Source organism: Pseudomonas sp. D47 (assembly GCF_045447305.1).
Taxonomy (GTDB): Bacteria; Pseudomonadota; Gammaproteobacteria; order Pseudomonadales; family Pseudomonadaceae; genus Aquipseudomonas.
Map to the genome: position 1 here is coordinate 1 of NZ_JBJGXU010000016.1, position 110,858 is coordinate 110,858.

111 protein-coding genes and 2 pseudogenes are annotated in these 110,858 nt (G+C 59.1%); 53 read left to right on the plus strand and 60 right to left on the minus strand.

Annotated elements, in window-relative coordinates; all coding sequences use genetic code 11:
• Positions 1-230: 230 nt before the first annotated feature.
• Complete coding sequence (locus ACI77I_RS13075; protein ID WP_094949637.1) at positions 231-1,451, minus strand: CaiB/BaiF CoA-transferase family protein; 1,221 nt, start codon at positions 1,449-1,451, stop codon at positions 231-233.
• A gap of 12 nt (positions 1,452-1,463) precedes the next feature.
• Complete coding sequence (locus ACI77I_RS13080) at positions 1,464-2,645, minus strand: acyl-CoA dehydrogenase (RefSeq protein WP_406997739.1); 1,182 nt, start codon at positions 2,643-2,645, stop codon at positions 1,464-1,466.
• A gap of 157 nt (positions 2,646-2,802) precedes the next feature.
• On the opposite strand from ACI77I_RS13080, the gene ACI77I_RS13085 reads away from it, so the two are divergent.
• From ACI77I_RS13085 to ACI77I_RS13180, 20 genes are all read left to right on the plus strand, one after another.
• Positions 2,803-3,702 (plus strand): LysR family transcriptional regulator, encoded by a 900-nt coding sequence (locus tag ACI77I_RS13085; RefSeq protein ID WP_094949639.1) that lies wholly within the window; start codon positions 2,803-2,805, stop codon positions 3,700-3,702.
• 452 nt (positions 3,703-4,154) lie between these two features.
• A complete protein-coding gene (locus ACI77I_RS13090) occupies positions 4,155-5,276 on the plus strand; it encodes a Re/Si-specific NAD(P)(+) transhydrogenase subunit alpha (RefSeq protein WP_094949640.1) in 1,122 nt (373 codons plus the stop codon).
• 15 nt (positions 5,277-5,291) lie between these two features.
• Positions 5,292-5,615, plus strand: a complete 324-nt coding sequence (locus ACI77I_RS13095; protein ID WP_094949641.1) for an NAD(P) transhydrogenase subunit alpha — start codon at positions 5,292-5,294, stop codon at positions 5,613-5,615.
• Positions 5,612-7,048 (plus strand): NAD(P)(+) transhydrogenase (Re/Si-specific) subunit beta, encoded by a 1,437-nt coding sequence (locus ACI77I_RS13100; RefSeq protein ID WP_242153730.1) that lies wholly within the window; start codon positions 5,612-5,614, stop codon positions 7,046-7,048. The genes ACI77I_RS13095 and ACI77I_RS13100 overlap by 4 nt, the downstream gene beginning before the upstream one ends.
• Before the next feature lie 234 nt (positions 7,049-7,282).
• Positions 7,283-8,776, plus strand: coding sequence for an acetyl-CoA hydrolase/transferase family protein (locus tag ACI77I_RS13105; RefSeq protein ID WP_094949643.1), 1,494 nt, complete (start codon positions 7,283-7,285; stop codon positions 8,774-8,776).
• Positions 8,777-9,094: 318 nt separating this feature from the next.
• Positions 9,095-9,310 carry a DUF1127 domain-containing protein gene (locus tag ACI77I_RS13110; RefSeq protein WP_003214752.1) on the plus strand — a complete coding sequence of 72 codons (216 nt, stop codon included), beginning with the start codon at positions 9,095-9,097 and terminating at the stop codon, positions 9,308-9,310.
• 263 nt (positions 9,311-9,573) lie between these two features.
• A complete protein-coding gene (locus ACI77I_RS13115) occupies positions 9,574-9,759 on the plus strand; it encodes a DUF1127 domain-containing protein (protein ID WP_242153728.1) in 186 nt (61 codons plus the stop codon).
• 159 nt (positions 9,760-9,918) lie between these two features.
• Positions 9,919-10,239 carry a DUF2388 domain-containing protein gene (locus ACI77I_RS13120; protein ID WP_094949645.1) on the plus strand — a complete coding sequence of 107 codons (321 nt, stop codon included), beginning with the start codon at positions 9,919-9,921 and terminating at the stop codon, positions 10,237-10,239.
• A gap of 105 nt (positions 10,240-10,344) precedes the next feature.
• Positions 10,345-10,653 carry a DUF2388 domain-containing protein gene (locus tag ACI77I_RS13125; RefSeq protein WP_406997778.1) on the plus strand — a complete coding sequence of 103 codons (309 nt, stop codon included), beginning with the start codon at positions 10,345-10,347 and terminating at the stop codon, positions 10,651-10,653.
• A gap of 26 nt (positions 10,654-10,679) precedes the next feature.
• Positions 10,680-11,000, plus strand: a complete 321-nt coding sequence (locus ACI77I_RS13130) for a DUF2388 domain-containing protein (protein WP_094949647.1) — start codon at positions 10,680-10,682, stop codon at positions 10,998-11,000.
• A complete protein-coding gene (locus tag ACI77I_RS13135; protein WP_094949648.1) occupies positions 10,997-12,958 on the plus strand; it encodes a DUF4105 domain-containing protein in 1,962 nt (653 codons plus the stop codon). The genes ACI77I_RS13130 and ACI77I_RS13135 overlap by 4 nt, the downstream gene beginning before the upstream one ends.
• Before the next feature lie 272 nt (positions 12,959-13,230).
• Positions 13,231-14,538 carry a CitMHS family transporter gene (locus tag ACI77I_RS13140; protein ID WP_406997740.1) on the plus strand — a complete coding sequence of 436 codons (1,308 nt, stop codon included), beginning with the start codon at positions 13,231-13,233 and terminating at the stop codon, positions 14,536-14,538.
• A gap of 65 nt (positions 14,539-14,603) precedes the next feature.
• A complete protein-coding gene (locus tag ACI77I_RS13145) occupies positions 14,604-15,371 on the plus strand; it encodes a TerC family protein (protein WP_094949650.1) in 768 nt (255 codons plus the stop codon).
• A 301-nt stretch (positions 15,372-15,672) separates the two neighbouring features.
• Complete coding sequence (locus ACI77I_RS13150; protein ID WP_094949651.1) at positions 15,673-17,331, plus strand: Na/Pi cotransporter family protein; 1,659 nt, start codon at positions 15,673-15,675, stop codon at positions 17,329-17,331.
• 57 nt (positions 17,332-17,388) lie between these two features.
• Positions 17,389-18,774: a pitrilysin family protein gene (locus ACI77I_RS13155; protein ID WP_242153724.1), complete on the plus strand. Its 1,386-nt coding sequence runs from the start codon at positions 17,389-17,391 to the stop codon at positions 18,772-18,774.
• A gap of 67 nt (positions 18,775-18,841) precedes the next feature.
• Positions 18,842-19,873: a DUF5924 family protein gene (locus tag ACI77I_RS13160; RefSeq protein ID WP_094949653.1), complete on the plus strand. Its 1,032-nt coding sequence runs from the start codon at positions 18,842-18,844 to the stop codon at positions 19,871-19,873.
• 54 nt (positions 19,874-19,927) lie between these two features.
• Positions 19,928-21,076 (plus strand): MlaE family lipid ABC transporter permease subunit, encoded by a 1,149-nt coding sequence (locus tag ACI77I_RS13165; RefSeq protein WP_406997741.1) that lies wholly within the window; start codon positions 19,928-19,930, stop codon positions 21,074-21,076.
• A complete protein-coding gene (locus ACI77I_RS13170) occupies positions 21,073-21,876 on the plus strand; it encodes an ABC transporter ATP-binding protein (protein WP_094949655.1) in 804 nt (267 codons plus the stop codon). The genes ACI77I_RS13165 and ACI77I_RS13170 overlap by 4 nt, the downstream gene beginning before the upstream one ends.
• A gap of 1 nt (position 21,877) precedes the next feature.
• Complete coding sequence (locus ACI77I_RS13175; protein ID WP_094949656.1) at positions 21,878-22,816, plus strand: MlaD family protein; 939 nt, start codon at positions 21,878-21,880, stop codon at positions 22,814-22,816.
• The gene (locus ACI77I_RS13180) at positions 22,813-23,424 is read left to right on the plus strand and encodes an ABC-type transport auxiliary lipoprotein family protein (RefSeq protein ID WP_094949657.1); all 612 of its coding nucleotides are present in this window, start codon (positions 22,813-22,815) and stop codon (positions 23,422-23,424) included. The genes ACI77I_RS13175 and ACI77I_RS13180 overlap by 4 nt, the downstream gene beginning before the upstream one ends.
• 94 nt (positions 23,425-23,518) lie before the next feature.
• Here the strand turns inward: ACI77I_RS13180 and ACI77I_RS13185 are convergent, their stop codons facing one another.
• The 5 genes from ACI77I_RS13185 to ACI77I_RS13205 form a co-directional block, all read right to left on the minus strand.
• Positions 23,519-24,748, minus strand: coding sequence for a nucleoside recognition domain-containing protein (locus tag ACI77I_RS13185; RefSeq protein WP_094949658.1), 1,230 nt, complete (start codon positions 24,746-24,748; stop codon positions 23,519-23,521).
• Between the two features lie 96 nt (positions 24,749-24,844).
• Positions 24,845-26,176: a glutamate/aspartate:proton symporter GltP gene (gltP, locus tag ACI77I_RS13190; RefSeq protein WP_094949659.1), complete on the minus strand. Its 1,332-nt coding sequence runs from the start codon at positions 26,174-26,176 to the stop codon at positions 24,845-24,847.
• A 730-nt stretch (positions 26,177-26,906) separates the two neighbouring features.
• Positions 26,907-27,374: an inhibitor of vertebrate lysozyme family protein gene (locus ACI77I_RS13195; protein ID WP_242153718.1), complete on the minus strand. Its 468-nt coding sequence runs from the start codon at positions 27,372-27,374 to the stop codon at positions 26,907-26,909.
• A gap of 2 nt (positions 27,375-27,376) precedes the next feature.
• A complete protein-coding gene (locus tag ACI77I_RS13200; protein WP_003170804.1) occupies positions 27,377-27,541 on the minus strand; it encodes a DUF1328 domain-containing protein in 165 nt (54 codons plus the stop codon).
• A 77-nt stretch (positions 27,542-27,618) separates the two neighbouring features.
• Complete coding sequence (locus ACI77I_RS13205) at positions 27,619-27,903, minus strand: hypothetical protein (RefSeq protein ID WP_094949661.1); 285 nt, start codon at positions 27,901-27,903, stop codon at positions 27,619-27,621.
• A gap of 389 nt (positions 27,904-28,292) precedes the next feature.
• On the opposite strand from ACI77I_RS13205, the gene algB reads away from it, so the two are divergent.
• Both algB and ACI77I_RS13215 read left to right on the plus strand, forming a co-directional pair.
• The gene (gene algB, locus ACI77I_RS13210) at positions 28,293-29,639 is read left to right on the plus strand and encodes a sigma-54-dependent response regulator transcription factor AlgB (protein ID WP_094949662.1); all 1,347 of its coding nucleotides are present in this window, start codon (positions 28,293-28,295) and stop codon (positions 29,637-29,639) included.
• Between the two features lie 10 nt (positions 29,640-29,649).
• Positions 29,650-31,437 (plus strand): KinB sensor domain-containing domain, encoded by a 1,788-nt coding sequence (locus ACI77I_RS13215; protein WP_406997742.1) that lies wholly within the window; start codon positions 29,650-29,652, stop codon positions 31,435-31,437.
• A 98-nt stretch (positions 31,438-31,535) separates the two neighbouring features.
• On the opposite strand, the gene ACI77I_RS13220 is transcribed toward ACI77I_RS13215, so the two are convergent.
• The 6 genes from ACI77I_RS13220 to ACI77I_RS13245 form a co-directional block, all read right to left on the minus strand.
• Positions 31,536-32,312, minus strand: a complete 777-nt coding sequence (locus ACI77I_RS13220) for an N-acetylmuramoyl-L-alanine amidase (protein ID WP_094949664.1) — start codon at positions 32,310-32,312, stop codon at positions 31,536-31,538.
• 89 nt (positions 32,313-32,401) lie between these two features.
• Positions 32,402-34,477 (minus strand): GGDEF domain-containing protein, encoded by a 2,076-nt coding sequence (locus tag ACI77I_RS13225; RefSeq protein ID WP_406997743.1) that lies wholly within the window; start codon positions 34,475-34,477, stop codon positions 32,402-32,404.
• Positions 34,474-35,352, minus strand: a complete 879-nt coding sequence (locus ACI77I_RS13230; protein ID WP_094949666.1) for an endonuclease/exonuclease/phosphatase family protein — start codon at positions 35,350-35,352, stop codon at positions 34,474-34,476. Before ACI77I_RS13230 ends, ACI77I_RS13225 begins: the two co-directional genes overlap by 4 nt.
• Before the next feature lie 10 nt (positions 35,353-35,362).
• On the minus strand, positions 35,363-35,998 hold the full coding sequence (gene dsbA, locus ACI77I_RS13235; protein ID WP_094949667.1) for a thiol:disulfide interchange protein DsbA: 636 nt from the start codon (positions 35,996-35,998) through the stop codon (positions 35,363-35,365).
• Positions 35,999-36,168: 170 nt separating this feature from the next.
• Positions 36,169-36,795: a cytochrome c4 gene (locus tag ACI77I_RS13240; protein WP_094949668.1), complete on the minus strand. Its 627-nt coding sequence runs from the start codon at positions 36,793-36,795 to the stop codon at positions 36,169-36,171.
• 33 nt (positions 36,796-36,828) lie between these two features.
• Positions 36,829-37,131, minus strand: coding sequence for a cytochrome c5 family protein (locus ACI77I_RS13245; RefSeq protein ID WP_094949669.1), 303 nt, complete (start codon positions 37,129-37,131; stop codon positions 36,829-36,831).
• Between the two features lie 192 nt (positions 37,132-37,323).
• Between ACI77I_RS13245 and yihA the strand changes: the two genes are divergently transcribed.
• Entirely contained in the window at positions 37,324-37,965 is a 642-nt protein-coding gene (gene yihA / locus ACI77I_RS13250; RefSeq protein ID WP_042943980.1) for a ribosome biogenesis GTP-binding protein YihA/YsxC, read from the plus strand.
• Between the two features lie 269 nt (positions 37,966-38,234).
• Here yihA and polA read toward each other — a convergent pair whose 3' ends face one another.
• On the minus strand, positions 38,235-41,024 hold the full coding sequence (polA, locus tag ACI77I_RS13255; protein WP_406997744.1) for a DNA polymerase I: 2,790 nt from the start codon (positions 41,022-41,024) through the stop codon (positions 38,235-38,237).
• Between the two features lie 74 nt (positions 41,025-41,098).
• On the opposite strand from polA, the gene ACI77I_RS13260 reads away from it, so the two are divergent.
• Together ACI77I_RS13260 and ACI77I_RS13265 are read left to right on the plus strand one after the other, a co-directional pair.
• Positions 41,099-41,389, plus strand: a complete 291-nt coding sequence (locus tag ACI77I_RS13260; protein WP_094949671.1) for a DUF2782 domain-containing protein — start codon at positions 41,099-41,101, stop codon at positions 41,387-41,389.
• 56 nt (positions 41,390-41,445) lie between these two features.
• On the plus strand, positions 41,446-42,399 hold the full coding sequence (locus ACI77I_RS13265; RefSeq protein ID WP_406997745.1) for a homoserine kinase: 954 nt from the start codon (positions 41,446-41,448) through the stop codon (positions 42,397-42,399).
• Between the two features lie 112 nt (positions 42,400-42,511).
• Here ACI77I_RS13265 and ACI77I_RS13270 read toward each other — a convergent pair whose 3' ends face one another.
• Entirely contained in the window at positions 42,512-43,441 is a 930-nt protein-coding gene (locus tag ACI77I_RS13270) for a zinc ABC transporter substrate-binding protein (RefSeq protein WP_263274259.1), read from the minus strand.
• A 58-nt stretch (positions 43,442-43,499) separates the two neighbouring features.
• On the opposite strand from ACI77I_RS13270, the gene zur reads away from it, so the two are divergent.
• The 4 genes from zur to ACI77I_RS13290 are packed head-to-tail and all read left to right on the plus strand — an operon-like array spanning position 43,500 to position 46,305.
• Positions 43,500-43,982 (plus strand): zinc uptake transcriptional repressor Zur, encoded by a 483-nt coding sequence (zur, locus tag ACI77I_RS13275; RefSeq protein ID WP_094949674.1) that lies wholly within the window; start codon positions 43,500-43,502, stop codon positions 43,980-43,982.
• Entirely contained in the window at positions 43,982-44,767 is a 786-nt protein-coding gene (znuC, locus tag ACI77I_RS13280; protein WP_263274258.1) for a zinc ABC transporter ATP-binding protein ZnuC, read from the plus strand. The genes zur and znuC overlap by 1 nt, the downstream gene beginning before the upstream one ends.
• Entirely contained in the window at positions 44,760-45,548 is a 789-nt protein-coding gene (gene znuB / locus ACI77I_RS13285; RefSeq protein ID WP_094949676.1) for a zinc ABC transporter permease subunit ZnuB, read from the plus strand. The genes znuC and znuB overlap by 8 nt, the downstream gene beginning before the upstream one ends.
• Before the next feature lie 37 nt (positions 45,549-45,585).
• The gene (locus ACI77I_RS13290; RefSeq protein ID WP_406997746.1) at positions 45,586-46,305 is read left to right on the plus strand and encodes a PA5502 family lipoprotein; all 720 of its coding nucleotides are present in this window, start codon (positions 45,586-45,588) and stop codon (positions 46,303-46,305) included.
• A gap of 100 nt (positions 46,306-46,405) precedes the next feature.
• Here ACI77I_RS13290 and katE read toward each other — a convergent pair whose 3' ends face one another.
• Positions 46,406-48,547 (minus strand): catalase HPII, encoded by a 2,142-nt coding sequence (katE, locus tag ACI77I_RS13295; RefSeq protein WP_406997747.1) that lies wholly within the window; start codon positions 48,545-48,547, stop codon positions 46,406-46,408.
• 265 nt (positions 48,548-48,812) lie between these two features.
• Between katE and ACI77I_RS13300 the strand changes: the two genes are divergently transcribed.
• Genes ACI77I_RS13300 through ACI77I_RS13310 form a run of 3 tightly spaced genes read left to right on the plus strand, consistent with a single transcriptional unit; the run spans position 48,813 to position 51,319 of the window.
• Positions 48,813-49,820, plus strand: a complete 1,008-nt coding sequence (locus ACI77I_RS13300) for a methionine ABC transporter ATP-binding protein (RefSeq protein WP_094949679.1) — start codon at positions 48,813-48,815, stop codon at positions 49,818-49,820.
• Positions 49,820-50,494, plus strand: a complete 675-nt coding sequence (locus ACI77I_RS13305) for a methionine ABC transporter permease (RefSeq protein ID WP_094949680.1) — start codon at positions 49,820-49,822, stop codon at positions 50,492-50,494. Before ACI77I_RS13300 ends, ACI77I_RS13305 begins: the two co-directional genes overlap by 1 nt.
• A 51-nt stretch (positions 50,495-50,545) precedes the next feature.
• The gene (locus ACI77I_RS13310) at positions 50,546-51,319 is read left to right on the plus strand and encodes a MetQ/NlpA family ABC transporter substrate-binding protein (RefSeq protein ID WP_094949681.1); all 774 of its coding nucleotides are present in this window, start codon (positions 50,546-50,548) and stop codon (positions 51,317-51,319) included.
• Between the two features lie 258 nt (positions 51,320-51,577).
• Here the strand turns inward: ACI77I_RS13310 and ACI77I_RS13315 are convergent, their stop codons facing one another.
• Genes ACI77I_RS13315 through ACI77I_RS13335 form a run of 5 tightly spaced genes read right to left on the minus strand, consistent with a single transcriptional unit; the run spans position 51,578 to position 55,501 of the window.
• Complete coding sequence (locus ACI77I_RS13315; protein ID WP_094949682.1) at positions 51,578-52,213, minus strand: SCO family protein; 636 nt, start codon at positions 52,211-52,213, stop codon at positions 51,578-51,580.
• Complete coding sequence (gene cyoE / locus ACI77I_RS13320; RefSeq protein ID WP_083355933.1) at positions 52,210-53,109, minus strand: heme o synthase; 900 nt, start codon at positions 53,107-53,109, stop codon at positions 52,210-52,212. Before cyoE ends, ACI77I_RS13315 begins: the two co-directional genes overlap by 4 nt.
• Positions 53,097-54,176: a COX15/CtaA family protein gene (locus ACI77I_RS13325; RefSeq protein WP_406997748.1), complete on the minus strand. Its 1,080-nt coding sequence runs from the start codon at positions 54,174-54,176 to the stop codon at positions 53,097-53,099. Before ACI77I_RS13325 ends, cyoE begins: the two co-directional genes overlap by 13 nt.
• A 10-nt stretch (positions 54,177-54,186) precedes the next feature.
• On the minus strand, positions 54,187-54,771 hold the full coding sequence (locus tag ACI77I_RS13330) for a hypothetical protein (protein ID WP_406997749.1): 585 nt from the start codon (positions 54,769-54,771) through the stop codon (positions 54,187-54,189).
• Positions 54,737-55,501 carry an SURF1 family protein gene (locus tag ACI77I_RS13335; protein ID WP_406997750.1) on the minus strand — a complete coding sequence of 255 codons (765 nt, stop codon included), beginning with the start codon at positions 55,499-55,501 and terminating at the stop codon, positions 54,737-54,739. The genes ACI77I_RS13330 and ACI77I_RS13335 overlap by 35 nt, the downstream gene beginning before the upstream one ends.
• 28 nt (positions 55,502-55,529) lie before the next feature.
• On the opposite strand from ACI77I_RS13335, the gene ACI77I_RS13340 reads away from it, so the two are divergent.
• Positions 55,530-55,733: a twin transmembrane helix small protein gene (locus tag ACI77I_RS13340; protein WP_406997751.1), complete on the plus strand. Its 204-nt coding sequence runs from the start codon at positions 55,530-55,532 to the stop codon at positions 55,731-55,733.
• Positions 55,734-55,739: 6 nt separating this feature from the next.
• Here the strand turns inward: ACI77I_RS13340 and ACI77I_RS13345 are convergent, their stop codons facing one another.
• From ACI77I_RS13345 to coxB, 4 genes are all read right to left on the minus strand, one after another.
• On the minus strand, positions 55,740-56,627 hold the full coding sequence (locus ACI77I_RS13345) for a cytochrome c oxidase subunit 3 (protein WP_094949686.1): 888 nt from the start codon (positions 56,625-56,627) through the stop codon (positions 55,740-55,742).
• Between the two features lie 35 nt (positions 56,628-56,662).
• Positions 56,663-57,214: a cytochrome c oxidase assembly protein gene (locus tag ACI77I_RS13350; RefSeq protein ID WP_094949687.1), complete on the minus strand. Its 552-nt coding sequence runs from the start codon at positions 57,212-57,214 to the stop codon at positions 56,663-56,665.
• A gap of 126 nt (positions 57,215-57,340) precedes the next feature.
• On the minus strand, positions 57,341-58,927 hold the full coding sequence (gene ctaD / locus ACI77I_RS13355) for a cytochrome c oxidase subunit I (RefSeq protein ID WP_094949688.1): 1,587 nt from the start codon (positions 58,925-58,927) through the stop codon (positions 57,341-57,343).
• A 58-nt stretch (positions 58,928-58,985) separates the two neighbouring features.
• On the minus strand, positions 58,986-60,113 hold the full coding sequence (gene coxB, locus ACI77I_RS13360) for a cytochrome c oxidase subunit II (protein ID WP_406997752.1): 1,128 nt from the start codon (positions 60,111-60,113) through the stop codon (positions 58,986-58,988).
• A 369-nt stretch (positions 60,114-60,482) separates the two neighbouring features.
• Here coxB and ACI77I_RS13365 point away from each other — a divergent pair, with 369 nt between their 5' ends.
• Positions 60,483-61,130: a hypothetical protein gene (locus tag ACI77I_RS13365; protein ID WP_094949690.1), complete on the plus strand. Its 648-nt coding sequence runs from the start codon at positions 60,483-60,485 to the stop codon at positions 61,128-61,130.
• 130 nt (positions 61,131-61,260) lie between these two features.
• On the opposite strand, the gene ACI77I_RS13370 is transcribed toward ACI77I_RS13365, so the two are convergent.
• The 3 genes and pseudogenes from ACI77I_RS13370 to ACI77I_RS13380 form a co-directional block, all read right to left on the minus strand.
• Positions 61,261-62,802, minus strand: coding sequence for a SulP family inorganic anion transporter (locus tag ACI77I_RS13370; RefSeq protein ID WP_406997753.1), 1,542 nt, complete (start codon positions 62,800-62,802; stop codon positions 61,261-61,263).
• 84 nt (positions 62,803-62,886) lie between these two features.
• Complete coding sequence (locus tag ACI77I_RS13375; protein WP_094949692.1) at positions 62,887-63,618, minus strand: carbonic anhydrase; 732 nt, start codon at positions 63,616-63,618, stop codon at positions 62,887-62,889.
• 227 nt (positions 63,619-63,845) lie between these two features.
• Positions 63,846-64,682: pseudogene (locus ACI77I_RS13380) on the minus strand (PA0069 family radical SAM protein); the annotation flags it as partial.
• A 20-nt stretch (positions 64,683-64,702) separates the two neighbouring features.
• Here ACI77I_RS13380 and ACI77I_RS13385 point away from each other — a divergent pair.
• Entirely contained in the window at positions 64,703-66,436 is a 1,734-nt protein-coding gene (locus ACI77I_RS13385; RefSeq protein WP_406997754.1) for a recombinase family protein, read from the plus strand.
• A 67-nt stretch (positions 66,437-66,503) separates the two neighbouring features.
• On the opposite strand, the gene ACI77I_RS13390 is transcribed toward ACI77I_RS13385, so the two are convergent.
• The 11 genes and pseudogenes from ACI77I_RS13390 to ACI77I_RS13440 all read right to left on the minus strand — a co-directional run bounded on the left by ACI77I_RS13390 (position 66,504) and on the right by ACI77I_RS13440 (position 75,485).
• The gene (locus tag ACI77I_RS13390; protein ID WP_406997755.1) at positions 66,504-67,544 is read right to left on the minus strand and encodes a hypothetical protein; all 1,041 of its coding nucleotides are present in this window, start codon (positions 67,542-67,544) and stop codon (positions 66,504-66,506) included.
• A gap of 326 nt (positions 67,545-67,870) precedes the next feature.
• The gene (locus ACI77I_RS13395) at positions 67,871-68,233 is read right to left on the minus strand and encodes a hypothetical protein (protein ID WP_406997756.1); all 363 of its coding nucleotides are present in this window, start codon (positions 68,231-68,233) and stop codon (positions 67,871-67,873) included.
• A 119-nt stretch (positions 68,234-68,352) separates the two neighbouring features.
• Positions 68,353-68,739, minus strand: a complete 387-nt coding sequence (locus ACI77I_RS13400) for a hypothetical protein (protein ID WP_406997757.1) — start codon at positions 68,737-68,739, stop codon at positions 68,353-68,355.
• A gap of 3 nt (positions 68,740-68,742) precedes the next feature.
• Positions 68,743-69,285, minus strand: a complete 543-nt coding sequence (locus ACI77I_RS13405) for a helix-turn-helix domain-containing protein (protein ID WP_177146595.1) — start codon at positions 69,283-69,285, stop codon at positions 68,743-68,745.
• A 708-nt stretch (positions 69,286-69,993) separates the two neighbouring features.
• A complete protein-coding gene (locus tag ACI77I_RS13410) occupies positions 69,994-70,413 on the minus strand; it encodes a DUF1198 family protein (protein WP_406997758.1) in 420 nt (139 codons plus the stop codon).
• Positions 70,414-70,560: 147 nt separating this feature from the next.
• On the minus strand, positions 70,561-70,896 hold the full coding sequence (locus ACI77I_RS13415) for a hypothetical protein (protein WP_177146597.1): 336 nt from the start codon (positions 70,894-70,896) through the stop codon (positions 70,561-70,563).
• A 20-nt stretch (positions 70,897-70,916) separates the two neighbouring features.
• Positions 70,917-71,222: a hypothetical protein gene (locus ACI77I_RS13420; protein WP_177146598.1), complete on the minus strand. Its 306-nt coding sequence runs from the start codon at positions 71,220-71,222 to the stop codon at positions 70,917-70,919.
• Between the two features lie 76 nt (positions 71,223-71,298).
• Positions 71,299-71,553, minus strand: a pseudogene (locus ACI77I_RS13425) (radical SAM protein); the annotation flags it as partial.
• Between the two features lie 81 nt (positions 71,554-71,634).
• A complete protein-coding gene (locus tag ACI77I_RS13430) occupies positions 71,635-72,933 on the minus strand; it encodes a c-type cytochrome (protein ID WP_406997759.1) in 1,299 nt (432 codons plus the stop codon).
• A gap of 12 nt (positions 72,934-72,945) precedes the next feature.
• Entirely contained in the window at positions 72,946-74,730 is a 1,785-nt protein-coding gene (locus ACI77I_RS13435) for a GMC family oxidoreductase (protein WP_094949695.1), read from the minus strand.
• Positions 74,731-74,732: 2 nt separating this feature from the next.
• On the minus strand, positions 74,733-75,485 hold the full coding sequence (locus ACI77I_RS13440) for a gluconate 2-dehydrogenase subunit 3 family protein (protein ID WP_406997760.1): 753 nt from the start codon (positions 75,483-75,485) through the stop codon (positions 74,733-74,735).
• A gap of 274 nt (positions 75,486-75,759) precedes the next feature.
• Here ACI77I_RS13440 and ACI77I_RS13445 point away from each other — a divergent pair, with 274 nt between their 5' ends.
• The gene (locus tag ACI77I_RS13445) at positions 75,760-76,446 is read left to right on the plus strand and encodes a dual specificity protein phosphatase family protein (protein WP_094949697.1); all 687 of its coding nucleotides are present in this window, start codon (positions 75,760-75,762) and stop codon (positions 76,444-76,446) included.
• Positions 76,447-76,453: 7 nt separating this feature from the next.
• Here ACI77I_RS13445 and ACI77I_RS13450 read toward each other — a convergent pair whose 3' ends face one another.
• Positions 76,454-76,726 (minus strand): YheV family putative zinc ribbon protein, encoded by a 273-nt coding sequence (locus tag ACI77I_RS13450; RefSeq protein ID WP_406997761.1) that lies wholly within the window; start codon positions 76,724-76,726, stop codon positions 76,454-76,456.
• On the minus strand, positions 76,723-78,774 hold the full coding sequence (prlC, locus tag ACI77I_RS13455; protein WP_406997762.1) for an oligopeptidase A: 2,052 nt from the start codon (positions 78,772-78,774) through the stop codon (positions 76,723-76,725). Before prlC ends, ACI77I_RS13450 begins: the two co-directional genes overlap by 4 nt.
• A 102-nt stretch (positions 78,775-78,876) precedes the next feature.
• Here prlC and ACI77I_RS13460 point away from each other — a divergent pair, with 102 nt between their 5' ends.
• On the plus strand, positions 78,877-79,419 hold the full coding sequence (locus ACI77I_RS13460; RefSeq protein ID WP_094949700.1) for a gamma carbonic anhydrase family protein: 543 nt from the start codon (positions 78,877-78,879) through the stop codon (positions 79,417-79,419).
• Complete coding sequence (locus ACI77I_RS13465; RefSeq protein ID WP_406997763.1) at positions 79,416-80,075, plus strand: HAD family hydrolase; 660 nt, start codon at positions 79,416-79,418, stop codon at positions 80,073-80,075. The genes ACI77I_RS13460 and ACI77I_RS13465 overlap by 4 nt, the downstream gene beginning before the upstream one ends.
• Positions 80,076-80,175: 100 nt before the next feature.
• On the opposite strand, the gene ACI77I_RS13470 is transcribed toward ACI77I_RS13465, so the two are convergent.
• Positions 80,176-81,219: an aminopeptidase gene (locus ACI77I_RS13470; protein ID WP_406997764.1), complete on the minus strand. Its 1,044-nt coding sequence runs from the start codon at positions 81,217-81,219 to the stop codon at positions 80,176-80,178.
• A gap of 141 nt (positions 81,220-81,360) precedes the next feature.
• Between ACI77I_RS13470 and ACI77I_RS13475 the strand changes: the two genes are divergently transcribed.
• Positions 81,361-81,783, plus strand: coding sequence for a hypothetical protein (locus tag ACI77I_RS13475; protein ID WP_094949703.1), 423 nt, complete (start codon positions 81,361-81,363; stop codon positions 81,781-81,783).
• Here the strand turns inward: ACI77I_RS13475 and ACI77I_RS13480 are convergent, their stop codons facing one another.
• Complete coding sequence (locus tag ACI77I_RS13480; RefSeq protein ID WP_064450020.1) at positions 81,784-82,023, minus strand: DUF1161 domain-containing protein; 240 nt, start codon at positions 82,021-82,023, stop codon at positions 81,784-81,786.
• Between the two features lie 251 nt (positions 82,024-82,274).
• On the minus strand, positions 82,275-82,706 hold the full coding sequence (locus ACI77I_RS13485) for an OsmC family protein (RefSeq protein ID WP_027608131.1): 432 nt from the start codon (positions 82,704-82,706) through the stop codon (positions 82,275-82,277).
• A gap of 217 nt (positions 82,707-82,923) precedes the next feature.
• Here ACI77I_RS13485 and ACI77I_RS13490 point away from each other — a divergent pair, with 217 nt between their 5' ends.
• Positions 82,924-83,925, plus strand: a complete 1,002-nt coding sequence (locus ACI77I_RS13490; protein ID WP_094949705.1) for an LLM class flavin-dependent oxidoreductase — start codon at positions 82,924-82,926, stop codon at positions 83,923-83,925.
• Between the two features lie 62 nt (positions 83,926-83,987).
• On the opposite strand, the gene ACI77I_RS13495 is transcribed toward ACI77I_RS13490, so the two are convergent.
• Complete coding sequence (locus ACI77I_RS13495; RefSeq protein ID WP_406997765.1) at positions 83,988-84,215, minus strand: DUF1161 domain-containing protein; 228 nt, start codon at positions 84,213-84,215, stop codon at positions 83,988-83,990.
• 114 nt (positions 84,216-84,329) lie between these two features.
• Complete coding sequence (locus ACI77I_RS13500) at positions 84,330-84,545, minus strand: dodecin (RefSeq protein WP_016969657.1); 216 nt, start codon at positions 84,543-84,545, stop codon at positions 84,330-84,332.
• Positions 84,546-84,701: 156 nt separating this feature from the next.
• Between ACI77I_RS13500 and ACI77I_RS13505 the strand changes: the two genes are divergently transcribed.
• Positions 84,702-85,028 (plus strand): YqjD family protein, encoded by a 327-nt coding sequence (locus ACI77I_RS13505; RefSeq protein ID WP_003170746.1) that lies wholly within the window; start codon positions 84,702-84,704, stop codon positions 85,026-85,028.
• 12 nt (positions 85,029-85,040) lie between these two features.
• On the opposite strand, the gene ACI77I_RS13510 is transcribed toward ACI77I_RS13505, so the two are convergent.
• A complete protein-coding gene (locus tag ACI77I_RS13510; protein WP_242153689.1) occupies positions 85,041-85,937 on the minus strand; it encodes a LysR family transcriptional regulator in 897 nt (298 codons plus the stop codon).
• A 109-nt stretch (positions 85,938-86,046) separates the two neighbouring features.
• Between ACI77I_RS13510 and trpB the strand changes: the two genes are divergently transcribed.
• From trpB to ACI77I_RS13525, 3 genes are all read left to right on the plus strand, one after another.
• A complete protein-coding gene (gene trpB, locus ACI77I_RS13515; protein ID WP_094949708.1) occupies positions 86,047-87,288 on the plus strand; it encodes a tryptophan synthase subunit beta in 1,242 nt (413 codons plus the stop codon).
• Entirely contained in the window at positions 87,288-88,097 is an 810-nt protein-coding gene (trpA, locus tag ACI77I_RS13520; RefSeq protein ID WP_406997766.1) for a tryptophan synthase subunit alpha, read from the plus strand. The genes trpB and trpA overlap by 1 nt, the downstream gene beginning before the upstream one ends.
• A gap of 138 nt (positions 88,098-88,235) precedes the next feature.
• A complete protein-coding gene (locus ACI77I_RS13525) occupies positions 88,236-88,691 on the plus strand; it encodes an anti-virulence regulator CigR family protein (protein ID WP_406997767.1) in 456 nt (151 codons plus the stop codon).
• Between the two features lie 54 nt (positions 88,692-88,745).
• Here the strand turns inward: ACI77I_RS13525 and ACI77I_RS13530 are convergent, their stop codons facing one another.
• The 6 genes from ACI77I_RS13530 to ACI77I_RS13555 form a co-directional block, all read right to left on the minus strand.
• The gene (locus ACI77I_RS13530) at positions 88,746-90,056 is read right to left on the minus strand and encodes an MFS transporter (protein WP_094949711.1); all 1,311 of its coding nucleotides are present in this window, start codon (positions 90,054-90,056) and stop codon (positions 88,746-88,748) included.
• 97 nt (positions 90,057-90,153) lie between these two features.
• Complete coding sequence (dgoD, locus tag ACI77I_RS13535; protein ID WP_017137927.1) at positions 90,154-91,302, minus strand: galactonate dehydratase; 1,149 nt, start codon at positions 91,300-91,302, stop codon at positions 90,154-90,156.
• 61 nt (positions 91,303-91,363) lie between these two features.
• Complete coding sequence (locus ACI77I_RS13540; protein ID WP_406997768.1) at positions 91,364-91,984, minus strand: 2-dehydro-3-deoxy-6-phosphogalactonate aldolase; 621 nt, start codon at positions 91,982-91,984, stop codon at positions 91,364-91,366.
• Position 91,985: 1 nt separating this feature from the next.
• The gene (locus ACI77I_RS13545) at positions 91,986-92,945 is read right to left on the minus strand and encodes a 2-dehydro-3-deoxygalactonokinase (protein ID WP_242153683.1); all 960 of its coding nucleotides are present in this window, start codon (positions 92,943-92,945) and stop codon (positions 91,986-91,988) included.
• A 162-nt stretch (positions 92,946-93,107) separates the two neighbouring features.
• The gene (locus ACI77I_RS13550) at positions 93,108-93,434 is read right to left on the minus strand and encodes a DOPA 4,5-dioxygenase family protein (protein WP_242153681.1); all 327 of its coding nucleotides are present in this window, start codon (positions 93,432-93,434) and stop codon (positions 93,108-93,110) included.
• A gap of 30 nt (positions 93,435-93,464) precedes the next feature.
• Positions 93,465-94,415, minus strand: a complete 951-nt coding sequence (locus ACI77I_RS13555) for a choline sulfate utilization transcriptional regulator (RefSeq protein WP_406997769.1) — start codon at positions 94,413-94,415, stop codon at positions 93,465-93,467.
• Positions 94,416-94,518: 103 nt separating this feature from the next.
• Between ACI77I_RS13555 and betC the strand changes: the two genes are divergently transcribed.
• From betC to ACI77I_RS13570, 3 genes are all read left to right on the plus strand, one after another.
• Positions 94,519-96,030: a choline-sulfatase gene (betC, locus tag ACI77I_RS13560; protein ID WP_406997770.1), complete on the plus strand. Its 1,512-nt coding sequence runs from the start codon at positions 94,519-94,521 to the stop codon at positions 96,028-96,030.
• An 18-nt stretch (positions 96,031-96,048) separates the two neighbouring features.
• Positions 96,049-96,963 (plus strand): choline ABC transporter substrate-binding protein, encoded by a 915-nt coding sequence (choX, locus tag ACI77I_RS13565; protein WP_094949717.1) that lies wholly within the window; start codon positions 96,049-96,051, stop codon positions 96,961-96,963.
• A gap of 172 nt (positions 96,964-97,135) precedes the next feature.
• Positions 97,136-98,704, plus strand: coding sequence for a SulP family inorganic anion transporter (locus ACI77I_RS13570; protein WP_094949718.1), 1,569 nt, complete (start codon positions 97,136-97,138; stop codon positions 98,702-98,704).
• Positions 98,705-98,832: 128 nt separating this feature from the next.
• Here the strand turns inward: ACI77I_RS13570 and aroE are convergent, their stop codons facing one another.
• Both aroE and hemF read right to left on the minus strand, forming a co-directional pair.
• Positions 98,833-99,651 carry a shikimate dehydrogenase gene (gene aroE / locus ACI77I_RS13575; protein WP_406997771.1) on the minus strand — a complete coding sequence of 273 codons (819 nt, stop codon included), beginning with the start codon at positions 99,649-99,651 and terminating at the stop codon, positions 98,833-98,835.
• Positions 99,651-100,583, minus strand: a complete 933-nt coding sequence (hemF, locus tag ACI77I_RS13580) for an oxygen-dependent coproporphyrinogen oxidase (protein ID WP_094949720.1) — start codon at positions 100,581-100,583, stop codon at positions 99,651-99,653. The genes aroE and hemF overlap by 1 nt, the downstream gene beginning before the upstream one ends.
• A gap of 159 nt (positions 100,584-100,742) precedes the next feature.
• Here hemF and ACI77I_RS13585 point away from each other — a divergent pair, with 159 nt between their 5' ends.
• Positions 100,743-101,720 carry an NADPH:quinone reductase gene (locus ACI77I_RS13585; RefSeq protein WP_242153675.1) on the plus strand — a complete coding sequence of 326 codons (978 nt, stop codon included), beginning with the start codon at positions 100,743-100,745 and terminating at the stop codon, positions 101,718-101,720.
• A 133-nt stretch (positions 101,721-101,853) separates the two neighbouring features.
• On the opposite strand, the gene ACI77I_RS13590 is transcribed toward ACI77I_RS13585, so the two are convergent.
• From ACI77I_RS13590 to ACI77I_RS13600, 3 genes are all read right to left on the minus strand, one after another.
• On the minus strand, positions 101,854-102,411 hold the full coding sequence (locus tag ACI77I_RS13590; protein ID WP_094949722.1) for an L-threonylcarbamoyladenylate synthase: 558 nt from the start codon (positions 102,409-102,411) through the stop codon (positions 101,854-101,856).
• Between the two features lie 54 nt (positions 102,412-102,465).
• Positions 102,466-103,560 carry a DNA-processing protein DprA gene (gene dprA, locus ACI77I_RS13595; RefSeq protein ID WP_406997772.1) on the minus strand — a complete coding sequence of 365 codons (1,095 nt, stop codon included), beginning with the start codon at positions 103,558-103,560 and terminating at the stop codon, positions 102,466-102,468.
• A gap of 63 nt (positions 103,561-103,623) precedes the next feature.
• On the minus strand, positions 103,624-104,391 hold the full coding sequence (locus ACI77I_RS13600) for a peptidoglycan-binding protein (protein ID WP_406997773.1): 768 nt from the start codon (positions 104,389-104,391) through the stop codon (positions 103,624-103,626).
• Positions 104,392-104,526: 135 nt separating this feature from the next.
• On the opposite strand from ACI77I_RS13600, the gene def reads away from it, so the two are divergent.
• The 5 genes from def to ACI77I_RS13625 all read left to right on the plus strand — a co-directional run bounded on the left by def (position 104,527) and on the right by ACI77I_RS13625 (position 109,206).
• On the plus strand, positions 104,527-105,033 hold the full coding sequence (gene def, locus ACI77I_RS13605) for a peptide deformylase (RefSeq protein ID WP_094949725.1): 507 nt from the start codon (positions 104,527-104,529) through the stop codon (positions 105,031-105,033).
• Positions 105,034-105,102: 69 nt separating this feature from the next.
• Complete coding sequence (gene fmt, locus ACI77I_RS13610; protein ID WP_406997774.1) at positions 105,103-106,056, plus strand: methionyl-tRNA formyltransferase; 954 nt, start codon at positions 105,103-105,105, stop codon at positions 106,054-106,056.
• Positions 106,053-107,363, plus strand: a complete 1,311-nt coding sequence (gene rsmB, locus ACI77I_RS13615) for a 16S rRNA (cytosine(967)-C(5))-methyltransferase RsmB (RefSeq protein WP_406997775.1) — start codon at positions 106,053-106,055, stop codon at positions 107,361-107,363. The genes fmt and rsmB overlap by 4 nt, the downstream gene beginning before the upstream one ends.
• A 21-nt stretch (positions 107,364-107,384) precedes the next feature.
• The gene (gene trkA, locus ACI77I_RS13620) at positions 107,385-108,758 is read left to right on the plus strand and encodes a Trk system potassium transporter TrkA (protein ID WP_094949728.1); all 1,374 of its coding nucleotides are present in this window, start codon (positions 107,385-107,387) and stop codon (positions 108,756-108,758) included.
• 136 nt (positions 108,759-108,894) lie between these two features.
• Entirely contained in the window at positions 108,895-109,206 is a 312-nt protein-coding gene (locus ACI77I_RS13625; protein ID WP_094949729.1) for a hypothetical protein, read from the plus strand.
• Between the two features lie 133 nt (positions 109,207-109,339).
• Here ACI77I_RS13625 and ACI77I_RS13630 read toward each other — a convergent pair whose 3' ends face one another.
• Both ACI77I_RS13630 and ACI77I_RS13635 read right to left on the minus strand, forming a co-directional pair.
• Positions 109,340-110,227 (minus strand): lysophospholipid acyltransferase, encoded by an 888-nt coding sequence (locus ACI77I_RS13630; RefSeq protein WP_094949730.1) that lies wholly within the window; start codon positions 110,225-110,227, stop codon positions 109,340-109,342.
• A gap of 40 nt (positions 110,228-110,267) precedes the next feature.
• The gene (locus ACI77I_RS13635; protein WP_406997776.1) at positions 110,268-110,825 is read right to left on the minus strand and encodes a DNA-3-methyladenine glycosylase I; all 558 of its coding nucleotides are present in this window, start codon (positions 110,823-110,825) and stop codon (positions 110,268-110,270) included.
• Positions 110,826-110,858 lie beyond the last annotated feature (33 nt).

A 110,858-nucleotide genomic window follows, 5' to 3' on the forward strand; every position in this document is an offset into this window, starting at 1 on the left:
TCTACCAACTCCTTCTGGGCTTCGATGAACTGAAGCAAGCCGCTGTCGAATTCTGCATAACTCTTTGTTTACCAAGGAGTTTTCCGTTTCGACTGCGCCGGAAGTGGGGCGAATTATAGACTTCCAGAATCTGCCGTCAACCCTTAATTTCGCTTCTCTATCAATTACTTAGGATTGATTAAAAAACAACCTATATAGGCGCTTTACGCGCTCTATATAGAAGGGAATACTCAGATAACACCCGCTTCTCTTAAAGCAGCCACATTTGCGGGCCCCAGCCCAAGCACACCCTGCAGCACCTGAACCGTGTGCTCTCCTAATAGAGGAGGCGCACTGCGGTACTCCACAGGCGTCTTGGACAGCCGTATCGGACTGGCCACCTGCGGAACCATCCCCGCCAGCGCATGAGGCAACGCCATCGCCAGCCCACGCGCCTTGACCTGCGGATCGGCGAATACCTGCGCCAAGTCATTGATAGGCCCACACGGCACGCCCACTCGCTCCAGCTGCGTCACCCATTCAGCCGTCGTCTTGAAGACCGTAGCTTGGCGAATCAACGGAATCAGCTCCGCACGGTTAGCCACCCGCACCTTATTAGTAGCAAAGCGCGGATCGTCCGCCCACTGCGGCTGCCCAGCCGCCTCAGCGAACTTGCGAAACTGCCCGTCATTACCCACCGTCAGGATGAAGTCACCATCGGCCGTGGGGAAATCCTGATAAGGCACAATATTCGGGTGAGCATTGCCCAGCCGCTTGGGCGACACACCCGTCGTCAGGTAATTCATCGCCTGGTTAGCCAGGCAGGCCACCTGCACGTCCAGCAACGCCATATCAATATGCTGCCCGCCGCCGTCATGGTCCCGGTGCGCCAGCGCTGCCAAGATCGCCACAGTCGAGTAGAGCCCCGTCAAGATGTCCGTCAGCGCCACTCCAACCTTTACCGGCCCAGCGCCATCATCACCCTCAGGCCGACCGGTCAAGCTCATGAGCCCGCCCAACCCCTGAATCATGAAGTCATAGCCCGCGCGCGCCGCGTAGGGCCCGGTCTGACCAAAGCCGGTGATCGAGCAATAGATCAACTCCGGATTGATCTCCTTCAGCGACTCATAGTCCAGCCCATACGCCGCCAGGCCACCCACTTTAAAATTCTCGATCAGGATGTCGGACTTCGCCGCCAGGTCACGCACCAGCTTCTGCCCCTCCGGCCGCGTGAAGTCGATGGTCACCGACTCCTTGTTTCGGTTGGCCGACAGATAATAGGCCGCCTCACTGGTGTTCTCGCCATACGCATCCTTAAGGAAGGGCGGCCCCCAGGCGCGCGTGTCATCGCCATTACCCGGCCGCTCGACCTTGATCACCTCAGCCCCAAGGTCCGCCAGGATTTGCCCGGACCAAGGGCCCGCCAGCACTCTCGATAAATCCAATACCCGCAGATGTGAAAGCGCGCCCATGCCGTGCTCCTATTAATAGAACGCTTGAAGACCGGTTTGCGCACGCCCAAGAATCAGGGCGTGCACGTCATGCGTACCTTCATAGGTGTTAACCACCTCCAGGTTGACCAAGTGACGCGCCACCCCGAACTCATCGGAAATACCGTTGCCACCCAGCATGTCCCGCGCCATACGCGCGATATCCAGGGACTTGCCGCAGGAGTTGCGCTTCATGATCGAAGTAATCTCAACCGCAGCCGTACCTTCATCCTTCATACGCCCCAAGCGCAGGCAGCCTTGCAAGGCCATCGTGATCTCGGTCTGCATATCGGCCAGCTTCTTCTGGATCAGTTGCGTCGCCGCCAATGGACGCCCGAACTGATGACGATCCAGGGTGTACTGGCGAGCGGTGTGCCAGCAGAACTCGGCGGCCCCCAGCGCCCCCCAGGAAATGCCATAGCGCGCCGAGTTAAGGCAGGTGAAAGGCCCTTTCAAGCCACGCACATCCGGAAAGATGTTTTCTTCCGGCACAAACACGTTATCCATGACGATCTCACCGGTAATGGAAGCGCGCAGGCCGACCTTGCCGTGAATCGCCGGAGCACTCAGGCCTTTCCAGCCTTTCTCCAGGACAAAACCACGAATATCACCGGCATCGTCCTTACCCCACACCACAAACACATCGGCGATCGGGCTATTGGTGATCCACATCTTGGCGCCGGTCAGGCTGTAGCCGCCGTCCACCTTACGGGCCCGCGTAATCATCGCGCCTGGGTCGGAGCCGTGATTAGGCTCAGTCAAGCCGAAGCAGCCGATCCACTCGCCAGAGGCCAGCTTCGGCAGGTACTTCTGCTTCTGTGCCTCAGTACCAAATTCATTGATAGGCACCATGACCAGTGATGACTGCACACTCATCATCGAGCGATAGCCGGAGTCGACACGCTCGACCTCACGGGCAATCAGCCCATAGCTGACGTAGTTCAAGCCACTGCCACCGTACTGCTCGGGGATCATCGCGCCCAACAGGCCCGTTTCGCCCATCTCGCGGAAGATCGCAGGGTCGGTCTTTTCATGGCGAAAGGCTTCGAGCACACGCGGCGCCAGCTTGTCCCGGGCGAATTGCTCAGCACTGTCACGCACCATGCGCTCTTCTTCGGTGAGCTGTTGATCCAGCAGCAGTGGATCGATCCAGTTGAAGCTTGCCTTACCAGCCATGAATAAGTCCTCGCGGAAAAAATCAGAAGTCGTGGATGCAGCCTAGGCCGGGCAGTCGCAGAGGGCAAACGAGGTTTCTGCATAGGGTTGTGCTAATTTCTCACTTCGAAACGACTGAGAAGGGCGCAGACGCGCTTTATAAGTGAGTACTACGTACATGCGCAGAAAAATTCCCAGCACCACCGCCCTGGTCAGTTTTGAAGCCGCGGCCCGCCACGAGAGCTTTACCAAGGCGGCGCAGGAGCTTTCCATCACCCAAGGCGCCATCTGTCGACAGATCGCCAGCCTTGAGGAGTTTTTAAGTGTCGAGCTGTTTCGGCGCTCACGGCGCGGAGTAAAGCTGACCGAAGCGGGGTTGTCCTACAGCCGTCGCGTCGCTATGCAGCTGGACGCGGTAGAGCGAGACACCTTGTCAGTAATGGGACAGCAGGGCGCCAGCGTCATCGAGCTCGCCGTGGTGCCAACCTTCGGCACCCAATGGCTGATCCCGCGCCTCAAGGACTTTCAACGCCAGCACCCGGAAGTCACCGTCAATCTCACCAACCGCACGCGCCCGTTTCTATTTGCCGATACCGAATTCGATGCCGCGATCTACTTTGGCGATGCCGACTGGTCTGGGACCGAGTCCCATCGGCTGATGGGGGAAAACCCGGTTCCGGTGTGCAGTCCGCGATTACTGGGCACCCGCACCCACTTCAGCCCCCAAGAGATCGCAGAACTGCCGCTGCTGCAGCAAACCACACGGCCTTACGCCTGGCGCCAATGGTTCAACGCGCAACAACTGAACATACCCCGCGACATGACAGGCCCGCGTTACGAGCTATTCTCGATGTTGTCTCAGGCCGCCATGCATGACATGGGGATCGCGCTGATACCGCCGTTCCTTATCCAGCGCGAGCTGGAGGAGAACCAACTGATGATCGCAAGCCCAGAGGCGCTGAGCAGTTCGAAGGCCTACTACTTGATGATTCCCGAGAGAAAAGTCGAATCTGCATCGCTGCACGCATTCAGAGACTGGTTGATTGATCAGTCGCAGCGCTATAGCCCCAGCGTTTAAAGGAAAAAACCGAGCCGCTGACTTTGTAGTCAGATAATTATTGGCACTACAGATATACGTATATGTCGCATTTAAGCAGACTGTACTTCTCTGCAATAGGTAAGGCTCAAGGCCATGATTCACTTGGCTTGTAGCGACTATCACTGGCCAATGCCCGACTATTCACAACCACGATTGTAAAACATACGTAAACCGCCTAAATCCCTTTAAATACTTGTATTTAAAGAGGTTATTTCGAGGCGTTGCGACAATCAGTCACAGGGTGACTTGTAGTTAATTTTTCGTCACCCGTCATAATCCCTTGAAGGCCGTAAAGTTCGCCTGCAAAATGCCGCGCCCCGCTGTCATTTCAGCGGGATCGTGCTGATCGGCCGCCCCAGTTGCGCCACTCACGGTGCACTGGCCTTTTTACAAAAAGATCAAAAGCAAAAAGATCATGCAGGAGATTTGACGTGCACATTGGTGTTCCTCTCGAAACCCAGACCGGTGAAACGCGGGTGGCTGCCACCCCGGAAACCATCAAGAAGCTGATCGGCCAGGGCCATAAGGTCACTGTTCAAAGCGGCGCAGGCGTTAATGCCAGCGTCGTCGACAGTGCCTACGAAGCGGCAGGCGCAACCATTGGCAGTGCCAGCGAGGCGTTTGGCGCCGAGCTGATTCTCAAGGTGGTCGCCCCCAGCGACAACGAACTGGGGCTGATCAAAAGCGGCACCGTCGTTGTAGGCATGCTCAATCCGTTCAGCAACGAAACCATTGCCAAGCTGGCCGAGCGCGGCATCACTGCCTTCGCGCTGGAAGCTGCGCCGCGCACCTCACGGGCCCAGAGCCTTGATGTGCTGTCGTCGCAAGCCAACATCGCCGGCTACAAAGCAGTGCTGCTTGCAGCCCATCACTACCCGCGCTTCATGCCGATGCTGATGACGGCTGCTGGCACCGTGAAAGCTGCCCGCGTGCTGATCCTCGGCGCTGGCGTCGCAGGTCTTCAGGCCATCGCCACGGCGAAACGCCTGGGTGCGGTGATCGAAGCGTCCGACGTGCGCCCAGCGGTGAAAGAGCAGATCGAATCCCTCGGCGCCAAGTTCGTCGACGTGCCGTACGAAACCGATGAAGAGCGCGAATGCGCCGTCGGTGTTGGCGGTTACGCACGCCCGATGCCAAGCAGTTGGATGCAGCGCCAGGCCCTGGCCGTGCACGAGCGCGCCAAGCAGGCCGACATCGTCATCACCACCGCGTTGATCCCGGGCCGCAAGGCGCCGACTCTGCTCAGCGCCGAAACCGTCGCACACATGAAGCCAGGCTCGGTGGTCATCGACCTCGCCGCCGCCCAAGGTGGTAACTGCCCGCTGACCGTGGCCGATCAGGTCGTCGTGGCAAACGGCGTGACCATCTGTGGCCCGACCAACTTGGCCGGTGCCGTCGCTGCCGACGCTTCAGCTTTGTATGCACGCAACCTGCTGGACTTCCTGAAGCTGGTCTTCAACAAGGAAGGGCAGTTTGAAATCAACCTCGAAGACGACATCGTCGCCGCGTGCCTGATGTGCCGCGACGGCCAAGTCATCCGCAAAAACGCCTAAGCAGGGATTCAGACGATGGAAGAGCTTATCTCCCCCGGTATCTACAACCTGATCATCTTTGTGCTGGCGATTTATGTCGGTTACCACGTGGTCTGGAACGTGACACCTGCGCTGCACACGCCATTGATGGCGGTGACGAACGCAATCTCAGCAATTGTGATCGTCGGCGCCATGCTGGCTGCAGCGCTCACCGTTACACCATTGGGCAAGACCATGGGCACCCTGGCCGTGGCCTTGGCGGCAGTTAATGTGTTCGGCGGTTTTTTGGTAACCCGCAGAATGCTGGAAATGTTCAAGAAGAAAGCCCCGAAAGTAAAAGCAGAGGCGCCATCGTCATGAGCATGAATCTGGTCACGACGCTCTACTTGATCGCGTCGATTTGCTTTATCCAGGCCCTCAAAGGCCTGTCGCACCCAACTACCTCGCGGCGCGGCAACCTGTTCGGCATGCTCGGCATGGCGCTGGCGGTGCTGACCACCGTGGGCCTCATCTATAAGCTTGGGGCTGAACTGGCCACCGCCGGTATCGGCTACGTGATCGTCGGCCTGCTGATCGGCGGCACCGCCGGTTCGATCATGGCCAAGCGCGTAGAAATGACCAAAATGCCTGAGCTGGTCGCGTTCATGCACAGCATGATCGGCTTGGCCGCAGTATTTATCGCCATCGCCGCCGTGGTCGAGCCGCAATCGCTGGGCATCGTCAAGCACCTGGGCGACTCGATCCCTGCCGGCAACCGCCTGGAACTGTTCCTCGGTGCAGCCATCGGCGCAATTACCTTCTCCGGTTCGGTAATCGCGTTCGGCAAACTCTCGGGCAAGTACAAGTTCCGCCTGTTCCAAGGCGCACCGGTGCAGTTCGGCGGCCAGCACAAGCTAAACCTGGTGCTCGGCCTGGCCACCCTCGGCCTCGGCCTGGCGTTCATGTTCACCGGCAACCTTAGTGCCTTCGCATTGATGCTGGCCCTGGCGTTCGTGCTCGGTGTGCTGATCATCATCCCGATTGGCGGCGCCGACATGCCGGTAGTCGTGTCGATGCTCAACAGCTACTCCGGCTGGGCAGCGGCGGGTATCGGCTTCTCGCTGAACAACTCGATGCTGATCATCGCCGGCTCCCTGGTGGGCTCCAGCGGCGCGATTCTGTCGTACATCATGTGCAAGGCGATGAACCGCTCCTTCTTTAATGTGCTGCTCGGCGGTTTCGGCAACACAGCGGATGCAGCCGGCCCGGCGGGCTCTAAAGAAGCGCGCCCGGTGAAGTCCGGCTCCGCCGACGACGCTACCTTCCTGCTGACCAACGCCGACACCGTGATCATCGTGCCGGGCTATGGCTTGGCGGTGGCACGCGCGCAACATGCGCTTAAAGAGCTGACCGAGAAGCTGACCCACCGCGGCGTCACCGTGAAGTACGCGATCCACCCGGTGGCGGGGCGCATGCCTGGCCATATGAACGTGCTGCTGGCTGAGGCGGAAGTGCCTTACGACCAGGTGTTTGAGATGGAAGACATCAACTCCGAATTCGGCCAGGCTGATGTGGTGCTGGTGCTGGGCGCGAACGACGTGGTCAACCCGGCCGCCAAAAACGACCCTAAATCACCCATCGCCGGCATGCCGATCCTGGAAGCATTCAAAGCCAAGACCATCATCGTCAACAAGCGCTCGATGGCCAGCGGCTATGCAGGCCTGGACAACGAGTTGTTCTACCTGGACAAGACCATGATGGTCTTCGGTGATGCGAAGAAGGTCATCGAAGACATGGTCAAGGCCGTCGAATAACACTGCGCTAGCGCAATACCCGAAACCCTGGCCTCCAGTAGGCTGGGGTTTTTTCGTTCCACTGCTCTGCGTGGGAATGCAGCCAGGGATGCTCTGCGTCCCGCTCTGCACACTCACATGAAACCCGACCAAAGGCTCTAAATCGCCGCCTGGCATTCGACCATGGTAGCGGGCCGAATTTTTTTGAAATCACTACACTGCCCACCTTGCTTCCGTAGCCTGAGATAACAATTCATGTACCGTGATCGTATCCGCTTGCCTTCGTTGTTGAACAAGGTCATGAGCGCGGCAGACGCCGCTGCACTGATCGAGGACGGCATGACCGTCGGCATGAGCGGCTTCACCCGAGCCGGTGAAGCCAAGGCCGTCCCTCACGCACTTGCCGAACGCGCCAAGACTTCGCCGCTGAAAATCACCCTGATGACCGGCGCCAGCCTGGGCAATGACCTGGACAAGCAACTGACCGAAGCCGGCGTGCTGTCCCGCCGCATGCCATTCCAAGTGGACAGCACCCTGCGCCGCGCGATCAACGCCGGCGAGGTGATGTTTATCGACCAGCATCTGTCGGAAACCGTCGAGCAACTGCGTAACAACCAGCTCAAGCTGCCGGACATCGCCGTCATCGAAGCCGTCGCAATCACCGAACAAGGCCATATCGTGCCGACCACCTCCGTGGGCAACTCGGCCAGTTTCGCGATTTTCGCCAAGCAAGTGATCGTCGAGATCAACCTCGCGCACAACCCGAACCTGGAAGGGCTGCACGACATCTATATCCCGACCTACCGGCCGACCCGTACGCCGATTCCGCTGGTCAAGGTCGACGACCGCATTGGCAGCACCGCGATTCCGATCCCGCCCGAGAAGATCGTCGCCATCGTGATCACCAACCAGGCTGACTCAGCCTCCACCGTGACGCCGCCAGACGCCGACACCCAAGGCATCGCCAATCACCTGATCAACTTTCTCAAGCAGGAAGTGGACGCCGGGCGCATGACTAACAAGCTCGGCCCGCTGCAGGCCGGTATCGGCAACATTGCCAACGCAGTGATGTGCGGCTTGCTCGATTCGCCGTTCGAAGACCTGACCATGTATTCGGAAGTGCTGCAGGACTCGACGTTCGACCTGATCGACGCAGGCAAGCTGAGCTTCGCCTCGGGCAGCTCGATTACCTTGTCGGAACGGCGCAATGCCGATGTGTTCGGCAACCTGGAACACTACAAGGACAAGCTAGTACTACGCCCGCAGGAAATCTCTAACCACCCTGAAGTCGTGCGGCGTCTGGGGATCATCGCTATCAACACCGCGCTGGAGTTTGATATCTACGGCAACGTCAACTCCACCCACATCTGCGGCACGCGGATGATGAACGGCATTGGGGGCTCCGGGGACTTCGCACGCAATGCGCACCTGGCGATCTTCGTCACCAAGTCGATTGCCAAGGGCGGCGCGATTTCCAGCGTGGTGCCGATGGTCAGCCATGTGGACCACACTGAGCACGACGTGGACATCCTAGTGACTGAGGTTGGCCTTGCCGATCTGCGTGGCCTGGCACCGCGTGAGCGTGCCCGGGTGATCATCGACAACTGTGTGCACCCGGCGTACCGCGATGCGCTGAACAGTTACTTCAACGCCGCCTGCGCTATCGGCGGGCATACCCCGCATATCCTGCGTGAAGCACTGAGCTGGCACATTAACCTGGAAGAAACCGGGCATATGCTCAAGGCCTGATTGATACAGATTCGGGCTGATGCAAAGACAGTTGCATCAGCCCGAAGGCATACCCGTCACTTCTGTAAAAAACTGTACTGCTGTACTGGTCTTTTCCTACATGCATATCCCATAACTTCGGCCGAAACCGTCCATTTCGCACCGTTTAAGTGCAGACAGGTACAGTTACCCCGTTTCCGTACAGTACAGCCGCTATAAACAGTTAACTGGCCCCTCACAATACAGGTGAACTGTATCTAGTGAGTCTTGCGTCGGAGGAGGATCATTGGCATCAGTTAAACCACTACCTAATCCCGCCACAAGCGGAAGGATGTCACCATGGAACGTACACTCAGTTCCGATCTGTTCTTCGAAGAAAAAGCTGTAAACACCCAGGCTTCCCTGCCTTTGCGCGTTCTCGCTAACCTGATGTTGTGGCAGCGCCGCATTTCCAGCCGCCACCAATTGGCTCGTCTGGACTCGCGTCTGCTGGCTGACGCCGGTATCAGCGAAGCTCAACGCTACGAAGAGCTGAGCAAGCCGTTCTGGCGCTAATTGGCGCCCGCTGGCCCTGACCCACCGGGTCCACCGCCAGCACTCTGATTTGTCAAAATAAAGCCCGCCCCGGGAAACCGGAGGCGGGCTTTGTTGTTTCTGGGATTCAGCTTTTTTCACCGCTGAACAGAAGGCTTACGCAGCAACCAGTACAGTTCAAAAAATACTACAGTTAAGCGGTACAATTTAACCTTGGTGTATCTGTATCGGTAGAAATGAGGCGCCCAACATGGAGCTCCAAGACCTCATGAAAGGCTCCAGCCATGAACACGCAACGCTCGTCCTTTAAACAGCTGCTCGTTCGCACCGCCAGTGCATTGGCCAGATGGGCGCGACAGGCCCATGAGCGGCATCAACTGGCTCAGCTTGACCCGCGCGAACTCTCAGACGCGGGCATCAGCCAGGGCGACCGAATCGCCGAGCTGTCCAAGCCGTTCTGGCGTGAATAGACACCCGCGGGACTTTCCGAACAGATAAACGGCAGCTTAAGATCCCACTAATACGTGGCGAACCTTGTAGAACCGGCGTCTGATGCTCAATCGCAACACTGTCGGTTTCACAGTGGCCGCTTTGCGCCGCTTTATTTGTTCATCTACAGGAGTCACTCCATGTCCCGTCTTCGCCTGCTCAGTGCCGCCGCCCTGTTGGCCGTGGCTGCCAATGCCAACGCAAGCAGCTTCATCGTGACCACCGATTCAATCGTCGGCGCGCTGAAAGCCACCTCCGACGCCAGCTCGGATGCCACCTCCTCACTGCGTGACAATAAAGTCGTGCAGGCCGCGCGTGACGACGCCGCCAGCTTTGTCGCCAGCGAAGGCGCCATCCGCGGTGTGAAACTGGAGAGCGCCCTGGCGCAGATCCGCCAACAGGCACCCCAACTCAATACCGCTACTGACGCACAGCTGGCCCAAGCGATCCTGGCCATCTGACCAAGGTAAATGCAAGAGGGCGCCAGCCGCTACCAAATGTGTCAGCGCTGGCTCTCGCCCGGGCATTGCGCTAGCCTTGGCGCTCGCTTTCAGTTGTCGAGTCCCATGGTTTTTTCATACCGCTTGTTGATCGTTCCCGTGTTGTTTTCCGCCTGTTGGTCGCCATCGGTGTTTGCCTTTGATGTGACCACCCAGAGCACCGTCATCAGTGCGTATGCCACCAGCAAGGTGACCTCCGCACCTTTTGACAGAAAGTTGATAGTGGCCGCCCAGGATGACGCTGCCGCTTTTATCGCCACTGACGGCCAATGGCGGGGCGCTCTTCTGGAATCTGCGCTGGATTATCTGCGCCGCACCCAGCCAAAACTTAACGCCAGCGACCTTGAACTGGCGCAAGCAATTCTCGTCCAATAATCATCTTTGTATTTCGGAGTTTTTCCATGCGTAGTCCGCTGATCGCCGCCGCTCTCGGCTTGCTGTTGTTGGCCGATGTTGCCCACGCGCAAACCCTGAAGGCCACCAGTAACATCATCGTGCGTGCATCGGCCCGCACCATTGACTTCACCTCGGACACCACCACGTCTATCCGTGATTCCAAAATCGTGCGCGAAGCCCACGATGACGCCGCCAGCTTCGTCGCCACCAACGGCGAGATCCGCGGCGCACAGCTCGAAGCTGCCTTCGACACCCTGCGAACCCGCGTGCCGCAAGCCCGCGACGCCAGTGACCAGACCCTCGCCGAAGCCATTCTCGCTCTGTGAGGCGCCTAGTCGCCTGGCTATTGGCTGGGACTGTGCTGCTCTGTGCAAGCGCAGCTCAGGCCGGCCTGCAACTGCGGCTCAAGACCGATGGCTTGAGCCCGGCCGAACAGCAGGCCAGCCAGGCATTGCTCGATGAAGCGATGCGCGCCTTGCCGCCGCGTTTTATCGAGCAGTTGGACCGGCGCATTGATGTCGGCTGGACCGACAAAATGCCTGAAAACGCGTACGGCCAGGCCTCACTGGTGTCCGAACTGGACCTCAACCAGAACCTGCTCGCCAGCCTGACCGACGGCAGCGCCGCCACCCAGAAGACCAACCGCCCCCACGGCACCGTGCGCCGCGAAATGCTCGCCACCGTGCTGCATGAACTGACCCACATCTATGACCGTGCGCGCCTGTGGTCCAAAGACGAGCGCACACTGATCCGTCGCTGCAGCCGCCAGAACAACATCACCGGCCTGATCGGCCTGACCGATCAATGCCGCGGCCAGAATGACCGCCGCTTTACCCTAAGTGACGACCCGCGCCTGCTGGACCTTGCCGGCTGGCCGCAATACGTTGGCCGTCGCGGCGAACGTGAACAAAACAACCATCAAGTCGCCCGCAGCCCAGATATCTACGAAACCACCAGCCCGCTGGAGTTCGTGGCGGTCAACATGGAGTACTTCCTCCTAGACCCAAGCTACGCCTGCCGCCGCCCCTCGCTGTTCCGCTATTACAAGGAACACTTCGGCTGGGCGCCGCCTGAGCAAGAAACCTGCGCCCAAACCTTTGCGTTCCTCAACGCAGGCAACGATTTCGCCAAGACGCCGCTGGGCCAGGTCGACCCGGAGCGGGTGTATGAAATCGACTACCTGCTCGCCGAAGCCAACCAGAACCTGGTCAGCCGCTGGGGCCACAGTATGTTGCGCCTGGTGATCTGCGCGCCCGGACGCCCACGCGGCCCGGATTGTAGGCTGGACCTGGACCAACACCTGGTGTTGTCCTACCGCGCCTTCGTCGGTGACGTACAACTATCAAGCTGGGATGGACTGGTGGGTAAGTACCCGTCGCGACTGTTCGTGCTGCCGCTGGCCCAAGTGATCGACGAATACACCAAAACTGAGCTTCGCGGCCTGGCATCTGTTCCGCTCAAACTTACGCGTCAAGAGATCAACGACACCGTCGAGCACGCCGCCGAAATGCATTGGAGCTACGACGGCAACTACTTCTTCATTTCCAACAACTGTGCGGTAGAGAGCCTGAAGCTGTTACGCAGCGGCAGCGCCAACCCCCAATTGACCGGCCTGGACAACATCACCCCCAACGGCTTGCTGGAAGTTCTCAGCGCGCGCGGCCTGGCTGACACCAGTGTACTCAACGACAAACGCGAGGCGTTGCGCCTGGGTTACCACTTCGACTCGTTCCGCGAGCGCTACCAGGCGATGTTCGATGTGCTGCGCAAACACTTGCCGATCAAACAGACTCAGGTCGAAGACTGGCTGGCCCTCAGTGCCGAAGAGCGCCGCCAATGGTTCAGCCAGGCCGACCTGCGCACCAGCGCAGCACTGTTGCTGCTGGAACAGGCCAGCTATCGCAGGCAACTGATGTTGGCCCAGGACGAAGTCAAACAACGCTACCTGGGTGCTCGCGAGCTGAAAAACGGTGGCATGGAAAAAGCCAACAACACGCTGCAACAAATCCTCGCCAACAGCGGCTTCCTCAGCCGCCCGGCGGAACTGCTTGGCAGTGGCGGCTACGGCCTGCCGCAACCGTCGGAATCCAAACGCCTGGAATCGGAAAGCGCCGAACGCCAGAAGCAGCTGCAATCCTTGACCGGCGAACTGGATAAAGAGGTGAGGGTGCTGCTGGAGCCTTCCCGCGCCGCCGAGATTGCCGCCTCCGAAGCCAACCTCAAGCAGGTGGGCGAGCACCTGCGGGCGCTGCACAAAGCGGCCGGGGGCCTTGAGCTTCCCTGATTCGCCAGATACAAGCTGACTCTTCCTACATAAAAACAGGATAAGCCTCTCATCATCTGATTACACAGCGAAAGCTGGCTGAAAGCTTCCACGTCTAGGATCGCCCCACTGCCGGCAACAGACCGGCTGCTAACAACAACAATGGTGATTCCTGATGTCCGCTCGTAACCGCCTGTCCGCCCCCATTCCAACCGTACGCTACGTGCCTTTCGTACTGCGCTGACCCCACTCGGTTCGCCATTTCCTAGCCGCGCTACGCCTGGAGTATTCCTATGCTGACCTTCCTTGGCTTTGCCATGGTCATCACGTTCATGTTCCTGATCATGACCAAGCGCCTGTCTGCGCTGATTGCCTTGATCATCGTGCCGATCCTGTTCGCCCTGTTTGGTGGTTTTGCACCCGAAATCGGCCCAATGATGCTTGCGGGCATCACCAAACTTGCGCCGACCGGCGTGATGCTGATGTTCGCCATTCTTTACTTTGCCCTGATGATCGACTCCGGCCTGTTCGACCCGGCCGTGCGCAAGATCCTCAAGATGGTCAAGGGCGACCCGCTGAAAGTGTCGGTCGGCACCGCCGTGCTGGCTCTGGTGGTGTCCCTCGACGGTGACGGCGCCACCACCTACATGATCTGCGTCGCCGCCATGCTGCCGCTGTATCAGCGCATCGGCATGAGCCCGCGGATCATGGCCGGCCTGATCATCCTCGCCGGCGGCGTGATGAACATGACCCCGTGGGGTGGCCCCACCGCCCGCGCCGCCAGTGCGCTGCATGTGGACCCCTCAGATATTTTCGTACCGATGATCCCGGCCATGGCCGTCGGCGTGGTGGCGATCCTGGTGATCGCCTACATGTACGGCAAGCGCGAACGTGCGCGCCTGGGTGAACTGCACCTGCAAGGTGATGAAATCGACCACAGCGAGATCAGCGTTTCGCAATTCCCGGACGCCCGCCGTCCGAAGCTGATCTGGTTCAACGGTGCCCTGACCTTCGCCCTGATGTGCACCCTGATCGCCGGCCTCTTGCCGCTGCCGGTGCTGTTCATGGTGGCGTTCAGTATTACGATGATCGTCAACTACCCGTGCCTGCAACAGCAGAAAGACCGCGTCGCCGCCCACGCAGGCAGCGTACTGGCGGTGGTGGGGCTGATCTTCGCCGCCGGTATCTTCACCGGCATCCTGTCGGGCACCGGCATGGTCGACGCCATGTCCAAAAGCCTGCTGGCGGTCATTCCGGAAGCCATGGGCCCTTACCTGGCGGTGATCACCGCGCTGGTCAGCATGCCGTTTACCTTCTTCATGTCCAACGATGCGTTCTACTACGGCGTACTGCCCGTACTCGCCGAAGCCGCCAGCCACTACGGCATCACCGCCGTGGAAATGGCTCGCGCGTCCATCGTCGGCCAACCCGTGCATTTGCTCAGCCCGCTGGTACCCTCGACGTACCTGCTGGTAGCCCTGGCCGGTATCGAATTTGGCGACCACCAACGCTTTACCCTCAAGTGGGCAGTGCTGGTATGCCTTTGCATAATGTTCGCTGCTTTGCTGATGGGGATTTTTCCGCTGTTCAGCACTCTATAGTCGTACCCGCTCAACCGCGCGGCGCTGCAGCTTGCGCGGTTTAACATTTGCTTAAAGGAATACACATGGAATGGCTGACCAATCCGGAAATCTGGATTGCCTTTTTCACCCTGACGGCCCTCGAGATCGTCCTGGGCATCGATAACATCATCATGATTTCGATCCTGGTCAGCCGCATGCCCAAGCATATGCAGGCGCGCACTCGGATCTTCGGCCTGGCCCTGGCCATGGTCACGCGAATCCTGTTGCTGCTGTCGATCACCTGGGTCATGCAACTGACCGCCGACCTGTTCGTGGTCTTCGGCCAAGGCATTTCCGGTCGCGACCTGATCCTGTTCTTCGGTGGCCTGTTCCTGCTGTGGAAAAGCTCCCAGGAGATGTACCACGCGCTGGAAGGTGAAGACGAAACCCACGACGAACCAGGCGGCAAGGGTGGCAAATTCATCTACACCATCATCCAGATCGCGATCATCGACATCGTGTTCTCCCTGGACTCGGTGATCACTGCGGTCGGCATGGTTTCCCACGTGCCCGTCATGATCGCGGCGATCGTGGTGGCCGTACTGGTGATGATGCTGGCGGCTGGCACCATCAGCGAATTCATCGACAAGCACCCGTCGCTGAAAATGCTCGCACTGTCGTTCCTGCTGGTCGTGGGTACGGTGTTGATCGCCGAATCCTTCGGTGTGCACGTGCCAAAAGGCTACGTCTACTTCGCCATGGCGTTCTCGCTGGCGGTGGAAGCGGTCAACATCAAGATGCGCACCGCCATCGCGAAAAACAGGAAACAGCAGGATCCGGTGAAACTGCGCAAGGACATTCCGGGTCAGTAACACACACCCGCTGCTGAAATGGGGCGTTCGCGCCCCATGATCATTCCCACGCTCTGCGTGGGTATGTCGCCTACGGAGACGCTCCGCGTCCTACCCTCAACGCGACGCAGAGCGTCACGGGATGCATTTCCACGCAGAGCGTGGGAACGATCTTCATGACAGTTTTATTTCAAACCCTACTTTAGCTATGCGATGCTGGCGCGCAGCCCATTCGCCAACTACAGCTTAAGTACAAGACGTAGAGCGGCACGCGGCAATTCTTATTTGCTCTTTTTGAGCTAAACCACACGGGGGGCCGAGCATGCTGACCTTGCTCAATCTGCTTTCCGCCGTGACCCTGCTTATTTGGGGCACGCACATCGTTCGTACCGGCATCTTGCGGGTCTACGGTTCCAACTTGCGCCAAGTCATCGGGCAGAACATGTCCAAGCGATGGCTGGCGTTTATCGCCGGTATCCTGGTGACGGCCATGGTGCAGAGCAGCAACGCCACGGCGATGCTGGTCACCTCATTTGTAGGCCAAGGCCTGATGGGGCTGATGCCCGCCCTGGCGACCATGCTCGGCGCCGACGTCGGTACGGCGTTGATGGCGAGGGTGCTGACGTTTGACCTGTCCTGGCTGTCGCCGCTGCTGATCTTTCTGGGGGTGATTTTCTTCCTGTCGCGCAAACAGACGCGGGCCGGGCAGATGGGCCGCGTCGGGATCGGCCTGGGCCTGATCATTCTGGCCCTGCAGTTGATCGTCGAAGCCGCCGGGCCGATTACCCATGCCCAAGGCGTCAAAGTGCTGTTCGCCTCGCTGACCGGCGACATCTTGTTGGATGCCTTGGTCGGCGCACTCTTCGCCATGATTTCCTACTCCAGCCTGGCCGCCGTGTTGCTCACGGCAACCCTGGCCGGCGCCGGCGTGATCGGCCTGCACGTGGCGATCGGCCTGGTGATCGGCGCCAATATCGGCAGTGGCGTGCTGGCTTTCCTCAGCACCAGCATGCAGAACGCAGCCGGTCGGCAAGTGGCACTGGGCAGCCTGCTGTACAAACTGATTGGCTTGCTGTTGATCATTCCGGTACTCGACCCGCTTGTCGGCTGGATGGACGGTCTGGACTACAGCGCCCAAGGCATGGTCATTACCTTCCACCTGCTCTACAACGTCAGCCGCTGTCTGATCCTGTTGCCGACCATCGGGCCGATGTCACGCCTGTGCGCCTGGTTGCTGCCGGAACAAGCCGAGACCAACGGCAAAGCCAAACCACGCCACCTCGACCTTGCGGCACTCGCCACCCCAAGCCTGGCCCTCGCCAACGCTGCCCGCGAAACCCTGCGCCTGGGTGACCTGATCGACAACATGCTCACCGCGATGCTCGAAGTGTTGCGCGGCAAGCAGACCGCCATCACCCAGGAAATGCGCAGCCTCAGTGATGACGTCGAGGCGCTGTACAGTGCGATCAAACTTTACTTGGCGCAAATGCCCCGCGAAGACCTCAGCGAACAAGACAGCCGCCGCTGGGCCGAGATCATCGAACTGTCGATCAACCTGAAACTGGCCGGTGACCTGATCGAACGCATGCTGCGCAAGGTCCAGCAGCAGAAAACCTCGCAGCGCCGGCAGTTCTCCGAAGTGGGCCTGGAAGAGCTGGCGGGCCTGCATACTCAGCTGATTGCCAACCTGCGCCTGGGCCTGTCGGTGTTCCTCAGCGCCGACCCGGAAAGCGCCCGCCAATTGCTGCGCGAGAAGCGCCGCTTCCGCGCACAGGAACGGCGCCTGGCCCACGCGCATGTCAGCCGTCTGCAACGCAAAATCGTACAGAGCCTGGAAACCAGCTCCTTGCACCTGGAGCTGATTGCCGACATGAAACGCCTCAACTCGCTATTCTGCAGCAGCGCCTATGTGGTGCTCGAAACATCCGACACCGGCGCGCTCTCCGCCGAAGATATCGCCGACATCACCCATTCACCCTGAACGTAAGACGGCGAGTGAAGTCAGTTAACAGTGGACCCCACTCGCCAGGAAGCTGTTATGCGTCGCCTGTTATTCGTCTGCCTGCTCATGGGCTCTGCACACGCCTTCGCTTTTGACCGCTTGCAAGTCGAGGGCTACACCTTGCCCAACGGCCTGCAATTGCTGCTCAAGCCGGGCACCGAACGCGGGCACGTGGCCATTCGCTTGGTGGTAGGCGTAGGCCTGGATGACTTCCCCTGCGAAGAAAAGGAGCTGCCGCACCTGCTCGAACACTTGTTGTTCAGTGGCATCGACGGCGGTGGCGAAGGCGACCTCGAAGACCGCATGCAGGCCTTGGGCGGCGAGTGGAACGCCTACACCAGCAACGCCGACACCACCTTTGTGATCGAAGCCCCGGCGCAGAACCAGCGCAAGGTGCTCGACCTGCTGCTGGCGATCCTCACCCGCTCCGAGCTGACCGACGCCAACATCAACGCGGCAAAGCAAGTGGTCGAACGCGAAGACGGCGGCCATTACTCACACCTGCAACGCCTGCTCGACCGCCAGGACCTCGGCCACACCGCCAGCAACCAATTGGCTGTTGAGTTGGGCCTCAAATGCGCCGAACGCGCCGAGGTCGACCACCTGACCCGCGATCAGCTGCAGACCCTGCGCAAAAACTGGTACGCGCCCAATAACATGACGCTGATCATCGTCGGCGACCTCGACAAGCTGTTGCCGGCTTACCTGGAACGCACCTACGGCCAACTTGATCCCATCGAACCGAGCGAGCACTTGCCGCTACCGCAAATCCAGCACGCCGCCGCCAGCCACCGTGACCTGATCCACGGCTGGGTCGGTGACAGCGCCAAACTGCACTGGCTGTTCCCCGAACCGGTGCTGGACGACCAGCACGATGAAACTTACGACTTGCTCAAGGACTACCTCGACTGGGCGCTGTACCGCCAACTGCGCCTCAAGCACGGTTTGTCCTACGGCCCATGGAGCGAGCGCGAAGTGCTCGGCGGCGTCGGTTTCCTCAGCCTGAATGCCGACCTCGAGCGGGATAACCTGCCCGAAGCCGAACAAGTGCTGCAGGACCTCAAGGCGCAACTGCTCAAGGACGGTCTCGACGCAACGACATTCGTGCGCCTGCAGCAAGCCGCCATCGCGCGCCAAGCCTGGGCCGTGCAGGGCAACAGCGCGTTGGCCGATTATTACTGGAGTGCCTCCGGCGACTACGCCGACGGCCACTTCAGCGACCCAGTCAAACGCATCAAGGCCGTGAACCTGAAACAGGCCAACCAGGCCATGCGCCAGGTTTTCGAGCAGCCGGGCTATTGGCGCATCGAAAAACCACTGCTGAGCTACGACAGCCTGACCTGGATCGGCGCCGGCGTGCTCGGGTTAATCGCGATTGTGCTGGGCGGCTTGCGGCTTTATCGCAAACGGACAGCGCAATGAGGCACCGAACACAGGGCTAAGACGTTATTCTGTCTGGGTTTTTTCCTACATACACTGTGAACCGCCCATGCCAAACCTGCCGCCCCTTATCCAGCGCATCCTCGTACTGATCAAGCGCTACCCTGGGGTGATTGCGCTCGGCGGCTTTATCTCGGGCGTGTGCAGTTTCATCTTGGTGGACCGTCAGCAAGGCATGGCCAGCTGGATCGCGGTGATCATGCTGGTGAGCTGGCTGTGGCTGATGCTGGAAAACAGCTTTACCCGGCTGTTCACCAAAGTCTTCAACCGGGAAATCCCCGAGCCGCTGCTGCGCTACGCCACCCAGATGATCCACCAGGAAAGCCTGTTCTTTGTGCTGCCGTTCTTTTTTGTCACCACCGCCTGGAACAGCGGCCAATCGGTGTTCACCGGCCTGCTCGGCGCGGCGGCGCTGGTGTCGATCACCGACCCGCTGTACTACAAGTGGCTGGCGCCGAAACGCTCGCTGTTCCTGGCGCTGCACACTCTGACCCTGTTCGCCGCGCTGCTCACCGCGTTGCCGATCATCCTGCACCTGACGACCGCAGAGAGCTACAAATTGGCGCTGGGCGTAGCCATGGCGCTGTCGATCCCGAGCCTGGCCGCAAGCCTGCCGCTGCGCAGTATCAAAGGCTGGGCGATGCTACTGGGCGTGACGGCCGCCATTGGTTGCGCGGGTTGGTTCCTGCGCAGCTGGGTGCCGCCCGCCACGTTATGGATGACCGAAGTGGCAATCAGCACGCAGCTGCAAGACCGCACGCCCGGTGACGACCTCAAGGAAGTCAGCGCCGCCCAATTGCGCAGCGGCGGGCTGTACGCCTACACCGCAATCAACGCACCGCGCGGGCTGGACGAGCGGATTTACCACGTGTGGAAATTCAACGGCCAAGAGGTCGACCGCATCGCCTTGGATATCCACGGCGGGCGCAAGGAAGGCTACCGCGCCTGGACCCACAAGCAGAACTTCCCCGCCGATGCGGTAGGCCGCTGGCAAGTGCGAGTGCTGACGGAAGACGGCCAGGTCATCGGTGTGCTGCGCTTCAAAGTCACTGACACAGCACAAACGGACAACCCAAAGTAGGTTGTATCGTGCTATTACGTAGGGATTCTGGATAGCCAAACAAGCTCGGAGCTTATGACCACCCGTACAACAGCCGGCGCAGCCCACCTGGATACTTCTTCCGCCCCCCCGTTACTCAGGATTACGGGGGACTGGACGCTTGCCCACTACGCAAACCTGAAGAAGCTGTCGGACACGCTCGACGGCCAATACGACGCCGGCGCGCGCATCGACCTGAATGGCTTGGGCGCCCTGGATACCGCCGGCGCGTCGCTGCTGGTGGAGCTGCTGGGCCCGGAGCGTATCGAGCAGTCCGCCGAGCAAACCGATTGCAGCTTGTCTGCCGCCGACCGCGCGCTGCTCAAGACTGTCTACCGCTCACTCAATGATTTCTGCGTACCGACCAAAGAGCCGGAAGAGGCGACCGGCATCCAAGTGTTGGCGCGCATCGGCCGCGCCGTAGATACCGTGTGGCAAGACGGCATGAAGCTGCTCGGCTTCATCGGCCTGATCCTCGAAACCTTCGCCCGTGGCATGTTCCGCCCCAAGCGCTGGCGTCTCACACCGATGGTCGCGCACATCGAACAAACCGGCCTGGATGCCGCGCCCATTGTGGCGTTGCTGACCTTCTTGGTCGGCGCGGTGGTGGCGTTTCTCGGCGCCACGGTGCTCAAGAGTTTTGGGGCGACCATCTTCACCGTGGACCTGGTGGCGTTCTCGTTCCTGCGGGAGTTTGGCGTACTGCTCACCGCCATCCTGATCGCCGGCCGCACCGCCAGCGCCTTTACCGCACAAATCGGTTCGATGAAGGCCAACGAAGAAATCGACGCGATCCGCACCCTGGGCCTGGACCCGATGGAGCTGCTGGTACTGCCACGGGTGATGGCGCTGCTGGTGTCGCTGCCGATGCTGACGTTCCTGGCGATGCTCTCGGGGATTGTCGGCGGCGGTGTGGTGTGCGCCTTGGCCTTGGATATTTCCCCGGCGATGTTCCTCTCGCTGCTGCAATCGGACATTGGTGTGCAGCATTTCCTGGTCGGTATGGTGAAAGCACCGATCTTCGCCTTCCTGATTGCCGCGATTGGCTGCCTCGAAGGCTTCAAGGTCAGCGGCAGCGCCGAGTCGGTCGGCGCCCACACCACCTCCAGCGTGGTGCAATCGATCTTTGTGGTGATCGTGATGGATGCCGTCGCCGCGCTGTTCTTTATGGAGATGGGCTGGTGAGTCGTCTACACCGTGCGCCCACTGAGGCGGTGATCGAAGTGCGCGGCCTGTGCAACCGCTTTGGCAGCCAGAGCGTGCATGAAAACCTCGACCTGGAGTTGTATAAAGGCGAGATCCTGGCAGTGGTCGGCGGCTCCGGCAGCGGCAAGTCGGTGTTGCTGCGCAGCATCGTCGGCCTGCGCCGCCCCAGCGAAGGCGAAGTGCGGGTGTTCGGCAAGAACCTGCCAAGCCTGTCCGAACATGAGCGCTCACTGGTGGAACGGCGCTTCGGCGTGCTGTTCCAGAAAGGCGCGCTGTTTTCCTCGCTGACCGTCACCGAGAACGTCGCGCTGCCATTGATCGAACACGCCGGCCTCAGCCGCGCCGATGCCGAACACCTGGCTGCGGTCAAGCTTGCCCTTGCGGGGTTGCCGCTGTCGGCGGCGGACAAGTACCCATCGTCACTCTCCGGCGGCATGATCAAGCGCGCGGCCTTGGCGCGGGCGTTGGCCTTGGACCCGGACATCCTGTTTCTCGACGAACCCACCGCCGGCCTCGACCCGATTGGCGCCGCGCAATTCGACCAACTGATCCTGACCCTGCGCGATGCGCTGGGCTTGAGTGTGTTCCTGGTCACCCACGACCTGGACACGCTGTACACCATCACCGACCGCGTGGCGGTGCTGGCGCAGAAAAAAGTGCTGGTGGCCGATGCCATCGATGTCGTCTCGGAAACGGACGACGCCTGGATTCACGAATACTTCCACGGCCCCCGGGGCCGCGCGGCATTGAATGCCGCTCAATCGCTCAACGAGGTATGACATGGAAACCCGAGCCCATCATGTGATGATCGGTCTGTTCAGCGTGATCGTGGTAGTCGGCGCGATGCTGTTTGGCCTGTGGCTGGCCAAGTCCAGCGTCGATAGCGCCTTTCAGGACTATGAAGTGGTGTTCAACGAGGCCGTCAGCGGCCTGTCCCAGGGCAGTTCGGTACAGTACAGCGGGATCAAGGTCGGCGATGTGATCAGCCTGCGCCTGGACCCCAAAGACCCGCGCCGTGTACTCGCACGCATCCGCCTGTCCGGGCAGACGCCGATCAAGGAAGACACCCAGGCCAAGCTGGCCCTGACCGGCATCACCGGCACCTCGATCATCCAGCTCAGCGGCGGCACACCGCAAAGCCCGGAGCTCAAGGGCAAAGACGGCAACCTGCCAGAAATCATCGCCTCGCCCTCGCCGATCGCACGCCTGCTCAATAACAGCAACGACCTGATGACCAGCATTAACCTGCTGCTGCACAACGCCAACCACATGTTCTCCCGCGAGAACGTCGAGCGCCTGAGCAACACGTTGGATAACCTGCAGCAAACCACCGGCGCCATCGCCGAGCAGCGCGGCGACATCAAAGTGGTGATGCAGCAATTGATGCAGGTGAGCAAACAGGCGACTGCCGCCCTGGAGCAAACCACCGTGCTGATGCGCAACGCCAACGGCTTGCTCAACGAACAAGGCAAGCAAGCCTTCGGCAGCGCCGAGCAAGCGATGAAATCCCTCGAGCAAAGTACCGCGACCATCAACACCTTGCTGACCAACAACAAGGACTCAGTGAACAGCGGCATGCAAGGCCTCAACGAACTGGCGCCAGCCGTGCGCGAGCTGCGCGAAACCCTGGGTTCGCTGCGCGCCATCTCTCGCCGCCTGGAAGCCAACCCCAGCGGTTACCTGCTGGGCAGCGACAAGAATAAGGAGTTCACGCCATGAAGCGCGCTTACCAACTGATCGCCCCCGTGGCCTTCGCGCTGATCAGCGCGTGCTCGATCCTGCCCAAGGCCGACCCCTCCGACGTGTACCGCCTGGCTTCGGCCCAGACACCCACCCAAGGCACACCGGTCAGCTGGTCGTTGCGCGTGTCCAAGCCGCAGAGCAGCGAATTCCTCGACAGCCCGCGCATTGCCGTGGTGCCCAATGGCAACCTGATCAGCAGCTACGCGAATTCACGCTGGAGCGACCCGACGCCGGTGTTGCTGCGCAATCGCTTTATGGACGGCTTCCAGCGCGATGGGCGCGTGACGCTGCTGAGCACCGACGAGACGAACCTGCAGGCCGACTATGAGCTCGGCGGGCAGTTGCAGGCGTTTCAGAGTGAGTATCGCGCCAGTGCGGTGGACGTGGTGATCCGCCTGGATGCGCGGTTGGTGCGCGGGAGTGATCAGCGGATTATCGCCAGCCGGCGGTTTGAGGTGCGCCAGCCGGTGGGTGACACCAAGGTGCCGGCCGTAGTGGCTGCGTTTGGGCAGGCGGGGGATCAGTTGAATAAGCAGGTGGTGGATTGGGTGGTGCAGCAGGGCAATACTGCTGCGAAACGCTGAGGGCCTCATCGCAGGCAAGCCAGCTCCCACATTTTGATGTGTAAATACATTCAAACAGGTGGGAGCTGGCTTGCCTGCGATAGCAATCTAAGCCTTAACCAAAGAACCAGTAGCACACCGAAATCGCCGCCACGACGCCAGCAAACTCAGCCAGTAACGCACATCCCACGGCATGCCGTGCCCGCTGGATCCCCACCGAGCCAAAGTACACCGCCAACACATAGAAGGTGGTCTCCGTACTGCCTTGGATCGTCGCCGCCACCAACGCCGGGAAGCTGTCCACGCCCTGGGTCTGCATGGTCTCGATCAGCATGGCCCGCGCGGCACTGCCGGAGAACGGCTTGACCATCGCGGTCGGCAACGCGTCGACAAAACGCGTGTCCATGCCCGTCCAGGCCACCACGTGGCGAATGCCTTCCAGGCCAAAGTCCAAGGCGCCAGATGCGCGCAACACGCCCACCGCGCAGAGCATCGCCACCAGATACGGCAGCAGGTTCTTGGCAACGTCGAAGCCCTCTTTGGCGCCTTCGACAAACGCTTCGTACACCTTGACCTTACGCAGCGCACCAATCACTAGAAACAACATGATCAGGCCGAACAGCGTCAGGTTGCCGAGGATCGAGGACAAGCCGGCCAACGCCGTGGCGGACAAGGTCGCCAACAGCGCCATAAAGCCACCGAGGATCAGCGCGCCGGGAATCAGGTAAGCCAGCACCACCGGGTCCCACAGCCGCAGGCGCTGCATTACCGCCACCGAGAGCAGACCCACCAAGCTCGAAGCGCTGGTAGCCAGCAGGATTGGCAGGAACACCAGCGTCGGGTCGACGGCGCCTTGCTGAGCGCGGTACATGAAGATGGTCACCGGCAACAGCGTCAGCGAAGACGCGTTGAGCACCAGGAACAGAATCTGCGCGTTACTCGCGGTGTTGGGGATGGGGTTGAGTTCCTGCAGCGCCTTCATGGCTTTCAGGCCGATAGGCGTGGCGGCGTTGTCCAGGCCCAGGCCATTGGCGGCGAAGTTAAGGGTGATCAAGCCAATGGCGGGGTGGCCGGCCGGTACTTCCGGCATCAGGCGGCGAAACAGTGGGCCCAGAGCCTTGGCCAGCCAGTCGACGATCCCGGCTTTTTCGGCGATGCGCAAGAAGCCCAGCCACAAGGTCAGGGTGCCGAACAGCAGCACCATCACTTCCACCGACAGTTTGGCCATGGCGAAAATGCTTTCCACCATTGCCGCAAAAATCCCGGCATTACCGCCAATCAGCCATTGCGCCAGTGCTGACACCATTGCCACGACAAAAAAGCCAAGCCACAGGCCATTGAGCATCAGTTAAATCCCCCGAAAGATGGGCGAATGATAGCGGGGCTGGCAGAAACGACAAACCCCGGATTTCCCGGGGTTTGTCTCAAAGCAGTCGTGCTATCAGCCGCGGGTAGCTTGCGCGGTTGGCGAAGCTGGCTTGCTGCGCCAGTGCGGCAGGGAGTTCCAGTAGCGCTCGCCCTTGGCGTCGTCGTACATGCCTTCCCAGCGAGAGATGACCAGTACGGCCAATGCGTTGCCGATCACGTTCAAGGCGGTACGCGCCATGTCCATGATGCGGTCGACACCGGCGATGAACGCCAGGCCTTCCAGCGGGATACCCACGCTGCCCAAGGTGGCCAGCAGCACCACGAAGGACACGCCCGGTACGCCAGCGATGCCTTTGGAGGTGACCATCAGGGTCAGCACCAGCATCAGTTGCTGGCCGATCGACAGGTCGATGCCGTACAGCTGGGCGATAAAGATAGCGGCGATGCTCTGGTACAGCGTCGAACCGTCGAGGTTGAACGAGTAGCCGGTCGGCACCACGAAGCTGCAAATGGCTTTTGGCGCGCCGTAGGCTTCCATCTTCTCGATCACACGCGGCAGCACGGTCTCGGAGCTGGCGGTGGAGTAAGCCAGGACCAGCTCGTCTTTGAAGATGCGTATCAGCTTAAGGATCGAGAAGCCGAACAGGCGCGCGATCAAGCCCAACACTACAAACGCGAAGAACAGGATGGCGACGTAAACCAGGATCACCAGCTTGGCCAGCGGCAGCAAGGAGGCGAAGCCGAAGTTGGCGACGGTCACCGCGATCAGGGCAAATACGCCGATGGGGGCGTACTTCATGATCATGTGGGTGACTTTGAACATGCTCTCGGACACGCCCTGGAACATGGTTACCAGCGGCTCGCGCAGTTCCGGCTTGAGGCTCGACAAGCCCAAGCCGAACAGTACCGAGAAGAAGATGATCGGCAGCATATCGCCACGGGCGACGGCGGCGAAAATGTTCGAGGGAATCAGGTTGAGGATGGTCTCGATGAACGCATGCTCATGCTGCACTTCGGCGGCAGTGGCCGTGTACTTGGAGATATCGACGGTACCCAGGGTACTCATGTCGATGCCGGCACCTGGGTGGAACAGGTTGGCGAGCAACAGGCCGACCACGATAGCGATGGTGGTGACCACTTCGAAGTAAAGGATGGTTTTGACGCCGATTCGACCGAGCTTCTTCGCGTCACCCACACCGGCGATGCCGACGATCAGCGAGGAAATCACAATCGGGATCACGATCATCTTGATCAGGCGGATAAAGATATCGCCCGCCGGCTGCAACACATTGCTGATCCACCAGGCTTTTTCAGCACTGAAATGGTTGAGCACTGCACCGATTGCGATCCCCAACACCAAACCGATGAGGATCTGCCAGGCGAGGCTTAGCTTTGCCTTCTTCATGTCATTACCCTTACTTCAAGTGGACTTAAGGCAAATGCGCCATCTGGAACGCTCGGAAGCGAAAAAGTGTGTGCATCTGCCTCCGTAGAAGGTCACCGCCGCATGGCCGAAATGGCTTACTGGCAGGCGAAAAAAGGCGCAACTATTCCCATGCAAGAGAGCGACGTCTAATGCCGTAAACGCCTACCCTATGCTGAATCGGCATGGCTTTTTTTGTAAATAACTGTCCGAACGGTCAGTTCAAATACGCCATTTAGGCAGGTGAATATGCCGTTAACCGGCCAATACCGGCTCGCTCAGAGATTTTGGACGACCTTCAGTCGCTGGCAAAAATGCCTGGGATTTGATGAGCTTGGCGTCGGATATGTCCTATGGCACGCGCAAAATTTTCTCGATAGAAGGTCACCGCGACACACCAAGTAATGTTTGCGAAGAGACAGAAAAGAAAATAGCGGCTATGGACAACATACAAGATGGGCAATGGGTGCCATAAGCCCGCCGCAAGTTCAGCAAGCTTGAGGACTTGTGAACTTGCGTCGCAGCTTTTCGCCTGACCCGGCCCTTGCGCAGGCACTCCCTGTACCCGTAGGTCACGCCGACCTCGATGGATCAGAGCAACCCGGCCCCCTGGTCATGCATCACCCTTGGCGGGCGATGCAGACAGAAAGAAGCGAAGGAGCTTCTTTCTATGGACGCCAGCCCCGTTGACGACAGAAGCGTCAGACGGAACCTAGTACCAATTCGGATCTTTCTTAAGCTGCTCCATCAGCAGCTTTTGCATGCCTTCGTTCGGCTTACCGATGAAACGGTAGTCGGCATGCCGTGTCGGAGACTTGTCTGCCGGCAGACCGGCCGGGACTTGTACCAACATGGCGTAGGCATCTTCCTTGTCGTAGCTGAAGGCAACGATCAGGCGCTTGTTCAAGCAGGTATCTGCTGTTTCGCAGAGCGGCCCGACCAAGTATTTCTCGCCATCTTCTTCCAGCGCATTCATTTGTTCGGCCGTACCCGACAGGTTCATCACCCATTCCGGCAGGCGCTCTTCTTTCTTCACCACGCTTTGCCAGGTTTCGCGGTACTGCTTGTCCGCACTGAGCAACTCGTTGGCCCGGGATTGGCCGTCATTGGCGGCCATCACCAGGCCGCTACCGCCCAAGAGCAGGGCGGCAGCAATGGCTTTAATAGACAAAGTGGTCATATTCAGCCTCGGCCGCGACGACCAAAGAAGAACGAAGCGATGAACATCACCAGGAAGACCACAAACAGAATTTTTGCGATACCCGTGGCGGTGCCCGCGATACCACCGAAGCCCAGGACTGCAGCCACAATGGCGATGATCAGAAATGTGATTGCCCAACTCAACATGGTAATTCTCCTTACGCTTCTAGAGGGGTAACAGCGGTAGTGCAGTGCGCCGCTCAACACAAGCGACCTTTTGTTGCCTAGAACACCCAACGCTCTTGAGCGGGCAATTCGCCCAGGGTCGAACCCTGGTCAGCCACTCTCAATTGCGGGGCGGTTACATCGGCAGTCGCGCTGCCAACGGAACGGAAATGGGTCTGGGTCATCATCGGACGTTCAAATTGCGGGGCTTGCTGCTGACTCTGCTGCCAATGCTGCATCTGCTGGCCGGCAATCAACGTGACCATCAAGGCCAGGCTGGCGAACAGACCTTGCTGCAAGCGCAGTGGCGATACACGCAATTGGCTGAGGCTTTGGCGAGTCATGCTGCATTTCTCCCGCATTCTGAATATTCGGTCATGACACTGTTGGGAGAGGTATTGCAGGGTGCATGCCAGATCTTTTACAAAATAAATCTCAATAGAATCAGATAGTTATAAATACATTACAGCCGCTGAGCCCAGCATCCTGCACGATGCCCCTATCCAGGCCGTGCGAAATGCACGATGGTCAATGGTCGGGTCAAGGGATCGAAATCGGATATCGAGTTGCCGAAGTGGCAAGAGGGCATGAAAACGCCATCAACCAGCGCGTTTGTAGAGGGGTGTGCAGATACCTGCGCGAAGGTGCTTTTTATCAATCAGAATAAACCATGCAACTTGCCCGATTATTCCGGGACTAAACACCATCATTCATATTAAGGAGCGCGGGACAGATGGAATCAGCCAAGGAACTTCAAGGCCGTATTCTTTTAGTGGATGACGAATCCGCGATCCTTCGCACCTTCCGTTACTGCCTGGAAGATGAAGGCTATACCGTAGCCACCGCCAACAGCGCCGCCCAAGCCGACGCCCTGATGCAACGCCAGGTGTTCGACCTGTGCTTTTTGGACCTGCGCCTGGGCGAAGACAATGGCCTGGACGTACTGGCCCAGATGCGCATTCAGGCGCCGTGGATGCGCGTGGTGATTGTTACCGCGCATTCCGCCGTGGATACCGCGGTCGACGCGATCCAGGCCGGTGCCGCCGACTACTTGGTCAAGCCATGCAGCCCTGACCAATTGCGCCTGGCCACCGCCAAGCAGTTGGAAGTGCGCCAACTCTCGGCACGCCTGGAAGCGCTGGAAGGCGAAGTGCGCCAACCCAAAGACGGCCTCGATTCCCACAGCCCGGCCATGATGGTGGTGCTGGAGACCGCGCGCCAAGTCGCGGGCACCGACGCCAACATCTTGATCCTCGGCGAGTCCGGTACCGGTAAAGGTGAATTGGCCCGGGCTATTCATGGCTGGAGCAAGCGCTCGAAGAAGTCCTGCGTGACCATCAACTGCCCGTCACTCACGGCCGAGCTGATGGAAAGCGAATTGTTCGGCCATAGCCGTGGTGCGTTTACCGGTGCCAGTGAGAGCACCTTGGGCCGCGTCAACCAAGCGGACGGCGGCACGCTGTTTCTCGACGAGATCGGCGATTTTCCCCTCACCTTACAACCCAAGTTATTGCGCTTCATTCAGGACAAAGAATATGAGCGCGTAGGCGACCCGGTCACCCGGCGCGCCGATGTGCGCATCCTGGCGGCCACCAACCTGAACCTCGAAGACATGGTGCGCGACGGCCGTTTCCGCGAAGACTTGCTCTATCGCCTCAACGTCATCACCTTGCACCTGCCGCCGCTGCGTGAACGTAGCGAAGACATCCTGACCCTCGCCGACCGCTTCCTGGCGCGCTTCGTCAAAGAGTACGCGCGGCCCGCTCGCGGTTTCAGCGATGACGCCCGAGAAGCGCTGCTCAACTACCGCTGGCCAGGGAATATTCGAGAGCTACGAAACGTTGTAGAGCGAGCCAGCATTATCTGCCCACAGGAAAAGGTTGAAATCAGCCACCTCGGCATGGCCGAACAGCCGACCAACAATGCACCGCGTATTGGCGCGGCGTTGAGCCTGGATGAGCTGGAGAAAGCCCACATCGGCGCGGTACTTGCCACCAGCGACACCCTGGACCAGGCGGCCCGTACTCTCGGCATCGACGCGTCGACCCTGTACCGCAAACGCAAACAGTACAACTTGTGAGCTGTACCTTATGAAGCTAGCGATGAAACTGCGCACTCGTTTATTCCTGAGTATCTCAGCGCTGATCACCGTCGCCCTGCTGGGACTGGTCCTGGGACTGGTCAGTGTTATGCAAATGGCTAAGAGCCAGGAGTCGCTGATCCGCAGCAACTTCATCACCCTGGACCTTGGCCTCAAGCTGCGCCAGACCTTAGGCGACCAGTTGATCCTGATGTTGCAGGAGAAACCGGACCCCGAGGTGCTGAAAACCTCAAAACAGCAATACTTCGCCTTGCTGGATGAGGGCATCGCCCATGAACAGCAAGACGGCAGGCTCAGCGGGTTCAGCCAGGCACGCGTTGACTACCTGAATTTTATCAAGGCATTTGACGAGGCCCAGCAAAGCTCGCTGATCAACAATAAAAACCAAAAGCTGACCGAAACCTTTAATGCGTTGCGCAACGGCCTGATCTCCGAACACAAACAAGCCTTGGAGAATATCAACGCCAGCGAACACAAATCCCGCGACCGAGCGCTGTTGATTGCCGGTCTTCTGGGCCTGGTGGGCCTGGCGGTGTTGATCATCGGCTTCATCACCGCCCATGGCATCGCCCGGCGCTTTGGCGGGCCGATCGAAGCCTTGGCCAAAGCCGCCGACAAGATCGGGCAGGGCGATTTCGAAGTGACGCTGCCGATCTCTTCAGCAGCGGAAATGAACCTGCTGACCCGGCGCTTCGGCATCATGGCCGAAGCGTTGCGCCAGCATCAGGCGACCAATGTCGATGAATTGCTGGCTGGCCAGCAGCGCCTGCAAGCGGTGCTCGACAGCATCGACGACGGTCTGTTGATGATCGACCGCCAAGGCCGCCTGGCGCATCTCAACCCCGTCGCTCAGCGCCAGTTGGGCTGGGACGAGGCACGTTTAGGCCAGGGCCTGGGCGAGGCGCTGGGCCGCGCGGAAATGGATGAACAGTTGCAGCTAGTACTGCGCGGCGGCAACCTCGAGCGGGCGCCGGAAGATCTGGAAGTTGAGGTTGAAGGCGAACTGCGCCTGCTGACCTACAGCCTGACGCCGGTCAGCCACACCCAGGGGCATATCCTCGGGGCAGTGATGGTGTTGCATGACGTCACCGAACAGCGTGCCTTTGAGCGCGTGCGCAGCGAATTCGTGTTGCGTGCCTCCCACGAACTGCGCACGCCGGTGACCGGCATGCACATGGCCTTCGGCCTGTTCCGCGAGCGGGCAAAGTTTCCGGCGGATTCCCGTGAAGCGGACTTGCTGGATACGGTCAATGAAGAAATGCAGCGCCTGATGCAGTTGATCAACGACTTGCTCAACTTTTCGCGCTACCAGAATGGCCTGCAAAAACTCACCTTGGGGCCCTGTGATGTCACCGACCTGCTGGAGCACGCACGGGCGCGTTTCACTGAGCTGGCGAGTGCTCAGAACATCGAATTGCTGGTGGAAGCCCAACCTGATTTGCCCAGGCTGTATGCAGACCAGGCTCAGCTTGAGCGTGTACTCGACAACCTGTTAGGCAACGCATTGCGCCATACCGCCGATGGCGGGCAAATTCGCCTGCAGGCACGCCGCCATGGCGAGCGCGTGATTATCAGCGTCGAAGATAACGGCGAAGGCATCGCCTACGGCCAGCAGGGGCGGATTTTCGAACCCTTCGTGCAGGTGGGCCGCAAGAAAGGCGGCGCCGGCCTGGGGCTGGTACTGTGCAAAGAGATCGTGCAACTGCACGGTGGCCGCATGGGTGTGTATTCGCGGCCGGGGCAAGGTACGCAGTTCTATATGGCGTTGCCGCTGTAGTCTGACTACTCGGGTTACCTACCGGCCGCGCCGAACGAAATGTGGGAGAGGGCTTGCTGTGGCGGGCCCGCTCCCACATTTTGAATCGGTTTACACGCTTAACTGCGGTTCAATGCGCGCAATATCGCAGCACTTTCAGCATCCGGCGTGCCATCAAACAGCGCTGGCCGGAAGTGCATCTGGAACGCCGCGATCACATGCCGTGTGGCGACATCCAACTCGCCGGTCTGCGGTGTCTGGTAGCCCAGGCGTGCCAGCTCTTCCTGGAACCAGGTGACGCTCGGCAGGTCAGCCGCGTACTGCACTTGGAATCGAGCAACGACTTGCGCGTCCGGCCAGATCCCCAAACCCTCAGCCGCTAAACGCTTCCACGGAAACAACGGGCCCGGATCGAGCTTGCGCAGCGGCGCGATGTCGCTATGGCCGATGATGTTCTTGGGATCGATGCCATTGCGCTTGCTGATGTCCTTGAGCAACACCACCAACGACTGCACCTGCGCCTCGGAATACGGGTACCAGACACGGCCCGTCGGTGTGTCGCGATAGCCTGGGTTGACGATCTCGATACCGATGGAGCTGGAGTTGAGCCAGGTGCGGCCCATCCACTCGCTTTGCCCGGCGTGCCAGGCACGCTGGCTCTCGTCCACCAATTTGTAAATGGTGCCAGAGGCGTCGTCACCGATCAGGTAATGACTGCTGACCTGGCCGTGGGTTAACAGCGCCAGGGAGCGTTCAAGGTTGGTTGCGGTGTAATGGACGACCACGAACTGCACGCGGTTATCGTGGTTGACCGACGGGTGGCTGGTGTCCAGGCGCGGGCCACTGGCGCAGCCGGCGAGCAGGAGGAACATAAAGGCGATGCAAAAGGATTTCATAGCAGAAGACATTACGCTGAAGACGATAATGCAATAGTGTAACGTACCGTTCGTGGCTGAGCGGCCAAATTACAAAAATGGAACATATTTTAGGCCGCCTGCACTTGATTACGTCCCGCCGCCTTCGCACGGTAAAGCGCCTCATCGGCGCGCTTGAGCGCCAGGTCACTGCGCTCACCCGGCTGGAACTGCGCCACACCCATGGAGACCGTGATCGTTACCGGCTCGCCCTTGAAGTGGAAAGGGCACGCTTCGATCGCGGCACGCAGCACTTCGCCCACGGCGAGGGCATCCGTCAAGGCTGAGTCCGGCATCAGCAACACAAACTCTTCACCACCGAAACGCGCGATAAAGTCAGTGGGGCGCAGGCGTTTGCGCAACACATTGGCGATGATCTTCAGCACCTTGTCGCCCGCCAGGTGGCCGTAGCCGTCGTTGATGCGCTTGAAATGGTCCAGGTCCAGCATGGCCAGCGACAGGTTATTGCCGCTCTGGTGCCAGGTATTCACTTCATGATCCAGGCGCTCGCTCCAGGCCGCACGATTGGGCAGGCCGGTGAGCGGATCGATCAAAGCCTTCTGGCGCTGTACTTCCAGATGCTCGCGATAGCCTTGGGCTTCTTGCTCCATGCTCGCCACCCGCTCAGCCAGACCTTTGAGGCGCGCTGCCACTTCCTGCTCGCGCTGGTCACGCTGCTGCTGGTGCGCGTCCATCGTGCCGAGCAGGCCTTCGAGGTGGCTCTCCAGCACGTGCTTGAGGCTGTCCAGATCGGCCGCGTCCTGCACGCTGCTTTGCAGACCGTCGACCTGTTCACGAATCTGCGTGTCCAGCTCCTGCGCGGCCGAGCGGCTGTCGGCATGGCCTTCACTGGCTACCTGCAGGTGGCCCTGGAATGCCTCGAGGCGCTCGTTGAGCTGCTTGAGGTAGGCTTCGAACTCGTGTTGGCCACTGTCGGTGATCGCCAGCATCAGCACGGCCAGGTCGTCGAGGATCGGCAGCAACTCGTACCAGTTCAAGCCGTGGGCCAGGCGCTCGCGCATGGCTTCGGCCTGGGGCCGGTGACGCTCAGGCAGCGACAGGTCTTCCAGCAGGCCGAGCAAAGTGTCTTCGATATGCTTGGCGACGGAGCTGTAGGACGGCTCCGGCGAGTCAGGCAGAGCGTAGATGCCGTCCGATTGCAGTTCATCCGGATCGGGCTCGGGGCTCTCCAGCACCGGCGGCAGGGACAGACTGCCGATGGTGGTTTGCTCCGGCGTGTCGACCGCAGCCTGCGGCTCTTCGATAAATGCGGCGAGCGCGCTTTCGGGAGCAGCTTCCTCTGTCGGCGGCACAGGCGTCTCGGGTTCAGGCGCCTCGACAGACAGGACGGCAGCCTCCACTGATGCCGGAGCTTCGAACACAAATGTTTCACCAGCGGCCTCTGCCACTTTGACGGGCGCAGCGGGTGCAACGGGTGCAACACGTTCAGGCTGCGAGGGTGTCGGTGCTTGCGGCAACGGCGCGAAGGCGCGCAAAGCTTTTGTCAGTTCTTCGGATTGCGCCGGCTCTTGAGGCTCAGGCGCGGGTTTGGGCGCAACGGGCTTTGGTGCAGCCAGCTCTGGCGTGGCTTCGACCAGCGGCGCGTCATTTGAGACTTCCTTCGCGCCAAACAGGCGTTGCAGCAGGCCTGGCCCAGGGCGCGTGGTTTCGCCGTCCGGCTCCAGGTTATTGAGGGCTTGCCCCTGCAGGCTGCTCAGCTCACTGAGTAGCAGCGGAATCTCCCGCGCCTGTCCGACTCGGCTATCCAGTTGCTTGGCGAAGGTTTTCAGCGGGCGGGCCACCTCACGCGGCAGCGGCAGCTTTTGCAACTGCGCGACCAGGGCTGTGAGTGCAGTGCTCATCTGGTCGACGCGCGTTTCGCGACGCTGCTCCGAATCCAGCACGGCTTTTTCCAAACGCGGCAGCAAGGCGGCGAGGGCGGCGTCCATGTCGTCGGTACGCACCACGTCGCGCATCTCCTTCATGCATTGGTCGACCGCGCGGTCGGTCCCTTCCGCCGCCAGCGTGCTGCGCACCAGACCTCTGCGCAGCAGGTCGAGGCGGGCAGCCCAGCGGCGCTCGAGCTTGTCTTGCTGCTCGATGCTTTTGAGGTATTTCTCTTTCCAGCGCTGGGTGTCGTCGCTCATGCAAGGGGTCCGCGAGGGCCTGGGCTCAACGCGGGTAATGCATCAGCCGTGAGCGAACCCGGCAGACGAATCTCTACCGCGACCGGCAGGTGATCGGAGATGGGCTGCGCCAGCACCTGCACGCTTTCGAGCGTGAGGGTGGGGCTAAGCAGGATATGGTCAAGACAGCGTTGCGGGCGCCAGCTGGGAAACGTGGCTTCGACTTGCGGCGCCAGTAGCCCGAGGTCCCGCAACGGGGAATTCTGCAGCAGGTCGTTGGCATGGGTGTTCATGTCACCCATCAGTACCTGGTGTTTGTAGTTGCCAATCAATTCACGAATATAGGCGAGCTGCAGGTTGCGCGTACGCCCCCCGAGCGCCAGGTGCATCATCACCACGACCAAGGCTTCAGGGCCTTCGCCGAAACGCACAAGGATCGCCCCCCGGCCCTTAGGGCCTGGCAAGGGGTGATCTTCGATGGCAGTCGGCTTCAAGCGGCTGAGCACACCATTGCTGTGCTGCGCCAGGCGCCCGAGGTTGCGGTTGAGTTGCTGATACCAGTACGGGAACGCGCCGAGCTGGGCCAAGTGTTCCACTTGGTTGATGTAGCCGGAGCGTATGCTGCCGCCGTCGACCTCCTGCAGGGCGACCAAGTCGAAGTCGTTCAGCAGATGGCCGATCTTTTGCAAGTTAACGGCCCGCCCGTTGTGTGGCAGCAGGTGCTGCCAACCACGGGTGATGTAGTGCCGATACTTCTCGGTACTGATGCCCACCTGAATATTGAAGCTGAGCAGGCGCAAGCGGCTGTCTGCCGGCAGGCCTGTGGTTTCCAGGTGGTGCTCGTTGACCTGCGGGTCGTGCAGGCCAACGACGCGTTCAGTACCCCAGCGGCGCATGGTAGGCCCCTTACTTGGCTGCGCGCTCTTTGGCGATCAGTTGGTCGGCAACGTTGAGGGTTTGCTCAGGACCACCGGTAGTGCCCAGGTCGAAACGGTATTTGCCGTTGACGACCATGCTCGGTACGCCTTGCACGCCGTATTTCTGCGCGAGTTCCTTGGCCTGCTTGATCTGACCTTGGATGGCGAAGGAGTTGAAGGTAGCCAGGAACTTATCCTTGTCGACGCCTTGAGTGGCGACGAAATCAGCCATTTCTTCAGGCTTGGTCAGGCGCTTACCTTGCTTCTGGATAGCTTCGAACACGGCGTTGTGGACTTTGTGCTCCACACCCATGGCTTCCAGGGTCAGGAACAGCTGACCATGGGCATCCCATGGGCCGCCGAACATGGCCGGGATGCGACGGAAATTAACGTCAGACGGGAGTTTTTCGGCCCATGGATTGATGGTCGGCTCAAAGGCGTAGCAATGCGGGCAGCCATACCAGAACAGCTCCACCACTTCGATCTTGCCTGGCTCCGAAACCGGGACCGGGTTGGCCAATTCAACGTAGGTTTTACCGGCTTCAAGCGGCACGTCGGCAGCTTGTGCGGTCATGCCGAAGAGGCTGACAGTGACGAGAGCGGCGCTGAGGATCAGATTACGCATGCTTTACTCCTGGACAAATAAAGTCGCCTCACGCGACCTTTAGTTGTGACAGGTCTACGCGGGCATGAGTTCGTTAGTGTACCGGCACCGGCCACAAAAAAGGGCGGCCTAAGCCACCCTTTTTATGCTTGCATCGATGGATTAATCGAGCGTTAACGTCGCCGGACTCATCAGTGCAGGCCCTGGATATAGCTGGACAGTGCTTCAATATCTTTATCCGACAGCTTTGCCGCAATGTCAGTCATCATTTTGTTGCTGGCATCGCCATCGATGTAGCGAACCTTCTCGCGGAATTCCTTCAATTGCTTGGCGGTGTATTGGGCGTGCTGACCACTCAGGTGAGGGAAGCCAGCCTCTGCCAGGCCACTGCCGCCTGCGATGTGGCAAGCCTTACAGGCGGGCATGCCGCCGATGGGCTGGTCTTCAGCGAGCTTGCCACCCTGAAACAACGCCTGGCCTTTGTCGACCAGCTTCGGATCGGCAGCTCCCACACTGCCCTTCTGGCTGGCAAAATACGCCGCGATGTCCGCCAGGTCCTGATCGCTGAGGTTAGTCAGCAGGCCGGTCATTTCCAACACCGTGCGCTTGCCATCCTTGATGTCGTGCATCTGCTTGGTCAGGTAACGCTCACCCTGGCCGGCCAGTTTGGGGAAGTTCGGCGCCGGGCTATTGCCATCCGGTCCATGGCAAGCACCACACACGGCGGCTTTCGCCTGGCCCGCTGTAGCGTCGCCTGCAGCATGGGCAACACCGGTGATGCCCAAGGTCAACAGCAGACTCACGATCAGTTTGTTCATCAGCTAATCCAACTACGGCTAAGGGTTTAAGAGTTATCTACCGGGTTTACTCACCATCAACTCAATGATGGCCTGGTAATCCTCAGTACTGCAGTCCATGCACAAACCACGCGGCGGCATTGCCTTGAAACCCTGGGTCACGTGTTGCACCAGCGTGTCCATACCTTGCGCCAGTCTGGGCGCCCAAGCTACCTGGTCACCCCGTTTAGGGGCATTGGGCAGTTGGCCGGCATGGCAAGCCACGCAAACTCGGTTGTACACCGCCTCCGGATCCTGTGTAGCCTGAGCGCCGTAAAGCGGAATCAGGACACCAAAAGCGAGCAACCATCGGGTCATACATCGACCTTTTCAGGGTTTGAGAGCGTTTTGCGTTCTAATGCGCAATGAAGGTCTTTCGCTCCCGTGAACTTCATCCTTCGCTGGGACAAAGCACACACAAAATCTGCGGCATTATATACTGGCGCTACTGAAACGGAAACGACACCGCTTGCCGCACCCTTTTTCGGCACCGCCCACATCGGAAATCTCATGCAACTCAAGAACCCCATCCTCGGCCTGTGCCAACAGTCCACGTTCATGCTCAGCGCCGCCAAAGTGGACCAATGCCCCGATGACGAAGGCTTTGAAGTCGCCTTTGCTGGCCGTTCCAACGCCGGCAAATCCAGCGCGTTGAACACCCTGACCCACGCCAGCCTGGCGCGCACCTCGAAAACCCCGGGCCGCACGCAACTTCTCAATTTCTTCAAGCTAGACGATGATCGGCGTCTGGTCGACCTGCCGGGCTACGGTTATGCAAAAGTACCCATCCCGTTGAAGCTGCACTGGCAGCGTCACCTGGAGGCTTATCTGGGTGGTCGCGAGAGTTTGAAGGGGCTGATTCTGATGATGGACATCCGTCATCCAATGACCGACTTCGACCTGTTGATGCTCGATTGGGCCGTCGCCAGCGGCATGCCGATGCATATCCTGCTGACCAAGGCCGACAAGCTGACCTACGGCGCGGCCAAGAACACGCTGCTCAAAGTGCAGTCCGAAATCCGTAAGGGTTGGGGTGATGCGATCACTATCCAGCTGTTCTCAGCGCCTAAGCGCATGGGCCTGGAAGACGCCTACACTGTGCTGGCCGGTTGGATGGAATTAGCCGACAAAGGCGCGGAAATCGCGGAATAACTTTTCTGCAGGCAAAAAAAACCCCGGACTTCGTATGGGGAGGGGAAGTTCGGGGTCCAAGTTCCGGACCGCTAGGGCGGGGTCCAGATATCTGCCAACACTTAACACAACATAGGAGCATTGAAGGGCTTCACCACCCATTCAGTAACTCTGAGTAGCAGTTCACGGGTTAAGTTCCGGCAGGTCCAAAAAACTATTGGAAATAACTGGCGCCCGTTTCTGATCTAAAGCGCTCTGCCACCACGCCCGGTGACGGCAGAGCCGCGAAATCAATGCGCCTCGTCCCAGTTATCGCCAACGCCCACGTCTACTACCAAAGGCACATCCAGCTTGGCCGCCGCGCTCATGTGCTCGCGGATCTTCTCGCTGACCTCTGCAACCAGATCCTCACGCACCTCCAGCACCAGTTCATCGTGCACTTGCAGGATGACCTTGGCATCCAGGCCCGACTCAGTCAGCCAATTATCCACCAACACCATGGCTTTCTTGATGATGTCCGCTGCGGTGCCCTGCATCGGCGCGTTGATCGCCGTGCGCTCGGCCGCCGCTCGCTCCTGAGGCTTGTTGGAATTGATATCCGGCAAGTACAGCCGGCGCCCGAAGAAGGTTTCGACATAGCCTTGATCGGCCGCCTGGGCGCGCGTGCGTTCCATGTACTCGCGAACGCCGGGGTAGCGCGCGAAGTACACATCGATGTAGGCCTTGGCGGTCTTGGTATCGACGCCAATGTCCTTACCCAGCTTCTGCGCGCCCATGCCGTAAATCAGGCCAAAGTTGATCGCCTTGGCACTGCGACGCTGGTTGGAACTGACTTCAGCCAATTCAACCTTGAACACCTCGGCCGCCGTAGCGGTGTGCACGTCCAAATCGTTACGGAACGCATTCATCAAGCCCTCGTCCTTGGACAAGTGCGCCATGATCCGCAGCTCGATCTGCGAATAGTCCGCCGCCAACAGCTTGTAGCCTTTTGGCGCGACAAACGCCTGGCGAATCCGCCGCCCTTCAGCGGTACGTACCGGGATGTTCTGCAGGTTCGGATCGCTGGACGACAAGCGCCCGGTCGCGGCCACAGCCTGATGATAAGACGTGTGAATGCGCCCGGTACGCGGGTTAATCTGCTCCGGCAGGCGGTCGGTGTAAGTGCTTTTCAGCTTGCTCATGCTGCGGTACTGCATCAGTACCTTGGGCAGCAGGAAATCGTCTTCGGCCAACTTGGCCAGCACTTCCTCAGCCGTGGACGCCTGGCCCTTGCCGGTCTTCTTCAGTACCGGCAAGCCAAGTTTTTCATAGAGAATCGCCCCGAGCTGCTTGGGCGAACCCAGGTTGAACTCTTCACCAGCGATCTCGAACGCCTGGCGCTCCAGCTCAACCATCTTGTTACCGAGTTCGATGCTCTGGATACCCAGCAGCTCTTTATCCACCAGCGCACCCTGGCGCTCGATACGCGCCAGCACGGGCACCAGCGGTATTTCGATGTCCGTCAGCACACTGGCCAGGCTCGGTATGGCCGCCAGCTGTGCATGCAAGGCCTGATGCAGGCGCAGGGTCACGTCGGCATCTTCGGCGGCATACGGGCCAGCCTGCTCAAGCGCGATCTGGTCGAACGTCAGCTGCTTGGCGCCTTTGCCGGCGATGTCCTGGAAGCTGACGGTGTCGTAGTCCAGGTACTTCTTGGCCAGGCTGTCCATGTCATGCCGGGTCGCGGTGGAGTTCAACACGTAGGATTCAAGCATGGTGTCGAAGGCAATGCCGCGCACGGTGATGCCTTGCGCAGGGTCGCCACCGATGGCGCAGTTGGCCAGGATGCTCATGTCGAACTTGGCGTGCTGCCCGACCTTGAGCTTGGTCGAGTCTTCCAGCAGCGGCTTCAACGCCAACAGAACCGTGTCGCGATCCAACTGCTCCGGCGCGCCGATGTAGGAATGGGTCAGCGGGATGTAGGCTGCTTCATGCGGCTGCACGGCAAAGGAAACGCCTACCAACTGCGCCTGCTGGGCGTCGATCCCGGTGGTTTCGGTGTCGAAAGCAAACAGTTTTGCGGCATTCAGCTTTTTTAGCCAAGTGTCGAACGTGGCCTGGTCAAGGATGGTGGTGTAAGACGCTTCCACCGGCGCAGCCGCCTCAATCACTTCTTCAGCAGCCGGAGCAGCCTCGGTCGACGCCTTGAGCTCAACACGCTTGGCATCGCGCTGAATCTCGTCAATCCAGCTCTTGAACTCAAGCAGCGTATACAGCTCCAGCAACTTTTCGCGGTCCGGCTCGATCAGGTGCAGATCGTCCAGCCCCACATCCAGCGGCACGTCGATCTTGATCGTCGCCAGCTGATAGGACAGGAATGCCATCTCCTTATGCTCTTCGAGCTTGGCCGGCAGATTCTTGGCCCCGCGGATCGGCAGGGTCGGTACGATAACCAACTGCTCATAAAGCTCTTTGAGGCCGCCGTTTACGCCCACCAGAAGGCCGGAAGCAGTCTTCGGCCCAATACCCGGAACGCCTGGGATGTTGTCCGACGAATCGCCCATCAGCGCCAGATAATCGATGATCTGCTCCGGAGCGACACCGAATTTCTCCTTCACGCCCTCAATGTCCATCGCGCTACCGGTCATGGTGTTGACCAAGGTAATGTGCCCGTCGACCAACTGCGCCATGTCTTTGTCACCGGTAGAAATCACCACCGGGCGGTCCGCCGCCGCACTGCTGCGGGCCAAAGTACCGATTACGTCATCGGCCTCCACGCCTTCGACGCACAGCAACGGGAAGCCGAGGGCGATCACACTTTGGTGCAGCGGCTCAATTTGCAGGCGCATGTCATCGGGCATACTCGGGCGGTTGGCCTTGTATTCGGCGTACATGTCATCGCGAAAGGTCCCACCCTTGGCGTCGAATACGACGGCGAACGGGCTGCCCGGATACTGCTTGCGCAGGCTTTTGAGCATGTTCAACACGCCCTTGACCGCACCGGTCGGCAGGCCTTTGGAGGTGGTCAACGGTGGCAGCGCGTGAAAGGCGCGGTACAGATAAGAAGAACCGTCCACCAGGACGAGGGGGGCTTGGCTCATGAGCAGGATCAACCTTTTCGGCGGGTCAGGCGCTAGAATAGCCGGACCAATGACGACAAAGGGACAAGGTTATCATGCGTACAGTAAATCGCCTGTTGTTGACCGGTTTGATTGCGTTCTTGCCGCTGGCCGCCACGGCAGCTGACACCGCGCCCTCAGGAGACCCGGAAGTCACGATCCGCACCGAGGGTGACAGAACCATCCAGGAGTACCGCCAAAACGGTTTCCTGTACGCGATCAAGGTCACCGTGAAGGGCGCGCCACCGTATTTCCTGGTGCGCGCGGACGGAACCGATGCGAACTTCATCCGCTCTGACCAGCCGGATATGCTGATCCCGTCATGGAAGATTTTCGAATGGAAATGATTTCTTAACTTAAATTGGCGCCGCACACCACGGCGCCCGTACTGGCAGTTTTAACCATGTCTGTGTTCACCCCGCTGGCTCGGCCCGAGCTGGAAACCTTTCTTGCCCCTTACGGGCTCGGCCGCCTGCTTGATTTCCAGGGGATTGCCGCCGGTAGCGAAAACACCAATTTCTTTATCAGCCTAGAACAGGGCGAGTTCGTCCTGACCCTGGTTGAACGCGGCCCGGTCGCAGAAATGCCATTCTTCATCGAACTGCTCGACGTACTTCATGACGCCGACCTGCCGGTGCCTTACGCGCTGCGCACCACCGACGGTGTGGCGCTTCGCGAGCTGAAGGGCAAACCGGCGTTGCTGCAACCGCGCTTGGCCGGCAAGCACATCAAGGACGCCAACGCCCAGCATTGCGCCCAGGTTGGCGACCTGCTCGGCCATCTGCACCTGGCCACTCAAGGCGAAAAGGTGCTGGAGCGCAAGACCGATCGCGGGCTGGATTGGATGCTCACTGAGGGTGCGCAGCTTATTTCGCACCTGAACGACGCGCAGCAGCGCCTGCTACAAGATGCGCTGACCGAGATCGAAACCCACAAGGCCGAGATCCTCGCCCTGCCACGCGCCAACGTTCACGCCGACCTGTTCCGTGACAACGCGATGTTCGAAGGCACGCATCTGACAGGGTTGATCGACTTCTACAACGCCTGCTCAGGCCCAATGCTGTATGACGTGGCGATTGCCTTGAATGACTGGTGCTCGGATGCGGACGGGGTGATCGATGGGCAACGCGCCCATGCGCTGCTGGGCGCCTACGCGGGTCTGCGCCCGTTTACAGCCAAGGAGGCCGAGTTGTGGCCGACCCTGTTGCGCGTGGCATGCGTGCGGTTCTGGCTGTCACGCCTGATCGCCGCGGAGTCGTTTGCCGGGCAGGATGTGTTGATTCATGACCCGGCGGAGTTTGAGCATCGGCTGGCGCAGCGTCAGCAGGTAACCATCCACCTGCCGTTCGCGCTCTAAAAGGCCTACTCGGTCAAAAAAATGTGGGCGCTGGCTTGCCTGCGATAGCGGTGTCGACTGACACGCCGCCATCGCGGGCAAGCCAGCTTCCACATTGGTTATGCGGCAATGGTTAGAGCGAGTCCAGGCACCCAGCCAGATCATTCCCCAACTTCTCCAGCACCTGCTCATAACCCTGAGCCGTGGCTGGCGTGTAACCACCCAACGCATCCAACTCCGCCAACTTCACCGGCAAACCAGCCACCAGTGTCTCAGCCAAACGCGGGCGCAACGGCGGCTCGCTGAACACACAGGTCTTACCGACTTCCTGCAACCGCGTACGCATCGCCGCTACATGCTGGGCGCCTGGCTGCACTTCGGCGGCAACGCTGAACACGCCGGTATGCTTGAGCCCGTAAGCGTCCTCGAAGTAATCGAAGGCTTCGTGGAACACGAAGTAAGGCTTGTTGCCCACGCTCGCCAAACGCGCTTTCAAGCGCGCGTCCAACGCATCCAGACGCTCATCGAACGCCTTCACATTGCTCTGATACCGCGCAGCATTGGCCGGGTCGGCAGTGCTGAGGTCAGCCGCCATGCGTGCAGCAATCACACGCGCGTTAACCGTCGACAGCCACAAGTGCGCATCCAAGCTGCCTGGGCGGTGATCGTGGTCGTGTTCGTCGGCATCGTCGGCATGCGAGTGGCTATCTTCACCGAAACGACGCAGTTTCATTCCCGCAAGGTCCTGTACCGCCACGGTGGGCAGACTACGCCCCTTGAGCACGCGCGGCAGGAAGCTCTCCATGTCCGGGCCGATCCAATACAACAGGTCCACCGACTGCACGCGCCGTACGTCGGATGGGCGCAAGGCATAGTTATGCGGTGACGCGCCGGGCGGCAGCAAAACTTCTGGAACGGCCACGCCGTCCTGCACCGCCGCGGCGATCAACTGCAACGGCTTGATACTGGTCAGCACCTTGACCTCGGCTTGCGCCGCCCCAGCGACGAACAAACTGGTGACAAATACGACAAAAACAGGAAAAAGTCGGGACACGATGACCACTCAATGACGTAGGAACGGGTAACATAATAACGTCTCTATCAAATGTCTGTCGCCGCTCATGCCTAAAACACCGCTTGCCAGCCGTCCCCACGACCACTCTCACTGCGTGCACACCGCGCTGTCGGAGGCCGATACCCTTTGCGCACAAAAGGGCCTTCGCCTGACCGCGTTGCGTCGTCGGGTGCTGGAACTGGTGTGGCAAAGCCACAAGCCGCTGGGCGCCTATGACATTCTGGGCGTGCTCAGCGAGCAGGACGGCCGCCGCGCCGCGCCGCCAACGGTGTACCGCGCGCTGGATTTCCTGCTGGAAAACGGCCTAGTGCACCGCATTGCCTCGCTCAACGCCTTCGTCGGCTGCAACCACCCGGAACACGCGCACCAAGGCCAGTTCCTGATTTGCCGCGAGTGCCACGCCGCCATTGAGCTTGAACAAAAAAGCATCAGCGACGCCATTATCAAGAGCTCGGCCGAGGTCGGCTTCAGGGTCGAAGGGCAAACGGTCGAAGTGGTCGGGCTCTGCTCGGGTTGCCAGGGGGCTTGATGAGCAACGCGTTAATCCGCCTGGAACAGGTTGGGGTCACGTTCGCCGGGCAAAACGTGCTGGATAACATCGCGCTCAGCGTGGAGCCCGGGCAGATCGTCACCCTGATCGGCCCCAACGGCGCCGGCAAGACCACCCTGGTGCGTGCCGTGCTCGGCCTGCTCAAGCCTGACACCGGCAGCGTGTGGCGCAAGCCGAAGCTGCGCGTGGGCTACATGCCGCAGAAACTGCACGTCGACCCGACATTGCCGCTGTCCGTGCTGCGTTTTTTGCGCCTGGTACCCGGTGTAGACCGCGCCCGCGCGCAGGCTGCGCTCAAGGAAGTCGGTGCCGAACAGGTGATCGACAGCCCGGTGCAAAGCATCTCCGGCGGCGAAATGCAGCGCGTGCTGCTGGCCCGCGCCTTATTGCGCGAGCCCGAGTTGCTGGTGCTTGATGAGCCCGTGCAAGGCGTCGACGTCGCCGGCCAGGCCGAGCTGTACAGCCTGATCACCCGCCTGCGCGACCGCCATGGCTGCGGCGTGCTGATGGTCTCCCACGACCTGCACTTAGTGATGAGCACCACCGACCAAGTGGTGTGCCTCAACCGTCACGTATGCTGCTCCGGCCACCCGGAGCAGGTCAGTAGCGACCCGGCGTTTGTCGAACTGTTCGGCAAAAACGCCCAGAGCCTGGCGATTTACCACCACCATCACGACCACGCTCATGATTTGCATGGCGCTGTAGTCGACGATCCCGCCACACCCCATACCCACGTCCATGGAGATAGCTGCAAGCATGGCTGATTTTCTGCTCTACGCCCTGCTGGCAGGCTTGGCTTTGGCACTGGTGGCGGGCCCATTGGGCTCGTTCGTGGTCTGGCGGCGCATGGCTTACTTCGGCGACACGTTGTCGCACGCCGCGCTGTTGGGCGTGGCCATGGGCTTTTTGCTGGATGTGAGCCCCACCATCGCCGTCACCGTCGGCTGCCTGCTGCTGGCGGTACTGCTGGTGACCCTGCAACAGCGCCAGCCGCTGGCCTCCGACACGCTTCTGGGCATCCTGGCGCCGAGCACCCTGTCCCTGGGCCTGGTGGTACTGAGCTTCATGCATGAGGTGCGCATCGACCTGATGGCTTACCTGTTCGGTGACTTGCTGGCGATCAGCCCCACCGACCTGGCCTGGATCCTCGGCGGCAGCGCCGCGGTGCTGCTCTTGCTGGTGGCCCTGTGGCGCCCATTGCTGGCGATCACCGTGCATGAAGAGCTGGCCACGGTGGAAGGTTTGCCCGTGCCGGCCCTGCGCATGACCCTGATGTTATTGATCGCGGTGGTGATTGCTGTCGCGATGAAGATTGTCGGCGTATTGTTGATTACTTCGCTGCTGATCATTCCCGCAGCCGCCGCCCAGCGCCACGCCCGGTCACCGGAGCAAATGGCGATCGGCGCCAGCCTGTTGGGCATGCTAGCAGTGTGCGGGGGCCTGGCGCTGTCGTGGTTCAAGGACACGCCAGCCGGTCCGTCGATTGTCGTCACGGCGGCCGCCCTCTTTCTGCTGAGTTTTGTCCTGCCCCGTCGAGGGGTGTAGACTTGCTCGCTTTTTGCGCAAATAGAGAGTCGCAGGAATGAAGCTGTTCAACGCCCGTTATCTGCTCCTTGCCGCATTTTCCCTGCTGCTGGGCGCCTGTCAAAGCACACCGCCCGCTGCCCCCGAGGTACTGGACGCACGCGCTGCGGCCATCGCGCAGCTGGAGCAAAACCTGGCCAGCAGTGAGCTAGCCACTGCCGAGGATGAGCTGGCCGCTTTGCAGGCCCAGTCGCCCAACGATCCGGCTCTGGAAGCTTACCAGCGCCAATTGGCCGAAGCCTACCTGCAGCGCAGCCAGATCGTGCTGCAAAAAGGTGACGTCAACGCCGCCGCCACTGCCCTGAGCCGTGCCCGCGCACTGATGCCCAAGGCCCCGGCGCTGACCGGCGGCGTAAACAGCGCCATCAGCCACGCCCGCAAAGCCGAGTTGGATAAAGCCGAAGCCGCCTTAAAAGCTGCCGAAGCCAAACCACAAGCCAAGGTCATCGACCCGGCCGCTGAAAGCACCACGGTTGCGCTGAACCTCACCGATATCGAAGAACTTCGCCATCAATTGGATGCGATCGCCACCGATGTGGTGAATTACCAATGCGACGTGACCATCCAGGCGCCGCGCACCCAGGATTACCCATGGCTGGCCACGTTGCTGAGCAAACGGGTGAAGCGAATTGATTCGGGATATGACCTGAAAATTCACCGGCAGGTTGTGAAACACATCCCGGCGCAGATTGTGCTGACTCCGCGCAAGGCGGAATAAAGCATCGCGGGCAAGCCCGCTCCCACACTTGAATGTATTCACAATTCAAAATGTGGGAGCGGGCTTGCCCGCGATAGCGGTCTAACGGTCAACCAATAACTTAAGCCGGAATCGCCTTAGCCTTAGGCTCACGATCCCAAACCCGATGCTGTGCAATCGCGGCGAAAAACGCCTTAAATGCTTTGGCATCCGACCCAACGATCAACCCCGCATCCACTTCCAGCTTCAGCAGATCCAACAACGGTTTGGCATCACTGGCAACCGTAATCGCCTTCAAATGCTTGTACGCCTCCAACAGGAAGTGCAACGCCACGCCATCGCCACTCAATGCCTGCACCGACTTGGCGCCACCCGGTACAAACACCGCGTCAAACGCAATCGACGGCATGCCTTCCATTGACGCATCCACCTTCAGGCTCTTGCCATCGGCGGTGGTCACCGGTGCCGACGTCGGCCCCAGCAGCTTGGCGTGTGCGCCCTCAGCCTCCAGCGCCTTCTTCAGCGCGGCAATCGCTGCACCCTCTACACCGTTAGCCGCCAGGATCGCGACTTTGCGCGTCTTGATATCGCCCGAGAGCAGGTTCACCTGGCTCAATGCCGGCGACTCTTTCAGCGAGGACTTACGCGGCGGCACAGTGCCTTTGGTCGGCGCCGGTAAACCGAGGTTCTGCGCAACGCGCTTGGCCAGTTCCAGGTCGATATTGGCCAAAATCTCATTGACCTGACGGGCACGGATAAACTCGCGCTCCACCTTGCCCAACTCGAAGCTGTAGGCCGCAATGATGTGCTCTTTCTCGTGGTGGCTCATGCTGTGGAAAAACAGCGTGGCTTGCGAGAAGTGGTCGCCAAAAGACTCACTGCGCTCACGCACCTTGTTGGCGTCGACGCGCTCGTAATAGGTCTCGAAACCGCCATCCTGCGCAGCCGGTGGGGTTTCTTTCGGCCAGCCGCCATCAATCGAGTTCGGCTCGTAGGCCGCACGGCCTTTGTCGATCACGGTGCGATGCTGGGCGTCGCGCTGGCCGTTATGGAACGGCGTCACCGGCCGGTTAATCGGCAGCTCATGAAAGTTCGGGCCACCGAGACGGCTGATCTGTGTGTCCGTGTAGGAAAACAGACGGCCTTGCAGCAGCGGGTCGTTAGTGAAGTCGATACCCGGCACGATGTGGCCTGGGCAGAAGGCGACCTGTTCGACTTCGGCGAAGAAGTTGTCCGGGTTACGGTTCAGCACCATCTTGCCCAGCGGCGTAATCGGCACCAGCTCTTCGGGGATGATCTTGGTCGGGTCGAGCAGGTCGAAGTCGAATTTGTGTTCGTCCTCTTCCGCAACGATTTGTACGCCCAACTCCCACTCAGGGTAGTCGCCGCCCTCAATCGCTTCCCACAAGTCGCGACGGTGGTGATCGGTGTCTTTACCGGCAAGCTTTTGCGCTTCGTCCCACACCAGCGAGCAGGTGCCGACTTTGGGATGCCAGTGGAACTTCACGAAGCTCGACTTTCCTTCGGTATTGATCAAGCGGAACGTGTGAATACCAAAGCCCTGCATGGTGCGCAGGCTTTTGGGGATGGCACGGTCGGACATGGCCCACAGCACCATGTGCGCCGATTCCGGCTGCAGCGAGACAAAATCCCAGAACGTGTCATGGGCCGAGCCGCCGGTAGGAATCTCGTTGTGGGGCTCAGGTTTTACTGCGTGCACGAAGTCGGGAAACTTGATCGCGTCCTGAATGAAAAACACCGGCATGTTGTTGCCCACCAGGTCGAAGTTGCCTTCGTCGGTGAAGAACTTCACGGCAAAGCCGCGCACGTCACGCACCGTATCGCCCGAACCACGCGGGCCCTGTACGGTGGAGAAGCGCACGAACACCGGGGTTTTATGCTCAGGGTTACGCAGGAAACCGGCCTTGCTCAGCGCCGAATGGTTCTCATAGGTCTGGAAGTAACCATGGGCGCCCGTACCGCGGGCATGCACGATGCGCTCCGGGATGCGCTCGTGGTCAAAGTGCGTGATCTTTTCACGCATGATGAAGTCTTCCAGCAGCGACGGGCCACGGGCGCCAACTTTGAGGGTGTTCTGGTTATCGGAAATCTTTACGCCTTGGTTGGTGCGCAGCGCCTGGCCGGTCGCGTCGGAACGGAATTCCTCCAAGGCCTGCAGCTTGGCGTTGGTGTTGCCACGGTCCAGGGTGTCGGTGCCCGCAAGCTCACTCTTCGGCGGGGTAGCTGGCTTCTTGGTACTCATCAGTCAAAACTCCTTATTCAAAGTGGCCAGAGCGGTCCCCGGCTCGTTTGAGCAAACACCCAGGCACGGCACCTGGGAAATTGAGTTGCTTAAGTAGTGACTGACACGGTTTTGCACCGTTCCTTTTTTATGACCTTTGATCGCGTTATTGCCAAATCGCTGGTTGAATGCGAAATAAATGCTAAGAAACACTATACGGACAGGCTAAAATGCGCGCCCGGCTAACAGCTGATCCCTTTTCCATGCGCCCCACAAGGTTCGCTACGTGATCGAGTTTCATAACGTCCATAAAACCTACCGCGTCGCCGGTAAGGAAATCCCCGCCCTGCACCCCACCAGCCTGCGCGTCGAAAACGGCCAGGTGTTCGGCCTCATTGGCCACTCCGGTGCGGGTAAAAGCACCCTGCTGCGCCTGATCAACCGCCTGGAGCAACCCAGCGGTGGGCAGATCCACGTTGACGGTGAAGAAGTCACCGCGCTGGACGCCAACGGCCTGCGCCGCTTCCGCCAGCAAGTCGGGATGATCTTCCAGCACTTCAACCTGCTCGCCTCCAAGACCGTTGCCGACAACGTGGCGCTGCCGCTGACCCTGGCCGGTGAGCTGTCGCGCAAAGAAATCGACCTGCGCGTGGCTGAGTTGCTCGCCCGCGTCGGCCTGTCGGACCACGCCAAGAAGTACCCGGCGCAGTTGTCCGGTGGCCAGAAACAACGCGTCGGCATCGCCCGCGCCCTAGCGACCAAGCCAAAAATCTTGCTGTGCGACGAAGCCACCAGCGCCCTTGACCCGCAGACCACCGCCTCGGTGCTGAAACTGCTGGCCGAGATCAACCGCGAGCTGAAGCTGACCATCGTGCTGATCACCCATGAAATGGACGTAATCCGCCGCGTGTGCGATCAGGTGGCTGTGATGGATGACGGCGTGATCGTCGAGCAAGGCTCAGTGACCGATGTATTCCTGCACCCCAAGCACCCGACCACCAAGCGCTTTGTGCAAGAAGCCGAGCAGGTCGACGAAGGCGAGCAGCATGACGTGTTTGCCCATGTGCCGGGGCGCATCGTACGCCTGACGTTCCAGGGCGAATCGACTTACGCGCCGCTGCTGGGCACCGTCGCCCGCGAAACGGGGGTGGACTACAGCATCCTTGCCGGTCGCATCGACCACATCAAAGACACCCCCTACGGGCAACTGACCCTGGCCATCACCGGTGGTGACATGGAAGCGGCGTTCGCCCGCTTCACTGCGGCCGATGTGCACATGGAGGTCCTGCGTTAATGGACGTGTTACTGCATTACTTCGACAAAGTTGACTGGGCTGATATCTGGGTTGCCACGGGCGACACCATGCTGATGCTCAGCACTTCGCTGTTTTTCACCGTACTGGTGGGCCTGCCGCTGGGCATTCTGCTGTTCCTGTTCAGCCCACGTCAGTTGCTCGAGCAGAAAGCCACTTATGGCGTGCTGGCCTTCATCGTCAACGCTATACGCTCTCTGCCGTTTATCATTCTGCTGATTGTGATGATCCCTACTACGATCTTTATCACGGGCACTTCGCTTGGCGTGGCCGGCGCGATTCCACCGTTGGTGGTAGGCGCTTCGACGTTCTTCGCGCGGCTGGTGGAAACCGCCTTGCGCGAGGTGGATCGCGGCATCATCGAAGCGACCCAGGCCATGGGCGCCACCACGCGGCAGATCATCGTCAAGGCACTGCTGCCCGAGGCAAAGCCCGGCATCATTGCTGCAATCACCGTCACCGCAATTGCCCTGGTGGGCTACACCGCCATGGCGGGCGTGGTGGGTGCCGGTGGGTTGGGTGACCTGGCAATCCGTTATGGCTACCAGCGTTTCCAGGACGATGTCATGGTCGTCACCGTCGTCATGTTGATTGTGCTGGTACAAATTCTGCAAACCATCGGCGACAAGCTGGTGACACACTATTCTCGAAAATAACGGCCATTGCCCGGCCCCCGCCGGCACATGCCCGAACAAGGAGCTTGTTGGATGAAAAAACTACTGGTTGCTTTCGCCGCCGTTGCCGCGTTTTCCGCCCACGCTGCCGAGACTATTACAGTCGCCGCATCGCCTGTGCCTCACGCGCAAATCCTCGAATTCGTGAAACCTGCACTCGCTAAAGAAGGCGTGGATTTGCAGGTCAAAGTTTTCACCGACTACGTGCAGCCAAACGTCCAGGTGGCTGAAAAGCGCCTGGACGCCAACTTCTTCCAGCACCAGCCGTACCTGAATGAGTTCAACAAAACCAAAGGCACTCACCTGGTGAGCGTCGCCGCTGTGCATCTGGAGCCACTGGGCGCCTACTCCAGCAAGTACAAAAAGCTGGAAGACCTGCCTGATGGCGCTAACGTCGTGATCCCGAACGACGCCACCAACGGCGGCCGCGCATTGCTGCTGCTGGCCAAGCACAACCTGATCACCCTGAAGGACCCGACAGACATCCTGTCGACCATCAAGGACATCTCCGGTAACCCGAAAAAGCTGAAATTCCGCGAACTGGAAGCCGCCACCCTGCCGCGCGTGCTGACCCAGGTCGACCTGGCGCTGATCAACACCAACTACGCGCTGGAAGCCAAACTAGACCCGTCCAAGGACGCCCTGGTGATCGAAGGCAACGACTCGCCTTACGTCAACATCCTGGTGACCCGCGACGACAACAAAGACTCGGACGCCGTGAAGAAGCTGGTAGCAGCCCTGCACTCGCCTGAAGTCAAAGCGTTCATTCTTGAGAAGTACAAAGGCGCGATTCTGCCGGCGTTCTGATCTGACCCGATCTCCAAAACACTGAAGATCAAAAATGTGGGAGCTGGCTTGCCCGCGATAGCAGAGTGTCAGTCACCGAAGATGATGACTGGCCCACCGCTATCGCAGGCAAGCCAGCTCCCACATTTGTTTTGTGTTGCTCCGATCGTTCCCACGCTTGCAACCCAGGGCGCTCTGCGTCCGCTCTTCAGGTCGTGACGCGGAGCGTCACCAGAGGCATTCCCACGCGGAGCGTGGGAACGATCAGCGCCTACGTGCTTACTTACGCTGCAACAACCCTGGCAACTGCGCCACCAGCTTTTGATTGTTCAACGGCGCACGAATAAACCCGCGCTGCGTACCATCCGGCCCGATCAGCGCCAGGTTGCCGCTGTGGTCGACGGTGTAGTTGGGCTTGCTGGTATCCGCCGGAATGAACGGAATGCTCACCGCATTCGAAACCTTCTGCACATCGTCCACATTCGCGCCGGTCAGGCCTTCGAACTGCGGGTCGAAGTAGCCCAGGTACTGCTTGAGCTGAGCCGGGGTATCGCGGTTTGGGTCAACGCTGACCAGGATCACCTGCAACTTATCCACAGCCTCTTTGGGCAGTTCGCTCTTGATCTGACGCAGTTGAGCTAGGGTGGTCGGGCAGATGTCGGGGCAGAAGGTGTAGCCGAAGAACAGCAGGCTCCATTTGCCTTTCAACTCATTGACCACCACCGGCTGGCCGTTCTGGTTTGTCATGGTCACTGGCGGCAACTGGCGGCTTTGCGGCAGCAGGATGATGCCGGCGTCGATCAGCGCGGTGGGGTCACCCTGGCCCTTGCCGCTGAGCACTTTGTTAACGGTCAGGCCCATGATCAACGCGACGATGGCCACCAGGATAAAGACGGTTTTTTGAGTTCGAGTCATAGGTTCAACAGTAAGTAGTGGTCTACGAGCAGCGCGATAAACAGCAGGAACAGGTACCAGATAGAGTACTTGAACGTGTTGATCGCCGCGTGCGGCTTGCTGCCACGGTACAGCACCCAGGCCCATTGCAGAAAGCGCCCGCCCAATACTAACGCGCACGCCAGGTACAGCAGGCCGCTCATGTGGATCACATACGGCAACAGGCTTACCGCCAACAGGGCGAAGGTGTAGAGCAGGATATGCACCTTGGTGTAATGCTCGCCGTGGGTGACCGGCAGCATGGGGATGTCGGCCTTGGCGTATTCCTCCTTGCGGTGAATGGCCAGGGCCCAGAAGTGTGGCGGGGTCCAGGCGAAGATGATCAACACCAGCAGCAGCGGCTCGGCGCTGACATGCCCGGTAACCGCCACCCAACCCAGCAGCGGCGGCGCGGCGCCAGCGAGGCCGCCGATGACAATATTTTGCGGCGTCGCGCGCTTGAGAAACCCGGTGTAGATCACCGCATAACCGAGCAGCGAGGCCAGCGTCAGCCACGCCGCCAAGGGGTTGGTAAACGCCAGCAGCAGGGCCAAACCTGCAACAGCCAGAAACAAAGCAAAGGCCAGGGCGGCCACCGGCGACACGCGCCCTTCTGCCATTGGCCGCTTATGCGTGCGCGCCATGACTGCATCAATGCGCCGATCCACCACATGGTTGACCGCCGCCGCGCCACCGGCACACAGGGCAATGCCCAAGTTGCCGAAAATCAGCACCGCCCACGGCACACCGGCGCGGGTCGCGAGGAACATGCCCACCAGCGATGTGATGAGCATCAGCACCACCACTTTCGGCTTGGTCAGCTCCAAATAGTCCCGCCAGATCGCTTGATCGTGACGCGCGCCGATCAAGGTCGCCATGGCATCTCTCCTTTAAGGGTGATGAGGCCCGAAACGTGTTTGCGTGGAATGAAGCGCCAGCCGAACGGCAACTGATGGCGCACCCGGACCAGGCTGGTGCGCGCGTGGTAATTGACCAGCACCAGCGTCAGCAACAACGCCGCACCGCCGGCGTTATGGCCGACTGCAACCGGCAGCGGCAGGTGAAAGTAGACGTTGCTCAAACCCAGGCAGAGTTGTGCCGCCAGCGCGATCAGCAGCAAGCCCGCGAGCCGGGTCATGCCCACGGCGCGCAACTGCCAGGCCAAGCCCAACAGCACCAGCGTGACCAGCACCGCGCCGATCCGGTGGGTCAGGTGAATGGCCGTGCGCGCTTCACTGTCGAGCTGCCCGCCGAGGTAATTGGGGCCGATGTGTTGGGTGAGGTGGAAGCCATTAGCAAAGTCCGCCGCAGGCCACCACTCGCCATGGCACGTGGGCAAATCGATACAGGCCACCGCTGCATAGTTGGAACTGACCCAGCCGCCCAGCGCGATCTGGCCGATCACCAACACCAACCCGGCGGTTGCCCAATATTGCAGGCGTTTGGGCACGATCAACGCAGGCAGCACGCCGGACAGCCGAAGGGTCAGCAGAAACAACAAGCTCACGGTGGCAAAACCGCCGAGCAGATGGCCCGTGACCACTTGCGGCCACAGCTTCAACGTCACCGTCCACATGCCGAACGCTGCCTGGGCAAACACTACCGCCAACAGGAACAACGGCAACTTCACCGGCTGGCCCGGATCACGCCGATGGCTCCACGAACGCGCCGCCAGCAGCACGATCAGCACACCCAAGGTGCCGGCAAAATAGCGATGGGTCATCTCCGCCCAACCCTTGTCAGCCTCCACTGGCGCATCGGGGAAATGCAGCTCGGCATGCGCCAGTTGGGCTTCGCTTTGCGGCACGCTGATAAAGCCGTAGCAGCCCGGCCAGTCTGGGCAACCGAGGCCCGCGTGGGTCAGGCGGGTATAGGCACCGAGCAGCACGACGATCAGCGCCAGCAAGTTGGCAAACAACGCGAGGCGAAATCCAGGTTTGGCCATGACGATGCCCTTATCCGATGTTCGACAGTTTCAGCAGCAGGCGCAGGTCGTTGAGCAAGTCCTTGCCCTTGACCTTGGCGTCGTAGCGCAACACCAGGTTGCCGTGCGGGTCGACGATCCACAGTTGCGCATCGCCAGGTGCGGCGGCGTCTTTACTGAAGGTCGACAGGTCCAGCGGGTAGCGTTGCAGTTGCGGGTATTCGGCTTTGAGCTTGGCCTCGTAATCGCTGCTCACCGGCTGCGCACTGGCCAGGGCATGGATGGCGCGGGACGCATCGCGGCCCAGGCTGATTTGCAGCTGGCGCGCCAGGTACACCAGTTGCTGGCAGTCGGCGGCGCAGGCAGCGGGCGCGGTGACCAGCAACTGCCAGCGATCCTCATCGGCCTGCACGCCGATGTCGGCGCGGGTCTGGCCATTGCCGATCAGTTCGCCATGGTAGCTGCGGTTGTCCGGCACCCAGAACTGCAGTTTGTACATAAAGGTGGCCAGCGCCATCGGGCCGATCACCATCATCAAAATCAAAATCAGCTGCCAGCGGCCTTTGCGCCGGTCGGGCGCCTCAGATGCGCTGGGTGGATTCATGGCCGCTCCCATGGGACTTCTCCTTTTTGTTGTGCCAGCCGAGGTAGAGGTAAAGCGCAAGCAACGCCAGCGCCATGGCGAACCACTGCACGGCGTAGCCCACGTGTTTTTCCGGGCCCATGGCGACCACCGGCCAGGTGGTGTCGTACGTACCGGGGCCGGGTTCCGCGCGTAGCTCGTAGGCAAAGCCGCTACGGCCCAATTCAGCCCAGAGGGCGGTGGGGTGAAGCGCGGTAAGCAGGCGCGGCCATTGCGTGGTCGCGGGGTCGGCGTGCAGTTGGAAGGTTTCGCCGGGGGCGACATACACCCAGGCGTCAAGATTCAACGGTTGCTCGGGTGTGCTGAAGACCGGTGGCGTGCGTCGGTCCGGCCACGGCAACCAGCCGCGATTGAGCAACAGCCACAGGCCGCTGGCCTGGTCGTGAAAGGGTTGCAGCAGCTCGACACCGGCCTTGCCATCGCGCATGCGGTTGTCGAGCAACACGCTGTGCCCGGCGTCGAACTGGCCACGCAGGCGTAAGCGGCGAAAGGCCGGGTCTGCCCTGTCATTGAGTTGCACACTGTCGATGGGCTCGGCCACGCGCCGCTCGGCATAGCTGTCCACCAGCAGCTGTTTTTCATGGCCGCGCGCCAATTGCCAGAACCCCAGGCCCATCATCAACGGCAGCAGCACCAGCACCACCAACGTGGGTGCGAGCCCTGGGCGAAAGTCTTTTATGGCGCTGGCTATACTGGTTTTCATTGCCCGCCCATCCGAATGGAACCTGACCATGCTCAAAGCAGCTATTGCCCTGATGCTGATCGCGACTGTCGTGAGCCTGTTCAGTGGCTTGTTTTTTCTGGTCAAGGACGAGGGCAACTCCAACCGCCTCGTCACCGCCTTGACCGTGCGTGTCGTACTGGCCGCGATCACCGTAGGCTTGATCGCCTGGGGCTTTTTTCGCGGCCAGTTGGTGTCTCATGCGCCGTGGTAAGGCGCCTCACAGCACATAAACGAAGAAAAACAGGCCGATCCACACCACATCCACAAAGTGCCAATACCAACTGGCCGCTTCGAAGCCAAACTGGTGCTCGGCATTGAAGTGTCCGCGCAGGATGCGCATCAGCATCACAAACAGAATGATGGTGCCGATGGTCACGTGGGCGCCGTGAAAGCCGGTGAGCATGAAGAAGGTCGCGCCGTAAACGCCCGAGCCGAGGGTCAAGCCCAGTTCTTTGTAGGCGTGGATATATTCCTCAGCCTGGAACCCGAGAAACGCCAGCCCCAGCAGCACTGTGATCGCCAGCCAGATTTTCAGCGCGCCGCGATGGCCTTTGCGCAAGGCATGGTGGGCGATGGTGATGGTCACACTGGAACTCACCAGCAGGATGGTATTGACCAGCGGCAGGCCCCACGGGCTGATAGTGCCCTCCGGCGCTGGGTACAGTTTGGGGTCCGGGTTGTTGAGCAGCGGCCAGGCGAACTCGAAGTTCGGCCACAGCATATGCGCGACGCCTTTGGAGCCTTCACCCGCCAACCACGGCGCCGACAGGTGCCGCACATAAAACAACGCGCCGAAGAAGGCGATAAAGAACATCACCTCGGAAAAGATGAACCAGGTCATGCCCCAGCGAAACGAGCGGTCCATCTGCGGGCTGTACAAACCGGCACGGCTTTCCTTGATCACCGCGCCAAACCAGCCGAACAGCATGTAGGCCAATAGCAGGCCACCGACGAAAAAGATCCACGGGCCGTGGGATTCCGGGCGCGCCGCCTTCAGGTCGTTGAACCACACGGCCAGGCCGTACACGGTGATCAACATGCCAAACGTAGCAATTATTGGCCATTTGCTTTGTGCTGGTACGTAGTACGTATCATGAGACGACATGTATTCGCTCTCCTGATTGAGGGGGCAAACAGTAGCTAGCCGCCGGTGTGGACAGCCACCGGCGGTTGGCGCGCAGTGATATCAAACAGGGTGTACGCCAGGGTCAAATGCTTCACATCCTTGGGCATGTCACGGTCGACAATGAAACGCACCGGCATTTCGATGCGCTGACCTGGCTGCAGCACTTGCTGGGTGAAGCAAAAGCACTCGGTCTTGTGGAAATACATCGCCGCTTCGGCCGGGGAAATGCTCGGCACCGCCTGTGCCGTCATGGCCTTGTCGGTGGGGTTGTAGGCGACGAACAGCATCTCGGTGACTGCGCCGGGGTTGACCACTACCTCGTCAGCCTTGGAATGAAACTCCCAGACCATGTCGATGGCATTGGTCGACAGGAACTGCACGCGCACCTGGCGCGTAGGGTCGACCATCTGCTCGCCCTCGTACTGCCCGGCGGTTTTGCCGTTGATGCCGAACGCCTTGCACATCACGTCGTAGATCGGCACCAAGGCGAAACCGAAGGCGAACATCGCCACCACCAGGATCAGCAGGCGGGTGACCAGGCGCTTGATGGGCACGGACTCAAGCATGGCAGCCACCCCGCTTTTGACTTTCTGTGGGCGCTGGCTTGCCTGCGATGAGGGTTTGGCAGTTCACACCGCTATCGCAGGCAAGCCAGCTCCCACAGGAGAGCGAGGTAGCCTGGGCCAGAGTGTTCACTTGACCTCCGGCGGCGTGGTGAACGTGTGGTACGGCGCAGGCGAGGGAATGCTCCATTCCAAACCTTCGGCGCCATCCCACGGTTTGGCCGGGGCTGGCGGGCCGCCGCGGATGCATTTGATGACGATGAACAGGAAGAAGATTTGCGTGGCGCCAAACATGAATGCGCCAATCGAGGAAACCATGTTGAAGTCGGCGAACTGCAGGTTGTAGTCCGGCACCCGGCGCGGCATGCCGGCCAGCCCCACAAAGTGCATCGGGAAGAACGCCATGTTCATGCCCACGAAGGACAGCCAAAAGTGCAGCTTGCCCAGGGTTTCGTCGTACATGTGGCCGGTCCATTTCGGCAGCCAGTAGTAGGCAGAGGCGAAGATGCCAAAGATCGCCCCGGGCACCAGTACGTAATGGAAATGCGCCACCACAAAGTAGGTGTCGTGGTACTGGAAGTCCGCCGGAGCAATCGCCAGCATCAGCCCGGAGAAGCCGCCGATGGTGAACAGGATCACGAAGGCCACGGCGAACAGCATCGGCGTCTCGAAGGTCAGCGAGCCTTGCCACATGGTGCTCACCCAGTTGAACACCTTCACGCCCGTCGGCACGGCGATCAGCAGCGTGGCGTACATGAAGAACAGCTCGCCCACCAAGGGAATGCCGACCACGAACATATGGTGCGCCCACACGATGAACGACAGGAACGCGATACTCGCCGTGGCGTAGACCATCGAGGTGTAGCCGAACAGTGGCTTGCGCGAAAAGGTCGGGATGATCGAGCTGACGGCGCCGAAGGCCGGCAGGATCATGATGTACACCTCGGGGTGGCCGAAGAACCAGAACACGTGCTGGAACAGCACCGGGTCACCGCCGCCGGCCGCACTGAAGAAGCTGGTGCCGAAGTGGATGTCCATCAGCATCATGGTCACGCACCCGGCCAGCACTGGCATCACCGCGATCAGCAGGAACGCGGTGATCAGCCAGGTCCAGACGAACAGCGGCATTTTCATCAGGGTCATGCCCGGCGCGCGCAGGTTGAGAATGGTCGCGACCACGTTGATCGCGCCCATGATCGAACTGATGCCCATCAGGTGGATGGCAAAGATAAAGAACGTCACGCTCTCCGGCGCGTAGGTGGTGGAGAGCGGGGCGTAGAAGGTCCAGCCGAAATTCGGCCCGCCGCCCGGGGTGAACAAGGTGGAGACCAGCAGCAGGAACGCCGCCGGCAGCAGCCAGAAGCTGAAGTTGTTCATGCGCGGCAGGGCCATGTCCGGCGCGCCGATCATCAGCGGGATCATCCAGTTGGCCAGGCCGACAAAGGCCGGCATCACCGCACCGAACACCATGATCAGGCCGTGCATAGTGGTCATCTGATTGAAGAACGCCGGCTGCACGATCTGCAGGCCGGGCTGGAACAGCTCGGCGCGGATCACCATGGCGAACGAGCCGCCGAGCAGGAACATAGTGAAGGCGAACCACAGGTACATCGTGCCGATGTCTTTGTGGTTGGTGGTCAGCACCCAGCGCATCAGGCCTTTGGCGGGGCCGTGGGCATGGTCGGTGTGACCATGGTCATCGATCACAGTGCTCATGGCCGTTCTCCTGCAGGCAAGTGGGCGAGGCGTTTCGTGGCATACGCAGTAAGGGCTGTCATTTGCTTTGCGCCTGCTTGATGGCCAGCACGTCTTTAGGCGTGACCATGTCGCCTTTGTTGTTGCCCCAGGCGTTGCGCTCGTAAGTCACTACGGCGGCGATATCCACTTCCGACAGCTGTTTGCCGAAGGCGGCCATCGCGGTGCCGGGCTTGCCGAAGTACACGCGGTGCAGGTGGTCTTCCTTGGGTCCGATGGCAATCGGCGAGCCTTTGAGCGCCGGGAACATCGGCGGCAAGCCTTGGCCTTCTGCCTGGTGACAGGCCACGCAGGTGGTGTGGTAGACCTTGTCGCCACGCGCCACCAGCTCTTCGAGGGTCCACTCTTTGGAGGTCAGCTCCTTAAGCTTGGCCGCTTCTGCCTTACGCTCGCCGAGCCAGGTGTCGTAGTCGGCCTTGGATTTGACCTCGACCACAATCGGCATGAAGCCGTGGTCCTTGCCGCACAATTCGGCGCACTGGCCACGGTAGATGCCGGGTTTCTCGACCCGAGTCCACGCCTCGTTGACGAAGCCGGGGATGGCGTCGCGCTTGACTGCAAAGGCCGGCACCCACCAGGAATGGATCACGTCGGCGGCAGTCACCAGGAAACGCACCTTGGCGCCCACCGGCAGCACCAGCGGCTGGTCGACTTCGAGCAAGTAGTGCTCGCCCTTGGCGGCCTGGTTGTGGATCTGCTCGGCGGGTGTGGCCAGGTTGCTGAAGAACTCCACGTCCTGGCCCAGGTATTTGTAATGCCACTTCCACTGGTAGCCGGTGACTTGGATATCGATATCCGACTCACTGCTGTCGTAGATATTGATCAGGGTCTTGGTCGCCGGAATCGCCATCGCCACCAGGATCAGCAAGGGCACCACGGTCCAGAGGATTTCCACGGTCGTGCTCTCGTGAAACTTGGCGGCCACCTGGCCCGTGGACCGACGGTGCAGGATCATCGACCAGAACATCGCGCCAAACACGACAATGCCGATCACCACACAAATCCAGAAAATGGTCATGTGCAGGTCAAACACGGCGTGACTGACTTCAGTAGCCCCTGGCGTCATATTCATTGTCCAGGCGGCGTGCGCCTGGCCGAATACTGACCACAACAGTAGGCCCATCCAAACGTGTGGATGTCGCGTCATTGCGGGTACCCCTTTATGTTTCTTGTTATCCCGCCGGTTTGCACCTGCGGCGAAGGGAGCGGCTTCCATACTGCTTACAACCGCCAAGCCTTGCCTGCGTCATGCAGTTGGGCGTCATCAGCTAATTGCGTACAAAATCGAGTATAGACAGCCGCACCAACCCCGCAATGTGTAAGGGCAAATGAGCAAAAACAGACGGGCGGACCTAATAACTACGGGGCCGCAAACGTTTATCCGACGAACGATGGCAATTCGATATAACGCATGCGCATAACCATGAAATAATTATGACAAACGCGTCTTAGGCTCTCGTATAAACGAGCTACCTTGTCCTTTCCCTTTTCCTACGCCTGTTTCACTGGAGTTTTCATGAACACCGCCGCATTGCGCGAGCAGATTTCCCGTGCCCATCAACACGAAGCCAGCACTGGCCAGCTTGCCCAGCAACTGGAAAAACAATTGCCGCACCTGCATTCGGCCATTTCCCTGACTGACGGTGATCGCAACATTGTCATGACCCGTTTTGTTACTGCCTACATCGAACTCGTCCCGGACTTGCTCGAAGCCGCCAATGACGTGGCCCGCGAAGCCGGCATCGAAAGCCAGATCAAACCGGTGCTGAAAATCGCCGAGCATTTCTTCCTGCAGCCGCCCGCGATCCTGGCCGGCCATGAAGGCCTCGACAGCCTGCTGGACGAGGCTTACCTGGCTCACCGCTTGGTGGAAGAGGTCAACGATCTGTACATCAAGCATTTCGGCCAGCCGCTTATTCCGGCGGACACCACTGTGGCTAACGTGATTGCCCATCAGCTGATTGGTGAAACATTCGCCAATAAGCTGGATGAAGCCGTGCACCTGGCAGTGGATGAGATGCTCAACGAGGAGAGCTTTGCGCTGGAGTCGGTCGAGGCGTATCGCGAACAGCTGAAAAGCCCGGAAACGGAAGCGGCGTGGAAGCGCTGGCCGTGCCTGTCGCGGCAGTTGGGGGTTGAGTTGGCGTTGGATCAGCCGGCTTAAACTTCCGATCGGACGCGAGCCAAATGTGGGAGCCGGGCTTGCCCGCGATTGCAGTGGGTCAGTCAGCTAATGTGTTGACTGACACTCCCTCATCGCGGGCAAGCCCGGCTCCCACATTGTTTTGTGGTGCTCAGACAGGGGCCGAACCAATCCCCACCGTCGTGCGCACCCGGCCTTCCAGCCGGCGCTTCAACCCGCGCGCCTCGATCATCAGCTTCGAGCCCTTGGCCGCATTGGCCCGGCCCCATTCCTCCAGCAACTCCAGGCAAGAATGGTCGATGTAACTCAGGTTGCTCAGCGGCACATGCAACGTAGTCCCCGCAGGTACCGAGGACAGCACTTGGGTCAGCGCCGGCACTTTCAGAAAGGTCGCCGCACCGGTCAGACGCAACTCCATCTCACCGTCCTGGGGCAGGTCGATCAGGCTGATTTTCAGTCGCGACGCCTTGAAGGCGAGTTTGACCAACGTCAGCCCGAAGCCCACCAACACGCCGGTCAGCAGGTCGGTAAAGATGATCGCCAACGCCGTTGCGGCATAGGTGAACATCGGCATCCGCCCATAGCGGCCCAGCGCTCGGAATGCTTTCACGTCCACCAGCTTGATCCCGGTGTACACCAGCACACCCGCCAGGCTCGCCACCGGAATGCTTTGCAGCACACTCGACAGCAGCAGCACGAACCCGAGCAGCCACACACCGTGGAACATCGCCGACAAGCGCGTGGTCGCACCGGCCTGCACGTTAGCCGAGCTGCGTACGATCACGCCGGTCATCGGCAGGGCGCCGACCAAACCACAGAGCATGTTGCCCACACCTTGAGCAGACAATTCTTTGTCGAAATCGGAACGCTGACCGCTGTGCATGCGGTCAACCGCTGCGGCAGACAGCAGCGTCTCGGCACTGGCGATGAACGCCACAGCGAACGCGGCGATCAACAGCTGTGGGTCGGCCAGGTTCAGCAGGTCGCTGGGGCGCAGCCAGTCAATGGCATCGGCGAGGTTTTCCGGGACTTCCACGCGCTTGACCTGCAACGCCAGCACCAGGCTGGTGACGGTTGCCAAGCCCACGCCCAACAAGGCGCCGGGCACGAAACGCAGTTTTTGCGGGCGGAATTTATCCCACAGGTACATCACCAGCATCGTCGACAGGCCGAGCAACCCGGCTTGCCAGCCAAGGCCGCCGCCGAGGGTCGGGATCGCCTCGATCACTGCTGCCGGGAAGCCCGCCAGGTTATCCAGCCCTGAAGGCTTGGGTGCGCCGTCGAGCATCACGTGGAGCTGGGACAGCACGATCAACACACCGATCCCCGCCAGCATGCCGTACACCACCGCCGGCGCCGTGACACGGAACCAGCAGCCCAGGCGCAAACGCCCGGCCACCAGTTGCAGGAACCCCGCCAGCAGCAGGATCGGCCCGAGCATCATCATGCCGTGCTGGCGCACCAGCTCGAACACCAACACCGCCAAGCCCGCTGCGGGGCCGCTGACTTGCAGCGGCGAACCCGCCAGCCAGCCCACCACCAAACCACCGATAATCCCAGTGAGCAGCCCTTTGGCCGGCGGCATACCGGAAGCAATCGCAATGCCCATGCACAAGGGCAGGGCAACCAGAAACACAACCACGGAGGCGAGCAGCTCCCGCGGCAATACAGCTTTCAATTGAGCAGCACGCATGATGACTCTCCCGAGGCATTCGCCGGGCGCGGCAATGCCTGGCTGCATCCATGACAGCCACCGCATTACCCGGCAGGGAAGTGTTTAGAAGCGCGCTTTAGGCGTCGCGCAAGGGATTGGCCCGTCGCCGCTCAGCGGTCGGAACGCCGCTTGATCCGCATCGTAAGCGCGGATTTCACTGGTCTCGATGTTGTAGATCCAACCATGGATAAACAACTGACCATTGGCCATGCGCGAAGCCACGGAAGGGTGGGTGCGCAAATGCTGCAACTGGGCGATGACGTTTTCTTCGGTCAGCACCTTCATGCTTTCGCCTTCATTGGCGCAGTCGCAGTTGTCCTCGACCATGGACTTGGCGACCTCGGCGTGTCGCAGCCAGGCCCGTACCGTCGGCATCTTTTCCAGGCTCTGGGGGTTGAGCACCGCGCGCATGGCGCCGCAATCGGAATGCCCACACACGATGATGTGCTGCACGCCCAGGGCAAGTACCGCGTACTCGATGGCCGTGGAAACACCGCCGTTCATCTGGCCGTAGGGCGGCACCACGTTACCCACGTTACGGGTCACGAACAGGTCGCCGGGGGAGCTTTGGGTGATCAACTCCGGCACGATCCGCGAGTCGGCGCAGGTGATGAACATCGCCCGTGGGCTCTGGGCCGTGGCGAGTTTCTTGAAGAGTTCTTCCTGCTGGGGGAAGACGTCGTGATGGAAATGCAAAAAGCCGTCAACAATGTGCTTTAGCGCTGCATCGGCGGTTTCCGCCACCTGAGAGGCTGAAGCCGACGCAGCCGACGGCTGTTTATCCTTATCACTCATGATTCATCCTCTTGATTAATGCAGGGAGAGTGTTCAGATCAATTCGACGCTGAGCCAGTGGAATAGTTGTGAACGCCAAAGACCCAGGTTTCGACCCGTCAGTCACTCACTGAACAAGGTAGCCGTCTAAACTTAACTCAAACTGAATGAACCGCTCTAAATCGCGGGTTTAGGTGATGTCAATACGCGACTATTCCTACAAAATCGAACGGCATTGCCTCTTCAGTTTACAACAATGCCATCTGCCTGCCCGGTGGACAGAACGCGCTGCAATCCAGATTAAACCCTTCCCGCCGGTTCAGCCCCAGGCGCTTGATGGCTTTGCTGAAACGCTGCGCCAACAGATCGGCAAATGGCCCCTCGCCACGCATGCGCACACCAAAGCGGCTGTCGTAAACCTCACCCCCGCGCACCTGGCGCACCAGGCTCATCACATGGGCCGCACGCTGCGGGTAATGCGCCGCCAGCCACTCCTCGAACAGCGGCGCCACCTCCAGCGGCAGGCGCAGCATCATATAGGCTGCACTTTGCGCACCGGCGGCGTGGGCTTCGGTCAGCAGGCTTTCCAGCTCGCTGTCGTTGATCATGGGGATCATCGGCGAGCACAGCACGCCCACCGGGATGCCGGCCTCACGCATCACCCGAATCGCCCGCAATCGCGCCTTGGGCGCCGCCGTGCGCGGTTCCAGGATGCGCTTGAGCTCGTCGTCCAGGCTGGTAAGGCTGATCATCACCGCCACCAGCCGTTGCCGGGCCAGCTCGGTCAGCAGGTCGAGATCACGCAAAATCAGCGAGCCCTTGGTGATGATGGTCACCGGATGGCGGTAGCGCAGCAGCACTTCGAGGGTTTGCCGAGTGATCTTGTATTCGCGCTCGATGGGCTGGTACGGGTCGGTATTGGAGCCCAGGTTGATCGGCGCACACACATAGCCCGGCTTCGACAGCTGTTGTTCCAGCACATCGGCGGCATTGGTCTTGGCGATCAGTTTGGTTTCGAAATCCAGCCCCGGCGACATATCCCAATAGGCATGGCTGGGCCGCGCGTAGCAGTAGATGCACCTGTGTTAGGCTATAAGACACTCACGTGCTCGGTATCCCTGCTATGCAACGAAAATGCTATTCATACGTTCGTTTTTCTCATAAAAAACAAGAGCTTGGAACGTCATTTGCTCGACAAAGTGATATTCAGCATTTCGTAGAGAAACACAACCTCATAGTAGATACGAAGCTTGAAGATTTGGGCGTTTCAGCATTCAGGGGCAAAAACTCACAAAAAGGTCAGTTGGGTGATTTCATTGACCTTGTTGAAAATGGGCTGATTGAAGAAAATTCGATTTTGCTGATTGAAAACTTCGACCGTCTTTCAAGGCAGAAAGTAATTAAATCAACGCAGATATTTATCAACCTACTGAACCGAGGGGTAGATATAGCCGTTCTTGACACCGGGAAAATTTACTCCAAAAACACCCTACTATCATCAGATTTTTTCATTGCAGTGATTGAGTTTGAAAGGGCAAACGCTGAGTCATCGAGAAAAAGCGACTTTACAAGTGCGGCTTGGAATATTCATCGTGCTGAAATGAGAAATAACAAATCTGTAAAGACCAGAAAAACACCATCATGGATTGGTGTTTCAGGCGTAGTTAAGGCTCGTCCAGGTGATGAATCAGCCAAGTTTTTCATCATCGAAAATGAAGCTCGGAAAATCAGAAAGATTTTTGACTTGGCACTCTCAAAAGGTTTAAGTGAAACGGCAAGAGCCGTTAATGATTGGCTAGAACCCAATGAGCCAAAATATTCAATTCACCAGATTCAATATCTTTTAAAAAATAGAAAGGTTATTGGTGAACATCAGCCGATGAAATTCAATGAGAATGAAATTGGTGAAATGAAACTAATGCCGGAAGGTCCGACTATTCACGACTATTATCCTGCCATTGTCGAAAAGGCAATTTTTGAGGAAGTTCAAGAAAAAATAGCAGGTCGTAAACCCTTCTCGGGCAGATTTAACAAATCCCGGTTAAACATATTTCAAGGATTTATTACCTGTTACCACTGCAAAGGCACAGTGAGATATATGGACAAGTCCAGTATCGAGCGAGGTAATAAGCACTATTTTGTTTGTACTAACTCAATGTCGAGCAAATGTGTAATCAATCGCCGCTTAACTTACAATGCAAGTGAAGCAATGCAGTATTTCTTCGAAAAAACGGACAGGCTCAACCTGTCTGAAATTTTCGAGAATGACGAAAAAATTCTCACCTTGAACAGTTCAATCAAAGAAGCAGAAAGGGAATTAAAAAATACCTTTGCTCAACTTGAACGATTGAAGACGCAGATTAAAGAAATGCTTCGCAGTGGTAAAGAAATTTCAGATACTCTAAACGAAATGCTCATTGAGTTTGAAACCACTCAACGTCAACAAATTAAAACCGCAAATGCCCTTAAAGAAGAAAAGCAAAAGTCTGTTCAACAGATTGAAGCGTCAAGAAGTTTTGACCAAGATAATATCCTTGAACTACTCAATGATAAGAGTGACGAAGCCACTCGCAAAAGAATTACAATCAACAATCATCTAAAACAGATAATCGAAAATATCGAGTTTTTTTGCCGGGGTTACTCAAAGAAAAATCCTATTACCGGCGTTGAAGATAAACGCTCCACTTTAACTCCCACAATGATAGTAAGATTTAAAAATGGAGCAGTGAGAGTTATTGTAGAAAGTGAGTTAATTAAGGACGTAGGTGAACAGTCCGGTGGTGCAGAGCTTTATCTCCAAATCTTAGAAGATATGCACCAAAAAATGATTCTGAAATAGATACAGTGAGTCCTTTTAGTTGGACAATTGAAAATTGTCTAACCAAAAGGACTTCGATTCGAAAAAGTCACATTGAACCATTAAGTTTGTTACGTCTACGATATGTTGGCCTTGTTACTTCCAAACCGTTTTTTTCAAGCTCTGAAACTTCTGCATCAATCATATTATCAACAAGCAAAATATCACTTTCATCAGCCTTATCACTTTCAGTGATTTTATTTGCTTTTTCTTCAACGTCTTGTCGCTTGATTAAAACTTCAAGCATCGAATCACTTCTTATGCTGCTCACCCATAAAATCAAACTCGATTTAAAATCATTAAATGCTTTTACAATAAAATTCAACTTCGCTTTTTCAAACATTATTTGAGACTTTTTATTGTCCAGTTCAATCTCCTTAATCTCTAATTCTTTTAGTTTTGTCTCTGCTTCTTTCTGTGCAAGAACCGCCACAGTCGTTACGTTCTGCGCTTCTAAAACGAGTTTTGAGGCGTTTTGAGCTTCTGCTTTTGCTTTGTCATATTCGTGACGTTGTGCAGCCTTACGCCTGCCCACGTTGACCCTCAACGGTTTGTGGTGCGTGTGATCGATATTACAATGCTTCAATACTGACTGATTAAACTGTAATTTCAACTTTGCTAAAACGTTCTTTCTATCCAAATCAGCCAATCTCTCCCCAGCAAAAATCCGAGGTACGAGGAGATTTAAATGGGGGTTTGCCTGGTCGTGAATATTCAAAAAACACGTTCGACCAAAACGATTAACATCCTCTTTTATCTCTAACTCTTTGTGAATTGTATTGACCAAATCTTTTGATATTTTGGTCCATTGTTCTGCTGTTGGTTTATGCGGTGGGGGTAATATAAAATTAAACGATTGAGCGAAAGACTCAACCTTTCTACCGCCTTTTTTGTTTTTCGCATCGAATGAAATAGTTTCTTGAATAGTGTTATTAAGGAACGTATTTGCGTCAGAGTTGAACAGCGAATAAATAGTCGTATTTTTGTGGTTTTTATGCTTTTCACTTACTAAATAACTAACATATTCAGACAATCCAAAATCTTTATTTTTTAAACGCTCTGTTGTTACAGTCCAGTTTTTTATGCTCATATCGAACCTTCAAAAATGGTTCGACAGGTCTTACAAACTATTGTAAATTTCGGAAAATCAAACTCTGTGCTTGTATGCCAAAGAAGACCGTGCTGGGTTTTTTTCTTGCAGTTCGTACAGAGTAAATATAAGTTATTCATTTGTGTTTTAAGTTGTTATACTTTTATAGTAGCATATCGTAACAACGAAATTTCATAGTTGTTCAGCCGATTAGTCAGAGTTCAAGATAGGACAACCCTAAAGGGTTGACGCTGGCGCTTCCTACTTGCTGGGGATACCCCAGACCCAAAAAAGCGAAAAGCAAAAGCAAAAGCAAAAGCAAAAAATCAAAACCTCTTAAATGCGGCATCTCGCCTTGTCTTTAAAATCTCCTGTTTTTCAACAGTCGATTTTAAAGATACTTTACGAGATTTAAAAAATAGACGAACAACGTCGTTCACAATAAAAATCAACGCAAGGCGTTCTGACATACTGCTACGTTCTTGCCCAAGCAAAACTACTTGCTTAATAATTTCCCGCTCTTTATTTCTTGAGCTTTCTTGATATATTTCGACAAGTTCAATCAGCAACAGTAGTTGCTGAATGTTATTCGCATTACTCAATAATATCTGAAATGCACTGACGACTTTCAAGTCCCTTATAGAACTAACAAGATTTTCTGCCTTTGCTCTAACTTCTATTTCATTCATAGTGATTTGTATTTTTTATCATTATACAATTACGATGCACTAACTTACCTTTTAACCCCCCAGCGGGGGGAAGGGGGGAGAAGGTAAATACCGCAGTACCTGCGGCATAGAAAACTTTATTAATATGGATTTGTCGGCAAAGTATAAGTCTTAATAACAACGCCTTTACTTAAATACTCGGGATTTCTCCAAAAGTCTCCATCCTGCATTGTCCAGAGTGTTTTTGACTCTTCACAACTTCCTGTTTTAAAGTTAAAACTGTGGCTTATTTCCAGCGCCGTACTTCCTCGCTCATTAATAGTGTCTTTATTTTTACAATCACGAGCAGCCGCTTGATAAGCTCTTACAGACTCTTGTCGTTCCTTATCGGTCATTCTGTCCTTTGCTGAAACTTTATTTTCAATTACAGTTCCAGCAGGAACATTGCTTGTCGTTTCAAAATATCCAGCATTTACAGCAATACACAGAGCACCTATCACTACAATAAATTTGAAAAAATCTTCCATGATTTACCTTACACACAAGTTCAACATCTGCTTGATATTTCCATCAGAAACATTGCTACGTTTTAGGTTTTCAATTCTTTCTTTATCTAATGAGCTTGATAAACCTTTTGCGCAAAAATTCGAATTGAAATAGATATGCCCATTGTTGTCTACAAGTACTTTTTTCGTAATAAGAACTTTCCATGCCCGATTAACCGCGCTTTTATCCAAACATAAATCTTTTGCAATTGTAGATTGTTTAAGACTTACTAAATTCCCATAATCCATCATTTTCAAGATGTAAATAACGACTTTAAACTCTGTCGGCTTTAAGTCTAACTGCAATAGATTTTCTGCAAAACCGATAAAAAACTGCCCTATTATGACTTTGGGTTTATTTTTCTTCACGTTCACATTGACACTAATATCGCTTTGCTCTTCGCCTAACAATTCATTAACTGCTTCTAATGTTTTGTCATTCAGCTCTTTCTTTAAAAGCTCTTTTTGTAAAGCGCCAATACTTCCATCATCATTTTCTATTTCTAAACCGCCCATCGAATCATTCATTAATGCACCTATATTATGTTTATATAAATAGAGTAACATTTGAATTGATAAAAAGTAGATGCAAGTGAGAAATAATTGTTTTTTTTGAGAAGGTTCTCTCAAAACCTTATTTTCTGGTGAAATACCATTTTTCCACAGTTGATTAAATCGTCAACACCGGTTGATAAAATCGTCAACTTGTAGTTGATTAATAAATCAACTTCAGTTGATTAAATCATCAACTTTTATTTCTTATAAGTATTGATTTTATTGGTGTTGAGCGGCTCTTAAGATGTAAGACTTTAATAAGACCTTTAAGAGAGGGGTAATTTACTATGCAGATTGGAGATAAAAGCTCTTTAACTAAACAGTAGCATTTTATTTTTAAATTCTTATTAAATTAAAAGTTCTTAAATTTTTTAGTTGTTTCCGTTTGCGGCAGGTACTGCCGTTATTTACTTTTATGTTTTGTGAAATCCCCCCCAACTCCCCCGGTTGGGGGCCAAAAGCATTAAAAGCGATAAAAGCTATTCGGCTAGCCCTGCCGGATGATTCACCCATCCCTATGACCGTCGTCGCAGCCCTATGGGCGACGGTCAAGGGGCAACCCGTGCCCAGACAGCGCCCGCGACTATGCGTCGCTTGGGCGGGGAGCTTATCGCATAATAGATACACCCATACCTATATATCTATCCATCCGTTTCTACTCATCAACAGGTAACTTTTGCTCTATGAATATTTTTCATTGTAGCTTTTTACAAAGTTTCTCAAATCAAAAACATCTATACATTCACTCAAATACATAGAAGCAATTTCAACCTTTTCAGCATCCAAGTGCTTATCAAAGCCTTTGCTTTCTAATCTCTCAACCCACCAACTTACCTCATTAGGATGTTGATTAACCACGAAAATCCTGTATATAAATAAGGTATAAACCGCCTGGTGTAAGGCAACATCAGGAAATCGAACTACCGAGTCAATTAGCAATTCTCCCTTTTTTCTATTCATGTTTTTTAACATTCCGTCAACCAGAGCGGGCTTAACTCCGAGCGAAGTAGCGATAAGCAATACAGCCTTTCTTGTATTCCGGGTTAATACTTTATAAATCACAACGATACCGAAAATCACAGCCCCTAGAGTTATCAACATTCAAGCACCTCTTGCGAATAGTCCATTTTAACAACGTGAAGAATAGAGTGTATGAGCCGTTTGCGAAACGTTAATAAATGAGAATCTTATAGCGTAATAGATATAATGGTGGTTCTCAACCCTGCTCTATTTGCAGGGATTGAGTTTTTAGAAATTGGAAGTAGGCGGACAAATTGCCACACTACTTATACGAATAGCTTTTTGTTGACCAAGCACATCATAAACACAAACTTTATTCATTCCATCTGGGTATTCCCCTTTCAAAAAGCCTTGTCCATTACCAAGCCCCGGAGCACTATCGACGATTGAAATTTGACATATATCAGAAGCATTGACTGTATATACCTTCCCATTGTCGTATTTACAATAACGGGCCATACCTTGAACACCCATATCTTGAACCAAACTATAGTTCCAAGCATAAGCATATAACGGTGAAAACAAGCCACAAATTACTATTGCCGCTCTGAATTTCTTAATCATAAATACTCCCCCTTAAAATTCTATAAAAGAGCGCACAGCTCATCATCATTCCAACCAAGAACTTTCTTTTTTGCAATTTGGTATTTATTAGCTGTACGAGTTGCTGCTTGACGAATTGCATTGCCTCTTTCACGGCGGGAAAGTTCTGGTTTTTCAGTCAAAAACCTATCATAAGCATTTTGGAGTCTTCCGTGGACATCATCAACTTCTAGTTGAAGAACGTCCGCAACCCATTTGTCTAGAGTGATAGTTGTCTTCTCGCCAGACTCATTCGTAATTTGGTAATTCGTCTTACCGTCTGGATATTGGAATAGCTCATAATCCATACCGCTCTATCCTTCTGTGATGAATCGACGCAAAGCGCCATCATCACATGAGAACGAATAGTTGCATCAAAAATAATGAGGGTCTTATCGCAGAATAAATACACCCGTGCTCGCAGCCGCGATAGGGGTTGATCGAGCGATCAAACGGCAAGTCCGGCGAGTTATTGCGGGTGATGATGCTCTTGGCCGTTTCGATACGCACTTCGGTGCCCTGGGTCGGCGGCACTTCCTGGAACCAGCCGTCGTCTTCGGCCACGCTGACGGTAGGCGCAAAACGGTTATGCAGGTTGGTAGCCGTGCCCCGGCCACGGGGCGGCAGAGGTGTAGACATGAAAATGCCTCGATACTGTTTTTATGTACAGTATAGAGGCATCATCGTTATGACCAGTGCCGTTTGGCGGCGAGCACAGGATTAGTGCTTTTGCGTCACTTGCCCCAGGTCATCGCCCGAAGTAGTGCGCATATCACTCTTGCGCAGGTCCGTCACGTCGCTGGCTTTTACCGGCGCGCCCTTATTGCCCCAGCTGCCACGGACGAAACTGACCACATCCGCCACTTCCTGGTCCGACAACCGCCACGCGAATGCCGGCATGGTGAACGTCGAGGGTGCCGTGTGGGTGGCCGGCAAGGTGCCGCCGTTCAACACAATGTTGATCAGCGACGTAGCATCTGCCGTCTGCAACACCGGGTTACCCGCCAGTGCCGGGAACACCCGCGTATAGCCATGGCCGTCGGTACGGTGGCAGGCCGCGCAGTTGTCGATGTACACCGACGCGCCCGGCTTGCTGTCGTCACCTTTCCACAGCGCCTCGGCCACCAGTTTGTCGTACTGGTGCGGCTGATCTTTAGGGTCCACCGCCGGCAGGCTTTTGAGGTAACGGGCGATAGCGGTCAGGTCGTCCTGGGACATGTACTGCATGCTGTGCACCACCACATCGCTCATGCCGCCAAACACCGCGCTGCGATCACTGCGGCCGGTCTTGAGGAATTGCACCAACTGCTCCTCGCTCCAACTGCCGAGGCCGTCCTTGTGGTCACCACGCAGGCTTTTCGCGATCCAGCCTTCCAACGGCGCGCTGCCGGACAGGAAGGCGTTGCCGTCAGTGGCACTCAGGGCTTTTTCCTGCATGGTCAGCGCGCGCGGCGTGTGGCAGGCGCCACAGTGGCCGAGGCCTTCAACCAAATACGCACCACGACTAACCACCGGATCGGCAGCCGCTTGTGCCGGATGCTCTTGCACTGTCGGCGCAAACATCCACCGCCAGGCCGCCAACGGCCAGCGCATGCTCAGGGGCCAAGGAATATCGCTGTCCTTGTTCGCTTGGGCGACCGGCTCAACACCCTTCATGAAGTACGCATACAGCGCCTGCATGTCGCTGTCGCTGACACGTGCGTAAGACGGGTAGGGCATCGCCGGGTAAAGCGTACTACCGTTCTTGGCGACGCCATGGCGCACGGCCTTGTCGAAGTCTTCGAAGCTGTAGTCGCCCAGGCCGGTCTTGTCCGGGGTGATGTTGGTGGAGTAGATCACGCCGATCGGGGTTTCCATCGGCAGGCCGCCAGCGAAGGGCTTGCCACCCTTGGCGGTGTGGCAGGCCACGCAGTCACCGGCGCGGGCCAAGTATTCGCCCTGTTTGACCAGGTCGGTTTCGGCGGCGCTCACCGAGCAGCTGCTGAAGAGCGCCAAGGAGGCGATAACGAATGCTTTCATGGTCATCGCTCCTTATGCCTGAACCAGTGGGCCGGGGTTTTTAAGGTACTGCTCACGGATCGCCCGCGCCGACCAATAGGTCAACGCCGCTACCAGGCCGGTAGGGTTGTAGCCCAAGCCTTGTGGGAAAGCCGATGCGCCTGGGACAAACACGTTGTGTACGTCCCAAGATTGCAGGTAACGGTTCAAGGCACTGGTTTTCGGGTCGGTGCCCATGATCGCGCCACCGTTGAGGTGGGTGGTCTGGTAAGCCGCGGTGTTGAAGTGCTCACCGACCTTTTTGCCCAACACAGCAATGGCCTTGGGGTTCATCGCTTCGGCGACTTTGCCCATTTTCTCCATCATGAAACGGTTCATCTTGATGTCGTTTTCCTGCCAGTCGAACGTCATCCGCAGCAAGGGCAGGCCGTAGGCATCGCGGTACACCGGGTCCAGATCCAGGTAGTTGGCCCGGTAGGATTGATGCGCGCCGTGGGAGTCCATCGACACTTGGTGGGTGTAGTAATCGGCGGTGGCGCGTTTCCATGCACTGCCCCACGCCGGGGTGCCCGGCGGGTTGGACGTACCGGCAATCGGCCGGCTGCCGGCCTGGTTGACCCACATCGGCGAACCGCCAACAAAGCCGTGCGGCCCGTGGTCGAAGTTGTCCGCGTTGAAGTCATCAATGGCCACGCCATTGCCGCCCGCACCGATGAAGTTGTTGGTGTGGGTGTCCTTGTCGAAGAAAGCTTTGATGGTACCCATGTTCTGGTAGGCGAAGTTCCTGCCCACCACGCCCTCATTGGTGATCGGGTCGTAGGGCTTGCCGATACCCGAGAGCAACATGAGGCGCACATTGTTGAACTGGAAGGAACCGATGATCACCAGATCCGCCGGCTGCTCGCATTCGCGACCCTGGCCGTCGATATAGGTCACGCCGGTGGCTTTGCTCTTGGTGCTGTCGAGGTTGACCTTGAGTACGTGGGAATTGGCCCGCAGCTCAAAATTCGGCACTTGGCGCAACGCCGGCAGGATGTTTACGTTCGGCGAGGCCTTGGAGTACATGTAACACACGTAACCGCTGCAAAAACCGCAGAAGTTGCACGGGCCCATCTGCGCGCCGTAGGGGTTGGTGTATGGCCCCGAGGTATTGGCCGACGGCAGGTTGTAGGGCTTGTAACCAACGTCGGCAGCCGCCTTCTGAAACAGCTGTGCGGAGACGGTGTTTTTCTGCGATTCCAACGGGAACGGGTTGGAGCGATCCGGCGCATACGGGTTGCCGCCACGGCCTTCGCCCACCAACTGACCTTTAACCGTCCAGGCCTGGCCGGAGGTGCCGAAGACTTTTTCCGCGTAGTCGAAAAACGGCTCCAGTTCTTCGTAACTCACGCCGAAGTCCTGGATGGTCATGTCTTTGGGAATGAAGTTCTTGCCGTAGCGCTCCTCGTAATGGCTGCGCATGCGCAGCTCAATAGGGTCTACGCGAAAATGCACGCCCGACCAGTGCAGGCCCGCGCCACCCACGCCATTGCCCGGCAGGAACGCACCCAACTGCCGGTTGGGCAAGGCGACGTCGTTCACGCTATGGCGAATGGTCACCGTCTCCTTGGAAATGTCCTGGAAGAGTTTTTTACGCACGCTGTAGGTCAATTCGTCGATGACCTGCGGATAGTTGCCGTCCGGGTAAGTGTCCTGCATCGGGCCGCGCTCCAGCGCTACCACGTTGAGGCCAGCTTCCGTCAGCTCCTTGGCCATGATCGCGCCGGTCCAGCCGAAACCCACGATCACCGCATCGACTTTCTTCATGATGGTCGCCACGTTTATGCCCTCTCGCCGCGAATGGAAACAGCCGGAAAGGGGTATTGCTCGTTGCGTTCCACCCAATCCATAAAGTCGGCGCGGGCGCCGGGGAAGCCGATCATGGTCCAGCCAACCATGCCTTTGTTGCCGCCGTGGATCGGGTCACAGAAGAACCCTTCCTTGGTGTTTTGCAGCAGCAAGTTGAAAAACATCTTCGCCGGCACCGCCTCGAAATGTGCAGTCATTTCGCTGCCGCCCGCCTCCATGCGCCGCAACATGTCGTCCTGGGTAGCGCTGTCTTGCGCAGCAAAAGGCTTACCGTTGAACGCCTTCGACCAAGCATCCGTCGCAGCAATGCCCAAGCGATAGATGTCCTTGGGCACCAATTTGCTCTGCCAGCCCATCTCCGACGGTGCATCGGCGTTGAACGGGCCTTGCATGAACCACAGCGCGCCAGCGGCATACGGCGTGTTCATCTGGCGGTCGATGTATTCCGGCGCGCCGGCTTCCAGGGCACCCGGGCCTTGGGCGTCAGCGGGAATCAAGCGTGCGACGGCGGCGTTGATAAACGCCCACTCTTCGGCGCTGAAGTAGCTCGGCTCGTAGGCCTTGTCGCTCGCGGGCGGTTTAGCCTCGGCGGCCTGGGCCGGCTCCGGTGTCGCCATCAGCATCGAGCCACCAAAGCCGGTGCTGGCAACCGTGACCACCGGGATCAAGGTCAAGGATTTGCGCAAAAAGTCACGCCGGGGGTTGTCTTGATCTTGATCAGACATGGGTGCACCTCATCATGTGGTCACGGGTTTATCAGCCGCTTCTGGGAGCAGCGTGAAGGCTTGCCGAGGAAATAGGATCCAAAGGGATAGAACACACTGGCAAACAATAGTTACAAATGATAGCAGGCTAAGAATTAGAAGAACCGATTCAGCGATAAAAACACCGGATCAGGCCGAATATTCACGATCCTTTGACGAGCACCTCACGCGGCGTTGACTCCCGGCAAGCGAATCTGTGACCCATCAGCCAACTCCCTATTCGGTCACCCAACGCATGTTCGAGATTCGATTGCTGCCTGCCCTCGGCATGGCGTTCCTGGCCTTGTTCGCCACCGCTCACGCCCAAGCCGACGGCGCCTCTTCGCTGCGCTCGCCGGAATGGGCCCAGCCGGTGGGCGACCAATTCAACCTGCACCAGATGACGCCCACGCTGTATCGCAGCGCACTGCCCGACAGCAGTGCGGTGCCTGTGCTGGAGAATCTCAAGATCGGTACGGTGATCAACTTCCTGCCGGAATCTGATGCGGCGTGGTTGAAAACATCTGATATCAAACAGGTACAGCTGACTTATCGCACCAACCATGTCGACGATTCCGACGTGCTGGCAGCACTAAGAGCTATTCAGGAAGCGCAAGCGAACGGGCCGGTGTTGATGCACTGCAAACACGGCTCCGACCGCACCGGCCTGATGGCGGCGATGTACCGCGTGGTGATCCAGGGTTGGAGCAAAGAAGACGCGCTGAACGAGATGACCTTAGGCGGTTTCGGCACCAGTAATGGCTTCAAGGACGGCGTTCGCTACATGATGAAGGCCGATGTCGACAAGTTGCGTAAAGCGCTGGCGAATGGCGATTGCAGCACCAGCGCGTTTGCGCTGTGCTCGATGAACAGTTGGCTCAACACGACCAGCAGTAGCCGTGTTGAACCAAAGAAAGAGACTGAGCTGGTACTGACGCCCTAACAGGGCCTCAGTCTTTTTTCAGCTTGGGATTGGGGAAAAACTGCACCGGCTGCACCTTCGGGTTCGGCGCTTTCAACGCCGATGTATTAACCCGGGTGCCCAATTCCTTGGGCACCGACAGACCTTGTTCATTCAACGTGTCGGTATAACCGCAGGCCACACACTCACGGTGTGGCACGCTGTCTTCGGTCCACATCTTTAACTTGTCCGGCTCGCTGCACGCCGGGCAAACCGCCCCGGCGATAAATTGCTTTTTGGTGATCACAGGCCCTTCGCTCATGCTGCCGCGTCCTCACTCAGGCCGCTGTGGCGCAAGAGTGCGTCAATCGACGGCGCACGTCCGCGGAAGTCGACGAACAGCACCATCGGCGCCTGGGAACCACCACGAGCCAGGATCGCCTCGCGGAATGCGCGGCCAGTCTCGGCATTCAGCACGCCGTCTTCTTCAAACTTGGAAAAGGCATCCGCCGACAACACTTCAGCCCACTTGTAGCTGTAGTAACCCGCCGCGTAACCGCCAGCAAAGATGTGCGCAAAGCTGTTAGGGAAGCGGTTGTACGCCGGTGGGCGCATCACCGAGACTTCATCACGCACGCCTTCAAGCACCTGCGCCACGCTGCGGCCATCGCCGTGGGTGGCGTGCAGCTCGAAGTCAAACAGCGAGAATTCCAGCTGGCGCGCCATCATCAGGCCGGACTGGAAGTTTTTCGCCGCGAGCATTTTTTCCAGCAGGTCCTGCGGCAGCGGCTCACCGGTCTCATAGTGGCCGGAGATCAGCGCCAGGCCTTCCGGCTCCCAGCACCAGTTCTCCATGAACTGGCTCGGCAACTCCACCGCATCCCAAGCCACGCCGTTGATGCCAGAAACGCCGGCATGCTCGACGCGGGTCAGCAGGTGATGCAGGCCGTGGCCGAATTCGTGGAACAGGGTGGTCACTTCATCGTGGGTCAGTAGGGCAGGTTTGCCGCTGTCGGCCGGGGTGAAGTTGCACACCAGGTTAGCCACTGGGCTTTGCAGCACGCCGTCGACCGTGCGACGACGGTCGCGAGCGCCGTCCATCCAGGCACCGCCACGCTTGTTGGCGCGGGCGTACAGGTCAAAGAAGAAGCGGCCGACGTGCTGGCCGTTTTCCTTGATTTCAAACAGGCGAACGTCCGGGTGCCAAGTGTCGAAGCCTTTTTGCTCGGCGATCTCAATGCCGTACAGGCGTTGCACGATGGCAAACAGGCCGCCCAGCACTTTGTCGATTGGGAAGTAGGCGCGCAGCGCTTCCTGAGACACGCTGTAACGTTGCTCACGGAGCTTCTCGCCGTAGAAACCGCTGTCCCAGCTTTGCAGATCAGCACAGCCTTGCTCGGCAGCGTAAGCCTTGAGCTGTTGCAGGTCTTGGGCAGCAAACGGCTTGCTGCGCGTGGCCAGGTCGCGCAGGAAGCTCAGCACCTGGTCGCTGGACTCGGCCATCTTGGTGGCCAGGCTCAGTTCGGAGAACGAGGCGTAGCCCAGCAGTTTGGCCAGCTCCTGACGCAGGTCGAGGATTTGTTCCATTACCGGGCCGTTATCATTCTTACCGGCATTCGGGCCTTGGTCCGACGCACGGGTGCAGTAGGCCGCGTAGACTTCTTCACGCAGGGCACGGTCGTGGGCGTAGGTCATCACCGCGTAGTAGCTGGGGAATTCCAGGGTAATCAGCCAGCCGTCGAGGCTTTTGGCCTGGGCGGCGGCGGCCATTTGTGCCTTGGCCGAGTCGGTCAGGCCGGCGAGGGTGGCTTCGTCGGTGACGTGTTTGGTCCAGGCTTGGGTGGCATCCAACAGTTGGTTGGAAAATTTGCTGCCCAGCTCGGAGAGCTTGCTCTGCACTTCGGCGTAACGCTTTTGCTGCTCAGGCGGCAAATCGATACCCGACAGGCGGAAGTCGCGAAGGGAATGTTCCAGGATGGTTTTTTGCGCCACGTCGAAACCAGCCGCTTGCGGGCTGTTGGCCAGGGCTTCAAAGGCCTGGAACAGCGCGCGGTTCTGGCCCATCTCAGTGGAGTAGGCGCTCAATGCCGGCAGGCACGACTCGTAGGCTTCACGCAGTTCGGCGCTGTTGCACACGGCATTCAAGTGGCTGACCGGGCTCCAGGCGGCGCCCAGGCGGTCATTCAGTTCGTCCATGGCCAGCACCAGGCCGGCCCATGTCGGATTTTTGCCCTGGCTTTGCAGGATGCCTTCGATGGCAACACGGTTGTCGGCGAGGATCTGTTCGATGGCCGGCTGCACGTGCTCGGCACGGATCGCCGAGAACGGCGGCAGGTCGTAGGACTGCAGAAGAGGGTTGTTCGCGCTCACGGTTGGCACCTTGGCTGAAGAAACATGTAAGAACAAAGATGGGGCCATCTTAATTACAATCAACGCCCACCGCAGCTATCAGCACATAAGAGAGAGGCTATCGTGACCCTTCGCACTTATCAGAACCACACGCCAACCCTGGGCGCCGGGGCTTTTGTCGATATTTCGGCGGTGGTGATCGGCGATGTCGAAATCGGCGCCGACAGCTCGGTTTGGCCGCTGACGGTGATTCGCGGCGACATGCACCGCATCCGCATCGGGGCACGCACCAGCGTGCAGGACGGCTGCGTGCTGCACATTACCCACGCAGGTCCCTTTAATCCTGACGGTTTCCCGCTGCTGATCGGCGATGACGTGACCATCGCCCACAAAGTCATGCTGCATGGCTGCACGGTGGGGAACCGCATCCTGATCGGCATGGGCAGCATTGTGATGGACGGCGCCGTGGTCGAAGACGACGTGATCATCGGCGCTGGCAGCCTGGTGCCACCGGGCAAAAAACTCGACAGCGGCTTTTTGTACGTGGGCAGCCCGGTTAAACAAATCCGTGCGCTGACTGACAAGGAGCGTGCCTTTTTCACCTACAGCGCGGCGAACTACGTGAAGCTCAAAGACCTGCACCTGGCTGAAGGATTCGACCAATGACCCAGCGTTACCAAACCGTCCTGTTTGACCTGGATGGCACCCTGACCGACCCGCGTGAGGGCATCACCCGCTCGATCCAGTACGCGCTTGGCAAGCTCGGTATCGACGAACCGGACCTGACCAAACTGGAACACTTCATCGGCCCACCGTTGCTGCAAGCCTTCATGCAGTTCTACAGCTTCGACGAGGCCAAGGCGTGGGACGCGGTGAATTTCTATCGCGAGCGCTTCAAGGTCACCGGGCTGTACGAAAACCGCGTGTTCGACGGCGTGATGCCGCTGCTTGAAGCGCTGAATGGCCAGGGTCGCCAGCTGTATGTGGCCACGTCCAAGCCGTGGGTGTTTGCCCGCGAGATTGCGCGGCATTTCGATTTTGCCAAGCACTTCAAGGTGATTTACGGCAGCGAGCTCGATGGCACACGCACCAATAAGGTTGAGTTGATTGCGCACTTGATGAGTGAGGAAGGCCTAGACCCGGCGACCACCTTGATGATTGGCGATCGCAAGCATGACCTGATCGGCGCGCGCAGCAATGGGCTGGATTCGGCGGCGGTGGGGTATGGGTTTGGCAGTTTTGAAGAGTTGAATGCCGAGGCGCCGACTTGGCATTTTGAGACGTTGGAGGAGATGCATCAGGCGTTTTTGCAGCGCGCTTGAGACCGCTATCGCAGCGATGCGGCGACCCGACAAGCCAGCTCCCACATTGGATCGGCGTACACAGATCAAGTGTGGGGGCTGGCTTGCCTGCGATGAGGCCCTAACGGCCCCCACCCTCCAACTGCCTCAACGCCGCCTTACGCTGCTCCACCGGCAACCCACCCAACTTCTCAACCGCCGTATAGAACTTCACCCAATCCCCACTTTCCTGCGCAAACAACGCCGCAAACGCCGGCACCCATTGGTCATACAGCCCAAACGGCAACAACCGCGCATTGTTCATCGGCTGGTTGATCCACACGTCGTAACGTTTATCCCCAGCCCATTGGCTGTCACGCAGGTGCTGATATTCAGTGCGCAAGCGCTCGAACTCGGCGACTTTGGCTAAGCGCATCACCTCAGCCGACAACGGTTGCGCGTAGAGTTTTTCCAAGCGCTTACGGGTATCGAGCACCAACCGGATAAATTGGTCACGTTGCTGCAACGCCGCATTGCTCAAAGGCGCCAAGCCACGCGCCGCGCGCCATTGGCGGGTGCCTTCCTGCTCAACGAAGTTGGCATACGATTCATTGAACTCGGTGTCGTCCTGCACATAAAAACGCTGGTGCGCCAGCTCATGGAAGATCAGCGTGGCCAGGCGTTCATCGCCCCAGTTCATCATCGAATTCATGATCGGGTCGTTGAACCAACCTAAGGTCGAATAGGCCTCGACACCGCCAATCGACACATCCATGCCTTTTTGCTGCAACAACGCCGCCTCACCGCGGGCTGCGCCCTGGTTGTAATAACCGCGATAAGCGACGCAACCGGCGATTGGGAAGCAATGGGTCTGGGGAGACAGGGAAAATTCCGTAGTAGCGAACACGTTCCAGACGACATAGGGCCGGCCAATGTCGGCGTACAGCCGGTAACTCTGGTTGTCGGGCAAATGCAGGTGCTCGCTGGCAAAGGCACGCGCCTTCTGCGCTTGCACCAAGTGATCGCGCAATACCTGTGGGCGGGAAGGGTCGGCGATAACCTCGGCAACCGGCTCGCGCGCCCGCAACAATTGCCACTGGCCGCCGGCCAACTGGCTGTAATAACTGACACTGGAACAGCCGCTGAGCAGCACAACCATTAACCCTGGAAGAAAACCCCTCAACATGCTCCGACTGCTCCTGGGTGATTGGCTCGCCAGACTATCCTGCCTGCACGGAATGTTTCCATGCTCAGCATGTTTATACTCATCACGAGTCTGCTGCCATCGGCGCCGGGCTCAACTCCTTCTTACCGTTGAGTACCTGCCATGCGTCAGCTCTTGCTACTCGTCACCGCCCTGTTTCTAAGCGCTTGTGCTTTGACGCCGATACCGCCGGCCGACCCGCACCAGGCCTGGGTCGATTTCAGCACCCCGACACCGGGGGCCAAACTGGTGATGGCGCAACGTCTGGATGGGAAAAACCTCAACGATGGGCGCTTCTTCCAGGTCCCGCCGGGCAGTCACGAGCTGATGGTGCGCTTTGATTTCGAAGTACCGACCGGCGGCAGTTTGGGCGGGTTGTCGCAGACCCAGGACCGGACCTGCTTCATGACCTTGCAGTACGACAACTTCCAGGCGGGCCAGCGCTACGTACTGGAAGGTCGCTCGCTGGCCTTCACGCCCAACATCCGGCTCTACAACGCCGCGCGGCAGTTGTTGGCGGAGGAACGCAGCGTGAACTGCATCTGATCAGTCGTTGTTCTTCTGGTAGACGATGGCTTTAGTACCGTTCTCACAGCTGCCGACGACCATGGCGCTGTCGTGCTTGTCGGCTTCTTCCTTGCTGACCACTTCCAAGGTGTAGGACGGAACGGCATTAGCCTGGATCTTGACCTCGATCTCTTTCCTGAGCTCTTCACAATCTTTTGGCGCGGCCACAGCCGACGTGGCCAAAACACCGCAGATGATTGCCAAGGCAAAACGTTTCATGTGTGTAGCTCCCTGAATGCACTGCGCACGGGTGTGCGCCTAGGCTGCATAGCCTATAGGACCACACTTGGGAAACACGAGTTCTGATTTAACGCAGAACTAAATATGGGAGCGGGCTTGTGTGGGAGCTGGCTTGCCTGCGATGGCAGCGCCTCGGTGCAACTGCAAAGCCGAGGTGTACCTATCGCGGGCAAGCCCGGCTCCCACACAAACCCGCTCCCACAGCGATCTACGGTGTTACGCAGTCCGCATTAGCTGACGAGCGTGGCATCCAGGCTGATTTTCGCATTCAGCACCTTGGACACCGGGCACCCTTCCTTGGCCTTTTTGCTCAGTTCATCGAACTGCGCCTGGCTCGCGCCTGGGATCTTGGCTTTCAGAACCAAGTGCACGGCCGTAATCGCAAAACCACCGTCGACTTGGTCCAGCGTCACTTCGGCCTGGGTGTCGATGCTGTCAGCCTTGAGGCCGGCGTCGCCCAAAATCATAGAAAACGCCATGGAGAAGCAACCGGCGTGGGCCGCACCAATCAATTCCTCAGGGTTTGTGCCCTTGCCGCCCTCGAAACGGGCCTTGAAGCCGTAGGGCGCTTCGCGCAGAACGCCGGTTTCCGTGGAAATGGAACCCAGGCCAGTCTTCAGATCACCTTCCCAATGCGCGGATGCCTTTTTAACGATACTCATAGCTTTCTCCTCGAACGGTGGTTTTGCTTCAGTAAGGGTTCTGAGGATAGACGGCCCGCCAAAGTTCATCTTGTCGGAGAAACCTAGCGATATAGTAGGAAATATGCCTAACCGCTATTGAATCTCGGGTATATGCCCTCATTGCATAGAACATGCACATGAAGCGGCAGGTTTTGGTTCGTCTATAAGCCTGCGCACCTATTGGAGAAGCAGGCTTATGAAATCGCTGTCCGACGTGAAGTTCTCGACCCTGGACCTGGTGCCCGTGCGCGCCAATGGCAGCCCGGCGCAGTCGCTGCGCAACTCGCTGGACCTGGCCCAGCACGTGGAAAAATTTGGCTACAACCGTTTCTGGGTGGCCGAACACCACAACATGGACGGTATCGCCAGCTCGGCCACCTCGGTGTTGCTGGGCTATCTGGCGGGCGGCACTTCGACCATTCGCGTCGGCTCCGGCGGCGTGATGCTGCCCAACCACGCACCGTTGGTGATCGCCGAACAGTTCGGCACCCTGGAAAGCCTGTACCCCGGCCGTATCGACCTGGGCCTGGGCCGCGCGCCCGGTTCCGACCAGATGACCGCCCGCGCCCTGCGCCGTGAGCGCTCGGGCAGCGCCGATGACTTCCCCGAAGATGTGGCCGAGCTGATGGCGTACCTAGGCCCGCGCACGCCCGACCAACGGGTGATCGCCGTACCGGGCACCGGCACCAACGTGCCGGTGTGGTTGCTGGGTTCCAGCCTGTTCAGCGCACAGCTTGCCGGTGAGCGCGGTTTGCCCTACGCCTTCGCCTCGCATTTCGCACCGCGCTTGATGCATGAGGCGGTTCGCGTGTACCGCAATCACTTCAAGCCTTCGGCCGTACTGGACAAACCCTACGTGATGCTCGGCATCCCGTTGGTAGCCGCCGACACCGACGAGCAGGCCGACTACCTGGCAACCTCCGTGTACCAGCGCATCCTCGCACTGATGCGCGGGCAAAGCCTGGTGCAGCGCCCACCAGTGAAAACCATGGACGGCCTGTGGCTGCCCCATGAAAAAGACGCGGTCGGCAGCTTTCTCGGCCTGGCGATGGTCGGCAGCCCGGCGAAGATCCGCGCCAAACTGGAAGTACTGATCGAGCAGACCGGCGCCGATGAGCTGATCTTTACCTGCGACCTCTACGAGCATGCCGACCGGATTCATTCCTACGAGCTGTTGGCGCAGTTGATGAAGGGCTGATAACCCACAGGCGAAAAAAAACCGACGCACTCGCGTCGGTTTTTTATGTCTGGAACACAGGGTTAACCGCGCTTGTAGGCGATTTCCTTGGTGCCACCTTCGCAACTGCCGACAACTGTGTGGTCGCTGGGTGCCGCACCTTTGTTTACCACTTCCAGCGAATAACCCGAGGCACCTTTGGCGTCGATTTTCGCCGCGATTTCGCTTTTCAGCTCATCACAAGGCTTGCCCGCCGCCATTGCTGTCCCCGCAATGCTCAACAAACCTACCGCTAACAGAAGCTTCTTCATCCGATACTTTCCTTGCGCTGATCCAAAAGAGCGTGCCGACGCATCGCATCGGCACCCCAAGGTTGTAGCGCAGGTTATGGCAATCGGCCAGTCCTCAAAGTTCAACCAGCGTGATCAACTACTGGCAATTCGGAACCCCACCTTAAGCGTGACTTGGAAGTGTGCGGCCTTGCCGTCCTTGATGTGGCCACGGGTTTCAGTCACCTCGAACCACTCCAAGTGCTTGATGCTCTTGTGCGCTTCAGCGATGGCGTTGTTGATCGCGTCTTCGATGCTGGTCGTCGACGAACCCACCAGTTCGACTTTCTTGTACGTGTGATGATCAGACATAGCGTTTTCTCCTGAGGTCTCTAGTGAGCGTAGCAGTCAATGTTCGTACTGCTTCTGGCGGCCGTTCCTACACGAAAGTTCAGAATTACTGCACTTTCTGAAAACGCTGGAGTCGGTATCTACACATGCCACTCAATCACTTCAGGAGATGTCCACATGGCCAACACTTCGTTACGCAAAGCGTCGCTGGAAAGCATGGAAGCCGAGATTTCGAGCCTGCTCAAATCCCTTGAGAGTCTCAAGGACGATGCGTCCGACGAGTCGCGCAAAACGCTGAAGGCCCTGAAAAGCAATGCCGAGAATGCCCTCAAGCACTCCCGCCATCTGATCAGCGATGCCTACGAAGAAAGCAAAGTCAAAATCCGCGAAACCGGTGTTGCAACCCGGGACTACGCACAAGAGCACCCATGGACTACCGCCGGCGTCGCCGTTGGTGCACTGGGCCTGCTGGCGGCTTACCTGCTGTGCAAACGCGGTGACTGATTGACCGACCGGCTATAGCGGCTGGCGCAACAGCTCAGCTTTGAGCCACTGCGCCAGCTGCCCCGCGCGCCCGTCTGCGGCGCGCTTGGGTAGCCACAACGCCAGGTGCGCCGGGGTTTCGCTGAAACCCCACGGCGCCACCAGGCGGCCCGCGCGCAGGTCCTCTGCTACCAGCGGTTCTGGCGCAATCGCTACGCCTAAACCGGCTACCGCCGCCTCCAACAAATAATACAAATGCTCAAACCCCTGGCCGTGTTTCAACGCGCCGGGCGCGATACCGTGTTGCTGCGCCCAGCTGGGCCAGGCTTGCGGGCGGGATGTGGTGTGCAACAAGGCTTCGCCGCACAGAGCCTGTGCCGGGGCTTGGCGCAGGCGTTCATAACCGACGAAGCGCGGGCTCATCACCGGCCCGATGCGTTCGCTGGCAAGCGTGTACACCTGCATATCCGCCGGCCACGGCGGCTCGGCGAACACCAATAGGGCGTCAAGGCCGGGGCGCCGGGGGTCGAGATCGCCGTCACCCGCCGACAGGTGCAGGCGCAAGTCCGGCAGGTCGGCGTTCAAGCGACCCAGGCGCGGAATCAGCCAACGCGCCAACAAACTGCCCGAGCAGCCCAGCACGAACGGCGCGTCGGCGCTGGCCTGGGTCAGTTCGGCGCACACATCCCTTAAACGTTCGAAGGCTTCCGCACTGGCATCCCGCAGCCGAACCCCGGCATCTGTGAGTTTAAGGCCGCGACCGTCCTTGGCGAACAGGCTGACACCCAAATGCTCTTCGAGCACCTTCAACTGGCGGCTGACGGCGCCGTGGGTTACATGGAGTTGCTCGGCAGCCTGGCTGACGCTGTTGAGCCGGGCTGTGGCTTCAAACGCGCGCAAGGCATTGAGAGGGGGAAGGTCTCGGCTCATCTGTGAGTTTTCCTGACAGGTTACGGCGATCTTATCGGTTTTCAGCGTAGCGCGTCAGGGGTAGAGTGGCCGTCATTGCCTCTCCTCACATTCTTTATCGGAGCGCCCCATGACTCAGTCCCAGACCGATCTACGCAACGGCCCTGACGCCAACGGCCTGTTTGGCGCGTTCGGCGGCCGCTACGTCGCTGAAACCCTGATGCCGTTGATCCTCGAACTGGCCCGCGAATACGAAGCGGCCAAGATTGATCCGGCTTTCAACAAAGAACTGGCCTACTTCCAGCGCGACTACGTCGGACGCCCAAGCCCGCTGTATTTCGCTGAGCGCCTGACTGAGTTCTGCGGCGGCGCCAAGATCTACCTCAAGCGCGAAGAGCTGAACCACACCGGCGCGCACAAGATCAACAACTGCATCGGCCAGATCCTGCTGGCGCGGCGCATGGGCAAAAAACGCATCATCGCCGAGACCGGCGCCGGCATGCACGGCGTGGCCACTGCCACCGTGGCTGCGCGCTTCGGCCTCGACTGCGTGATCTACATGGGCACCACCGACATCGAGCGCCAACAGGCCAACGTGTTCCGCATGAAGCTGCTGGGCGCCAAAGTGATCCCGGTAGTGTCCGGCACCGGCACGCTCAAAGACGCGATGAACGAAGCCCTGCGCGACTGGGTGACCAACGTTGATGACACCTTCTACCTGATCGGCACCGTGGCTGGCCCGCACCCGTACCCTGCAATGGTGCGCGACTTCCAGGCAGTGATTGGCAAGGAAACCCGTGACCAGATGCAAGCCCAGGAAGGTCGCCTGCCGGACAGCCTGGTGGCGTGTATCGGCGGTGGCTCGAACGCCATGGGCCTGTTCCACCCGTTCCTGAATGACACCAGCGTCGAAATCATCGGCGTTGAAGCGGCAGGCTATGGCATCGAAACCGGCAAGCATGCCGCCAGCCTCAACGGCGGCGTACCAGGCGTACTGCACGGTAACCGTACCTTCCTGCTGCAGGACGACGACGGCCAGATCATCGACGCCCACTCGATTTCCGCCGGCCTCGACTACCCCGGCATCGGCCCGGAACACGCCTGGTTGCATGACATCGGCCGCGCCCAGTACACGTCGGTGACTGACGACGAAGCCTTGGAAGCATTCCACAAATGCTGCCGCCTGGAAGGGATTATTCCTGCTCTGGAAACTGCCCACGCCCTTGCCGAAGTATTCAAACGCGCACCGAACCTGCCGAAAGATCACCTGATGGTGGTGAACTTGTCTGGCCGTGGCGACAAAGACATGCAGACCGTGATGCACCACATGGAAAACTCTCCACAAGAGCCAGCCAAGCAGGAGAAACACTGATGAGCCGCCTGCAAACCCGCTTTGCGCACCTGAAAGAACAAAACCGCGCTGCCCTGGTGACCTTCGTCACCGCCGGCGACCCGGGTTATGACACCTCGCTGGCGATCCTCAAGGGCTTGCCCGCAGCCGGCGCCGATGTGATCGAGTTGGGCATGCCCTTCACCGACCCGATGGCCGACGGCCCAGCCATCCAACTGGCCAACATCCGCGCGCTGGAAGCCAAGCAGAACCTGGCCAAAACCCTGCAAATGGTTCGCGAGTTCCGCCAAGACAACAACGACACGCCACTGGTGTTGATGGGCTACTTCAACCCGATCCACAAATACGGCGTGCCGCAGTTCATCACTGATGCCAAAGAAGCCGGCGTGGACGGCCTGATCGTGGTCGACATGCCGCCTGAACATAACGGCGAGCTGTGCGACCCGGCCCAGGCGGCGGGCATCGACTTCATCCGCCTGACCACGCCGACCACCGATGACGTGCGCCTGCCGACCGTGCTGAACGGCAGCTCCGGCTTTGTGTACTACGTGTCGGTGGCCGGTGTGACCGGTGCTGGCGCCGCCACCTTGGAACACGTCGAAGAAGCCGTAACTCGCCTGCGTCGGCATACCGACCTGCCGATCAGCATTGGTTTTGGTATTCGCACGCCAGAACAGGCAGCCGCCATCGCGCGCTTGGCCGATGGTGTGGTGGTGGGTTCGGCACTGATCGACCACATCGCCAATGCCAAAAATGATCAGCAGGCAATTGATGGCGTGTTGAGCTTGTGCGCGGCGTTGTCGGAAGGTGTCCGTAACGCCCGTAAGTAAACGCTGTGTAGCGGTAGGTAAAGTTCCGGATACAGAGGAATCATACTGTCGAATCAGTACCTAAACTGGCAAGACCAAGGGATTTCGAACCTCGTTCGAAATCCCTTTTTTGTTCGTGAAGTACTGAGGAAACACCCCATGAAAATGCCTAAACGCTTGATCGCTGGCCTCGGCGTGCTGATGCTCGGTGCGAGTGCCTTGGTGCAGGCCGCGCCGCCTGACCAACGCGGTGATGGTGATGGCGATGGCCCTGGCCGTGGCGGCCCGCAAGGCCAACACGAGCAACGTGGCGACGACCATCGCGGCCCGCAGAACAATCGCCGCGGCCCGCCTCAGGACTTCGGCCCGGTGCGGCAGATCATCCACGACAACCACGGCCAGTTCTCCCGTGGTGCACCGCCACCACCGAATCTACGCCTGGTGCGCGGCCAGCCACTGCCACGTGGTTACTATGGCGAACGCCTGGACAACCGCGCCCTGGCGCGCCTGCCGGTTTACCAAGGTTACGAATGGCGCCGCTCCGGGCCAGACGTGGTGTTGATCGCGGTGGGCACGGGCATCGTCTACGAGATTTTGGACGGCGTGCTCAACTAACGCCCGTGCTTTTGTGGCAGCCGGGCTTGTTGTGGCGAGCGGGCTGGCCACAGGTTATTCATTCAGTTCGATGCGTTCGACTTTGCCTACGAGCAACACGTAGGACAGCGCCCCCAGCAACGCCAGCACCGCAATGTAGGTAATCGCCGGCGCGAACGAATCACCACTGGCCAAAAAGCCAATCACAATCGGCGTGGTTATTGCTGACAGGTTGCCGATAAAGTTGAACACCCCACCGGTCAGCCCCAGCAGGCGCGCCGGTGCCAGGGTGGCCACCAGTGACCAGGTGATCGACGCCAGGCCATTGCCGAAAAATGCCACTGCCAGGAACGCAATCACCCACGCCGTTGAGTCCACATAGTTGGCACCAATGATCGCCGTGGAAATCAGCAACCCGGCAATGATCGGCAGCTTGCGCGCAAAGCCTACCGATGCGCCCCGGCGAATCAGCCAGTCAGAAAAAATCCCCGAACACAGCACGCCCACAAACGCCGCCAGGAAGGGCAGCGACGCCAGCAGGCCGGACTTGATGAAGTCCATCCCGCGATATTTCACCAGGTAGGTCGGAAACCACGTCAGGAAAAACCACAGCGTGGAGTTCAGGCAGAACTGCCCCAGGTAGATGCCCCACAGCTTGCGCTTGCTCAGCACGATGCCCAGGTCGACCCAACTGAACGGCGCCTTGGTGGCTTGCGCCTGCATATCCACCAAACCACCGCCTTCACGGATCAGCTCGATTTCAGCGGCGTTGGCACCTTTGAAATCCTTCGGCTCGCGGTACACCGCGTACCACACCAGTGCCCACAGAATGCCGACGCCACCGGTGGCGACAAACACCATGTGCCAGCCAAACGCGTGCTGCAGCCACGCCAACACCGGCGTGAGAAACGCCAGCCCGACAAACTGCCCCGACGTATAAACGCCAATCGCCGTGGCGCGCTCGCGCTCAGGAAACCAAGTGGTGACCACACGGCTGTTGATCGGGTAGGCCGGTGCTTCCAAGGCGCCGACCGCCATGCGCAGCACAAACAGCGCGATGAAGCTGGCGGCAAACCCGAGCATCACGGTGGCAATCGACCACAACAGCAGGGCGACGGTGTAGAGAATGCGCGGTGGCACCCGATCCACCAACCAGCCGCCGGGGATCTGCATGGCGGCGTAGGTCCAGCCGAAGGCGGAGAAGATCAGCCCGACGTGCACCGGGTCGATGCCCAGCTCGCTGGTCAATGCCGGGGCGGCAATCGACAGGTTGCTGCGGTCGAGGTAGTTGATCACCACCGTGATAAACAGCAGCACCATGATGAAGAAACGCTTTCTGCTGGGCGTGACTAAAGAAGCCTGCCCGGTGAAGGACTCAGGTTGCATGGGGGTGCCTCTTCTTATGTTTATTGAGGACGGGTGCCGGTCAATGTGGGAGCTGGCTTGCCAGCTCCCACATTGACTGTGTTTCTTCAGGAGGGGCTTACCACTCGGCAAAGCTGCCATCGGCATGGCGCCAGATCGGGTTGCGCCAGCGGTGGCCGATGGCCGCACGCTCGATCACATATTCCTCGTTGATCTCAATACCCAAGCCTGGCCCGTTGGGGATCTTCACGAAGCCCTTGTCATAGTCGAACACGCCCGGGTCGCGCACGTAGTCGAGCAGGTCGTTGCTCTCGTTGTAGTGAATGCCCAGGCTTTGCTCCTGGATAAACGCGTTGTAACAAACCGCGTCCAGTTGCAGGCACGCCGCCAGGGCAATCGGGCCGAGCGGGCAGTGCAGGGCCAGGGCCACGTCGTAGGCTTCGGCCATGTTGGCGATCTTGCGGGTTTCGGTGATGCCTCCGGCGTGGGAGGCGTCCGGCTGGATGATGTCGACGTAACCTTCGCTGAGCACGCGCTTGAAGTCCCAGCGCGAGAACAGCCGCTCGCCCAAGGCAATCGGCGTGCTGGTCAGCGGCGCCAGTTCTTTGAGCGCTTCGTAGTTTTCGCTGAGCACCGGCTCTTCGATAAACATCAGTTTGTACGGGTCGAGCTCTTTCATCAGCACCTTGGCCATGGGCTTGTGCACGCGGCCATGGAAGTCGACGCCGATGCCGACGTTAGGGCCCACCGCATCGCGTACGGCGGCGACGTTGGCCAGGGCCAGGTCGACTTTTTCGAAGCTGTCGACGAACTGCAGTTCTTCGGTGCCGTTCATTTTCACCGCGGTAAAACCACGCGCCACCGCCTCTTTGGCAGCCCGCGCAGTGTCGGCCGGCCGATCGCCGCCGATCCACGAATACACGCGGATCTTGTCGCGCACTTGGCCGCCGAGCAGGTCGCTGACCGAGACGCCCAGCGCCTTGCCCTTGATGTCCCACAGCGCCTGGTCGATACCGGCGAGGGCGCTCATGTGCACCGCGCCGCCACGGTAGAAGCCGCCGCGGTAGAGCACTGTCCAGATGTCTTCGATATTGCGTGGGTCTTTGCCGATCAGGTAGTCGGAAAGTTCTTCGACGGCAGCGGCCACGGTGTGGGCGCGGCCCTCGACTACGGGCTCACCCCAGCCGGTCACGCCTTGGTCGGTTTCGACCTTAAGGAAGCACCAGCGCGGCGGGACGATGAAGGTCGTCAGTTTAGTGATTTTCATCTTCTTATCTCTCTTGTCGATGCAGCGCCGAGGGCGCAAAGCTTGAAATCAATTCAGGGCATCAGTTCAACGCGTTCCAGGCAGCGACATACGCCTGGGCACTGCTCGCCACTTGATCCACGGACATGCCCGGCTTGAACAACCCGGAACCCAGGCCGAAGCCCTTGGCGCCCGCGTCGAAATACACCTGCATGTTGTCCGGGGTCACACCGCCCACCGGCAGCAACAACGTGCCCGCCGGCAGTACCGCCAGCCACGCCTTGATCACACCCGGGCCCATTTGCTCGGCCGGGAACAGCTTCAACACGTCGGCGCCTTCGGCCAGTGCGGCGAAGGCTTCGGTGGGCGTGGCCACACCCGGCGACAGGTACAAGCCCGCTGCTTTCGCTGCGCGCAGCACCTTGGCATCGCTGTGGGGCATGACGATCACTTGGCCGCCGGCGGCTTTGACCTGCTCGACCTGCGCAGGCGTCAACACCGTGCCTGCGCCGATCAGGCAATCGGCGGGCAGACTGTCGCGCAGGGTGCGGATGCTGGTGTAAGGGTCCGGCGAATTGAGCGGCACTTCGATCACGCGAAAGCCGGCCTGATAGAGCACCTGGCCAATCGCCTCGGCTTCGTCTGGCCGTACGCCGCGCAGGATTGCGATCAAACCGTTGTGTGCGAGTGCTTGCTTGAGCATGTCAGGCCTCCAAGACAGGTTGAGTAAGCCCGGCGGCCACTGCCAATTGCCACAGGCCGCGTTCGCTGGCCTCTTGCGCCAGGCTGACGTGGGCGAAGCCGCAGAGGGCGAGGGCACGTTGGTAGCGGGCGCAGAGCGGGGCGTTACCGACCAGAACGATGGGTTTATGTTTGGCGTGCTCGGGCAAACCGGCGAGTTCATGGCCAATCAGCAGGCCGGACAGGTAATCCGCTTGCTGGTCGGGGGCCAGTTCGGCGGTCAGCCCCAGGGTGCGGGCGCTGAACACGGTTGAGAGCACGCCGCGCTGCCCGTCTTTGGAGAGCGCCACGTTCACGCCGCGATCAAAAGCCTCGGCCTGGAAGTGTTCGGAGGGCTTTTGCGTACGCCCCAGAATGCTGTGCTTGCTCAGCACCGCGAATAGCTCGCCGGTCATGAAGGTGTCGAAGTGTGTGATGCAGCCATCCGCCACCTCGACCCATTTGGAATGGCTGCCGGGCAGGCCGATCAATACCTGCGCAGCGAGACCTTGCAGCACGCCCAGTACCTGGGTTTCTTCACCGCGCATCACGTTGGGCAAGCCGACCTGTTCGATCACGCCGGGCACGATATGCACCTCCACACCGCGCAGGCTGCGTACGGAGTGCAGGGCCTGGCTGAGGCTGGCGACATCAACCGGCGTATTGCGATAGGCCGCTTCGCTCCAGCCTTGGGCGCTGCCGACCATGCCACAGGCGATCACCGGTAGGCCGGGCTCGGCATCCAGCCAGTCGCCGCAAGCTGCATCGAACGCCAACTCGAAGCCATCGCTGCAACGCACGCCAGCAATCTCCCGGGGTTCGCTGGGCAGGTGCATGATGCCGAACCCCAGCGCGCGCTGTTCGAGCACCCTGCCGGCTGGGCCGAGTTTATAAGCACGAAGGGAGCTGGTCCCCCAGTCGAGCGCGATCAATTGCGCCTGCATCGCTTCACCTGAAATGAGTGGGTGCTGAAAAAAGCAGATGGGCGAATATAAACCTATGCCTGGCAATATCTCAATATATAAATATCAGTCCCACATATAGGGTTTAAACATAAAAAATCCCATCGCCTTTGCACAAGGGGATGGGATTTTTATCAGCAGTGGTTAAAAAACAGACAAATCCAGCTCGCGCATCGCCCCCATCCAGATCGCGTAATCGGTGTGATCCTTCAAGTCATCGCCGGTCTCGGGGTGCAGGAACACCACCAGCCCGTCGCGATGCAGGGCCAGCCACGGCAACACCACGCCGATGTATTCCGGCTCGAACGCCAGCTGGCAGCTCCAGTCCGGGTGCGGGCCCACCGGGCGCTCATGCACGCGGCCCATACGCAGCGGAAACAGCTTGGCGGCGTCTTCGCAGAGCGTGCGCGCCTGGTCTATGGTGCTGGCGTCGAAGTAGATATGGGCGTGGTAGCCCTTGATACGTTGCATGGCGAAATCCGGATCCGATATGCGCCGATCCTAGACCGCAATCGACGGCAGGGCCAGCCCAGTCAGCGACTGCACGTTGCTGGCTTGCTCGGCCACCAGCCAGTCGACAAAGCGCTCGACCAATTGCCCCCGGCGTTTGCGCTGCGGCTGCACCACGTAGTAACCGAAGCGCGAGGTCACCGTGTCGCTGATCGGCCGGCACAGCCACTCCTGTTCCAGCAAGTTATCCACCAGGTGGCGCCAGCCAATGGCGACGCCCTGGCCGGCAATGGCGGCCTGGATCAGCAGGGTGTAGTTGTCGAAGCGCAACTGGCCGGGTGTGGGTGCGGTGGTAATGCCCAGCTCGCGAAATATGCCGTTCCAATCGAACCACTGGCTGTTGTTTTCCTGGCGCAGGTGCAGCAAGGGGTAGTCCTGCAACGTCTGCACGGTCAGCGGCGTGGTGCGGTCCTTGAGCAGTTGCGGGCTGCACACCGGAAACGCTTTCTCGTTGAACAGCCACAGGCTGTCGCCTTGCTTGAAGCGGCCGTCGCCAAACAGCACCGCCACGTCGATATCGCTGCGCAAGGTCGCGTGGTTGCGCTGGCTGGTGACCAGGCTGACGTCCACTTGCGGGTTGGCGGCGTGGAAGCGGTGCAGGCGCGGCATCAGCCAGTAGGCGGCGAAGGCGAAGTCGGTGGCCACTTGCAGCACTTCATGCTGGTCCTGCTGGGTGATCACGCTCAGGCCGTGGTTGATGGCCTGCAAGCCGCCCTGGACGTGCTCGAATAACAGCGCGCCCGCGTCGGTCAGCTCGATGCCACGGTAGATCCGATCAAACAAACGCAGCCCAAGCTGTTCTTCCAAGCGCTTGATCTGCTGGCTGATGGCCGGTTGGGTAGTGCCCATGTCCATCGCGGCAGCGGTAAAGCTGCGGTGGCGCGCCGCGGCCTCGAAAGCGCGCAGCAGGTCGAGGGATAAATCGCCGAGGGCTTCATACATAAGCTGTGCTTATCCTAGACATTGCTTTTCATGGGCTTTACCCCATTTTACATGGGCCGCATGCTGATTCGCATAAACACCGCCTATGGAATGCCGAAGACTCATGAAGCGCAAGAACATTCTTTTCATCATGGCCGATCAAATGGCCGCGCCGATGCTTCCGTTCTACGGACCTTCTCCGATCAAGTTGCCCAACCTGAGCCGCCTCGCCGAGCAGGGCGTGGTGTTCGACGCCGCCTATTGCAACAGCCCGTTGTGCGCGCCGTCGCGCTTCACCCTGGTCAGCGGCCAGTTGCCGAGCAAGATCGGCGCCTACGACAACGCGGCGGATTTTCCCGCTGATGTACCGACTTATGCCCACTACCTGCGCCGCCTCGGCTACCGCACCGCGCTGTCGGGCAAGATGCATTTCTGCGGGCCAGACCAATTGCACGGCTTTGAGGAGCGCCTGACCAGCGACATCTACCCCGCCGACTATGGCTGGGCGGTGAACTGGGATGAGCCGGACGTGCGCCCCACCTGGTACCACAACATGGCCTCGGTGCTGCAAGCCGGGCCGTGCGTGCGCACCAACCAGCTGGATTTCGATGAAGAGGTGGTGTTCAAGGCCCAGCAATACCTGTTCGACCATATTCGTGAAGACGGCGACCAGCCGTTCTGCCTGACCGTGTCGATGACTCATCCACACGACCCGTACACCATTCCCAAGCCGTTCTGGGACCTGTACGACGACAGCGACATCCCAATGCCTACGACACCAGCCCAGGCCGACCTCGACCCGCATTCCCAGCGCCTGCTGAAGGTTTACGACCTGTGGGACAAACCGCTGCCACTGAACAAGATCCGCGATGCGCGCCGCGCGTATTTCGGCGCGTGCAGCTACATCGACAGCAATGTCGGCAAGCTCCTGCAAACCCTGGAAGACACCGGCCTTGCCGACGACACCATCATCATCTTCTCGGGCGACCACGGCGACATGCTCGGCGAGCGCGGCCTCTGGTACAAAATGCACTGGTTTGAAATGGCCGCCCGCGTGCCGCTGCTGGTCAGTGCGCCGGGGCAGTTTGCCGCTGGCCGCGTGAGCAAAGCCGTGTCCACCGCCGACCTGTTGCCGACCCTGGTGGAACTGGCCGGCGGCGAGTTAGACCCGCGTTTGCCGCTGGACGGCCGCTCACTGGTCCCGCACTTGCAGGGGCAGGGCGGGCACGACGAAGTGTTCGGCGAATACATGGCCGAAGGCACCATCAGCCCACTGATGATGATTCGCCGTGGCGCGTACAAATTTATCTACAGCGAAGACGACCCTTGTCTACTGTTCGATCTACACAACGACCCGCACGAGCGGGAGAACCTCAGCCAGTCAGCGGAACACCGAGCACTGTTCGAGGTGTTTTTGAGTGAGGCGCGGGCCAAATGGGACATCCCGGCGATCCACCAGCAGGTGCTCGCCAGCCAACGCCGTCGTCGCCTGGTGTTTGAGGCGCTGACCCAAGGCAAGCTGAAGAGCTGGGATCACCAGCCACTGGTGGACGCCAGTCAGCAATACATGCGCAACCATATCGACCTCGACGACCTGGAGCGCAAGGCACGTTATCCACAACCCTGCCAACACTAATAAAACAGAGGGAAGGCCATGCAAAAGTTGACTGCAGTGTTGGGTATGTTGGTGCTGACTAGCGCCAATGTGTACGCGGACACCCGCTGTGACACGGTGAAGATGGCCGACCCCGGCTGGAGCGATATCGCCGCCACCAATGCCATCACCGGTTTTCTGTTGAACGGCATGGGCTACAAGGCCAAGGTCGACACCCTGGCGGTGCCGATCACGTTTGGCGGGCTCAAGGACGGCCAGGTGGATGTGTTCCTGGGCAACTGGATGCCGGCGCAGCAGGGCTTCTATGACAAGTTCGTGGCTAACGGTGACGTGGTGCAACTGGCGAAAAACCTCGACGGCACCGAGTTCACTCTCGCCGTGCCGGACTACGTGTGGGACGCCGGTGTGCATGACTTTGCCGACTTGAATAAATTCGCGGGCAAATTCGATAAGAAGATCTACGGCATCGGCTCCGGCGCACCGGCGAATATCTCGCTGCAGGAGATCATCAAGAAGAACGACTTCGACCTCGGCCAATGGAAGCTGATCGAGTCGAGTGAACAGGCGATGCTGGCCGAAGTGTCGCGGGCGGTTAAGAAACAGAAATTCGTGACCTTCCTAGGCTGGACGCCGCACCCGATGAACGTGCAGTTGAAAATGCATTACCTCAAGGGCGGCGAGAAGTACTTCGGCGACACCGGCAGCGTGTATACCTTGACCCGCAAGGGTTATGCACAGGCCTGCCCGAATGTCGGGAAACTGCTGACCAACCTGAGCTTCACCCAGGACATGGAGAACAGCATCATGGCCGAGGTGGTCAACAAAAAGGTCAGCAATGCCGATGCGGCGAAGGCGTGGATCAAGGCGAATCCGGCGGTGCTGGACAAGTGGCTCGATGGCGTAAAAACCGTGGATGGCCAGGATGCGTTGGCGGCGGTAAAAGCCAAGCTCTAACCCCCGAAATGATCATTCCCACGCTCCGCGTGGGAATGCATCCTGTGACGCTCCGCGTCACGACCTTAAGAGCGAACGCGGAGCGTCCCTGGACCGGCATTCCCACGCAGAGCGTGGGAACGATCATTAGCAGCCTGATACCCTGGCTCAAACCTTTCAACCCGAGTCTGCGATGCCCCGGCCCAACCGCCATACACTCTTCCCCTTCCTCGCCTGGCTGCCACGCCAAACCCGCGCCAGCGTCGGCCGGGACGCGATGGTCGGCCTCAGCGGCGCCGTGCTCGCGCTGCCGCAGTCGATTGCCTACGCGCTGATCGCCGGTCTCCCACCTGAATACGGCTTGTACGCCGCCATCATTCCGGTATTGATCGCCTGCCTCTGGGGTTCCTCCTGGCACCTGATCTGCGGCCCGACGGCGGCGATTTCCATCGTGCTCTACGCCAGCGTCAGCCCCTTGGCCGTGCCTGGGTCTCAGGACTACATCACGTTGATCCTGTTGCTGACCTTTCTCGCCGGGGTTTTCCAGTGGCTGCTGGGGATGCTGCGCTTCGGCGCACTGGTGAATTTCGTCTCCCATTCGGTGGTACTTGGGTTCACCTTGGGCGCCGCCGTGGTGATTGCCTTGGGGCAGCTACCCAACCTGCTTGGGCTGGATTTGCCGAGCCAGGCCACGGCAATCAAAAGTTTGCTGGCGCTTATCGATCACGGCGGCGAGTGGGACCATGCCTCCCTCGTCCTAGGCTTGAGCACCTTACTGGTGGGCGCGTTGCTCAAGTACTGGGTCCCACGCTGGCCGACGCTATTGATCGCCCTGGCGTTGAGCAGCTTGGTGGCGTGGCTGTGGCCGGCGATGTTCGGGCATGTGGCGCGGGTCAGTTCGTTTGTGGGCAAGCTGCCGCCGTTCAGCCCATTGCCGCTGGACCTGGACATGCTCCTGCGCCTGCTGCCCAGTGCCGTGGCGGTGGGCATGCTGGGGCTGGTGACCAGCCTGTCGATTGCGCGCTCGTTGTCGGCGCGTTCGCAGCAATTGCTCGACGCCAACCAGGAAGTCCGTGCGCAGGGTTTATCCAATATCGTCGGCGGATTTTTCTCCGGCTACCTGTCAGCCGGTTCCTTTACCCGCTCCGGCCTGAGCTACGAAGCGGGCGCATGCTCACCCTTGGCAGGCGTGTTTTCCGCCTTGTGGGTGGCGTTGTTCGCGCTGTTCGGCGCGGTGTTGATCGCGCACATTCCAATCCCCAGCATGGCGGCGAGCATCCTGCTGATTTGCTGGGGCTTGGTGGATCATCGCGGCATTCGCGCGTTGTTCCGCGTGAGCCGCGCCGAGTTTGTGGTGATGAGCCTGACGTGCGTCGCCACCTTGCTGCTGGAGCTGCAAACAGCGATTTACGCCGGGGTGCTGGCCTCGCTGTTTTTCTACCTCAAGCGCACCTCGCAGCCGCGCGTGCAGCAGTGGCGTGATGGCGACGAGGATGTGTTGCGGGTGGGGGGTTCGATCTTTTTTGGCGCCAGCCATTACCTGCAAGTGCGCCTGCAAAGCTTGCAGGGCGAGCGGGTGGTGATCGAGGCGCAGCAGATCAACTTTATCGACTATTCCGGGGTGGAGATGCTGCATCAGGAGGCGCGGCGGCTTAAGGGGTTGGGGCGTAGCCTGACGTTGCGCCGGGCCCGGCCGCAGGTGGTGGAAGAGTTAAAAAAACTTGAAGGGCCCGACAACTGCCCCCTCCATTTCGAAGACTGAACGCAGTTAAAACTGTGGGAGCAGGCTTGCCTGCGATGCAGACGACTCGGTCAGTCAGTTAGACCAAGGCGATCCAATCGCAGGCAAGCCAGCTCCCACAGTTTGACCGTGCCCACATTGGCTTTGTGTCAGGCCAACTGGCGGCGCAACTCAGCCAACACCGGCGCCGAATCCGGGCGCACACCGCGCCACAGGAAGAACGCTTCCGCCGCCTGCTCCACGAGCATGCCCAAACCATCCATCGCCACGGCTGCGCCTTGCTCTGTAGCCCAGCGGCAGAACGCGGTGGGCGCCTTGGCGTACATCATGTCGTAGCAGAACGTCTTACCCGGTTCGATCAGGCTGCCGGCAATCGGCGGTACATCGTCTGACAGGCTGGCGGACGTGGCATTGATGATCAGGTCCACCGGCTCACGCAGCCAGTCGAAACCGCTGGCCGACACCGGGCCCAGGTCGTCGAACAGCTCGGCGAGCAACTCGGCCTTTTCTACCGTGCGGTTGGCGATGATCAGCGACGCCGGCCGCTCGGCGAGCAACGGCTCCAGCGCCCCGCGTACCGCGCCACCGGCGCCCAGCAGCAGGATGCGTTTGCCTTGCAGGCTCAACCCGGCATTCACCTTCAGGTCGCGCACCAGGCCGGCGCCGTCTGTGTTGTCACCCAGCAAAGTGCCGTCGGCCAGCTTGCTCAGGGTATTCACCGCCCCGGCGCGCTGGGCGCGTTCGGTCAGGCTGTTGGCCAAACGGTAAGCGTCTTCCTTGAACGGCACGGTGACGTTGGCGCCACGGCCTTGCTGAAAAAACTCACGGGCACAGCCTGTGAAATCTTCCAGCGGCGCGAGCAAGGTGCTGTAGTCCAGTTGCTCACCCGTCTGCTCGGCAAACATGCGGTGAATCAGCGGCGACTTGCTGTGGCCGATGGGGTTGCCGAACACGACATAACGGTCCATCAGACAGCCGCCGTGGGCGTGGCGAGGCCAAGCCAGTCGCGGTCTTGCAGGAAGTAATCGGTGAGGCGCGCCTCTTCGCTGCCGGCCTCAGCCTTCCAGTCGTAACTCCAGCGTACTTGCGGCGGCAGCGACATCAGGATCGACTCAGTGCGCCCGCCCGACTGCAGGCCGAACAGGGTGCCACGGTCGTAGACGAGGTTGAACTCGACATAGCGCCCACGGCGGAACTCTTGGAATTGACGCTGCTGTTCGGTGTAAGCCATGGCCTTGCGGCGCTGCACGATCGGCAGGTAGGCGTCGATGTACGCATCGCCGATGGCGCGGATGAAGGCGAAGCAGGTGTCGAAGTCCCACTCGTTCAAGTCATCGAAGAACAGGCCGCCGATGCCGCGCGGTTCGTTACGGTGCTTGATATGGAAGTAGGTGTCGCACCACGCCTTGTAGCGCGAGTACACGTGCGGCCCGAACGGCGCGCAGGCCTGCTCGGCCACGCGGTGCCAGTGGATGCAGTCTTCTTCATTGGCGTAGTAGGGCGTGAGGTCGAAGCCGCCACCGAACCACCACACCGGTTCTTCGCCGTCTTTTTCGGCGATGAAAAAGCGCACATTGGCGTGAGACGTCGGCACATGCGGGTTGTGCGGGTGGATCACCAGCGACACGCCCAGGGCTTCGAAGCCGCGACCGGCCAGCTCAGGGCGATGGGCACTGGCGGACGGTGGGAGGCCGCTACCGAATACGTGGGAAAAGTTAACGCCGCCTTTTTCGATGACCGTGCCGTTTTCGATCACACGGGTGCGACCGCCGCCGCCGGCAGGCCGGGTCCAGGCGTCTTCGATAAAGCGAGTGTCCGTCTCGAAGGTTTCCAGGGCGCTGCAAATGCGGTCTTGCAGGTCGAGCAGGTAGGCTTTAACAGCCTCGGTGCGGGTAGTCATGGCATCACCTTGAATCGGGCAAAGCTACGCGAGGCCATTGGGCGTCGGCGGCAAATGGGCGCACAGGATACCACCGCACCCGGCTTCGCCGCAGTTGACGAAGGTCAAGCTTAGGAGTGGGATAGAGGGCTACGCGATTCGACCTCAGGAGAAGTGCAGATGGCCAAACGTATCCAGTTCCGTGCCCATGGCGGCCCCGAAGTACTTGAGTATGTGGACTACACGCCGGCAGAGCCTGGCCCGCAGCAGGTTCGTGTGCGCAACGAGGCCATTGGCCTGAACTTCATCGACACTTATTTCCGCAGTGGCCTTTATGCACCGCCCGCGCTGCCATCGGGCTTGGGCGCCGAAGGTGCCGGCGTGGTCGACGCGGTGGGCAGCGAGGTCACGCAATTCAAAGTCGGCGACCGTGTGGCCTACGGCAGCGGCCCGCTGGGTGCCTACAGCGAGCTGCATGTGTTGCCCGCCGCCAATCTGGTGCACTTGCCGGACGATATCAGTTTCGAACAAGCCGCCGGCGCGATGCTCAAGGGCCTGACCGTGCAGTACCTGCTGCGCCAGACCTATGAATTGAAGGGCGGCGAAACCATCCTGTTCCACGCCGCGGCTGGTGGCGTCGGTTCGCTGGCCTGCCAATGGGCCAAGGCCTTGGGCGTGAAGCTCATCGGCACGGTGAGTTCGCCGGAAAAAGCCGCGCTGGCCAAATCCCTCGGCGCCTGGGAAACCATCGACTACAGCAAGGAAAACGTCGTACAACGTGTACTGGAATTGACCGACGGCAAAAAGGTGCCGGTGGTGTACGACGGCGTCGGCAAGGACACTTGGCTGACCTCGCTGGACAGCGTAGCGCCACGTGGGCTGGTGGTGAGCTTCGGGAATGCTTCGGGCGCGGTGGATGGGGTGAACCTGGGGATTCTGGCGGCCAAGGGCTCGCTGTATGTCACCCGGCCGACCTTGGCGACCTATGCCAGCAATCCGAAGGATCTGCAGGCGATGGCCGATGACCTGTTCTCGATGATCAAGAGCGGCAAGGTGCGCATTGATATCAACCAGCGGTTTTCGCTGGCGGATGCGGCGAAGGCGCAGACTGAGTTGTCGGGGCGGCGGACGACTGGGTCGACCATCCTCCTGCCATAAAGGCTTAAGACAGTTGTTGGTCTGAAGGGCCCCATCGCGGGCAAGCCCGCTCCCACATTTTGACTGTGTTCCTTCAGTTGGAATGCAGTCGAATGTGGAAGCCGGGCTTGCCCGCGGTGGCCGCGCCTCGGTCTCAAGAAGGCCGCACCACCTCACCCGTCGCCAAATCGCGAATCAGGCTCGGGTTCTTGCGCCCACCCAAGGCGCCACCCAACACCCGATCGACCTGGCCACGGAAATACTGCTCCACGCGAAGCCGTGTGCGCGCCGCCGGGCGGCCTTGCGGGTTGGCAGACGTGGAAATCAGCGGCCCCACCAGCGAGCACAGATCCCGCACCAGCGGATGATCACTCACCCGCAGCGCCACCGTGTCATGCACACCGGTGACCCATTCAGGCAACAAGTCCTGATGCGGCACCAGCCAGGTATTTGGCCCAGGCCAGGTGCTGGCCATGCGCTCGATCCAGGTGTCCGGGAAGTCTTCAAAGAGAAAATCGAACTGGCGGATATTGTCCGCCACCAGGATCAGCCCCTTGTCCACCGACCGATTCTTGATCGCCAGCAGCCGGTCCACCGCTGCTTCATTCCACGGGTCGCAGCCAAGGCCCCAGACCGCTTCGGTCGGGTAGGCGATCACCGCGCCTGCGCGAATTTCTCGTGCGGTTTCCAGCACACGCCACCTGTTGACCATTGCTCACTCTCCGGACTAAAGCTCTGCGCAGTTTACCGATCTTCGTTACAAAACCTAGCAGCGCGCAAGCCAGCGCCCGCTTTCGCAGATCACCTGGCCTTCGAGCTCAAGCTCGGTGAGGGCCGCCAGCACTTGGGACAAAGGTCGCCCACTGGCAATGGCTAAGGCTTCACTGGTGTGAGGCGCGGCGTGCAGCAGCGCCACCAGCGGATGAGTGACCGGCATCGGTGCCGGGCGGGACAGCGCCTGCCAGCCGCGTAACCCGTCCAAAATATGCTCGATGGATTCCACCAGTGTCGCGCCATCGCGGATCAACTGGTGACAGCCCTTGGCGCCGGGATGATGGATGGAACCCGGGATCGCATACACCTCACGCCCTTGCTCAGCCGCCAACCGCGCGGTGATCAGCGAACCGCTGGCCATGCTGGCTTCCACCACCAGCACGCCCAGTGACAGGCCACTGATGATCCGGTTGCGCCGGGGGAAGTTCGCGGCCTGGGGCGCAGCATCCAGCGGAAACTCGGAAACCACCGCGCTGCCTTGGGCAATCATCGCGGCGGCGAGCTTTCGGTGGCGCTGTGGATAAAATTTTTCAAGCCCGGTGCCGAGCACACCGATTGTCTGGCCGCCAACGTCCAGGGCTGCCTGATGCGCCGCGCCATCTATGCCCAACGCGAGGCCACTGGTGATGACAAAACCGGCACTCGCCAGGCTGCGGGAAAAGGCGGCGGCAGTGTCCATGCCGGGGCGCGAAGCACGGCGGCTGCCGACCATGGCCAACTGCGGTTTTTCCAGGATTTTCGGGTCGCCGGCGACGAATAACAACGGTGGCGCGTCGTCTATCTGGGCGAGCAAGGCAGGGTACTCAGGCTGGTCCCACATCAGCAAATGCTGGGCCGGGTGCTCCAACCACGCCAAAGCGTGAGCGGCACCGTCACGAATTTCAGGGCTACGCCGGGCATCGGCGCTGATGGCCGGCAACCCGAGGGAACGCCAAGCACTGGCCGGGGCGCTGATGGCCTTTGAAGCAGACCCAAACGCCTCGATCAATACACCAAAACGCTTGGGGCCCAGTTCTGGCAGCCTGTGCAAGCGTAGTCGGGCTTCCAGTTCTGACGGGGAAATTTCACTGCTGTTTATCGGATACATTTGATCATCCTTGACCGGAACAAGCTGTGGATAACTCTGTTGGTAACTTATTTAGCAGCCTATTTATTGTGTTTGTTGGGCAGTCTCGAATCTGTCCCTCACGGCCAGGGCGCGTGAGGCACTGAGCACCAGGCCATAACTGAGCTTTTCATAGGTGCGGAACACCACCAGGGTGCCGGCGCGCTCGTCGGGGAGTTGGGTTGAAGCGCCGGTAAGGGTGTCGCGTACACTGGCGCCCGCTTTGATCACGGCCAGCAATTGGCCTTCAACCAACCCATCGCGGCGGCCCTTGTTCAAGGTCACGGCGTCCAGCACACCTATCTGGGTCACGCCTTTGGGAACGTCGATGATGTGCCCTTGGACAAAGCGCGCAGGTTTCAGGGTGGCCGGCTCGGCGGGAGGTTCGGCGCGCAGCAGTCGATCGCCAGGACGTACTTCCTGGGTGACCCGTTGCACCGCCAGGGTGGTGAGGTCGCCCGCCATCACAAAGCGTGCGGTGCCGATGTCGTCGGCGTTGATGCCCAGCAGTTCCTGGGTGTCGGGGTCGGTGTAGGCCTTGCCACGGCGAAAGATCCCATACTGTGGCTGGGTCGGGTCCAGGACGCCTCGTGCATACACACGCTCGCCGTTGGCGCCCAGCACTCGACCCGCGTCGGCCGCGACAATGTAAGGCGCGTTGTCCAGGTCCTGGACCGTATCGAGAATGCGGTTGTGCAGTAAGAAGTGCTGGATAGCCTGTTGCGTCGCCTGTTCCAGGCGCTGGCCAGGCTGTGGAATCATGGCCATGGTGAGCGGCGCCCACAACAGCAAGACGAGTAGCGATTTCCTCATGGGGTGAATCTCCTTTATTATGTACGTTCGCGTGAAATGCCATAGCCTTCGCGGCTTTCGAACCTTTCACACCGGCTGCCTGGGTCCATCCCACCGCCGATTTGCCTCTACCTCACATGTGCAGCAATTACGCTTATGGCTATTTTGAACATCCTCGAATTTCCCGACTCGCGCCTGCGCACGATCGCCAAACCGGTGGCCGTAGTGGACGACAAGGTTCGTCAGTTGGTCGATGACATGTTTGAAACAATGTATGAAGCCCCGGGCATCGGCCTCGCCGCGACCCAGGTCAACGTGCATCAGCGCGTCGTGGTCATGGACCTGTCGGAAGATCGCAGCGAACCGCGGGTGTTTATCAACCCTGAGTTCGAACCGCTGACCGATGAGATGGGCGAATACCAGGAAGGCTGCCTGTCGGTGCCGGAGTTCTACGAGAACGTCGAACGCCCGGTGCGCGTGAAGATCAAGGCGCTGGACCGTGACGGCAAGCCCTACGAGCTGATCGCTGAAGGCCTGCTGGCGGTGTGCATCCAGCACGAATGCGACCACCTCAACGGCAAGCTGTTTGTTGATTACCTGTCCACGCTTAAACGCGACCGGATCAAGAAGAAGCTGGAAAAAAAGCATCGCCAGCAAGCTTGATGCCCTTCTTCCAAAGGCTTGCTGCGGCAAGCCTTTTTCTTTTGTGACTGTTTTTAACCGAGACCTCCCATGACCGAGCCACTGCGCATTGTTTTTGCCGGCACTCCTGAATTTGCTGCCGAACACCTTAAGGCGCTGCTTGCCAGCCCTTATGACATCGTCGCGGTGTACACCCAGCCGGATCGCCCGGCCGGTCGCGGGCAAAAACTGATGCCGAGCCCGGTCAAGCAGTTGGCGCTGGAGCACAACATTCCCGTGCTGCAACCGCCGACCCTGCGTAACGCCGAGGCTCAGGCGGAGATGGCTGCGCTGACACCGGACCTGCTGGTGGTGGTGGCCTATGGCTTGATCCTGCCCCAGGCCGTGCTGGATATCCCACGCCTGGGCTGCATCAACAGCCACGCTTCGCTGCTGCCACGCTGGCGCGGTGCGGCGCCGATCCAGCGCGCCGTGCAAGCCGGTGACAGCGAAAGCGGTGTGACCGTGATGCGCATGGAGGCGGGCCTGGACACCGGCCCGATGCTGCTGAAAGTCACCACCCCGTTCACTGCCCAAGACACCGGCGGCAGCTTGCACGACCGTCTCGCCGAGCTGGGCCCGCCGGCCGTAATCCAAGCCATCGCGGGCCTGGCTGCCGGTACCCTGGAAGGCGAAGTGCAGGACGACAGCCTCGCCACCTACGCCCACAAACTCAACAAAGACGAAGCGCGCATCGACTGGAGCCGCCCGGCCGTAGAGCTGGAGCGCCTGGTGCGCGCCTTCAACCCGTGGCCGATCTGCCACAGCACCCTCAACGGCGAAGCGTTGAAAGTGCTGGCCGCCACCTTGGCTGAAGGCAAGGGCGCCCCCGGTGAAATCATCGGCGCCAGCAAAGAAGGCCTGTTGGTCGCCTGCGGTGAACAGGCGCTGTGCCTGACGCGTCTGCAATTGCCCGGCGGTAAAGCGCTTAATTTCAGCGATTTGTTCAACAGCCGTCGTGAGAAATTTGCCCTGGGCACGGTTCTCGGGGCGGTCGCTCAATGAACCCGCGTCTGGCCGCCGCCAAGGCTCTCGCCGCCGTGCTCAACGGCAAGGCTTCGTTGAACAGCTCATTGCCCACGCAGATGGATAAGGTTGAAGACCGCGATCGCGGTTTCACCCAGGACCTGGCCTTTGGCACTGCCCGCTGGCAGCCGCGCTTGTCAGCGCTGGCGGCCAAGCTGCTGCAAAAGCCGTTCAAAGCGGCGGATGCCGATGTGGAAGCACTGCTGCTGGTCGGTCTTTATCAGTTGCTCTACACCCGCGTGCCGGCCCACGCCGCCATCGGTGAAACCGTCGGTTGCGCCGACAAGCTCAAAAAGCCTTGGGCCAAGGCCCTGCTCAACGCCGTGCTGCGCCGCGCCCAGCGCGAGAGCGAAGCGCTGCTGACCGAGCTGGAACATGACCCGGTAGTGCGCACCGCTCACCCGCGCTGGCTGCAAAAATCCCTGAAAGCCTTCTGGCCTGAGCAATGGGAAGCCATTTGCGCGGCCAACAATGCGCATCCGCCGATGATCCTGCGGGTCAACCGTCGTCATCACAGCCGTGACGCTTATCTGCAATTGCTCACCGCCGCCGGCATTAACGCCACGCCGTGCGTGTACAGCCCCGACGGCATCGTGCTGGAAGCGGCCACCGACGTGCGCGCCTTGCCGGGCTTTGCCGAAGGCTGGATAAGCGTGCAGGACGAAGCCGCGCAATTGGCCGCCGACCTGCTCGACCTGGCGCCCGGCCAGCGCGTGCTTGATGCCTGCTGCGCACCGGGCGGTAAGACCTGTCACATTCTGGAAGTCGAAAAAGACCTCGCCGGTGTGGTTGCTGTCGACCTTGAAGCCAAGCGTCTGGTGCGCGTGCGCGAAAACCTCGCGCGCCTGGGCCTGAGCGCCGACCTGATCGCCGCCGATGGCCGCGACACCGCCACCTGGTGGGACGGCAAACCCTTCCAGCGCATCCTGCTCGATGCACCCTGTTCCGCCACCGGCGTCATCCGCCGCCACCCGGACATCAAGCTGACCCGCCAACCCGATGACATCGCCGCCCTGGCCGTGCTGCAAGGCGAACTGCTCGACGCCCTGTGGCCAACCCTGGAAGTGGGCGGCATCCTGCTCTACGCCACGTGCTCCACCTTGCCCACCGAGAACACCGAGGTGATCGAAGCCTTCCTCGCGCGCACCAGCGGCGCGCGCGAACTGGACCTCGCCACGGCAGCCGGCATCAAGCAGCCCCACGGCCGCCAGTTGCTCGCACAGGAAGGCGGACACGATGGCTTCTACTACGCCAAACTGATCAAGATTGCCGCCGCGCGCGGCTAATGGTTTTAAGGGAGTGACCGGATGAAAATCATCATCCTTGGAGCAGGGCAGGTTGGCGGCACGCTGGCCGAACATTTGGCCAGCGAAGCCAACGACATCACCGTGGTCGACACTGATGCCGAGCGCCTGCGTAACCTCGGCGACCGCCTGGACATCCGCACCGTGCAAGGCCGCGCGTCATTCCCGACGGTGCTGCGCCAGGCCGGTGCCGACGATGCCGACATGCTGGTGGCGGTGACCAACAGCGACGAGACCAACATGGTCGCCTGCCAGGTCGCTCACACCCTGTTTCACACGCCGACCAAGATCGCCCGCGTCCGTGAGGCGGCCTACCTGACCCGTGCAGGGCTTTTCGACAACGACGCGATTCCCGTGGACGTGCTGATCAGCCCTGAGCAAGTAGTGACCCACTACATCAAGCGCCTGATCGAAATTCCGGGTGCCTTGCAGGTGATCGACTTCGCCGAAGGCAAGGCGCAATTGGTCGCTGTAAAAGCCTATTACGGCGGCCCGCTGGTGGGCCAGCAATTGCGCCAGCTGCGCGAACACATGCCGAATGTGGAAACCCGCGTAGCGGCGATTTTCCGTCGCGACCGGCCGATCCTGCCTCAGGGCGATACGGTGATCGAAGCAGACGACGAAGTGTTTTTCATCGCCGCCAAAGCGAATATTCGCGCGGTGATGAGCGAAATGCGCCGTTTGGATGAGACTTACAAACGCATCGTCATCGCCGGCGGTGGGCAAATCGGCGAGCGTTTGGCCGAGGCCATCGAGAGCCGCTACCAAGTGAAGATCATCGAGATGAGCCCGGCACGTTGCCGGCATTTGTCCGACACCCTGGACAGCACCGTCGTACTGCAAGGCAGCGCCTCGGACCGCGACCTGTTGATGGAAGAGAACATCGCCGACGCCGATATCTTCCTGGCCCTGACCAACGATGACGAGGCCAACATCATGTCCTCGCTGTTAGCCAAGCGGTTGGGGGCGAAGAAGGTGATGACCATCATCAACAACCCGGCCTATGTCGACCTGATCCAGGGCGGTGATATCGACATCGCCATCAGCCCGCAGTTGGCGACCATCGGCACCTTACTCACCCACGTGCGCCGTGGCGATATCGTCAGCGTGCACTCCCTGCGCCGGGGCGCGGCGGAAGCCATCGAGGCGATTGCCCATGGCGATTCGAAATCGAGCAAGGTGATTGGCAAGGCCATCCGCGACATCGGCCTGCCGCCGGGCACCACCATTGGTGCGATTATTCGTGACGAAGAGGTGATCATCGCCCATGACGACACCGTGATCGCCACGGGTGACCATGTGATCCTGTTTCTGGTGGATAAGAAACATATCCGCGATGTGGAGAAGCTGTTCCATGTGGGGTTGAGCTTCTTCTGATCAAAACATTCAGGTGAGCCTGCCGCCGTCATCGCGGGCAAGCCCGCTCCCACAGGCGATCGCGTTCCTACTGTGGGAGTGGGCTTGCCCGCGATAACGATATTGAAAGCCCTACCTAGCTAAAGGACACACAGCCATGCTCGAATCCCTGGAAAAAATGCTCGCCAAGGGTGTGGATAATTCATTGCTGCGCTTTGGCTTGGGCAAGGGTTATCTGGACGTGAAGGACAACGCCAAGGCGGCAGAGCATTTGCAAAAGTGTGTCGAGTTTGACCCGAAGTATTCGGCGGCGTGGAAGTTGTTGGGCAAGGCGCAGCAAGGGTTGGGCGATAGCGCCGCAGCACGTAACGCTTGGGAGAAGGGCATCGAAGCGGCCCAGGCCCATGGCGACAAGCAGGCCGAGAAAGAGATGACGGTGTTCCTGAAGAAACTCGACCGCCAGGCTTAATCGGAACCAAATGTGGGAGCGGGCTTGCTCGTGAAGGCATAGTGTCAGCCACCTAATGTGTGTCTGATACACCGCATTCGCGAGCAAGCCCGCTCCCACATTGGTTTTGCATCGACCGTATGTCAGTCGTATATCAGTACCACCGCGCCTCACCCGGTGGGCGTTTCTTGAAGCGCTTCATGCTCCACATGTACTGGCTCGGATAAGCCCCGACATACCGCTCCACCACTTTGCTCATCGCCGCGCAGGACGTGGCGGTGTCGGTGCTGTACATGTCTTCCGGCGCCGCTTCGAGGATCACTTTGTAGCCCGAACCGTCCGGCAGCCGCAGCGCATGCAGGAACACGCCCACGGCCTTATGGCCTGCGAGCATGTTCGGCACAAACTTGCTGGTCAGTGCCTGGGTGGCGAAAAACGGCACGAAGATACCGGCCGATTCCGCCGGCTCCGGGTCGGCAGGAATACCCACCTGGCCACCTTTGCGCACTTCCTTGATCACACTCAGAATGCCTTCCTTGGTCGACGCGGCTACACGGTTGCCCAGTTGCACACGCTGTTTGCGCAGCAAGTCGTCCACGGCCTTGAGCTTGGGCGGGCGGTAGAAAATGATCGGTTTGCACTGGTTGCAATAGAAGTGGTTCAACACTTCCCAGTTGCCCAGGTGGCTGGTGATGCCGACCACGCCTTTGCCCGAGGCCAGGGCCTCATGCAGCACTTCCAGGCCTTCGACTTCACGCACCAGGTCGATGGAGCGCTGGGCCGGCCAGATCCAGGCGCAGGCGCTTTCAGTCAGGGACTTGCCGATGTCCATCAGGCTCTGGCCAACCAGGCGCTCACGCGCGGCCGGGTCCATGTCCGGGAAACACTTGGAGAGGTTGATCCGCACCGTCTCGCGGGAGCGGTTGGGGGTTTTCCACATGATCCAGCCAATCGCCGTGCCGACGGCTTGAACAGCGCGCCAAGGCAACAGGGCAAACAACCGAAGAGCGCCTACCAGCAAGGCGCCTTTAAACTTTTCCACAGGTCACTCCTGATCGTGTGTGGTGCGCAAAGCCGCCATTCTAACCGGCGTTGGCCAAGTCCGCGTAACGGTCGCAGTCCTGGGTGTGATCCATGACCATCCCCGAGGCCTGCATGAACGCGTAGCAAATGGTCGGCCCGACGAACGTGAAACCGGCTTTTTTCAAGGCACGGCTCATGGCTTCGGCCTCTGGCGTGATAGCCGGGACCTGGCTGCGATCCGTAAAGTGATTGACCTTGGGCACGCCGCCGACAAACGACCAGAGCAAGCCCACCGGGTCTTCCAGCGCCAGCCAGGCCGCGGCATTGCGGCGGATAGCATTGAGCTTCAGGCGATTGCGCACGATACCCGGGTCGAGCATCAGTGCTTCAATTTCAGCATCGGTCAGCTTGGCCAAACGCGGTGCATCAAAGCCGAACAAGACCTTTCGATAATGTTCGCGTTTGCGTAAAACAGTGATCCAGGACAGGCCCGCCTGGAACCCTTCGAGCAAAAGCAACTCGAACAGACCCTGCGCATCGCGCAGCGGCGTTCCCCACTCCTGATCGTGATAAGCCATGTACAGCGGATCTTCAGAACACCAAAAGCAGCGTGGCATAAGGCTCCAGGGAGTGGTGGCAGGGCCGAATCG

What these genes read in the sequence shown, in the direction of transcription:
- ACI77I_RS13410 (WP_406997758.1), bottom strand. Translation starts at nt 70,413, where the DNA reads ATGTTGATAACTCTAGGGGCTGTGATTTTCGGTATCGTTGTGATTTAT.
- ctaD (WP_094949688.1), bottom strand. Translation starts at nt 58,927, where the DNA reads ATGAGCACTGTGATCGATGACCATGGTCACACCGACCATGCCCACGGC.
- ACI77I_RS13420 (WP_177146598.1), bottom strand. Translation starts at nt 71,222, where the DNA reads ATGGATTATGAGCTATTCCAATATCCAGACGGTAAGACGAATTACCAA.
- ACI77I_RS13130 (WP_094949647.1), top strand. Translation starts at nt 10,680, where the DNA reads ATGCGTAGTCCGCTGATCGCCGCCGCTCTCGGCTTGCTGTTGTTGGCC.
- ACI77I_RS13220 (WP_094949664.1), bottom strand. Translation starts at nt 32,312, where the DNA reads ATGAAATCCTTTTGCATCGCCTTTATGTTCCTCCTGCTCGCCGGCTGC.
- ACI77I_RS13530 (WP_094949711.1), bottom strand. Translation starts at nt 90,056, where the DNA reads ATGCAACCTGAGTCCTTCACCGGGCAGGCTTCTTTAGTCACGCCCAGC.
- ACI77I_RS13540 (WP_406997768.1), bottom strand. Translation starts at nt 91,984, where the DNA reads ATGCTCAAGCAAGCACTCGCACACAACGGTTTGATCGCAATCCTGCGC.
- algB (WP_094949662.1), top strand. Translation starts at nt 28,293, where the DNA reads ATGGAATCAGCCAAGGAACTTCAAGGCCGTATTCTTTTAGTGGATGAC.
- ACI77I_RS13140 (WP_406997740.1), top strand. Translation starts at nt 13,231, where the DNA reads ATGCTGACCTTCCTTGGCTTTGCCATGGTCATCACGTTCATGTTCCTG.
- yihA (WP_042943980.1), top strand. Translation starts at nt 37,324, where the DNA reads ATGCAACTCAAGAACCCCATCCTCGGCCTGTGCCAACAGTCCACGTTC.
- ACI77I_RS13245 (WP_094949669.1), bottom strand. Translation starts at nt 37,131, where the DNA reads ATGACCCGATGGTTGCTCGCTTTTGGTGTCCTGATTCCGCTTTACGGC.
- ACI77I_RS13445 (WP_094949697.1), top strand. Translation starts at nt 75,760, where the DNA reads ATGTTCGAGATTCGATTGCTGCCTGCCCTCGGCATGGCGTTCCTGGCC.
- ACI77I_RS13105 (WP_094949643.1), top strand. Translation starts at nt 7,283, where the DNA reads ATGTACCGTGATCGTATCCGCTTGCCTTCGTTGTTGAACAAGGTCATG.
- coxB (WP_406997752.1), bottom strand. Translation starts at nt 60,113, where the DNA reads ATGACGCGACATCCACACGTTTGGATGGGCCTACTGTTGTGGTCAGTA.
- aroE (WP_406997771.1), bottom strand. Translation starts at nt 99,651, where the DNA reads ATGGACCGTTATGTCGTGTTCGGCAACCCCATCGGCCACAGCAAGTCG.
- dsbA (WP_094949667.1), bottom strand. Translation starts at nt 35,998, where the DNA reads ATGCGTAATCTGATCCTCAGCGCCGCTCTCGTCACTGTCAGCCTCTTC.
- ACI77I_RS13125 (WP_406997778.1), top strand. Translation starts at nt 10,345, where the DNA reads ATGGTTTTTTCATACCGCTTGTTGATCGTTCCCGTGTTGTTTTCCGCC.
- ACI77I_RS13395 (WP_406997756.1), bottom strand. Translation starts at nt 68,233, where the DNA reads ATGAATGAAATAGAAGTTAGAGCAAAGGCAGAAAATCTTGTTAGTTCT.
- ACI77I_RS13155 (WP_242153724.1), top strand. Translation starts at nt 17,389, where the DNA reads ATGCGTCGCCTGTTATTCGTCTGCCTGCTCATGGGCTCTGCACACGCC.
- ACI77I_RS13625 (WP_094949729.1), top strand. Translation starts at nt 108,895, where the DNA reads ATGCTCGAATCCCTGGAAAAAATGCTCGCCAAGGGTGTGGATAATTCA.
- ACI77I_RS13480 (WP_064450020.1), bottom strand. Translation starts at nt 82,023, where the DNA reads ATGAAACGTTTTGCCTTGGCAATCATCTGCGGTGTTTTGGCCACGTCG.
- ACI77I_RS13195 (WP_242153718.1), bottom strand. Translation starts at nt 27,374, where the DNA reads ATGACCACTTTGTCTATTAAAGCCATTGCTGCCGCCCTGCTCTTGGGC.
- polA (WP_406997744.1), bottom strand. Translation starts at nt 41,024, where the DNA reads ATGAGCCAAGCCCCCCTCGTCCTGGTGGACGGTTCTTCTTATCTGTAC.
- ACI77I_RS13305 (WP_094949680.1), top strand. Translation starts at nt 49,820, where the DNA reads ATGGACGTGTTACTGCATTACTTCGACAAAGTTGACTGGGCTGATATC.
- zur (WP_094949674.1), top strand. Translation starts at nt 43,500, where the DNA reads ATGCCTAAAACACCGCTTGCCAGCCGTCCCCACGACCACTCTCACTGC.
- ACI77I_RS13340 (WP_406997751.1), top strand. Translation starts at nt 55,530, where the DNA reads ATGCTCAAAGCAGCTATTGCCCTGATGCTGATCGCGACTGTCGTGAGC.
- znuC (WP_263274258.1), top strand. Translation starts at nt 43,982, where the DNA reads ATGAGCAACGCGTTAATCCGCCTGGAACAGGTTGGGGTCACGTTCGCC.
- ACI77I_RS13500 (WP_016969657.1), bottom strand. Translation starts at nt 84,545, where the DNA reads ATGTCTGATCATCACACGTACAAGAAAGTCGAACTGGTGGGTTCGTCG.
- ACI77I_RS13085 (WP_094949639.1), top strand. Translation starts at nt 2,803, where the DNA reads ATGCGCAGAAAAATTCCCAGCACCACCGCCCTGGTCAGTTTTGAAGCC.
- ACI77I_RS13080 (WP_406997739.1), bottom strand. Translation starts at nt 2,645, where the DNA reads ATGGCTGGTAAGGCAAGCTTCAACTGGATCGATCCACTGCTGCTGGAT.
- trkA (WP_094949728.1), top strand. Translation starts at nt 107,385, where the DNA reads ATGAAAATCATCATCCTTGGAGCAGGGCAGGTTGGCGGCACGCTGGCC.
- katE (WP_406997747.1), bottom strand. Translation starts at nt 48,547, where the DNA reads ATGAGTACCAAGAAGCCAGCTACCCCGCCGAAGAGTGAGCTTGCGGGC.
- ACI77I_RS13110 (WP_003214752.1), top strand. Translation starts at nt 9,095, where the DNA reads ATGGAACGTACACTCAGTTCCGATCTGTTCTTCGAAGAAAAAGCTGTA.
- ACI77I_RS13165 (WP_406997741.1), top strand. Translation starts at nt 19,928, where the DNA reads ATGACCACCCGTACAACAGCCGGCGCAGCCCACCTGGATACTTCTTCC.
- ACI77I_RS13600 (WP_406997773.1), bottom strand. Translation starts at nt 104,391, where the DNA reads ATGAGGAAATCGCTACTCGTCTTGCTGTTGTGGGCGCCGCTCACCATG.
- ACI77I_RS13590 (WP_094949722.1), bottom strand. Translation starts at nt 102,411, where the DNA reads ATGGTCAACAGGTGGCGTGTGCTGGAAACCGCACGAGAAATTCGCGCA.
- ACI77I_RS13230 (WP_094949666.1), bottom strand. Translation starts at nt 35,352, where the DNA reads ATGCGCCGCTGGGGTACTGAACGCGTCGTTGGCCTGCACGACCCGCAG.
- rsmB (WP_406997775.1), top strand. Translation starts at nt 106,053, where the DNA reads ATGAACCCGCGTCTGGCCGCCGCCAAGGCTCTCGCCGCCGTGCTCAAC.
- ACI77I_RS13510 (WP_242153689.1), bottom strand. Translation starts at nt 85,937, where the DNA reads ATGAGCCGAGACCTTCCCCCTCTCAATGCCTTGCGCGCGTTTGAAGCC.
- ACI77I_RS13370 (WP_406997753.1), bottom strand. Translation starts at nt 62,802, where the DNA reads ATGCGTGCTGCTCAATTGAAAGCTGTATTGCCGCGGGAGCTGCTCGCC.
- def (WP_094949725.1), top strand. Translation starts at nt 104,527, where the DNA reads ATGGCTATTTTGAACATCCTCGAATTTCCCGACTCGCGCCTGCGCACG.
- ACI77I_RS13100 (WP_242153730.1), top strand. Translation starts at nt 5,612, where the DNA reads ATGAGCATGAATCTGGTCACGACGCTCTACTTGATCGCGTCGATTTGC.
- ACI77I_RS13310 (WP_094949681.1), top strand. Translation starts at nt 50,546, where the DNA reads ATGAAAAAACTACTGGTTGCTTTCGCCGCCGTTGCCGCGTTTTCCGCC.
- ACI77I_RS13350 (WP_094949687.1), bottom strand. Translation starts at nt 57,214, where the DNA reads ATGCTTGAGTCCGTGCCCATCAAGCGCCTGGTCACCCGCCTGCTGATC.
- ACI77I_RS13550 (WP_242153681.1), bottom strand. Translation starts at nt 93,434, where the DNA reads ATGCAACGTATCAAGGGCTACCACGCCCATATCTACTTCGACGCCAGC.
- fmt (WP_406997774.1), top strand. Translation starts at nt 105,103, where the DNA reads ATGACCGAGCCACTGCGCATTGTTTTTGCCGGCACTCCTGAATTTGCT.
- ACI77I_RS13475 (WP_094949703.1), top strand. Translation starts at nt 81,361, where the DNA reads ATGCGTCAGCTCTTGCTACTCGTCACCGCCCTGTTTCTAAGCGCTTGT.
- ACI77I_RS13470 (WP_406997764.1), bottom strand. Translation starts at nt 81,219, where the DNA reads ATGTTGAGGGGTTTTCTTCCAGGGTTAATGGTTGTGCTGCTCAGCGGC.
- ACI77I_RS13505 (WP_003170746.1), top strand. Translation starts at nt 84,702, where the DNA reads ATGGCCAACACTTCGTTACGCAAAGCGTCGCTGGAAAGCATGGAAGCC.
- ACI77I_RS13495 (WP_406997765.1), bottom strand. Translation starts at nt 84,215, where the DNA reads ATGAAGAAGCTTCTGTTAGCGGTAGGTTTGTTGAGCATTGCGGGGACA.
- hemF (WP_094949720.1), bottom strand. Translation starts at nt 100,583, where the DNA reads ATGACTACCCGCACCGAGGCTGTTAAAGCCTACCTGCTCGACCTGCAA.
- ACI77I_RS13430 (WP_406997759.1), bottom strand. Translation starts at nt 72,933, where the DNA reads ATGAAAGCATTCGTTATCGCCTCCTTGGCGCTCTTCAGCAGCTGCTCG.
- ACI77I_RS13390 (WP_406997755.1), bottom strand. Translation starts at nt 67,544, where the DNA reads ATGAGCATAAAAAACTGGACTGTAACAACAGAGCGTTTAAAAAATAAA.
- ACI77I_RS13585 (WP_242153675.1), top strand. Translation starts at nt 100,743, where the DNA reads ATGGCCAAACGTATCCAGTTCCGTGCCCATGGCGGCCCCGAAGTACTT.
- ACI77I_RS13330 (WP_406997749.1), bottom strand. Translation starts at nt 54,771, where the DNA reads ATGGGAGCGGCCATGAATCCACCCAGCGCATCTGAGGCGCCCGACCGG.
- dprA (WP_406997772.1), bottom strand. Translation starts at nt 103,560, where the DNA reads ATGTATCCGATAAACAGCAGTGAAATTTCCCCGTCAGAACTGGAAGCC.
- ACI77I_RS13240 (WP_094949668.1), bottom strand. Translation starts at nt 36,795, where the DNA reads ATGAACAAACTGATCGTGAGTCTGCTGTTGACCTTGGGCATCACCGGT.
- ACI77I_RS13075 (WP_094949637.1), bottom strand. Translation starts at nt 1,451, where the DNA reads ATGGGCGCGCTTTCACATCTGCGGGTATTGGATTTATCGAGAGTGCTG.
- ACI77I_RS13415 (WP_177146597.1), bottom strand. Translation starts at nt 70,896, where the DNA reads ATGATTAAGAAATTCAGAGCGGCAATAGTAATTTGTGGCTTGTTTTCA.
- ACI77I_RS13150 (WP_094949651.1), top strand. Translation starts at nt 15,673, where the DNA reads ATGCTGACCTTGCTCAATCTGCTTTCCGCCGTGACCCTGCTTATTTGG.
- ACI77I_RS13160 (WP_094949653.1), top strand. Translation starts at nt 18,842, where the DNA reads ATGCCAAACCTGCCGCCCCTTATCCAGCGCATCCTCGTACTGATCAAG.
- ACI77I_RS13345 (WP_094949686.1), bottom strand. Translation starts at nt 56,627, where the DNA reads ATGTCGTCTCATGATACGTACTACGTACCAGCACAAAGCAAATGGCCA.
- ACI77I_RS13335 (WP_406997750.1), bottom strand. Translation starts at nt 55,501, where the DNA reads ATGAAAACCAGTATAGCCAGCGCCATAAAAGACTTTCGCCCAGGGCTC.
- ACI77I_RS13265 (WP_406997745.1), top strand. Translation starts at nt 41,446, where the DNA reads ATGTCTGTGTTCACCCCGCTGGCTCGGCCCGAGCTGGAAACCTTTCTT.
- trpA (WP_406997766.1), top strand. Translation starts at nt 87,288, where the DNA reads ATGAGCCGCCTGCAAACCCGCTTTGCGCACCTGAAAGAACAAAACCGC.
- ACI77I_RS13290 (WP_406997746.1), top strand. Translation starts at nt 45,586, where the DNA reads ATGAAGCTGTTCAACGCCCGTTATCTGCTCCTTGCCGCATTTTCCCTG.
- ACI77I_RS13405 (WP_177146595.1), bottom strand. Translation starts at nt 69,285, where the DNA reads ATGAATGATTCGATGGGCGGTTTAGAAATAGAAAATGATGATGGAAGT.
- ACI77I_RS13215 (WP_406997742.1), top strand. Translation starts at nt 29,650, where the DNA reads ATGAAGCTAGCGATGAAACTGCGCACTCGTTTATTCCTGAGTATCTCA.
- choX (WP_094949717.1), top strand. Translation starts at nt 96,049, where the DNA reads ATGCAAAAGTTGACTGCAGTGTTGGGTATGTTGGTGCTGACTAGCGCC.
- ACI77I_RS13115 (WP_242153728.1), top strand. Translation starts at nt 9,574, where the DNA reads ATGAACACGCAACGCTCGTCCTTTAAACAGCTGCTCGTTCGCACCGCC.
- ACI77I_RS13400 (WP_406997757.1), bottom strand. Translation starts at nt 68,739, where the DNA reads ATGGAAGATTTTTTCAAATTTATTGTAGTGATAGGTGCTCTGTGTATT.
- ACI77I_RS13225 (WP_406997743.1), bottom strand. Translation starts at nt 34,477, where the DNA reads ATGAGCGACGACACCCAGCGCTGGAAAGAGAAATACCTCAAAAGCATC.
- znuB (WP_094949676.1), top strand. Translation starts at nt 44,760, where the DNA reads ATGGCTGATTTTCTGCTCTACGCCCTGCTGGCAGGCTTGGCTTTGGCA.
- betC (WP_406997770.1), top strand. Translation starts at nt 94,519, where the DNA reads ATGAAGCGCAAGAACATTCTTTTCATCATGGCCGATCAAATGGCCGCG.
- ACI77I_RS13440 (WP_406997760.1), bottom strand. Translation starts at nt 75,485, where the DNA reads ATGTCTGATCAAGATCAAGACAACCCCCGGCGTGACTTTTTGCGCAAA.
- ACI77I_RS13365 (WP_094949690.1), top strand. Translation starts at nt 60,483, where the DNA reads ATGAACACCGCCGCATTGCGCGAGCAGATTTCCCGTGCCCATCAACAC.
- ACI77I_RS13570 (WP_094949718.1), top strand. Translation starts at nt 97,136, where the DNA reads ATGCCCCGGCCCAACCGCCATACACTCTTCCCCTTCCTCGCCTGGCTG.
- ACI77I_RS13145 (WP_094949650.1), top strand. Translation starts at nt 14,604, where the DNA reads ATGGAATGGCTGACCAATCCGGAAATCTGGATTGCCTTTTTCACCCTG.
- dgoD (WP_017137927.1), bottom strand. Translation starts at nt 91,302, where the DNA reads ATGAAAATCACTAAACTGACGACCTTCATCGTCCCGCCGCGCTGGTGC.
- ACI77I_RS13200 (WP_003170804.1), bottom strand. Translation starts at nt 27,541, where the DNA reads ATGTTGAGTTGGGCAATCACATTTCTGATCATCGCCATTGTGGCTGCA.
- ACI77I_RS13485 (WP_027608131.1), bottom strand. Translation starts at nt 82,706, where the DNA reads ATGAGTATCGTTAAAAAGGCATCCGCGCATTGGGAAGGTGATCTGAAG.
- ACI77I_RS13175 (WP_094949656.1), top strand. Translation starts at nt 21,878, where the DNA reads ATGGAAACCCGAGCCCATCATGTGATGATCGGTCTGTTCAGCGTGATC.
- ACI77I_RS13120 (WP_094949645.1), top strand. Translation starts at nt 9,919, where the DNA reads ATGTCCCGTCTTCGCCTGCTCAGTGCCGCCGCCCTGTTGGCCGTGGCT.
- ACI77I_RS13095 (WP_094949641.1), top strand. Translation starts at nt 5,292, where the DNA reads ATGGAAGAGCTTATCTCCCCCGGTATCTACAACCTGATCATCTTTGTG.
- trpB (WP_094949708.1), top strand. Translation starts at nt 86,047, where the DNA reads ATGACTCAGTCCCAGACCGATCTACGCAACGGCCCTGACGCCAACGGC.
- ACI77I_RS13490 (WP_094949705.1), top strand. Translation starts at nt 82,924, where the DNA reads ATGAAATCGCTGTCCGACGTGAAGTTCTCGACCCTGGACCTGGTGCCC.
- ACI77I_RS13325 (WP_406997748.1), bottom strand. Translation starts at nt 54,176, where the DNA reads ATGGCCAAACCTGGATTTCGCCTCGCGTTGTTTGCCAACTTGCTGGCG.
- ACI77I_RS13205 (WP_094949661.1), bottom strand. Translation starts at nt 27,903, where the DNA reads ATGACTCGCCAAAGCCTCAGCCAATTGCGTGTATCGCCACTGCGCTTG.
- ACI77I_RS13185 (WP_094949658.1), bottom strand. Translation starts at nt 24,748, where the DNA reads ATGCTCAATGGCCTGTGGCTTGGCTTTTTTGTCGTGGCAATGGTGTCA.
- ACI77I_RS13450 (WP_406997761.1), bottom strand. Translation starts at nt 76,726, where the DNA reads ATGAGCGAAGGGCCTGTGATCACCAAAAAGCAATTTATCGCCGGGGCG.
- gltP (WP_094949659.1), bottom strand. Translation starts at nt 26,176, where the DNA reads ATGAAGAAGGCAAAGCTAAGCCTCGCCTGGCAGATCCTCATCGGTTTG.
- ACI77I_RS13465 (WP_406997763.1), top strand. Translation starts at nt 79,416, where the DNA reads ATGACCCAGCGTTACCAAACCGTCCTGTTTGACCTGGATGGCACCCTG.
- ACI77I_RS13555 (WP_406997769.1), bottom strand. Translation starts at nt 94,415, where the DNA reads ATGTATGAAGCCCTCGGCGATTTATCCCTCGACCTGCTGCGCGCTTTC.
- ACI77I_RS13260 (WP_094949671.1), top strand. Translation starts at nt 41,099, where the DNA reads ATGCGTACAGTAAATCGCCTGTTGTTGACCGGTTTGATTGCGTTCTTG.
- ACI77I_RS13315 (WP_094949682.1), bottom strand. Translation starts at nt 52,213, where the DNA reads ATGACTCGAACTCAAAAAACCGTCTTTATCCTGGTGGCCATCGTCGCG.
- cyoE (WP_083355933.1), bottom strand. Translation starts at nt 53,109, where the DNA reads ATGGCGACCTTGATCGGCGCGCGTCACGATCAAGCGATCTGGCGGGAC.
- ACI77I_RS13375 (WP_094949692.1), bottom strand. Translation starts at nt 63,618, where the DNA reads ATGAGTGATAAGGATAAACAGCCGTCGGCTGCGTCGGCTTCAGCCTCT.
- ACI77I_RS13525 (WP_406997767.1), top strand. Translation starts at nt 88,236, where the DNA reads ATGAAAATGCCTAAACGCTTGATCGCTGGCCTCGGCGTGCTGATGCTC.
- ACI77I_RS13635 (WP_406997776.1), bottom strand. Translation starts at nt 110,825, where the DNA reads ATGCCACGCTGCTTTTGGTGTTCTGAAGATCCGCTGTACATGGCTTAT.
- ACI77I_RS13545 (WP_242153683.1), bottom strand. Translation starts at nt 92,945, where the DNA reads ATGCAGGCGCAATTGATCGCGCTCGACTGGGGGACCAGCTCCCTTCGT.
- ACI77I_RS13180 (WP_094949657.1), top strand. Translation starts at nt 22,813, where the DNA reads ATGAAGCGCGCTTACCAACTGATCGCCCCCGTGGCCTTCGCGCTGATC.